The following is an 80885-nucleotide window of genomic DNA, read 5'->3' as shown; positions in this document are numbered from 1 at the left end:
CCTCCTCATCCTCGTCGTCGGCATCGCCATCGACCTCCTCATCTTCAGCCCCGTCGAGCGCCGGGTCCTGCGCAGCCGCGGCCTGCTGGTCAAGAACTGACCGGGCAAGCAGTCCGCCGGCCGCTTCGGTCGAGCAACACCGCACCGTGCACGATGAGTTGCACTCTTCACATGCCGTACATGGACCACCCCCGCCCCCGCCCCTAATCTGATCGCCATGGCAGCCGGAAGCCTTCTCACCGTGCGCCGCCACCTCGATCTGGGCAGGCTGGCGAGCGCTCTGTGTCCGATCACCCGGGCGCGACGGTAGTCACGCGTCGCCTCTTCTCACGGGATCCCCACCTGGCATTCGCGCACCGGCCCGCCCCCACAGGGGCCGGCCGGTCGATGCCTGATGGCTGTTCCCCGTCTCTCTTCCACCCTTCGCGGCGGTTGCCCCGCCGTACCCGTACGAGCTGCGGAACCAGGAGAAGACATCCCATGAGCGACAACAGCAGACCGCGGGTGAGCCGCCGCGGATTCCTCGCCGGCACCGCGGCGGCCGCGGCCGCCGCGGCGGTTCCGGCGATCGCCCAGGTGGCGGGTGCCTCGCCCGCCGCTGCCGCGACGCGTCCCAACATCCTGCTCATCGTCACGGACGACCAGCCCAAGCACACCGAATGGGCGCTGCCGAAGACCACGGCCTGGCTGGCCGGCCAGGGCGTCAAGTTCACCAACGGGCACGTCACCACCCCGCTCTGCGCGCCCTCCCGTTCGTCGGTGCTCACCGGCCGCCACGCGCACCACCACGGCGTCCGCAACAACAAGGCCTCGTACCAGCTCGACCAGGACACCACCCTGCCGCGGTACCTGAAGCAGGCCGGCTACCGCACCGGCCTGTTCGGCAAGTGGCTCAACTCCTGGACCCTGTCCGACAACCCGCCGCACTTCGAGGAGTTCGCCCTGCTCCAGCCGGGCTACGTCGACGCGCAGTGGAACGTCAACGGCACGGTCCGGACGATCAACGGCTACACCACCAACATCATCAAGAACCGCACGCTGGACTTCCTCGACAAGGCGGCGGCCGACACCCGGCCCTGGTTCGCGTACGTCACCCCGTACGCCTCCCACGGCCCGCGCACGCCCGAGGCGAAGTACGCCGCAGCGGCCGTCCCGGACTGGAGCGGCAGGCCCTCCGTGCCGGAGGACGACCGCAGCGACAAACCGCCCTACATCCGCAACGCGACCGGGAACCTGGCCGACGGGAAGCAGATCCGCGCGGAGCAGCTGCGCACGCTGCTCACCGTCGACGACACGGTGCAGGCGCTCAGGGACAGGCTCCAGGCGCTCGGCCAGCTCGAGAACACCCTGGTCATCTACATCGCCGACAACGGTTTCACCTGGGCCGACCACGGATGGACCAAGAAGTCGGTGCCCTACGGCCCCGCGCACGAGGTGCCGTTCTACCTCTCCTGGCCGGCCGGCGGCCTGGGCGCGGGAACCACCGACAGCCGCATCGCGGCGAACATCGACATCGCCCCCACGGTCCTCGACGCGGCCGGCATCACGCCCACCCACCCGGTGGACGGCCGGTCCCTGCTCTCCTCGTACAGCCGCGACCACCTGCTCGTGGAGTGGTGGAAGCAGGGCCAGGCCGCGGGCGGCCCGCCCACCTGGGCCTCGTACGTGTCCCGGGAGAAGCAGTACACGGAGTACTACGACCTCACCACCGATGCCGACGGCACCGTCACGGGCACGGGTCAGGTGAAGTTCCGCGAGTACTACGACCTCGTGGGCGACCCCCACCAGCTGACCAACAAGCTGTACCGGGCCACTCCGGCGGACGAGCAGAACCTGGGCATCCCCGCGCTGGCGGCCCGGCTCGCCGCCGACCGCACCGCCTAGCAGTACCCGTACGGGTGCCCCGCGGCCCAGCGGCATCACGCGCGGGGCACCCGTCCCTCCCCCGACGCACACCGACGGAGCCGTCATGCTCTCCTGCTGCACCCCCGGACACGGTGACGACACCGTCGTCGAGCTCTCCCCCGCACCACGGCCGCCCCGCGCCGCCGCCCCGCGTGCCGCACGCCGGCTGATCGACCTGCCGGGCGGTCGCTTCCTCATGGGCACCGAGGATCCGGACTCCTTTCCGGCCGACGGCGAAGGGCCGGTGCGCGAGGTCGCCGTCGACCCGTTCCGCATCGCGCCCACGACGGTCACCAACGCCCAGTTCGCCGCCTTCGTCAAGGCAACCGGTCACGTCACCGAGGCCGAGCACTTCGGCTTCTCCTTCGTCTTCGGCGGCTTCCTGAGCGAGGACGTCGCCGCCGTGTCGCCGCCGGTGGCGGCCGTCCCCTGGTGGCGGGCCGTCTCCGGCGCCAGCTGGCGGCACCCCGAAGGCGACGGATCGTCGTTCGCGGCCCGCCAGAACCATCCCGTCGTCCACGTCTCCTGGAACGACGCCCGGGCGTACTGCGCCTGGTCCGGCACGCGCCTGCCCACCGAGGCCGAATGGGAGTACGCGGCCCGCGGGGGGCTGGAGCAGCGGCGCTACCCGTGGGGAGACGACCTCACGCCCGGCGGCCGGCACATGTGCAACATCTGGCAGGGCGAGTTCCCCACCCGCAACACCGCGGAGGACGGCTACGAGAGCACGGCGCCGGCGAAGTCGTTCCGCCCCAACGGCTTCGGCCTCTACAACACGGTCGGCAACGTGTGGGAATGGTGCGCCGACCGGTTCGCACCCGGAACCGGCCGCGTGATGCGCGGCGGCTCCTACCTCTGCCACGACTCGTACTGCAACCGCTACCGTGTCGCGGCCCGCAGCTCCAACACGCCGGACAGCTCCACCGGCAACATCGGCTTCCGCGTGGCCGCGGACGGCCCCACGCCGGCCGGAGGCGTCGAGCTCCTCCTCGCGTGATCGTCGCCGGTGGGCAGGGCGCCGCCTCAGAGGTGCCGCAGGACGGCGGACGTGAACTCGGCGGTGGAGGCGGAGCCTGCGAGGTCGCGCGTGCGCACCTGGGTGGTGGCCAGGACGCGGGCGATGGCGTCGGTGATCTCGGCCGCGGCCCCGGGGTGGCCGAGGTGGTCGAGCATCATGGCGGCGGACCAGATCGCCCCGATCGGATTGGCGATGCCCTGCCCGGCGATGTCGGGGGCCGATCCGTGGACCGGTTCGAACATCGAGGGGTACTCGCCCTCCGGGTTGAGGTTGGCGGACGGGGCGATGCCGATGCCGCCGGCGACCGCCGCCGCCAGGTCGCTGAGGATGTCACCGAAGAGGTTGGAGGCGACGACGACGTCGAAGCGGGCGGGGTCGAGGACGAACTTGGCGGCCAGCGCGTCGATGTGCTCCTGGTTCCACTCGACGGCGGGGTGCGCGGCGCCGCGCTCGGCGACCAGCTCGTCCCAGAACGGCATGGTGTGCACGATCCCGTTGGACTTCGTCGCCGACGTGAGGGGGCCGCCGCGCCGTTCGGCGAGGCCGAAGGCGAAGTCGAGGAGCCGGGTCACGCCCGCCCGGGTGAACACCGCCTGCTGCACGGCCATTTCATCGGGGAACCCGCGGTTCATCCGGCCGCCGATCTCGCTGTACTCGCCTTCGGTGTTCTCCCGGACGACCACGAAGTCCACTTCGCCGGGCACGGCCGCGCGGACGGGGCTGGGAAGGCCGTCGAACACGCGGATGGGGCGGAGGTTGACGTACTGGCTGAAGGCCCGGCGGATCGGGATGAGCAGTCCCCACAGGGAGACGTGGTCCGGCACACCCGGGTAGCCGACGGCGCCGAGGAGGATCGCGTCATGACGGCGGAGCTGCTCGAGCCCGTCCTCGGGCATCATCGATCCGTGGCGGAGGTAGCGCTCGCAGGACCAGTCGTACCGCTCGTAGGCGAACGTGATGCCGTGGCGCGTCCCGATGGTGTCGAGTACCTCGCATGCCGCCGGGAGGACTTCGGTGCCGATGCCGTCACCGGGGATGAGGGCGATGCTGTGGTTGGTCATGGTTCGCATTCCAGCAATCGGGGGCCGTCCGGGTCCAACACGCATCGCCGATGCGCCTCATAGGCCGGCCCTATGGACCGGTGGGGCGGGCGATCTCCAGGAAGGCACCGGCTGCCGGCGTCAGCTGCCCCTTCCGGCTCACCAGGAAGCTGTGCTGGACGCGGGCCGGTTCCATATCGAGTACGAGGGCGCCGGACCGCTCGGCCAGGCCGGCCCAGGACTGCGTCACGACCGCCAGCCCGACTCCCCCGAGCACCAGGGGCAGGAAGGCCATGCGGTGTTCGGTCTCCACCGCGATCCGGACGTCGATGCCCTGCGCCTTCAGGTCGTCCACGTAGGCGCGGATCCCGGTGCCCCGCTGCCCGACGATCAGCCGGTGCCCTCCGAGCTGCTCGGCTCGCACGGCCCGCCCGGGTGGAAAGGGGCCGTCCTGCGGGGTGACCAGAACGAGGCGGTCGTCTCCGACGTGGTGCGGGACGACGTCCCGGCCCGGCGGAGGCGACGAGGTGATCAGCAGGCCGAGTTCGCAGCCCCCGGTGCGCACCGTCTCGATCACGGCATCGGGGGTGAGGGCCACGCGCAGGCTGAGCGACACGTCCGGGAAGCGCTCGGTGAAACGCCGGACCATGGTGCTGAGGGGTTCGATGGTGGGTGAGGCCATCGTGGCCATCTCCAGTCGTCCTCCGCGCAGTTCGCGTACCGATCCGACACCGGCCCTGGCCAGCTCCAGCGCGTGCAGGGCTTCCCGGGCCCGGGGAACCAGTGCCACGCCGGCCTCGGTCAGGACCGCCCGCCGGCCGATCCGGTGGAACAGGGCGGCTTCCACGTCCCGTTCCAGGTTCTGCATGGCCTGCGACAGGGAGGGCTGCGATACGTAGAGTGCCGCGGCCGCGCGGGTGAAGCCACCGTGGTCCACGATGGCGAGGAAGTACGTCAGCTGCCGGAAGTCCACGGTTCAGCTCAGGCCGTCCGCGACGAACCGCACGCCCCCGTCACCACCGCGCCGGAGCAGTCCGGCCGTGGGGGCGGGGAAGTGCGTGCCGATCACGAGGGTTCCGGTGTCGGCGTACCGCTCGACGAACGCCCGCCGGGTGGCGGCGGCCAGCGCGGCGTCGGTGTCGGCAAGGCCCGCCACATCGGGCTCGATGAACTGCACCGGGTGGTGCACGAGGTCCCCGGTGATCACGGCCCTTCGCCCTCCGGATTCGACGACGACCGCGACCTGGCCCGGGGTGTGTCCGGGAGCGGCCTCCAGGCGTACGCCGTCGCACACCTGGTGATCGGTTGCGACGAAGTCGAGGAGACCCTCGTCGACCAGCGGCCGCATCGTGTCGCGGAGGTCCGCATCCGCTTCGCCCGCCCGGTGGTCCCATTCCGTGCGCGTGACGAGGTGACGCGCCCGGGGGAAGGTCGGCACCCATTTCCCGTCCACCAGGCGCGTGTTCCAGCCGATGTGGTCGAAGTGGAGATGCGTGCACACCACGGTGTCGATCGATTCCGGAGGGTAGCCGAGGGAGGTCAGGTCTTCGAGCCACGCCGTGTCGAGCATGCGCAGGAAGGGCACCGAGGCCCGCGCGTTGCCCACACAGGTGTCGACGAGGATCCGGCGCGTACCGGTGTCCACGACCAGCCCGTGGACGGAGAGCAGGAAGCTGCCGTCCGCTCCGCTGAACCCGGGGGCAGGCCACGGATACCTCTTCAGGAGTGCCGTGTCGTCCGTCCGCAAGGCCTCGGTGAGAAGGACCCGCAGCTCCACCTCCAGGACCTTGTGGACCGTCGTCGTCCCGATGCGCCACGTCGCCATGCGTCCATCCTCCACATCACCCAGGGATCGAATAATATTGACGATCGACATAATTACGCAATACCTTGGGGTGCCCCGTGGCCCCGTGACCCGGAGGGGCTCGATCCCGACCCGGAAGGACGCATCGGATGGGCTTCGCTCAGGACCGCACCGCGCCCGTCGTGAACACTCGCTCGGGCGCGGTCCGCGGCGTCACCGAAGACGGTCTGGCCGTGTTCCGGGGCGTCCCGTACGCGGCGCCCCCCGTCGGCCCCCTCCGGTGGCGCCCCGCGCGGCCGCATCCGGGATGGAGCGGCACCCTCGACGCGACGGAGTACGGGCCCGGATCGCCCCAGGCCGTCCGCGAGGGCGATCCGGTCCTGGGCGGCCACGGCTCCCCTCCTTTCGACGAGGACTGCCTGACGCTCAACATCTGGACGCCCGGCACCGACGACGCGCGCCGGCCCGTCCTGGTCTGGATCCACGGCGGCGCCTTCGTCTCCGGCTCCGGGGCGATGCCCCACTACTCCGGCGAGACCTTCGCGCGGAACGGCGACCTGGTGGTGGTGAACCTCAACTACCGGCTCGGACCACTCGGCCTGCTGTCGTTCGCGTCGCACGCCTCGGACGCGTCGGACGCGTCGCAGGACGGCGACGGGTGCGGAAACGTCTGGCTCACGGACCAACTCGCCGCGCTGCGCTGGGTCCGGGACAACATCGCCGCCTTCGGCGGGGATCCCGGCAGCATCACCGTCGCCGGGCAGTCCGCCGGCGCCCTGTCCACGGCGGCGCTCGCGGGACACGCCGGCGACCGGCTCTTCCGGCGGGCCATCCTCCAGAGCGTCCCGCTCGCCATGCCCCTCGCCAATCCCGCCGAGTCGCTGGCCCGCACCGCCGCCTACCTGGAGGTCGTCGGCGTCAAGGACGAGGAAGAACTGCGCACACTGCCGTGGCCGCGCCTGGTCGAGGCCACCGCCGGACTCCTCTCGGCCACCGCGGAATGGGGACACTGGACCACGCCCTTCATGCCGGTGCTCGACAGCCGGACGGCGCCGCGGCAGCCCGCCCTCAACCTGCTCGACGGTCCGGGCGCGGACATCGACGTCCTCGTCGGCTGGACCGCGCAGGAGTCCGCGTTCGCCTTCGCACTGGGCGAGACGTACGTGTCGGCGACGAAGGAACAGGTGCTCCGCCGGGCGCGGGACAGCTTCGGCGACGGCGCGGCCGAGGCGTACGCGGCGTACGAGGCCGCCCGTCCGGGCGCTCGGCCGGTCGACGTGCTCGTCGACCTGAGCACCGACGAGCTCTTCAGGAAGCCCACCCTGGCGTTCGCGGAGGAGCGGGCGGCACGGGGGCGCCCGGTCTGGACGTACGAGTTCGCCTTCCCCACCCCCGCGCACGACGGGCGTCTGGGCGCACCGCACTGCCTGGACCTGCCGTTCGTCTTCGACAACTTCGACACGTGGTCGCACGCGCCGTTCCTGGCCGGAATGGACACCAGGACCAGGGACGGGCTCGCCCGGACCGTGCACGCGGCGTGGATCGCGTTCGTACGCACCGGCGACCCCAACCACCCGGCCATGCCGCGCTGGGACCGCCACGACCGGTCGTCCCGCACGACGATGCGCTTCGACACCGTCACCAGGGCCGTGCCACACGTCGCGCCGCTCTGAACCGATCACCGGCCGCCGTGAGCCCCGGCGGCCGGTGCGGACTCAAGGGCGGGTCCCGACGGGTCGATGGCATTGCCATGGAGACACTCACTTCCGCCCGCGTACGCACTGCCGCATGCCGCCGGCTCCTGAGAGGGTTCGCCGGACTGTTCGCCATCCTCTGGCTGGTGGCACCCGGCCCCCCGGCCGCCGCGGACGGGGCCGGCCCGTCTCGTCCTGCGGCGGCCGCGGACGACGTGGGCCTGCGGTCTCTGTTCGCATCGGAGAACCGCGCGATCCACACGACGGAGCGGGTCGTCGCGGTGACCTTCAACGCAGCCTGGAACGACGCCGGCCTGGACCCCGTCCTCGACGAACTCGCCCGCCGACACGCACCCGCCACGTTCTTCCTCACCGGCGACTTCGCCGACCGTCACCCCGAGGCCGTCAGGCGCATCGCGTCCGCGGGACACGGACTGGGCAACCACTCCTACAGCCACCCGTACTTCAAGGACCTGACCGCCACGGGGCGGCGCGACGAGGTCCGGGCAGCGGACCGGGCCCTGCGCGCGGCCGGTGCGGGAGCGGCCCTGACCCCCTACTTCCGGTTCCCCTACAGCGAGACCAGCCCCGAGCACATCACGGAGGTCAACGGACTCGGCTTCGCGGACATCGAGTTCACCACCGACACCAACGGATGGATGGGCACCGAAGGCGGCATGACCGTCGACCGCGCCGTCAGCAGGGCCCTTGACGCCCTGCGCCCGGGAGCCATCCTCCAGATGCACGTGGGCGCACCCGAGGGCCGGACGGAGGTGCTCGACGCCCGGGCCCTGCCGCGGATCCTCGAGGCGATCGGCATCCGCGGCTACCGCGTCATCGACCTGCGCACCCTCCTCACCACCCCACCGGCCCGGACGCCCACCACGCTCGTGCCGGTGCCGTGACCGGCCCGGCCGGGCCGTGACGGGAGGGCCCCATCGGCTCCCCGGGCGTATTTTGGGACTCATGGGTGGTGGTGACCATGGTCAGCGCTCTGCACGCCGATCCGTCCAACGCCGATCAGGCTCGTGCCTGGGACGGGGAGGAAGGTGCGTACTGGGCCGAGCACGCCGACCGGTTCGACCGTGCGGTACGGGCCTACCGCACGGACTTCCTCGCAGCGGCCGGCGTGGCCGAGGCCGACCGGGTGCTCGACATCGGCTGCGGCACCGGCGAGACCACCCGCGACCTCGCGCGGCAGGCGTCCGGAGGCCGGGTCCTGGGCGTGGACCTGTCGACGGCGATGCTGCGGGTCGCACGGCAGCGCACGGCGGCAGAAGGACTGCACAACGCCGACTTCGTCCAGGCTGACGCGCAGGTTCACCCGTTCCCCGCGGCGGCGTTCGACGTGGCCGTCAGCCGCTCCGGGACGATGTTCTTCGCCGACCCCGTCGCCGCGTTCCGCAACATCGGCGGCGCGCTGCGCCCCGGCGGACGCCTCGTGCAGCTCGTGTGGCAACCGCTGGCCGACAACGAGTGGTTCCTCTCGTTGACCCGGGCGCTCGCCGCCGGCAGCCCGTTGCCCGCGCCCGCGGCAGACGCCCCCGGGCCGTTCTCGCTCGCCGACCCCGCGCGGGCGCGGACCGTACTCGGCGCCGCGGGTTTCACGGACATCCGGCTGGAGCCGCACCGTGAGGCGATGTGGTTCGGCGAGGACGCGGCCGACGCGGAGCGGTTCACCCTGGGCATGCTGGGGTGGATGCTCGACGGTCTCGACGAGCGCGACCGTCCTCGCGCCGTCGACGCGTTGAGGAGCACGCTGGCCGCCCATGAGAGCGGCACCGGCGTCCTCTACGCCTCGGCGGCCTGGATCATCCGGGCGACCCGGCCCTGACGGCCTCGCGGGCGGCTTCCGCCACGGTCACGGCGCGAGGGTCGGCTTCTCCGGCGCCAGCGAGTTCCCCGCGGGGATCCTGCCGCAGCTGGTGGGTGCGGTCCGGCCCGCGAAGCGGTCGTCAAGCCAGGCCATCGCGCGCGGTGCCCAGTACGGCATGGCGCCGACATGGCTGAGCAGGCCGTACTGCTCGTACTTGATCGAGGCGTTGCCGTCGGCGCAGTACTGCCGGGCCAGCGCCCGTACGTCCCCGGCGACCATGACGCCGTCCCCCGTGCCGATGCCCGGCGGATTGTTGAACGTTCCTTCGAGCCAGCCCGCGTTGCCCTGTCCGATGAACCCCGGGATGGTCGGGGTGGCGGCCTGGCCCAGATTGATCTTGTTGACCGCCTCGACGAAGGAGGGAATGGAGTTCGGGTCCTTGTACTCCGGTTTCGCCATGTCCTTCCAGGTCATCCCCGGGTGGCGGCCCAGCGCGTCGACGATCGAGCCGCGTTCGAGCTCCTTGACGACCTCGAGGCCCTTCGCGCTCAGGTACGGGGTGAGGTCGATGCCGTACGAGCGCGAGACGCCGATGACGGCCATCGGGATCACCCCGTTCCACGCCAGCGCGCCGTCGACGTACTTGAGGTTGTGCGCGGGGGCGACGAGCAGGCCGCCCTCGGCGAAGCCGACCAGTTGTCCGTTCACCTCGGGCGCGTACGCGGGGGCGAGGGCCGACGTCCAGTTGGTGGCGATGGCCCCGCCCGAGTAGCCGAACAGGCCGATCCGCGTACCCGCGTGCAGGCCGGTCTCCGGGGTGCGGCCGGCGGCCCGGATGGAGTCCAGCGTGTTCGTTCCGTACTCGGGGCCGGCCGCGAAGTCGGCGCTCTGGCCCTCGGTGTCCGGGATGAGCAGGTCGTAGCCCTTGGCCAACAGCGGTGCCAGGATGACGGATTCGGCGTTGGCGATGGCGCCGCCGAGGGAGACGTCGCCCGCGATGGCCCGGGAAGGGCCGTGTTCCGGGCTGAGGGAATCGTAGAACGACTGGTACGACACCGCCTTGCCGCCGTCGCCGTGGGGGCTGCGGACCACGGTGGTCACGTTGGCCGAGGGCCTGCCCTGGGCGTCGGTCGTGCGGTAGAGCAGCTGGACGGCCTTCAACGGTGTCGGGATTCCGAAGACGTGGTAGTTCAGCGTCCGCTTCTTCAGGACGTCGCCCGGCCGGTACGAGGCCAGCGGCTTGCCGCCGTCGTAGCGGTAGAACGGGTCGGGCGTCGCACCGGCCGATCGCGCGCCCTCAACGGGTGCGGCTGACGCCGACGGTGCCGTGGCGACGCCGGCGCCGACGGCGGTCACGACGGCGGCGGACAGCACAGCCGTGGTTCTCCGGTTCATTACATCCCCCGTACCTCGAGCCGCAGTGGCTTTACCTGGCGGTAACTTACTGGAGGTAACGCCGTTTTACATAGGCGTGTCACACGGATTCCCGGAGTTGCCCCACCTCGGGCCGCACGGCTGCGCAGCGGGGCGCCACGCGGCCGAAGGCGGCCGGGGCGCACGCGCCGGCGGATCACCCTCCCCGACTTCACGAGGGGGCGAAACCGGCCACATCGGATGGAACGCCCCGGGGCGGCGACGGCCGGCGCGCGCCGACCGCGCGGAGGGGAGGGTTCCAAGGAGCCTCCGCACAGGGCTTCGTCGCAGATCAGCGGTGGTGCGCACGCGGTGTGGCCGGATGTGTGGGGGCGACCTGACACAGCACCCGGAGGGCCCTAGCCGACCGAGGTGTCCCCGTGGGATTCCAGGAGGGTACGCAGCGCCGAGGCCACCGTGTCGCAGGTGTCGCGGTCCAAGGGAGCGAGGAGGGAGGCGAAGTGCTGCAGATGCTCCGCCATCACCTTCTCCGCGACCTCGCGACCCTGGTCGGTCAGGCGGACGCGGACCGAGCGGCGGTCCTGGCCGTCACGGACCCGCTCGACCAGGCCCTTGACCTCCATCCGGTCGATGCGGTTGGTGATGGCCCCCGAGGTGACCATCGCGGCGGGGACGAGCGCCCCGGCGGTGAGCGTGTACGGCGGGCCCGAACGCCGCAGCGTCGTCAGGATGTCCAGCTCGCCGACCTCCAGGTCGCGTGCGGCCACGAAGGCCTTCAGCTGCTTCTCGATGATGCGGTTCATCCGCTGGATCCGAGCGAGGACCTCGATGGGCCACAGCTCGTCCGTCAGGTCGGGCCGCTGCGCCGCCCACTGGCCGACGATCACGTCCACCGCGTCACTCATCAGGTCTCCGTCCCGCTCGATCACTCGCTCGTGCCGGATCCAGCATAACCCGAATCCCTCAACGTTAAGAGACTTGACGTTGAGGGGCCTCTGGTGATTTTATTTCAACGTTGAGATTGTTAACCTTCAGATGGATTGGAGCGGCGCCATGACCACCGCGCCCGCAGGCACAGACACCGCCATCCGTGCGGGGACCGGCACGTCCGCCAGCCGCACCCCGGGATCCCCGGCGGCCCCCGGCCGCCCAGCGGCCCGCGGGCCCGTCCCCGCCTTCTGGCTCGCGCTGCTCGCCACCCCCATCGCCGCCGGGGCCAACGCCCCGGTCCTGATCCTGCCGGACATGGCCCGCTCGCTCGGGGTGTCCACCTCCACCGCCTCCTGGCTGGTCTCCGCCTTCGCCTGGGCCATGGCCGTCGGCACCCCGCTGATGGCCGGACTCCTGCGCCGCACCGGCCTGCGGCCCGTACTGCGCCTCGCCTCCGCGCTCGTCATCGTCGGCACGGTCCTCGTCGCCGTCTCCCCCTGGCTCCCGCTCACCCTGGCCGGCCGGGCCGCCCAGGCCGCAGGGGGTGCCGGACTGGTCGCGTCGGCGATGAGCCTGGCCGGCACGGCCCGCCGGATGGGTGTCATCAGCGCCGGGTTCGGCATGCTCGGAGCGGCCGGCCCGCTCCTCGGCGAACAGCTCGCCCACGCCGCCTCGTGGCGGCTGTCCCTGTCCGTGTCGGTGGTCGCGGTGCTCGCGGTGCCCGCCGTGCTCCGGTACGCCGGGGCCATCACGCCCTCGTCCGACCGCTTCGACGGCCGGGGCGCCGCCCTGCTGACCGTGCTGGCCACCGCCCTGGTCACCCTCCCCCACGCCCCGCTGGCCGCACTCGGCGCCGCCCTCGTCGCCGCGGTCCTGCTCGCCCTGCACATCCGCCGCCGCCCCGAGGGGTTCGTCCCGGCCACCCTGCTGCGCACGCCGGTCTTCCTGACCTCGGGGCTGCTGGCGCTCGTCCTGTCGGGGTCGTACTTCACCCTGCTCTTCGCGGTGCCGCGGCTGCTCGGCGACCGGGCCGGCTGGGACACCGGCTCCGCCGCGGCCGGCCAACTCGTCGCACTGCTCGTCGGATCGGCGCTGTCCTGGCTGCTCGCCGCGGCCTCGGCCCGGATGGGCCGGCCGGCCGTACTGGCCGTCCTGATCGGCGTCGGGGCGCTGGCCGCCGCCGCCGCGGCCTTCTCCGACCAGGGCCCGTTCCTGCTGGCAGCCACCGTCGGCGGGGTCTTCGCCGCCACCGGCGCCAACGCCTGCCTGTCGATGCACGCCGCGGCCGGCGCCCCCGAGCACCAGCGGCCCACCGCCATCGGGCTGTTCGCCCTCTGCTACCAGCTCGGCGGCGCCTTCGGCCCGGCGGTGGCCGCGGCCCTGGTCCTCGGCTCCTGACACAGGGTCGACCAACGAGCGACCGCCCCGCGCACCGGTTCACCGGGCGCGGGGCCGAGCCTTGAGGTCTCCCGCTCCCCCGGGTGCCGGGTCACGTGCCGGATGCGCCGCCCGGCGGCCGGCCGTCACCGCGCCGGCCATCGCCGTCCGGCGACAGCCGTCGCGTGATCCGGTCGAACAGGTCCGTCAGCGGCTCGCCGACTTCCCGGCCGAACTCGCTGAGCCCGTAGGTGACCTGAGGCGGTGTCGTCGGCTCGACCTTCCGCCAGACCAGGCCGTCCTGGACGAGCGCGCGCAGGGTCTGGGCGAGCATCTTCTCGCTGATGCCCCGGATGCTCTCGCGCAGCTCGTAGAAGCGAAGGTCGTTGCTCCGCAGGGAGATCAAGACCCAGATGCCCCACCTGCTGGTCACGTGGTCGACCACGTCGCGGGCGGGGCAGTCCGTGTGAAACACGTCATACCGTTCGCCGGGCTCGGTCCGTGTGAACTGCGCGCTTCCCGCCATGTGATGAGCTTACCTTCGGGTACGTCCTTACGGAAAGTAAGCCCGGTTCCTAGCGTGAGCGTCGTCGAGAACGTCGTCGACAACGTCGAACGAGGAGCAGATCATGATCGTGGTGACCGGGGCCACCGGCAATGTGGGACGGCCGTTGACGCGGGCGCTGGCCGAAGCGGGCCGGCAGGTGACGGCGGTGTCACGGCACGCGGCGGCAGCACCGGACGGTGTCCGCCACGTGGTGGCCGACCTGAGCGAACCGGCCCGCCTCGAGCCCGCGCTGGCCGGGGCGAAGGCGCTGTTCCTGCTGCTCTCCGGCGACCTGCACGCCCCCGGGGCCGGGCCGGCCGACATCATCGGCCGAGCCGCGGCCGCCGGGGTCCGCCGGGTCGTCCTGCTCTCCTCGCAGGGCGTGGCGACCAGGCCCTTCGGCACGACGCGGATCGCGATGCGCGCGGTGGAGGACGCGCTGCGCGACTCCGGCCTGGACTGGGCGATCCTGCGGCCCGGCGGCTTCGCCTCCAACGCCCTGTGGTGGGCCGAGTCCGTCCGCACCCGGCGGGCCGTCGCCGCGCCCTTCGGCGACGTGGGGGTGCCGGTCGTCGACCCGGCGGACATCGCCGAGGTCGCGGCGGCCTGCCTTCTGGACGACCGGCACACCGGCGGCGTATACGAGCTGACGGGACCGGAGCTGATCACGCCGCGCCGGCAGGCGGAGGCCATCGCCGCCGCACTGGGGTCGCCGGTACGCTTCGACGACCTCACCCGCGACGAGGCCAAGGCCTTCATGGCCCAGAGCCTGCCGGCCGAACTCGCCGACGACACGCTGGACATCCTCGGATCCCCGAACCCGGCCGAACTGCGCGTCAGCCCGGACGTGCAACGGGTCCTCGGCCGCGCCCCGCGCCCCTTCGCCGACTGGGCCGCCCGCAACGTCGCCGCCTTCCGCTGAAACCCGTCTGCCGACGCACGGGTTGGCCGGTCACCGGGGCAGGGCGCCCCAGAACGAGCAGTGGTGTGCGGAATCCGCGTCGACGGGATGGATTCCGCCCGGTCCGGGAGCCAGCGACTGCACCGACCGCCCGTCAGGTGACGAAGGGCGCAGGACGGGCCAGGCCGGGGCCCCGGGGGTGTTCGGGTCCCCGGTGCGCGCGAAGTGCGTCCAGTAGCCGACCATCCGGTCGGACAGATCGCGTTGGGCGTCGCTCAGCGGTTTCGCGGTGGGGAAGGAGGCGAACAGGTACGGCATCTCGAAGCCGTGTGCCGCGCCGTAGGGGAATTCCGGGTCCGCCGGCAGGCCGGCGAGGACGGGAGCGTCCTGATCGTTGAACTCGTATCCGTAGAGCGTGGGTCCGGGGGCGTGCTCGGCCATGGCCCGGGCCGACGCAAGTGTGGTGCACGTGAGGGACCGGTCGGTCAGCACCGCGGCCCAGGCCAGTGCGGGCGTCGGGTGGTGAGCCGCCGGATACTCCGCCTCGACGGCCGGGGCGGCGGCCCCGAAGGCGTCCACCAGGCGGGCGCGATAGTCGCTCTCGGTGCGGATCGGGAACGCGGCGAGCGACAGCCCGACGAACATCCGCATCTCGTCGTGGTTGGTTCCCAGGACGACCGGCACCCGGTGGAAGCGTCCCGACGCCAATGCCTGGTCCGGCGCGACGGGGAGCAGCGCGTTGCCGAAGGCGGGCCGGTTGAAGGACTGCATCAGCTCGGCGGTGGCGAGCCGATCGGTGCTCTGCCCGCGCAGGCACGCCAGCACCTCGTCCCTGCCCCCCTTTTCGCAGCCCAGTCGTCGGGCGGCTTCCGTACCGGCCGCTTGGACGTCGCTCTGGGATGCGAACGGCTCGTACGCGGGGGTTCCCGGCCCGAGAGCACCGCGCGGGAAGGACATGAGGCAGGAACCACTCTGGAGGACGGCCCGTTGGAAGAGGCCGACCGCCGTCGGCGAGGTGAGGTGTGCACAGATGCCGAGTGCCCCCGCGGACTCGCCGAACAGCGTGACGTTGGCCGGATCGCCGCCGAAGCGCTCGGCGTTCGACCGCACCCACCGCAGGGCGGCCTGCTGGTCCGCCAGGCCGAACGGTGGGGCGGAGCCCAACCCGGGGTGGCCGAAGTAACCGAAGATCCCCAAGCGGTAGTTGACCGTGACGACGACCGCGTCCCCGCGGAGCGCCAGTCGTTCGGTCCGGTAGTCGCCGCCGGAGCCGCCCAGGAACGCTCCGCCGTGCATCCACACCAGCACGGGCCGCTTCGCTCCGGCCGTCTTCGGGGTCGGCGTCGTGACGTTGAGATGGAGGCAGTCCTCGGACCCGAGGACCGCGCCGGCACCCGGTGTCGGCATCTGCACACAGCGCTGCCCGGCCGTCGTCGCGTCCCGCACACCGCGCCAGCCGGCGGGGGGCACCGGGGCCCGCCAGCGCAGCGGTCCGGTCGGCGGCGCCGCGTAGGGAATGCCGAGGAAGGTGGTGTACGAGCCGTGTGACACGCCGCGTACCAGGCCGTGGTCGGTACGTACGACGGTGCCGTTCCGTGCCGCGGTGTACGGGGATCCGGACGGCGTTGCGGTCGCCGGTACGGCGGTGGCCGTGAGCAGGGCCAGTGCGCAGAGCAAGGGGAGGAGCAGGGCACGGAGGCCGTGGCGTCGTCGCCGTGGACGCGGTGCTCTCGTGGTCGGGGACATGCGTATCCACCGTTCTTGGCCGGAGGGGACGGTCGGTGCTCAGTACGCTAGGACCTCCCCCACGCAGGAGATTCAACGGACTGTGACGCACGGCACGTGGAGCATCGGCGAACTCGCGGCAGGCACGGGCGTTCCGGTGAAGACCCTCCGCTACTACTCCGACAGCGGCCTGCTGCCCGTGGCCGGACGCAGCACCGGTGGTCATCGGCGGTACGGGCCCGACGCATGGGAGCGCATCCGCCTCATCAGGCGCCTACGGGCGCTGGACACTCCGATCGCGACCATCACCCGGGTGGTCACCGGGGAGTGCTCGCTCGGCGAACTGGTGTCGACCGAGCTCGATGCGGTACAGGAACGGCTGACCGAACTGCGGTGGCGCCAGGCCACGCTCATGGCCCTCGACAACTGCGCGAGCGAGGAACGACTACGGCGCCTGGAGATCCTCTCGCGCGTGCAGCGGCTCCCCGAGGCGCATCGTGGTCTCACCGATCACTGGTACCGCGAACTGTCCCCGGCCCTGCCCGGACACCGCCTCGACATCATGGTCGCCATGCTGTCCCCCGGCCCGCCGCAGGATCCCGATCCCGCGTCGGCCCTGGCCTACGCCGAGCTTCATCTGCTCGTCGCGACGCCCAGTTTCACCCGCTGGACCCGGGACCACGACGAAGAGATGCGGGACGCCCCGGCCTTCTACGGGGAAATCGACGAAGCGGCCGCTCTGACGGCCACCGCGGTGGCCCAGGGGCTGCCGCCGGGTCCGGGAGACGCGGTGAACGCGTTCGTGTCCGCCCACGCACGGGCTCGGCGGGAGTCGGACACCCCCGCCTTCCGCGCCTACCTGCACGGGCTGGTGTCGAGGTCGTCCGGCTTCGACCCCCGCTTGGAGCGCTATTGGGCCCTGGTCGGCACGGCGACGGGCGGACGCGTGCTGAACATGACGGTGGCCCATCGATGGCTGACCGAGGGGCTGTCGATGTCGATCTCCCCCGAGCCCTTCCCCGTCCAGCGCCCGCGCTCGGGCCCGTCGGCGCCGGCACCGGGCGAGATCCACAAATAGTCACCCTCCGCGTTTAGAAGGCCGGGATTCGGTAACAACGAGTAGTGACAGCAAGTCAACACCCGGCGAAAGGCAGGAACATGAACCTCGTTGCCGTGCTCATCCTCGTCGTGGCCCTCGTCCTCGTCGGCCTTCTGATCGTGGCTCCGAGCGCCACCGTCCGGCGCAACCCCTTCCCGGGCCGCCGGGCGCGGGCGGACCATCGCCGCTCGGGCGCTCCCCGGTCGGCCCGGGTCCCCGGTCAGCGGGACGTCTGGCACCACGCGCGCTGACCCCGGGGCGGCCTGCCGCCACACGCCCCGCCGTCAGGCCGACGGCAGGGGCGGGGGCGGGCCCTGGACGAGGATCCGGGCCGCCGCGAACTCCTCGCGGGAGGCCTCCTCGGCCAGGTCGAGGTAGCCGTACGCGTCGTCGCCGACCGGGATCCGCAGCGGTGTCGGGCCCTGCGCCTCGACGATGCCGAGAACCCGCGCGGCGAAGTCCTCGGGGCGTCCCGTCTCGGGGTTTTCCGCGAGACCGCGGGCACCCTCGAGCATCTCGCGGTTGGTGACGTCGTAGACCGGGATCCGGCGCCGTGCCTCCGCCATGGAGCTGCCGTAGCGCGTGGCGAACATGCCCGGTTCCACCACCGTGACCCGGATGTTGTGCGGGGCGGCCTCGATGGCCAGCGCCTGGCTCATTCCCTCCAGGGCGTGCTTCCCGGCGACGTAGGCGCCCAGGCCCGGGAAGGCGATCCGGCCGACCACGGAAGAGATGTTGACCACGTGGCCGTGGCCCTGGGCCCGCATCAGCGGCAGGACGAGCCGCGTGAGCCGCCACGGGCCCACGACCAGGGTCTCCAACTGGTCGCGCAGCTCGGCGTCCGACACCTCCTCCACGGCGCCGAACAGTCCGATGCCCGCGTTGTTGACGAGGACGTCGATGCCGCCGAGCCGGTCGGCGGCTCTGCGGACGGCTTCCTCGCAGGAGGCGGCGTCCCGCAGTTCGAGCGGGATCGGGACGATACGGCCGGGCCAGGCGGCGGCGAGGCCCTCCAGGTCCGAGGTCTTGCGGGCGGTGACCGCCAGTTCGTCCCCGGCCCGTGCCGCGGCCGAGGCCAGCGCGTGTCCGAGGCCGGAGGAGCATCCCGTGAGCAGCCAGCGTCGTCCCATCGTTACCCCCGTGACGAGCGAGTGTTCCGGACTGTGGTGGTGACGGTCATGGTCGTGGGGCGGCGGCCCGCGGTCATCCCTTCCCGCGGGGGCGTGCGGAGGCGCGGGGGCGCACGTACGGGCGCGTGCGGCGCGGGCCGCCCGGGCCGTGGCGGGAGCCCGGCGGCCCGGCGCGCGACCGGTCAGACGGATTCGGTCGCGAAGAGCTCCAGGTGGGCGCAGTGCGGGCAGCGGTACGCCTCGATGCGCCGCCGGGGCCTGCCGAGCCGTTTGGCACCGCCGAACAGGCCGCGTTCCAGCGGCCCGGCGATCCAGCGCGCGTAGCCCCGCGCACCCTCCCCGGCGTCCTCGACGAAACCCGGTTCCAGGCCGACACCACCGCAGTACGTACATCTCATCGTTTCCACGCGGAGAGTGTAGGAAGCGGCCACCCCTCCCCGCGCCCCGGTGCCGCGGTGGGGAGGGACCGGCGCAGGCCCGATGCCCTCAACCGTCGGCGCCGGGACCACGGCCGCGGTGTCAGACCGCTGAAGTATCCTTCCGGCCACCGCACACCGACTCGAAGGAACAAGAGAATTGTCCGGCCTGCCCGCTTTCCCGTTGCCCTTTCACGCATCCCGTTCCATATCCTTCGCGACACCGCGGACGCTGCGGGAACTTCAGATGATGCAGTGCAGCTCGCACATTCGGGCGAAGCCGGGCTGGTTCGACAAGATGAAGGACGCCGACGTCGTCGCCAGGTGGACGGGGGAAGCGGTCGCCCAGGGCCTCACCGAAGCACAGGTTCGTTATGTGCTTGCCGAACTCGCGCATTACGCCGCGCTGCGGGACGGACGAACCGGCATCGAGGTCTCCGGCGTCGACGGCGTGTGGCAGTCGGACACGCTGGTCGACGAAGAGCTCAGGTCCCGGCTGAGCGAGGCGGTTCAGGTTCTGGAACGGGTCCCCGAGGTGGAACGGGACTGGCACCCGGGCTCCGGCGGCCAGGTATTGGATCTGGTTCACCCCTCGCTGTTCTGCCTGGTGAGAGAGGTGAGCGGCGCGCCCGAGCGGGCTTGGCGGAATCCGACGGACCGCTATTCGAAGTACGAGTTCTCGGAGAAGTTCCAGTGGCTGCCCACGGACGTCGACGTCAGCGACGAGGGCGATGTCGCCTTCCGTTCGTACGTCAACAACGTCCGCCCCGACATTCACGGCGAACTCGCCTCCGTCCTGCCGGACGTGTTCGCGCGCATGCTCCCACTGCTGGAGAACGTGCTCACCGATCTGCGCCATCCGCGGCCCTTGCGCATCGAGCCCGATCCCTACGGGTGGTACGACTCGGAACCGGAATATCCGAGCAAGTCCGCCTACGGCGATGACGGGGCCTACGCGGAGGCCGTCAGTGCGTGGGAACTGGCCCAGGACGACTGGTGGGAGAACCGCCGCCCGGTCGTCCCGGACGCCCCGGCCTTCACGCCGCCCGAGCTGCCCGACGCATCAGCCCGAGTCGACCTGCGCGGCCGCCGCCTGCAGGTCATCGTGAAGCTCGCCACCATCCACCTCACCCCGGACAAGCCCGAGTACGCCGGCGGTTCCTGGCACGTCGAGGGGATGATGAACGAGCGGATCGTCTCGACCGGCATCTACTACTGGGACAGCGAGAACGTCACCGAAAGCCGGCTGAACTTTCGGGCCGCGCTCGACGACCCGAACTACGAGCAGAACGACGACAACGGCATGCGCGAGGTCTACGGATTGGAGGACGAGGACGCGCTGAACCAGGTTCTGGGCTCGACATCGACCCCTGCGGGCCGCTGTCTGGCGTTCCCCAACATCCTGCAACACCGCGTCAGCCCGTTCCGCCTCACGGACTCCACCCGCCCGGGACACCGCAAGATTCTCGCGTTCTTCCTGGTCGACCCGTCGGAGACGATCGTCTCGACATCCGATGTTCCGCCACAGCAACCATGGTCCGACACCTCGACCATGACTCTCGAACAGGCCAAGGCCTACCGCGAACAGCTCATGCAGGAACGCAAGTTCTTCGTAGCGGAACACAACGAGCAGCTGTACGAACGGGAATTCTCGCTCTGCGAGCACTGAGACCCGGCCTTCGGCCCGCCGGAGCCGATCGTCCGCCTTCGCCCGGCGCCCGTCCCGCAGCCCCGGTCGCCACCCCCGTCACCTGGACATACGCTGGCCGTACGGGGAGGCGGCCACGGGCCGCCCTCACAAGAACACCGCGTTGCCGATGGCCCAGTCACCATCGCGCTCGCCGGCTGTGCTGCCCCCTTTCATGACCGTTGACAGTCGTGAACCGCGCCGGCACTCTCCGCTACTTTCCCTGCGACCAGGGAGTCGCAATGACAAGACTTTCCCGTACACGCCGTCGCGCCGTGGCCATTGCGGCAACGCTGATGGCCGGAGGAATGGTGTTGGGGGCGGGCGCAACGGCGTCCGCCGCCGTCTCGTCCGGCCTTCCCTCCGAGGTCAGCCCGGCGGATCAGGCGGCCCTGCTGAGCGACACCAATGCGATACGCCAGACGGAAGGCGCGTCCCCCATAGCCTGGGACGCGGCTCTGGCCTCAGGCGCTCAGTCACGGGCCGACAACCCCGCGTCCCACGCCAGTGGGCTCGCGCACGACAACGGCTTCAACAACGGCGCCGAGAACATGTCGAGCGCCGGGCCGTCCCAGGCCGTATCGCAGTGGGGCGGGGAGAAGGCCGCCTATGACGCGGCCGGGCCGGACTGGGACACGAACAGCCCCGGCTACAGGAACTGGGGCCACTACTGGAACATGGTCCAGAAGAACTACACGAAGATGGGGTGCGGCGCCGCAGCCGGCGTGACCGTCTGCCGCTACGCCTGACGGGACTGCCGCCGTACGTACGCAGAGCTCCCGGATCGACACGCACCGCTTACGGCGTCACGCGGCACTGCCATGACCCGGAAGGGCCCGGATCCTCGAGGATCCGGGCCCTTCCGCCTGATGTGCACCACTTCATTCTGGTTGCCTCGAAGAGGCGTGAAGCGGCTCAGAAGTGGTAGACGCAGGGGGTCCGCGCGTTGGTGGGACAAGGAGGTTCTCATGATTGTCCTCGGCGTTATTCTGCTGATCCTCGGCTTCGTCTTCGGGATATCGATCCTGTGGACGATCGGCCTGATCCTCCTCCTGGTGGGTCTGGTTCTGTGGGTGCTCGGCAGCGTGGGGCACGCGGTCGGAGGCCGAAAGCACTATTGGTGACGGTGAGGGCAGCGAGCCGTACGCGTCCCAGCGACGGTCGCCCGCACGGTCGGAGGCGTTCTCCTGCCTGCCGGAGATCAGTGTCATGATCCACGAATCGTCAACCGCTCAGGCCCGCCGGTGCTGCACCGGCGGGCCTGAGTGCGAGCCGTCCGGGGCGAGGTCCTCGCCGACCGCGGAGAGCACGAAGGCGTGGCCGGCCGGGTCGGCGTACCGGCGCCAGGTGGTACGGCTGGCCGGCAAGCCCCCGTCGTCCTCCGCGTCCACCGGGCGGGCCCCGAGGGCCACGGCCTCGCGCTCGGCCTCGTCGAGGTGTTCCGCCCCGACCAGGATGTGTACGTGGGCCTGTTGGGACCCCTCCGGGAGCGGCCAGCTCGGCGGGACGTGGTCCGGGTCGTGGCGGACCCCGAGCACCACGCCGGTGCGGCCGGTGACCAGGAGGAGTTCCCCGTCACCCGGGGCCGGTCCCGTGGCGGCACCGAGCAGCTCGGCGTAGAACCGCGCCAGCGGCTCGGGTTCGGCGGCGTCCAGGACGAGAACGGTTGTCTTGGGTACGGTCATGCATCCCGTTTGCCCTGTGTCGCCGCCCGTACACGGCACGTGCGCTCAGGAGGAACGGGAGCGGACACGCAGCCCGATCTCCCTTTCCTGGTCACCCGATACGGCTCCCATGTCCTCGACGTCGAAGTGTCCGTCGAGCGCGGCCTGCACGCGTTCCACCGCTCGGGGGCTGCCCTGGAGGGTGACCCTGGCAGCGCCCTTCAGCCGAGCGGGGGCCGCCCGGCCCTCTGCCTGGTCCGCCGGCTTCGCCGCGTCGAGGGTCGCGCTCCACACGGTCGCGGCCTGTCCGCCCCGCACTGCGCCGCCGGCCCCGGCGTCCGCGGGGAAGGAACGCTCGAGCAGGTCGAGGAGGGCGCGCGCGTCCTCCTCGGAGCAGTCGCCGACCGCCACCACGACTTCGGCCACCGGGTTGTTCTCGTTCTGACTGTCCATCGCGGACCTCTCTCTCCTGCGGTGCGACTCGGTGCGGAACCTGGAACCGGGAAGCCGCGCCGACTGCCTCGACAGCGCGGCGAGGCGAGGCGCACAGCGGGATGCGGCCCCGCGACGCCGAGGCGCCGGGGGCCGCATCCTGTCACCCACGAGCCCTGAGAGGACTCACCGACTCACCGGGGCGGCGTCAGGTCCTGTCGCGCTTGTCGCGCAGGGAGTCCATCGCTCCACGAGCGCGTTGCTCGGTCTCGCTCAGGGCTTCCTTCGCCTTGCCCTTGGCCTGGTCCGTCTTGCCCTCGGCCTTCATCCGGTCGTTGCCGGTGACCTTGCCGACGGCCTCCTTGGCCTTGCCCTTGGCCTGGTCCATCTTTCCCTTGTCAGCCATCACGAACTCCTTTGGTGTGGGGATCCCAACGGGGCCCAAACTAGATGAAACCGGACGATTGCGCGCAGTGAGGCCGCCAGTCGTCCGGCGGGTTTCTGCCTTCGTCGCAGCCCACCTCCGACAGCCGTCTGCCCCGTCCTCCCCGTGGCATGCGCGGGGATCCGGGGCCCCCTCATGCGACCCGCCCGTGGCTGCGGCCCACCCCGCCGTCGGTCGACCGACAGGGCCGAGTGGCGGAGTTCCGGGTGCCGGGGTCGGGGTGGGCGGGCACAGTGGGCGCGGAGGGGGAAGGCGGCGCGGCGGTGCCGCGCACGCGGGACGGCGCGTACTGCGTGACGCGGTCTCGCGGCCAGGCCAGGTACGGGAGAACGGGAGCACGGCGATGACATCGGACGCACCCATGCAGCTCGGCATGGTCGGACTCGGCCGGATGGGTGCCAACCTGGTGCGCCGGCTCATGCAGGACGGCCATCGGTGCGTCGTCAACGACGTCAGTGCCGATGCCGTACGGACGCTGGAAGGGGAGGGCGCGACGCCGGCCTTCTCGCTGGAGGAGCTCGTCGAGCGACTGGAACGGCCCCGCGCCGTGTGGCTGATGGTGCCGGCGGGCGTGGTCCAGGAGACCCTGGACCGGCTGGTCGGGCTCCTGGAGCCCGACGACACGGTCATCGACGGCGGGAACTCCTACTACCGGGACGACATCACCCGGGCCCGGGCCCTCGCCGATCGCGGCATCCACTACGTCGACTGCGGCACCTCGGGCGGCGTGTGGGGCCTGGAACGCGGCTACTGCCTCATGATCGGCGGCGAGCGGGGTCCCGTGGAACGGCTCGGCCCCCTCTTCCGCACCATCGCGCCCGGCACCGGCAGCGCCGAGCCCACCCCCAGCCGGACCCGGACCGACGGCACCGCCCCGCACGGGTACCTCCACTGCGGACCCAGCGGCGCCGGCCACTTCGTCAAGATGGTCCACAACGGCGTGGAGTACGGGATGATGGCCGCCATCGCCGAGGGCCTCGCCGTCATCAGGCACGCCGACGCCGGCCTGCGCACGCGTACCGCCGACGCCGAGACCGCTCCCCTGTCCGATCCCGAGGCCTACCAGTACGAGATCGACGTGGCCGAGGTCGCCGAGGTGTGGCGACGCGGGTCCGTCGTCGGCTCGTGGCTGGTCGACCTCACCGCCGACGCCCTGGCCCGCTCCCCCCGGCTCGACGACTTCTCGGGCCGCGTGTCCGACTCCGGCGAAGGGCGCTGGACCGTGCTGGCGGCGATCGAGGAGAGCGTGCCCGCCCCGGTGATCAGCGCCTCCCTCTACGAACGCTACGAGTCCCGGGGGCTGGGCGAGTTCACCGCCAAGGTGCTGTCCGCCATGCGCAGTGAGTTCGGCGGCCACGCCGAGAAGCGCCCCGGCGCTGACGCGTGAAGGGGCCCGCCGTGGACAGGGACTCCGACGCTTCCCAGACCCGGTCCCAGTCCCAGTCCCAGCCCCGGCCGCGCCCGGCGGACCACGTCGTCGTGCTCTTCGGCGCGACGGGCGACCTCGCCAGGCGCAAGCTGCTGCCGGGCCTCTTCCACCTCGCCAAGGCGGGGCTCCTGCCGCGGCGCTACCGCATCGTCGGTTCGGCCCCGGCGGCCGAGGCCCTGAGCGACGAGCAGTTCCGCGCCCACGCGCGCCAGGCCGTGGCGGAGTTCGGCCGCTCGCGGCCCGAGGGACCGCAATGGCAGGAGTTCGAGGCCGCCCTGTCCTTCGGCGCTGCCGACACGGGCGCGACCGAGCCGCTGGTGACGGCTGTGCGCGAGGCCGAGCAGGCCGTCGGCGGCACGCCGAGGCGGTTGTTCCACCTCGCCGTCCCGCCCGTGGCGTTCACCTCCGTCGTCGAGCTGCTCGGAGCCACGGGGCTGGCCCGGGACGCGCGTGTCATCGTCGAGAAGCCCTTCGGGACGGACCTCGCGTCCGCCCGCGCGCTCAACGCGGCCATCCACGCCGTCTTCGACGAGTCCCGCGTGTTCCGCATCGACCACTTCCTCGGCAAGGAGGCGGTGGACAACATCCTCGCGCTGCGCTTCGCCAACGGTCTCTTCGAGCCGCTCTGGAACCGCGAGCACATCAGCCACGTGCAGATCGACGTGCCCGAGCAGATCGACATCCAGGGCCGCGCCCATTTCTTCGAGGGCACCGGAACCTTCCGCGACATGGTCGTGACGCACCTGTTCCAGCTGCTCGGATTCGTGGCGATGGAGCCGCCGGTCGCACTCGAAGCGCAGTCGCTCCGGGACGAGCAGGTCAAGGTCTTCCGCAGCATGCGGCCCCTGGACCCCGCCCACGTCGTGCGCGGCCAGTACAGCGGCTACCGTGCCGAGCAGGGGGTCGATCCGGCCTCGGACACCGAGACCTTCGTCGCGCTGCGCGTCGACATCGACAACTGGCGCTGGGCCGGCGTGCCCTTCCACCTGCGCTCGGGCAAGGCGCTGGCCGAGGGCCGGCACGTGGTCACCCTCGGCCTGCGCGAGCCCGTGCTGGGCATGTTCCCCGTGGACGCCCGGGAGGCGGCGGACGGCCGCGCCAACGAGCTCGTCATCGACTTCGCCGACCCCGGCTCCATCACCGCCCGCTTCCTCGCCAAGGAGCCCGGCCCCACCATGCAGCTCGCGGAAGCCGACATGGTCTTCGGCTACGAGACCTCCTTCACCACCGACAACGCGCTGGAGGCGTACGAGCACCTCATCCTGCAGGCCATGCTCGGCGACCAGTCCCTCTTCACCCGGTCCGACGGCATCGAACGCCTGTGGGAGGTCTCCGCGCCGCTGCTGGACGCGCCTCCACCCGTCGTCCCGTACGACCCCGGATCCTGGGGGCCCGGGGCCATCACCTCCCTCGTCGCCCCCTACCGGTGGCACCTGCCCGAACGACACCGGCCCGCCGGTCGGTGAGGGGGACGCATGCTGGGACTTCCCGATCACATCAGCGCCTGCCTGTTCGACCTCGACGGCGTACTCACGCGCACCGCGAAGGTCCACGCCGCCGCCTGGAAGGCGATGTTCGACGACTACCTGCGCCGGCGGGCCGAGCACGACGGTTCGGCCTTCGTGCCGTTCGACGCCGTGCACGACTACGACGAGTACGTGGACGGCCGCCCCCGCGAGGACGGCGTACGCACCTTCCTCGCCTCCCGCGGCATCACGCTTCCCGAGGGCACCGGGAGTGACGCCCCCGACCAGGAGACGGTGCACGGCCTCGGCACCCGCAAGAACGACCTGGTGCTCCGCGCCATCCGTGAGCAGGGGGTCGAGTCCTACGAGGGCTCCGTGGCCTTCGTGCGCGCCGCACGCGACGCGGGCCTGCGCCGCGCCGTCGTCTCCTCCAGTGCCAACTGCCGCGACGTGCTGGTCGCGGCCGGCATCGAGGACCTCTTCGAAGACCGTGTCGACGGCATCACCATCGTCGAGCAGGGACTGCGCGGCAAGCCCTCCCCCGACAGCTACCTGGCGGCCGCCCGCCTCTTCGGCACCGACCCTCGCGATGCCGCGGTGTTCGAGGACGCACTGGCCGGAGTGGCCGCGGGCAAGGCGGGCGGCTTCGGTTTCGTCGTCGGCGTCGACCGCACCGGTCAGGCGGCCGAACTGCGAGCGCACGGCGCCGATGTCGTCGTCAGCGACCTCTCCGAGCTGCTGGACCCCCGATGATCACTCACGAGAACTTCGCGGCCGAGCCCTGGCAGCTGCGGGAGACGGCCCTCGACCTCGACGTCCTCGCGCAGAGCGAATCGGTCTTCGCCCTGTCCAACGGCCATCTCGGCTGGCGCGGCAACCTCGACGAGGGCGAGCCCCACGGCCTGCCGGGCTCCTACCTCAACAGTGTCTACGCGAGCCGCCCCCTGCCCTACGCCGAGGCCGGGTACGGGTATCCGGAGTCGGGGCAGACGACCGTCAACGTCACCGACGGCAAAGTCATCCGGCTGCTCGTCGACGACCACCCCTTCGACCTGCGGTACGGCGAACTCCTCTCCCACGAAAGGGTCCTGGACTTCCGCACCGGCGTCCTGAGCCGGTCGGCGGAGTGGACCACGCCCTCCGGGCGCACGGTGCGCCTGACCTCGCACCGCTTGGTCTCCCTCGCGCAGCGGGCCGTCGCGGCGATCTCGTACAGCGTCGAGACCGTAGACGGTCCGGCCACCATCGCCGTGCAGTCCGAGCTCGTGGCCAACGAGCAGCTGCCCACCGCCTCCGGCGACCCGCGCATGGCCGCCGCCGTCGAATCCCCGCTGCTCCCCGAGGAGCACTACGCGCACGACACCCGGCTGCGCCTCGTCCACTGCACGGCCACGAGCGGGCAGCGCGTCGCGGTGGCGGCCGACCACATCGTGCGGGGCCCCGCGGGCACCGCGTGGGCCGCCGAGAGCGAGCCGGACGTCGCCCGCCTGACCGTGACCGCCACCCTCGAACCGGGAGAGCGGCTCGAGCTCGTCAAGTTCGTGGCCTACGGCTGGTCCGCGGAGCGCTCCCTGCCCGCCGTGCGCGACCAGGTGGAGGGCGGGCTGGCCGGGGCCCGCACCACGGGGTGGCAGGGGCTGCTCGACGCACAGCGGGCCTGCCTGGACGAGTTCTGGTCCTCGGCCGACGTCGAGGTGGAGGGCGACGAAGAGGTCCAGCAGGCCGTCCGGTTCGGCCTCTTCCACCTCTACCAGGCCTCCGCGCGCGGCGAGCGGCGCCCCATCCCGGCCAAGGGGCTCACGGGAACCGGCTACGACGGGCACGCCTTCTGGGACACCGAGTCCTTCGTCCTGCCCGTCCTCACCCACACCGCGCCGTACGCCGTCGCCTCCGCGCTCGCCTGGCGGCATTCCACGCTCCCCAGCGCGCTGGAGCGGGCCCGGCAACTCGGGCTGGACGGCGCGGCCTTCCCCTGGCGCACGATCAACGGCGCCGAGTGCTCGGCCTACTGGCCGGCCGGAACCGTCGCCTTCCACGTCAACGCCGACATCGCGGCGGCGGTCGAGCGGTACGTGTTCGCCGCCGGAGACCGGGAGTTCTACCGCGGTCCCGGACTCGACCTGCTGGTGCACACCGCGCGGCTCTGGCGCTCGCTCGGCCACTTCGACGCCGACGGCGTCTTCCACATCGACGGGGTCACCGGCCCCGACGAGTACAGCGCCATCGCGCGCGACAACCTCTACACCAACGCGATGGCCCGGCGGAACCTCCTCGCCGCCGCGGACGCCGTGGCGCGCCATCCGGACCGGGCACCGGACCTCGGCGTCGACGCCGAGGAGATCGCGGACTGGCGCAACACCGCCGCGCGGACGGCCATCCCCTACAACCGGCGGCTCCAGGTGCACGAGCAGTCGGACGGCTTCACCGACCAGGAGCCCTGGGACTTCGACGGCACCTCAGAGGACCGGTACCCGCTGCTGCTGCACTTCCCGTACTTCGACCTGTACCGCAAGCAGGTCGTCAAGCAGGCGGATCTGGTCCTGGCCATGTTCACGTGCCCGGAAGAGTTCACCGCCGAGGAGAAGGTCCGCAACTTCGCCTACTACGAGCAGCTGACGGTCAGGGACTCCTCCCTCTCCGCCTGCTGCCAGGCCGTGCTCGCCGCCGAGACCGGCCACCTGCGCCTCGCCTGGGCCTATACCCGCGAGGCGGCGCTGATGGACCTGGACGACCTCGAGCACAACACTCGGGACGGCCTCCACATGGCCTCGCTCGCCGGCACCTGGATCGGCCTGGTCCAGGGCCTCGGCGGGCTGCGCCTCACCCGTCCCGCCCCGGAAGGACCCCCGCAGGACCGGCCGTCCGGGATCCCGCGGGCCGAGGAGCCGCCGGCCCCCCTGCGCTTCGCGCCGCGCCTGCCGTCCTCGTTGACCCGGCTGGCCTTCAACGTCCGTTTCCAGGAGCGGCTGGTCCGCGTCGACATGGGCCAGTCGACGGCCCGCTACACGCTCCTGTCCGGAGATCCCCTCACGGTGATGCATCACGACACCCCGGTCGCGCTCACCGGGGACACACCGGCGGAGCTGCCCGTCCCGCCCGCACCCGAGTCCCCCGAACCCCGCCAGCCCAAGGGCCGCGCACCCGGCACCTGAGGTACGGGCCCCGCGGTCGCCGCCTCAGGGCCGCTCCGGACCGGGCGCCGCCGCACGCGGGGGCCACGCCGCGGGGTCCAGCAGGCCGAGGACGTAGGCGCGGGCTACCAGAGCGGGGCGGTTGGGTACGCCGAGGCGTCGGCAGAGCCGGGTCACGTGGTAGTTGACCCCGTCGACGGTGAGGCCCACCTCGCGGGCGATGGCCGATCCCGACGCCCCGGCGGCGACGAGCGGCAGGATGCGCGCTTCCCGGGGGCTGAGGCCCTCGGCCGGGTCTTCCGGAGGCAGTCCGAGGCGGCCTCCGCCCGTGTCCCCGGCCGGCTCCTCGGTCAGCGAGACCAGCAGGCGGGGGATGTCGTCCTGCGGGTCGGAGACCGGTTCGACGGTGACCCGGCCGTGCCGGGCCGTCCCCCGGACCTGCCAGCTCACTTCGACCGGATAGCGGGACCTGCGGCGCGAGCGCAGGGCCTCGTCCAGTCGGTGCAGCTGCCGGTCGTTGGTCGGCGTGAGGATGTCGAGGAGCCGGCGGCCTTCCAGCTTTCCCGGTTGGAGCTGCCACGCGGCGGCGAACGCGGGGTTCGCGCCGAGGATCAGGCCGTACGCGTCACTGATCGCCAGCGCCACGGGCGCCCGGTCGAACAGGCTGACGAAACGCGACCGCCAGGCCGTCGCGGCCTCGCCCAGCGCATGTCCTGACGGCTCCATCACGCGCTCTCCTCTGCCACGGCCTACGGCCTCCGATCAAGGCCCGGAACGGAAAACACCCCTACAAGAATAGGTAGTCGCCGCACTCCATCGCCCCGGCGGCCGCGTCACCGTGGACACACCACGGCTGACGTGACCAGAAGAGGCAGACGCCATGAATGAATCGCACACCACCGGCACCGGACCCCTCCACGACGGCGCCGCGCACCCGCCGGTCGTCGACGTGAGCGACTCGGGGATGACGAGCACCCCGCTGCAGACGGCCATGGGGCACGCCCGCCGGCTCGGTCCGGTCTTCGTCCAGCGCTTCCACGACCGGGAGACCGTGTTCGTGAGCTCCGCGGCGCTGGTGGAGGAACTCTCCGACGAGCAGCGCTTCGCCAAGGGCATCGGACCGGCGCTGGAGAACGTGCGCGAGGTCGCCGCCGACGGGCTGTTCACCGCGTACAACGACGAGCCCAACTGGGCGAAGGCGCACGACATCCTGCTCCCGGCCTTCGCCCTCACCTCGATGCGGACCTACCACCCGCACATGCTGAGGGTGGCCAAGCGGCTCATCGGCTCCTGGGACGCGCGGTTCGCCCCGGGCTCCGAGGTGTCGGCCCCGGTGGAGGTCGCCGAGGACATGACCCGGATGACGCTGGACACCATCGGCCTGTCGGGCTTCGGCTACGACTTCGCCTCCTTCGAGCGTGAGCAGGCGCACCCGTTCGTCCGGGCACTCGTCCGGGCCCTCGCCCACAGCCAGGCCAAGCTCGGCCGGGTGCCCGGCGCGGACCACACCGCCGAGGACGAGGCGTTCGCCGCGGACGCCGCCTACCTGGCCCGGGTCGTCGACGAGGTGATCGAGCAGCGCAAGGCCTCGGGGGACACCTCGACCGACGATCTGCTGGGCCTGATGCTGGGCTCCCCGCATCCCCGGTCCGGCGAGGTCCTCGACGGGGAGAACATCAGGAACCAGGTGATCACCTTCCTGATCGCGGGTCACGAGACCACTTCGGGCGCCCTCTCGTTCGCGCTGTACCACCTCATGAAGAACCCGGCGGTGCTGCACCTGGCCCAGGCCGAGACCGACGCGCTGTGGGGCGACGACCCCGACCCCGAGCCCTCCTTCGAGGACGTCGGCAGGCTGCGCTACGTACGCCAGGTCCTGAACGAGACGCTGCGGCTGTGGCCCACCGCCGCAGCGTTCGCGCGCGAGGCGCGCGCCGACACCGTGATCGGCGGCCGTTACCCGGTCGCGGCGGGGCAGCGGATGCTGGTGCTGACCCCGATGCTGCACCGCGATCCGGTGTGGGGCGACAACGTCGAGGACTTCGACCCGGACCGGTTCGCCGCCGAGGCGGAGGCGGCCCGTTCCCCGCACGCGTACAAGCCGTTCGGGACCGGGGAACGCGCCTGCATCGGACGGCAGTTCGCCCTCCACGAGGCGACGATGCTGCTGGGCATGCTGGTGCACCGCTACCGCTTCCTCGACCAGGGGCGGTACGAGCTGCGCATCAAGGAGACGCTCACGCTCAAGCCCGACGGGTTCACGCTGTCCCTGGCCCGGCGCACCCCGGCCGACCGATCCCGCAACCGCGCGGCCCTCGGGGCGGTCCTCCCGGCCGGCCACGGGGAGGACACCGGGGCGCCGGCGACGGGCGCCTCCCCCACCCGGGCCGTTCCCGGTACGCCGCTGACGCTGCTGCACGGATCCAACTTCGGCACCTGCCGCACCTACGCGGAGGAACTGGCCGAAACGGCGGCGGAACTGGGCTTCGAGGCGCGTGTCGCGCCACTCGACGACCACCGTGACGGCGGGCTGCCGACGGACGGGCCCGTGGTCGTCGTCGCCGCGTCGTACAACGGACGGCCCACCGACGACGCGGCCGGATTCGTCTCCTGGCTGACCCAGGCGGGGCCCGGGGCCGCGGAAGGCGTGCACTACGCCGTACTGGGCGTCGGGGACCGCAACTGGGCCGCCACCTACCAGCAGGTACCCGCGCTCGTCGACGGCCGCCTCGCCTCGGCGGGTGCGGTGCGGCTGATGGACCGTGCCGAGGCCGACGCCTCCGGGGACCTCGCGGGAGCGGTACGCGGCTTCACCGCGGCCCTGCGCCGGACACTGCTGGAGCGCTACGGCGACCCGGCGTCCGTGGCGGCCCCCTCCGGGGCGCCGGAATCCACCGGCCCGGCCTACGACGTCGTCGAGCTCACGGGCGGGCCGCTCGACGCACTGGCCCGGCGCCACGACCTCCGGCCGATGACGGTGACACAGACCGGAGATCTCGCCGACCTCGCCCACCCGGCGGGCAGGTCGAAGCGCTTCCTGCGCGTCAGGCTTCCCGAAGGGGTCGGCTACCGCACCGCCGACCACCTCGCCGTCCTCCCGGCCAACGACCCCGCCGAGGTGGAGCGGGCGGCCCGGGTCCTGGGCGCCGACCCGGGCTCGGTGCTGGACATCCGGGCCCACCGCCCCGGCCGGACCACCCTGCCGCTCGACCGGCCCCTCACCGTCCGCGAGCTGCTCACCCGGCACGTCGAGCTCCAGGCCCCGGTGACGGCCGAGCGGGCGGCGGTCCTCGCGGCGCACAACCCCTGCCCGCCGGAGAAGGCCGCGCTGGAACGGATCGCGGCGCAGGCCGCGGGAGCCGGCGGAGCCCGCCCGGGCTCCCTCGTGGACCTCGTCGAGGCGCACCCCGCGCTGCGGGGCCGGCTGCCGTGGCCCGTACTGCTGGAACTGCTGGAGCCGATGCGGCCCCGCCACTACTCCATCTCCTCGTCCCCGTCGGCAGGTCCGGAGCAGGCAGACCTGATGATCTCGCTGCTGGAAGCCCCCCACCGCTCCGGCCGGGACGGCGTCTTCCGCGGGGTGGGCTCCTCGTACCTGCACCGGGTGCGTCCCGGCGACACGGTCCTCGCGCGGGTGCAGCCGTGCCGGGAGGCCTTCCGCGTTCCGCACGACGAGCGGACCCCGGTCATCATGATCGGCGCGGGGACCGGTCTGGCGCCCTTCCGGGGGGCCATCGCCGACCGTCGCGCGCTGCGTGCCTCGGGAGCCGAACTGGCGCCCGCACTGTGCTACTTCGGCTGCGACCACCCCGACGTGGACTACCTCCACCGGGCGGAACTGGAGGACGCCGAGCGCCATGGCGCCGTGTCCATGCGCCCCGCCTTCTCGCTGGCGCCCGAAGGCGGGGTCCGCTTCGTACAGCACCGGATCGAGGCGGAGGGTGAGGAGGTCTGGCGGCTGACGGAGGCGGGCGCCCGCATCCACGTCTGCGGGGACGGCTCGCGCATGGCCCCGGGCGTCCGCGAAGCCTTCCGGCGGCTGTACGTCCGGTACAGCGGGAAGGACGGGGCGGCGGCCTCGGACTGGCTCCGGGGACTGGTGGCCGACGGCCGGTACGTCGAGGACGTCTACGTGGGGGGCTGACCGGCCGGGGCTCCGTATCCGGCCGGTGCGTGGATTGCGTCATCGATCGGCCGGATACGGGGACGGCCCCGATCCGTTCCGCCGTTCACGTGTGGCGGCGGACCGCCGACGGGGCTCAGGCCGTGGTGGGGGTCGCGCGCCGGGCGAGGGCGTCCGAGGTCTTGACGGTGATGTAGAGGGACGCCGCCAGGGTGACGACGAGCAGCGCGCCCACCGCGAAGATGCTGCCGGTGGAGACGGCGGGCGGACTGCCCGCCTCGGATCGGGCGGAGCCGCTCAGGAAGGGAACCACTCCCAGTACCGCGATCCCGAGCGCGACCTCGCCCCAGACGACCTTGGGGAAGTGCCGCAGGGTCAGGTGCAGGAGCGAGGAAGCGTCGTCGTCCCGGCGGGCCTTGAGGATGCGGGGCATCAGCCAGAACTGGTTGACGGCGCCGGCCGCCACCATGCCGAGCACGAGAAGGATCTTGACGAGCACGAAGAGTCCGTAAGTCGTCGTCCACAGCTGGCCGATCCAGACGACGCCGCTGACGAAGTGGACCTGGTCGAAGACGAGGTCCAGCACTTTGTCCGCGTTCTTGGGCGCGGTGGCCGGCACCGCCGCGATGAGCGTCACGGCGAGGGCGGCCGGCAGGGCCGTCAGCGCGATCGCGTTCAGGTGCCGCCGCGCACGCGGGAGGAACAGTGCGATCAGGACGGCGGAGGCGAGCAGCAGCACGGTGTTCTGGACGAGGTGGATCGTGCCCTGGGCGATCCAGGCGTCCTTCCCCGCCGGGGCCCGGAGGAAGGCCCAGATCCGCGCCGGCGAGAGCGCGTCGCCGAACGGCATGCCCTTTCCGGCCCGGGCCAGCCGGGCCGCGAGCTGGAAGTATCCGGCGACGAGCAGGACCACCCCGGCCCAGGCCAGGCAACTCGCCGCTCTGTGTCTGGTGACCTCCACGTCGTCGCCGTGGCTCGTGGCCTCGCGCACGGCGGGACGTACCGAGGCCGCGTACGTGACCGTCGAGCCGATGGCCCCGGACAGCCCGATGAAGTATCCGGCCTTGGACATGGTTGAACCTTTGCCGGTCTTCTCACCGCGTCCCCGGGATTCGCGAAGGCGGCCCGGGATCGGGGCGAGCCGTTGCCGGTCCCCCGCGCCGGCCCGCGCGAGGATGGGTGGCGAACCGGACGGGTGGCGAACTGCCGGTCGGCGGCCGCCCCCGCTGTCCGCGCGGATCACCGCCGCCCGGGCAGGGTGGCTGCCGGCCGTCCGGCGACGTGCCCGCACACGGAATGAGGCCTGATCGTGCAGCTCACCCTCCTCGGCGCCACCGGCCCCATCGGCGGGCAGGTACTGCGGCAGGCCCTCGCAGCCGGACACCGGGTCACCGCACTGGTCCGTGACCCGGCCCGGCTGCCGCAGCGCGACGACGAGCGCGTCGGCGTCGTCATCGGCGACGCCGCGTCGGCCGCGGACGTCGAAGAGGCGGCTCGGGGCGGTCAAGCCCTCATCTGCGCCCTCGGACCGGGCAAGGACTTCAAGTCCACCCTCGCCACCCGCACGGCCGGTCCCGTGCTGGAAGCGATGGCCGCCGCCGGCGTGGAGCGTGTGGTCTGGCTCTCGGCTCTCGGCTCGGGCGACACCTCCCGGCGCCAGTCCCACTTCCAGGCCGTGGCATCGAAGCTGGTGATAGGCGGACTCATGGCCGACAAGGGCATCGCCGACGAGACCATCGCCCGCAGCGACCGCGACTGGACCATCGCCCTGCCCGTCATGTTCGGCAACGGCCCGAGCACGGGCACCTACCGGACGATCCCGCTGGACGGCACCAGGGGACGCACCGGCGGGAGAATCGACCGCGGCGACGTCGCGGACTTCCTGCTCTCCGCGGCCACCGGCCACCTGTGGTCCCGCCGGCGCGTCATCCTCACACGCTGAGCCGCCGCTCGCGCGGTGCGCCGCCCGTACGGCGCCCGCCGCCACCGAGGAGCAGGCGGCGGCCCGTCACCGCGTCGCGTCGGTGATGCGGAAGCGCAGTCGGCAGATCACCGCGTCGGTGTCGCGGCGCACCGCGTGCGCGACGACGGATCCGCGCTGGTTCTGCAGCAGCCGCTGCCACAGGTGCGCGGGCTCCGTCTCCGGGATCAGTACGGTGACCTGCGCGTCGGCGTGGACGGCGGCGAGCTCGCGCACGTACTGCGAGACGGGCCGGCCGAGGGCCCGGGTCGGCGACGCGACCTCGACGAGCTCGACTCCCGGGTCCCACAACTCCCAGTCGCGGCGCAGGGCCTCGGCGTTCCCCCGGTCCTCGGGCGCGGGGTGGGTGACGGTGAGGGCGAGCACCTCGTCCCCCATCGAGCGGGCGGCCGTCAGCGCCTGCCGGGTCAGCTTCGAGAGCCCGGAGACGGGTACGACGACCAGCGAGCGGGACCGCGTCGGGGGCTGCGGGATCCGGCCGAGCTCCAGGCGCTCCCCGATCTGCGCGTACGTCCGCCGGATCTTCTCGAAGCCGAGGACCAGCAGCGGGAGGGCGAGGACGATGACCCAGGCGCCCTCGGTGAACTTGGTGGCGGTCACGACGACCGCCGCGACACCGGTGAGGACCGCGCCGAAGGCGCTGAGAACCGCCTTGTCGCCCCAGCCTCCGGGGCGTTCGGTGTACCAGTGGCGGACCATCCCGACCTGGCAGATGGTGAAGCCGACGAACACGCCGATCGCGAAGAGCGGTACGAGGGTGTTGGTGTCGCCGCCGGAGAAGACCAGCAGCGCGGCGGAGACCGCGGCCAGCGCGAGCACTCCGTGGCGGTGGACCTGACGGTCGGCCTTCAAGGCGAACAGGTGCGGCAGGTGGTTGTCGCGGGCCAGCAGGCTCATCAGTACGGGCAGTCCGCCGAAGGAGGTGTTGGCGGCGAGTGCGAGCAGCACCATCGTGGCGAACTGGACCACGTAGAAGGCGATGCCGTGCCCGAAGGAGGCGTCCGCGAGCTGGGCGAGGACGGTCACGCCCTCGACGGGCTGGAGGTGGAAGCGGCCGATGAGGATCGACAGGCCGATCAGCATCACGCCGAGCAGGGCCCCGAGCGCGACCTCGGTGCGCTGGGCTCGGCGGGCGGCCGGGGCGCGGAAGGACGGTACGGCGTTGGCGACGGCCTCGACGCCCGTCAGGGCGGAGCAGCCCGCCGCGAACGCCTTCAGCAGCAGGAGCGCGCCGACCGTGGTCGCGCCCTCGCCGAGGGCCGGGGCGTGCCCGGCGGCGGATGCGGCGCTGACCGGCCCGTCCCGGAACAGCCCGACGGTGATCATGGCGAGGATCGAGCCGACGAACAGGGCGGTCGGCAGCAGGAAGGCCTTGGCCGAGTCGACGACCCCGCGCAGATTGACGGCGGTGACCAGGAGGAGGACGCCGAGGCACATCCAGACCCGCTGCCCGTACAGCCCCGGGAAGGCGGAGGTCAGCGCGGCGACACCGGCCGTGACCGACACGGCGACGTTCAGCACGTAGTCCAGGATCAGCGAGGCCGCGGCCACCAGGCCGGTACGCCGGCCGAGGTGCCGCTTGGCGACGGCGTACGAGCCGCCGCCGTCCGGGAACGCGGCGATGACCTGCCGGTACGAGGCCACGAGCACCGCCAGCAGCGCGGCGATGGCGAGCGTGACGGGGAGGGTGAAACCCATCCCGTACGCGCCGGCGGCCGCGAGCACGAGCACGATCGATTCCGGCCCGTACGCCACGGACGCCATCGCATCGAGGGAGAGTGCCGACAGCCCCTGGAGGGCCGTGAGCCGGTGACGGGCGTCGGCCCCCTTGCCGGGAGGCTCCTCCGTGCCGGGGACCGCGGCTGCCGTGTCCCGTTTGCCTAGCTGAATGGCCATGTTGCCGGTCCCTCCGATTGAGCGCGGACGAGGGACAGCGTGGGGGCGCAAACGCGGCGTGACCAGCCTTCTTGGCGCACTCCATACGCGGGCGCGCCCACTCTTCACGCACTCCTGACGGCCCGCCCGGCCCTGGTGTTCCGTTCGGTGGCGATCGTCGCCGCGCTTCACCCGCGGCGTGCGTTGACGCGTCGTTGACGGTCCCTTGACGGCTCTCCGTACACGGCCGTCAAGGGACCGCCAATTCCCGCGGGTGCCACGGGAATCGCTCGGAGCGGGCGGTAAGTTCCTGCCCGCTCCGCCACCGGGGAGCCGCTCCCCCTCGGGCCGCGACAGACACGGCCAGGGGCGCTCCGCCGATTCCCACCAGAAGGCCACTCCATGTCCTCCGCTGCCGCGCAGCACACGCCCCCGGGTCTCGGGACCCCGTCTCGGCCCCCTGCGAGCCGGCCGCCCCGCAGGCGTCCGGGCCCCGCGAACATGCTGGAGCCCGAGCAGCTCGCGGCCTCGGCCCGCGAGGCGGTGCGCAAGCTCCACCCGCGTGAACTCGTCCGCAAACCGGTGCTGTTCGTCGTCGCCGTCGGCTCCGCGCTCACCACGCTCTCGGCGCTCCTGCATCCGTCGGTCTTCACCTGGGTCATCAGCGTCTGGCTCTGGCTGACCCTGCTCTTCGCGAACCTCGCCGAAGCCGTGGCCGAAGGCCGGGGCCGTGCCCAGGCCGCGTCGCTGCGCAAGGCCCGTACGGACACGGTGGCGCTGCGGCTGCGGCACTGGACGTACGGAACGAACCTCCGCCACGCACCCACCGAGGCCGTCTCCCCGGCCGAACTCCAGCCGTTCGACTTCGTGCTGGTCGAGGCGGGCGAGACGGTCCCGGCCGACGGGGACGTCGTGGACGGCGCCGCCATGATCGACGAGTCCGCCGTCACCGGCGAATCGGCTCCCGTGCTGCGGGAGTCGGGCGGAGACCGCACCGGGGTCACGGGCGGTACGACCGTCCTGTCCGACTCCATCGTCGTACGGGTCACCTCCCGCCCCGGTCACAGCTTCATCGACCGCATGATCGCGCTGGTCGAGGGCGCCAGCCGGCAGAAGACCCCGAACGAGATCGCGCTGAACATCCTGCTCGCCGCCATGACGGTGATCTTCGTCCTGGTCGTGGTCACCGTCCAGCCGATGGCCGCGCACGCGCACGCCGCCCAGTCCACGGCCGTACTGGTCGCCCTCCTCGTCACGCTCATCCCCACCACCATCGGCGCCCTGCTCTCGGCCATCGGCATCGCCGGCATGGACCGGCTCGTCCAGCGCAACGTCCTGGCGATGAGCGGCCGGGCCGTGGAAGCGGCCGGCGACGTGAACACCCTGCTCCTCGACAAGACCGGCACCATCACCACCGGAAACCGCGAAGCCGGGCGCTTCCTCCCGCTGCCCGGCATCGACCACGGCAAGCTCGCCGACGCCGCCCAGCTGTCCTCCCTCGCCGACGACACCCCCGAGGGCCGCTCCGTCGTCGCCCTCGCCGAGCGGTACGGCCTGACGGCGCCCGCGGAGCACGAGCTGAGCAACCCGCGCTTCGTCCACTTCAGCGCCAGGACCCGGATGAGCGGCATCAACCTGAGCTGGGACAACGGCACCGGCTGCGCCATCCGCAAGGGCGCCGTACAGGAGGTCAGCGCCTGGGTGGCCATGCGGGGCGGGCACGTACCGCCCGAGGCCGCCGACCGGTCCGCGCAGGTGTCCCGCTCGGGGGGCACGCCCCTGCTCGTCGCCGTCCACGACTGGGAGGGCCCGCGGGTCCTGGGAATCATCCACCTCAAGGACGTCGTCAAGGACGGCATCCGGGAACGGTTCGCCGAGCTGCGCGGCATGGGCATCCGTACGGTCATGGTGACCGGGGACAACCCGCTGACCGCGGCCGCGATCGCCGCCGAGGCCGGTGTCGACGAGTACCTCGCCGAGGCCGCTCCCGAGGACAAACTCGCGCTGATCAAACGGGAGCAGGCGGGCGGAAGGCTCGTCGCGATGACGGGCGACGGCACGAACGACGCGCCGGCGCTGGCACAGGCGGACGTCGGCGTGGCGATGAACACGGGTACCTCGGCCGCCAAAGAGGCCGGGAACATGGTGGACCTCGACTCCAACCCCACCAAGCTCATCGAGATCGTGCGGATCGGCAAACAGCTGCTCATCACGCGCGGCGCCCTGACCACGTTCTCCATCACCAACGACGTCGCGAAGTACTTCGCGATCATCCCGGCCATGTTCACGTCCGCGTACCCGGGGCTCGGCGCGCTCAACGTCATGGGGCTGCACAGCCCCACCTCGGCCATCACCTCGGCGATCATCTTCAACGCCCTGATCATCGTGGCCCTGATCCCGCTCGCGCTGCGCGGTGTCCGCTACACCCCGGCCGGCGCCCACGACCTGCTGCGCCGCAACCTGGCCGTGTACGGACTCGGCGGCCTCGTCCTGCCCTTCGTCGGCATCAAGCTCATCGACCTCGTGGTCTCCGCCGTCCCCGGCCTCGGATAGTCCCGGCACATCGGACGGCGCCTCAGATCACGGCGAGCCGGTCCACCAGCAGCTCCACTCTCCGGTCGGCGTCGCCCCGCGGCAGCCGTCCCGCGCGGGTCAGGGTCGCCAGGCCGTGCAGGGACGCCCAGAACACTTCGGTGAACAGGCCCGGCCGGACTCCGTCACCGGCGACCTCCCCGAGGTTCTCCAGCAGGGCTGCGAAGGCGTCCTTGAGGGGCTCCGGGGTGTCCTCGTCCGCGAACGCCAGGCCGCCGTCGAGCTGGAACATGGCGTCGTAGACGGCCGGGTTGCGTTCGGCGTAGTCGAGGTACGTGCGGGCGAGGGTGGTGACCCGGGCGCGCGGGCCGTCCGCGGCGGAGGCCGCGGCTCTCAGCGCCGCGGCCATCTCGGCGGCGCCCTCGAGAGCGACGGCGCCGATGATCTCGCGCTTGCCGCGGAAGTGGCTGTAGAGGACGGGCTGGCTGTACTCGATGCGCTCGGCGAGCCGGCGGGTGGTGACCGCGTCCCAGCCCTGCTGCTCCGCCAGTTCGCGGGCCGTCGCCAAGATGAGGCGCTCGCGGCCCGCCCGCTCGCGCTCCTTGCGTTCCTGTACCGACATGATTCGATCCTAGCACCGCTAGACAATCGAGCGACAGCAGTACTAGCGTCGCATCAACAGCTAGCACCGCTAGATCCCTGAAGGAGCCACCATGCTCAACACACTCGAGGTCTTCACCACCGTGGTCGTCGGCGTGATGGTGGGGGTGGAATTCTCCGTCGCGTTCTTCGTCAACCCGATCCTGGCCGGCCTCCCGGGCGACAACGGCCTGCGCGGCCGCACCCACGGAGCCCGGCTGCTCGGCGCCGTGATGCCGTTCTGGTACATCGGCTCGCTCGCCCTCGCCGCGGCCTGGGCCGTCGCCGGCCGGGACCACGACGGGGCCGTCCTCGTCGTCACCGCCGCCGCGCTGCTGGTCCTCAGCGTGGTGATGTCGATCCTGCTGCTCGTCCCGATCAACAACCGGGTCAAGACCTGGACCGCCGACGGCCTGCCCGCCGACTGGAAGCAGCAGATGAACCGCTGGGACCGCTTCCACTACGTCCGCGTCGCCGTCATCGTCGCCGCCTTCGCCCTGCTGGTCACCGCCCTCGCCTGAGCCTCTCCGTCAGCCGGCGAGGGCCCGGCCGCGGAGGAGCTTCTTGTCCGGCTTGCCCGCGTCGGTCAGGGGCAGCGCGTCGACGAAGTCGATGCTCACGGGCTCGTACATGGCGCCCTTCCGTTCCCGGACCGTGGCGCGCAGCTCCTCCTCGCCGACGTCCCCGCCCGGCACGCGGACGACGACCGCGTGGACCCGCTCCGCCAGGTTGGCGTCGGGGACGCCGAACACCGCGCTCTGCAGGACCTGCGGATGGGAGTTCAGGACGTCTTCCAGTTCCACCGTGTACACATGACCCCCCACCACCACGATCATGTCCTTCAGCCGGTCCACGATCGTGACGTAGCCCGCCGCGTCGACGAACCCGATGTCGCCGGTGTGCAGCCAGCCGTCCCGCAGGACCTCGGCGGTGAGCTCGGGCTGCTTCCAGTACCCCTTCATCACGTGCGGGGACCGTACGCATATCTCGCCGCGCTCGCCGGCGGGCAGGTTCCGTCCGTCGGCGTCACGGACGGCCACCTCGACGCCCTCGATGATCTTTCCGGCGGTGCGCAGCAGCTCCGGGCGCCGCGGATCGTGGTCTTCGGGCGGGAGCACGCTGATCCCGCCGGCTTCGTTCTGGCCGTAGAACTGGCTCAGCACGGGGCCGAAGCGCCGGACCGCCGCCGCGAGGCGCGTCGGGGAGGAGGCGCAGCCTCCGTAGGTGAGCGAGCGCAGGCCGGAGGTGTCGGTGCGGTCGACCTCGGGGTGGTCCATCAACTGGTAGAGGAGCGGCGGCAGCAGGAACACGTGGGAGATGCGCTCGCGCTCGAGGGCGGCGAGCACGGCACCCGCCTCGAACCCGTCCAGCAGGACGACGGTGCCGCCGCAGTGCAGCGTAGTGTCCGCCATGAGGCCCGCCGCGTGCGCGAGGGTGGTGCACACCAGGGTCCTGACCGGTCCGCCCCCGGCCCAGTCCGATCCGACCGACACTCGCTGCCCGAAGGTCGTGCAGATGGCCTTGGGATGGCCGGTGGTCCCACCGGTGTGACGGATGGTGCAGATGTCCTGCGCGAGCGCCGAACCGGGGAACGCCTCGGTGGACTCCTCGGCGGCGAGCCTCACCAGGTCCGGGCCCGCGCCGGCGCCTGCCCCGAGGACCAGCACCCGCGCCGACGGCACCCGCCGGGACAGCTCGGCGCCGCGCTCGCGGTGGGCCGGGTCGACGATCAGCGCCCGGGTCTCGACGTCCCGGAGGATGTCGGCGTGCACGTCGGCCGAGAGGCCGGCGTAGAGGTGGTTCACGGCGCAGCCGAGCAGCCCGGCGGCGTAGCGGGCGGCGATCGTCTCGGGAAGGTTGCCGGCGAGGAGGGTGACCGTTTGACCGCGCCGCACCCCCTGGGAGCGCAGCGCGCGGGCCATGCCGTAGACGAGGCCGCGCAGTTCACCCGCGCTCACGCGTCGACCCCGGTACACCAGGGCCTCGCGGCCGGGTTCGCCTGCCAGGGCGTCGAGAATCTCTTCCACATGGCCGCGGAAGCGTTCGGTGGTGCCGTCCATGCCGATCCCCATTGGTTGACTTGAGCAACTAGCGGGAGGCTAACGGTCGATGATCCACAAACCCAAAGCCGGACGCCGAAATCCGGCCAATGCCCACGTCCCTCCCCAAACATCACCGCCCTCCGGACCCCCGCACCCGCGCTGCCGGCCTCCGACGCAAATGAGGCGACCGGACGGCGGAGTTGCCGGACGATGACTCGACGACGCGTGCGACCCGTACCTCGACGGCACGGTCCGGGAAATCGCCCGGTGGGCGCTGACCCGGATCGGCGACCCCCGCGGCCTCCCCGGGCTGATCGAGCAGCTCCGTGCGCAGGAGGAGGAGCAGGGCCGCGGCTACGCCGTCGGTGACCCGCGCCGCCCGGACACCAAGGACGTGCTGATCCCGCCGCGCGCGCACGCGGCCACCCTGCTGCCCGCGATACGGGAGACGATCCGGCACTGCGGCGCCCGAGGCGGTGCGACCCGCAGTTTCCTCCCGGTAATGGAAGCCTGGGGCGAGGACGCGCTGTCCGCCCTGCCCGATCTCGTCCCGCTGCCGGCGGACACCTGGACTTCGGTCGACGTGATGAGGGTGCTGCGGGCGATGGGACCGGCCGCCGCCCCGGCCGTACCCGCGGTGCTCACCAGCCGGGTGCTGGACCACCCTGGCAATCACCAATTCGTCGCCTTCCTGCCGATCGCCGACGGCGGTGACGGCTTCGGGTTCTTCGGCGACGCCCTGCGGGCCCTGATCCGGATGGGCGAGATCAGCCCGGCGATCCGCGAAGCGCTGCTGGTGGTACGGCAGTCGGAGCGCCGCCTGTCCGCCGAGGGGGGGGTATCCGATGGTCCTCCGCGACCAGGAACTGCGCGGCCTGATCGAGAAGGCCATCGCGTGCCCGGAACCCGGGCCGGACGGGACGCCCGGCGTCCAGGGGGTGTCCGCCCTAGACGCGGAAGACCTTGCGCAGGAGCTCGCCGAACGCGGCGGGGTGCGTGGTCAGGCCGGTGTGCCCGCCGGGGAAGTGCAGGAGTTCCGTGCCGAGGCGCTCGGCCAGAAGAGCGGCCGGACGGTAGGGCAGCTCGCCGCGCGAGTCCTGGCCGCCGGCGAGCACGAGCCGGTCGGACAGCTCCGCCAGCCGGTGGACGTCGGGGGCGTAGGACATGAAGCTCGGCACGATGCGCCCGACGAAGTAGGGCAGGTTGGCCATCGTCCGCTCGACCCGTGCCGCCGCCTGCGGCGGGAGCTCGGCCTCGGCCTCCGGCTGGTCGACGTCGCCGTCCTTCTTCAGACCCGCGGCGAACACGGCCATCGCCGGCATGAGCCCGTCGGTGCGGAGCGTCGCCCGCACCCGCTCGATGAGCACGCGGTGTGCGAGGGCGTCGGGAAGGACCTCCACCACCGGGGGCTCGTGCGCAACGAGGAGTTCGACGCGTTCGGGATGAGCGGTGAGCAGGTGCAGGGCGGTGATCGCACCCGAGCTGGAGCCGAAGACGCGCGCGGGCTCACCGGGCGACAGCATTTCCAGCATCCGGAAGGCGTCGTCGGCGTGTTCCGCCACGTGCTGCTCGGCCTCGGAGTCGTCCAGGGCGCTTCGTGACATGCCGCGCGGATCGTACGTCGCGACGGTGCAGCCGGCGGCCAGGTCGTCGGCGATGCCGTCGAAGGAGGCCGCGCCGCCCGTCCCTCCCGGGATCAGCAGCAGGAGCGGGCCCCGGCCGCGGACTTCGTAGTGCAGGGTGGCGCCGTTCACGCGCAGGCTGCCGGTGGTCGGGGAGGTCGTCATGCGGAGTCTCCTTCTCGGGAGGGGGGCCAGTGCTCCAGGAGGGTGTGGAGGGCGTCGAGGGCGCGGATCCAGGACTGCTGCGGTGAGCGCTCGTGCGCGAACCCGCCCGCGGCCTCCAGTGCGACGAAGCCGTGGAACGTGCTGCGCAGCAACCGGACCGCGTCGGTCAGGTCCGGTTCGGCCAGTCCGTAGCCGCGCAGCATGCCGTAGGTCAGCTCGATCGCACGCCGTGGTCCGGGCGCCTTCGCGGCCAGTTCGGGGTCGATCCGGATGCGGGTCTGCGTCGCCGTGTAGCGGCCCGGATGCGTGAGGGCGTAATCCCGCCACGCGTCGGCGTACGCCACCAGCGCGTCCTTGCCCGCCCGCCCCGAGGTCGCCTCCGCGATGCGGATGGTCTTCTCGTCCGCCGCGAGCAGCGCGATCCGGCCGCGCAGATCCTCGAGGCTCCGGACATGCGCGTAGAGGCTCGCGTCCTTCACGCCCAGCCGACGCGCCACCTGCGCCATGGTCACCCGGTCGAGCCCGGCCTCGTCCGCCAGCTCGGCGCCCGCGACGGTCACGCGCTCGGCCGTCAGCCCTGCCTTCGCCATGCGTCCTCCCCGTTCCTAGGATCCCTAGCTTAAAACTAGGACCTCTAGGAACGCGAACGAAATATGCCGTGGTACCGCGGACGCGGACGGTCCACATCCCCGACCTGCGCGGACAGCTGACGGAGTACCGGCTCTCGTGTGCCGGGATGGGCTCTCGCCTGGCCAAGATCTGGGCGGGCTCGCACGCGGTCGGGAGGGAACCGATCGGCCGCGACTTACGACTGCAGCCGCTGTGGGCTCCGTTCCACATTCACGTTGTTCACATTCGTCACAAGGGAGGTAAACCATGGGTCATCCCGTACCGCAGCGGATCGGTGTCGCAGCCGAGACAAGCCCGGGAGAGACGCGCGTGGCGGCCACGCCGTCGACCGTGCGCCAGTTGGTCGCGCTGGGCTACGAGGTCATCGTCGAGTCGGGAGCGGGCACGGCCTCCGGTTTCTCCGACGACGCGTACGTCGCGCAGAGCGCGAAGGTCGGTGACGCCTGGGGCGCCGACATCGTGCTGAAGGTCAACGCACCGTCCGGCGACGAGATCCAAAGCCTGCGTGACGGCGCCACGCTGGTCAGCCTGATCGGCCCGGCGCTCAATCCCGGCCTGGTCGAGGAGCTCGGGCGGCGTCCCATCACGGTGCTCGCCATGGACGCGGTCCCGCGCATCTCGCGGGCCCAGTCCCTGGACGTGCTCAGCTCCATGGCCAACATCGCCGGCTATCGCGCGGTCGTCGAGGCGGCGCACGCGTTCGGCCGGTTCTTCACCGGTCAGGTGACCGCGGCCGGCAAGGTTCCGCCCGCCAAGGTGCTCGTCGCGGGCGCCGGCGTGGCGGGCCTCGCCGCCATCGGCGCCGCCAACAGCCTGGGCGCGATCGTCAGGGCCACCGATCCGCGGCCCGAGGTGGCGGAGCAGGTCCGTTCGCTCGGCGGCGAGTTCCTCGGCGTCGAGGTGGAGCACAAGGCCGGCACCGACGGGTACGCCAAGGCGACGTCCGAGGAGTACGACCGCCGGGCGGCGGAGATCTACAGCGAGCAGGCCGCCGACGTCGACATCGTCATCACCACCGCCCTGATCCCCGGACGTCCGGCGCCGAAGCTGCTCACCGCTCAGGACGTCGCGAGCATGCGGCCCGGCAGCGTGATCGTCGACATGGCCGCGGCTCAGGGCGGGAACGTCGCCGGCACGGTCGCGGGAGAGGTGGTCGTCACCGACAACGGCGTCACGATCATCGGCTACACCGATCTGCCCGCCCGGCTGCCGGCCCAGGCGTCCCAGCTGTACGGAACGAACCTCGTCAACCTGATGAAGCTGCTCACGCCGGCCAAGGACGGCCGGCACGTCATCGATTTCGAAGACGTGGTGCAGCGGTCCATGACCGTGGTGCGTGACGGCGAGACGACCTGGCCCCCGCCGCCGGTGCAGGTGTCCGCCGCTCCGGTGGCGCAGGCGCCGGTGGCCGCGAAGCCGGTCGTACCCGAGAAGGGGCCGATGTCCCCGGCGGCCAAGTACGTGCTCGCCGGTACCGGGATGGCGGCGCTCTTCCTGCTGACCGCGTTCTCCCCGTCCCAGCTGATCGGGAACTTCACCGTTTTCGTGCTCGCGATCGTCATCGGCTACTACGTCATCGGCAAGGTGCACCACGCCCTGCACACACCGCTCATGTCGGTGACGAACGCCATCTCCGGGATCGTCGTCGTGGGCGCCCTCCTGCAGATCGCCCACACGGACATCACGATCACGGTGCTGTCGTCCGCCGCGATCCTGCTGGCCAGCATCAACATCTTCGGCGGATTCGCGGTCACCCGCCGCATGCTCGCCATGTTCTCGAGAGGCTGATCCCCCCATGACTGCCGCCACGGCCGCGCAGGCCGCTTACATCGTCGCAGCACTCCTGTTCATCCTCAGCCTCGCCGGGCTCTCGAAGCACGAAAGCTCCCGTTCGGGGCTCGTGTTCGGCGCTTCCGGAATGGTGATCGCCCTCGCCGCCACCATCGGCCTGGCCTCGCGCAGCATCACCGCGACGGGGCTGACCCTGCTCGTCGTCGCGATGCTGATCGGCGCGGGCGTCGGCTTCTGGCGCGCCCGGGTGGTCGAGATGACCGGCATGCCCGAACTCATCGCCCTCCTGCACAGTTTCGTCGGCCTGGCCGCCGTACTCGTCGGCTGGAACGGCTACTTCGAGGTCGAGGCGGAGGGCCCCGGGCATGCCGCGGTGGCCCAGGACCTGCTCGGCATCCACCACACCGAAGTGTTCATCGGGATATTCATCGGCGCCGTCACCTTCAGCGGTTCGATCGTCGCCTACCTGAAGCTGTCCGCGCGCATCAAGTCCAGCCCGCTGGTACTGCCCGGCAAGAACCTGATCAACCTGGGCGCCCTCGCCGCGTTCGCGGTGCTGACGGTCTTCTTCGTCATCCAGCCGAGCCTCGGTCTGCTCATCGCGGTGACCGCGGTGGCGCTCGCCCTCGGAGTGCACCTGGTCGCCTCGATCGGCGGCGGCGACATGCCGGTCGTGGTGTCGATGCTGAACAGCTACTCCGGCTGGGCCGCGGCCGCCTCCGGCTTCCTGCTGAACAACAACCTGCTCATCGTCACCGGAGCGCTGGTCGGATCCTCCGGCGCGTACCTCTCGTACATCATGTGCCAGGCGATGAACCGCTCGTTCATCTCCGTGATCGCGGGCGGCTTCGGTGTCGAAGCCGCCGCGAGCGACGACACCGACCTCGGCGAGCACCACGAGATCACCGCCGAAGCCACCGCCGAAATGCTCCTGAACGCCTCGTCCGTCGTGATCGCGCCGGGCTACGGCATGGCCGTGGCGCAGGCCCAGTACCCGGTCGCCGAGCTGACCCGCAAGCTGCGCGAGCGAGGGGTGGACGTGCGGTTCGGCATCCACCCCGTGGCCGGACGACTGCCGGGGCACATGAACGTGCTGCTGGCGGAGGCGAAGGTGCCGTACGACATCGTCCTGGAAATGGACGAGATCAACGACGAGCTCTCCGACACCACGGTCGTGCTCGTCATCGGCGCCAACGACACCGTCAACCCCGCCGCCGCCGAAGATCCGGGGAGCCCCATCGCGGGCATGCCGGTACTGCGGGTGTGGGAAGCGGAGAACGTCGTCGTCTTCAAGCGCTCGATGGCGACCGGGTACGCGGGCGTTCCCAATCCCCTCTTCTACCGGGACAACACCCAGATGCTCTTCGGCGACGCCAAGCAGCGGATGGAGGACATCCTCGGGGCGCTCGGTTCCGACACCGCGTCGCACCGCGCGCCCGCCGCGGCCATGGCCTCGCGGTAGCCGGACGGACGGACCCCGTCTTCGCGCAGGACCGGCCCGCCCCACGGGGCGGGCCGGAAGCCTCCGCGAGGGCGGGGTCCGTCCTTGTTCCAGCCCTTGCCCCACCTATCGATATTCGATAGATTCCCATCGTGAATCGATGGAAGGATGGGCCATGGGAAAACTGACCGTGGGTGCGTTGCGCGCGGTGCTCGTGGTGGTGCTCACCGGAACCGTGCTCGTACAGACGCTGATGGTGTGGACGTTGATCAGTGGCAACGACCCGGAGGACGGGTCGATCCCGCTGACCCCGCTGCGCGTGATCACGATCCTGGGGCTGGGGTCGGCCCAGGTCGTCCTGGTCTGCGTCTGGCGGCTGGTGACGATGGTGCGCCGCGGGACCGTGTTCTCCCACGCCGCCTTCCGGTACGTGGACGTCATGATCGGCGCGATCGTGTCGGCGGCCCTCGTGTGGTTCGCGGTCACGGCCATCAATGCGCCCGGCCAGCGGGAGGACCCGGGCGTCACCGTCATCATGTGCGGGATCGGCGTGGCCATCCTCGGGGTCGCGCTGATGGTCCTCGTACTGCGGATGCTGCTGGCCCAGGCCGTCGCGCGCGATGTCGAAGCGTCGCGGATGCAGGCCGAGCTGGACGAGGTGATCTGATGCCGATCACCGTCGACATCGACGTGATGCTGGCCAAACGGAAGATGTCCGTGGGCGAGCTCGCGGACCGCGTGGGGATCACGCCCGCCAACCTGGCGGTGCTCAAGAACGGCCGCGCCAAGGCCGTGCGCTTCGCGACGCTCGCCGCGCTCTGCGAGGTGCTGAGCTGCCAGCCGGGTGACCTGCTGCGCTGGGAGGCCGGGGACACCGAAGGCGCCGAGGCCGGCTGAGCTGCGCCGGGGCACACCGCGCACCCCCTTGCGGACAGGTTCTCTCCGCGAGGGGGTGGGGTCCGAGCGGAACTCCGTCGCCTCGCGGCGATCAGGTGCCGGCAGGTGCCATGGGGCGGCCCGCCGGGTCGTCCTTCGCGGTCCGCCCCGCAGCGCGGTGGGTGCGTTCGACGGACTGGCCCCAGTACGTTCCGGTGATCATGAGAACGGCCCCCAGGAAGGCCCACGGGGTGAGCCGCTCGCCGCCCAGGGCGATCCCGACCGCGACCGCCCAGATCGGTTCGGTGCCCAGAAGGAGGCTGGCCCGGCTGGCGGAGGTGCGTTGCACGGCCCAGGTCTGGGCGAGGAACGCGAACACGCTGCAGAACAGGGCGAGATAGATCAGCTGGGTCCAGGTGGTGGCGCCGCTCCGGGCGAGGTCCGGCAGGTGGGCGACGGCCGGCGGCAGGAACAGCACCGATCCGACGACGGTCTGGGCCGTCGTCAGGTGCAACGGGTCCGCACTCCGGCCGGCGGTCAGCCTTCCGACGAGCGCGACGTGCCCGGCCCGGACGACCGCGGCGGCGAGCATCAGCCCGTCCCCCAGCCGCGGGGCGTGCAGTCCGGTGCCGGAGATGAGCAGCCCGACGGCCAGGACGCAGAGGCCGGCGGCGAGGAAGAACGCCACCGGCATTCCCGGGCGTCCCCCGGTCCGGTCCATGAGCGGGGTCAGCACGATCGTCAGACTGATGATCAGTCCGGCGTTGGCGGCGCTGGTGTGCGCCACCCCGTACGTCTCCAGCACGAGAACGGCCGCCTGGGTCACCCCCAGGAGGGACCCGATGCGGATCTCCGCACGCGTCCAGGGGCGCGTCCGGCGGCGTGCGCCGACCAGGGCGCCGCACGCCAGCGCGGAGATCGCGTACCGGGCGAACAGGACGACCAGGACCGGAAGGACGACGGTGGCCGTCTTGGCTGCCAGATAACTGGAACCCCAGACGAGCGCCACCAGCAGGAGTACCGCATCGGTACGGCGGGCAACAGGCATGCCCACACGCTGCACGATTGATGATGTTGAAGGCCATGACCAACTTCTTAAGGCAACCTGTAGCAGCCCTACACTGTCCGCATGGACGAGCGGCAGCTGAGGATCCTGCGGGAGCTCGGGGAACTGGGAAGCGTCACGGCGGTCGCCGAGGCGCTGCACGTGACGCCTTCCGCGATTTCGCAGCAGCTGCGGCTGCTGCAGCGGTCGATCCCCGTTCCGCTGACCGAACGCGCCGGGCGTCGGGTGGTGCTGACCGACGCCGGGCAGGCCCTGGCCGGGGCGGCCATCGAGGTGGAGACCGCTCTGGCCCGGGCCCGGCACACCATCACCGATTTCGCGGAGCAACCGGACGGCAGCGTGTCGATGGCGGCGTTCCACAGCGCGGGCTCCGCGTTCTTCCCGCTGATGCTGCGCAGCCTCGCCGGCCCGGACCGCCCCCGCCTGACCCTCGCCGACGAAGACGTCGCGCAGGACCGCTTCCCCGCTCTCACCCGCGACTACGATCTCGTGCTCGCCCACCGCCTCGACCACGGCCCGCCGTGGCCGCGCACCGTGACGGCCACCACCCTGCTGCACGAGCCCCTCGACGTCGCCCTGCCCGCCGGCCACCCGCTCGCCTCCCGTCCGCGGCTCTCGCCGCAGGACGTGGCCGACCAGCCCTGGATCACGGTCCACGACGGCTTCCCGCTCATGGCCACCATCGAGGCCATCGCCGGCGCCGCCAACCGCCGGCTCGACATCGTCCACCGCATCAACGAGTTCGCGGTGGTCGCCGAGGCCGTGGCCGCCGGCGGCGGCTTGGCGTTGATGCCGCGCTGGACCGCCCGCGTGCACCCCGAAGTCGTCCTCAGACCGTTGAGCGGGGTGCACGCCCGACGCCGCATCGACGTGCTCCACCGGCCCGAGCGCACCGCACGCAGAGCCGTCCGTACGGTCCTCGCCGAGCTGCACCGCGCCGCCGCGGCGATCCAGGGCCAGGACACCGATGCGCTCCCGCCGGACGGGGCCGCCCGCGCCGGCTGACCGTAGGACCGCGCGCCCCGCACCGGTCAGGGGCTGTGCCCTCCTCGCCGGCCGGATCGGCCCGGATCAGCCCAGCAGCGGCGCGATGACGCTCCGCAGCAGGTCGGCATTGCGATAGTGGTGCCCCGTCATCCCCGCGGCCCGGGCGGCCGAGACATGGCCGAGCGTGTCGTCGACGAACAGGCACCTGCGCGGATCCGCACCGGCCAGCCTGGCCGCCGCTTCGAAGACGCGGGGGTCCGGCTTCGCGGCCCCGAGGCGGGCGGTGTTGACCACCGCGTCGAACGCGTCGGCCAGGTCCAGCGCGACGAGATCGTCCTCCAGCCGTGTGGTGGCGTTGGACACCAGGACGACGGGCACGCGGCCGCGGACCCCCGCCAAGAGGTCCAGGACGGCACGGTCGACGCGGCCGGTCAAGGCGCTCCACTTCTCGACGAGTTCCGCGGCCCGGTCGGCCGACCCGCAGACCCCGGCGAGGTCGGACGCGGTCTGGGCCCGCCAATGATCGTCACTGATCGCCCCGGTGACCGCCGCGCCCAATAGGCCGGGACGGAACGCCGCAGCCGCGAGCGTCCCCTCGGGCAACCCTGCGGAGCGGTCGAGCGCGGTCATGCCGTCCGGATCCCACAGCCGCAGCACCCCGTCGAAGTCGCAGAGCACGGCGTCAAAAGGCGAGTCGCTCATGCCGCCGATCTTGCCAGACCGCCGCTGACCAGCGTTCGACGGTGCTCTGGCCAGCGCGGAGCCAATCGTCATTTAAGATTCAAGGCGGCCGCCGGGCTGCGGTTCGTCACCGTGCGCGGCGGCCGTGGAACGGTCAGGCCGGCCGGTCGAGAAGAAGAGCGGCCTGAGTCAGAGCCCTGGTCCCGAAGGGGACCACATGACGCTGATCATGAAGATCCCGGGGAATCGCGTGACCACCGGCGTGCGTCTCGGTGGCGTGGGGCGCCCAGCCCACCCGCCCACGAACAGAAGACCCCCAGGGAGAAGTGAGGGATGCCAGTGATCTGCGTCGGAGGCATGATCGGAATCGGCAAGACGAGCGTCGCCGAACTGCTGGCCAAGGAGCTGGGCAGTGAAGTCTTCTACGAGAGCGTGGACGACAACCCGATCCTCCCCCTCTTCTACACGGCGAGCCCCGAAGAGATCCAGGCGAAGCGCTACCCCTTCCTGCTCCAGCTGTACTTCCTGCAGACGCGGTTCGCCGCGATCAAGGAGGCGTACAAGCAGGGCGACAACGTCCTCGACCGGTCCATCTACGAGGACTGGTACTTCGCCAAGGTCAATCACGACCTCGGCCGGATCAGCTCCCTCGAGATGCAGGTGTACGAGGGCCTGCTGGGCGAGATGATGCGCGAGATCGACGGCCTGCCGTACCGCAAGGCGCCCGACCTCATGGTCTATCTCAAGGCGGACTTCGAGACGGTGCTGCACCGCATCGGGCTGCGGGGCCGCGGTTTCGAACAGGACGAGAGCCTCGTCGACTACTACCGGACGCTGTGGTCCGGCTATGACGACTGGGTGCACAAGCACTACTCGGCCAGCGACGTCCTCGTCGTGGACATGAACCACACGGACGTGGTGAACAACCCCGAGGACGCGGCCCGCGTCGCGCAGGAGGTCAAGGACGCGCTGGCGGCGGTCGCGCACCGGGCCTGAGCCCGCCACAGGCGCCCCCAGGGGGTGTCGTCAAAGTCCCTTCTGGCCGAAGCTACTTCGACGACACCCCCTGCCGCGGCCAATCCGGGGCCGGGTCCTCGGTGAGGAGCGGTCCGAGGGCGCCGAGGACCGCTCCGATACAGACGTCGCGCAACTGGTCGCGGGTGCAGGTCTCGTGGGCGAGCCAGTCGACGCAGAGGATCTGGACGAAGACCAGCCAGCTCTTCAGGACGCCGGACACGGCCTCACGGGCACCCGCGTCCATGAAGGGGAGTACGGCCAGCAACCGCGCGCGGAGCGCGTCGAGCTCGTTCGCCATGATCGTCTGGATCACCGGATCGCCCGCGAGGGCCTGGTTCGCGGCGAGCACGGCGTTGCGGTTCGCCACGAAGTAGTCGAGGTGGACGTCCATGCCCTGGACGAGCTGTTCGACGAGGGAATCGGCCGGGGCGAGCCGGGTCTCGGCGAGCAGCTGGTCCGCCGCCTGCTGGTAGACGGCGGCGAAGAGGGCGCTCTTGTTCGGGAAGTGCCGGTAGAGCAGGGCCCGGGAGACACCGGCCTCTTCGGCGACCTGCTCCATCAGCACGTCGGCGTACGGGTGGGCGGCGAAGAGCCGGGCGCCGACGGCGAGGAGCTGGGCGCGGCGGTCGGCGGGAGCCAGTCGCTGGCGGGGAGACATGGATCCAGCTTAGTTGACACACGTCTACTACTGCCCTCAAGGTGGTAGTAGACGTGTGTCTACCAGGCTCCACCAAGACGGCTTGGAGGGATCATGGCCAGGACGCTGCGCGTGCTGACACAGCTGATGGGCTGGGCCAATGTGGCGATCGGCCTGCTCCACGTGGCGCTGGGCAACGCGGCCATCCCCGGCGCCGGCGGCGCCGGCGCCACGATCGACAGCTGGGGCAGGTTCATGGGGGCCGTCTTCGCCGGATACGGGGCGGCCTGGCTCTGGGCGGCACGGCAGCGTCCGATCCCGGCTTCGGCGATTCGGTGGCTCGCCGGCGTCCTGCTGCTGGGAGGCGTGGGACGGGTGCTCTCGCTCGCCGTGCACGGCTGGCCGCACTGGTTCCAGATCGCCCTGGCGGCGCTCGAACTCGGCCTGCCGCCGGTCTTCTTCCGGCTGGCCGACGCGGAGGAGCGGGCCGCGCGCGGCGGGGTTCAGGCCGTACCGGCCGGGTGACGAACACGGCGGTCGGCCCGGTACGCGGCTATGCGGCCGGTGGCAGCGGCCGCCCGCCCAGAGGCGACGGTGACCGGGCCGGCTCGTCGCGGCGACGGGCCATCCGGCTGACAGCCGGATCGGCGCCGGTCCGGTACGCGATCTCGGAGCGGGGCGTGTGCTGTTCTCCGTATGCCGCCCCCTGGCGCGCATTCCGCAGCGCCGGCGCAAGCGGGCGCGAACGGCTTCCACGTGAGGTGGGACATGTCCGAGTACCGCGCCGTCCAAGTCACCGGATCCCGCGACTTCGAGCTCGTCACCCGGCAGGTGGAGCCCCCGCCGGTGGGGCACGTACGGATCAAGGTGGAGGCCTGTGGTGTCTGCCATTCGGACGTCCTCGCCGTGGAGGGGATGCGGGCCGACCCCGCGCAGCCCGTCGTACCCGGCCATGAGGTGGTCGGCGTGATCGACGCCGTGGGGGACGGCGTGCGAGCCTGGCACGTCGGTGACCGCGTCGGCGTCGGCTATCTCGGCGGCCACTGCGGAGAGTGCGGAGGCTGCCGGCGCGGTGACTTCGTCAACTGCGGGAACCAGCATCAGACGGGCACCACCAGCGACGGCGGATACGCCGAGATCATCACCGCCAGGAGCAGCGGCCTGGTCAGGATGCCTCAGGGGATGTCCGCCGTGGACGCCGCCCCTCTGCTCTGCGCCGGTCTCACGGTCTACAGCGCGCTCCGGCAGGCCGACGGCCCTCCGGGGGCACTGGTGGCCGTCCAGGGCATCGGTGGCCTCGGCCACCTGGGCCTGCAGTACGCCGACAAGCTCGGCCACCGCGTCGTCGCCATCGCCCGCGGTCCAAAGAAGCGCGAACTGGCGCTGCGGCTGGGGGCGGACGAATACATCGACAGCGCCGCCGGGGACCCGGGAGCGGCGCTGCGGCAGTTGGGCGACGCGACCGCCATCGTGGCGACGGCGGCGAGCGGCGCCTCGATGACGCCCCTGATTCCCGGACTCGCCCCGCGCGGAAGGATGATCGTCCTCGGAGCCGCCCCGGATCCCGTCGAAGTCGCCACGCCAGACCTCATCTTCGGGGGCCGCAGCATCACGGGCAGTCTCACCGGCACGTCGATCGAGAACGAGGACAACCTCGATTTCGCCGTCCGGCAGGGCATCCGCCCCATGACGGAGATCTTCCCGCTGGCCGAGGCGCCCAGGGCCTACGAGCACATGATGTCCGGACGGGTCCGCTTCCGTGCCGTCCTCGACATGACGGCCGGCTGATCCACGCCTGAGCACTGGCCGCCGGACCGGTCGCCCCTCCCCCGGCGGCGTCCACCACCGCCTCGCCGAGTCCGCGGCGGTGCGAACGGGGCCTCACCCGGGGCCGGGCCCGCCCCGACGTTCCGGGGCACGTGACGCGGCCCTGCCCGAACCCGCGACACCCGAGGCCCGGGCCCGGTACGTGCCCGGGGTGACGCCCTCCCAGCGGCTGAAGGCGCGGACCAGGGCCGTGGCTCCGCTCAGGCCCACGAGGGGGGGCGATCCGGTCGAGCGGCAGGTCCGTGGTTTCCAGCAGCCGACGGGTCCGGCGGTGCCGGGCGTCGTCGAGGAGGGCCCTCCAGGAAGTGCCCTCCTCCTGGAGGGCCCGGCGCAGGGTTCGGGTGCTGAGGTGGACGTCCCTGCCCGCGTCGGCGGGGCCGGTTCCGTCCAGCGGGGCGTGGTCCAGCCACTGCCGGACCCGCTCCGCGAGGGTCACGGACGCCGACAGTTCGCGCAGCAGCCGGTCCGCGTAGGCCCGGTGCAGGGCGCCGAGTTCGGGATCGTGCGGAGCGCGGGGCAGGTCGAGGTCTCGGTTGGCGACGGTGATCGCGTTCTCGGCCGCGTCGAAGGCGACGGGACAGCCCAGGATCCGGGCGTACGGCTCGGCGGAGCCGGTACGGGTGTGGGTGAAGGACGCCGACATCGGCGCCCAGTCGTCCCCGGCGATCCAGCGCGCGGCCCGCACCATGCCGGCGACGACCGCCTCGACCTGCTGCGGGTGCATGGTCGCGGGGTCGACGGTCGGCCGGTAGCGGATGCGCGTGGTCTCGCTCCCCCGGTGCGCGGTGACCGTACCGGCCTGGCTGACCAGGGGGTGGTAGCGGACCGCCGCTTCGGCGGCCTCCGCGAGGCTCGCACTGGTGAGGACCAGGTGACCGAGGACGTGCAGACCGCCCGGCGTGATCGCGTCCCCGACGCGAAGACCGGCGTACGGATCGCCGTCCGGTGCGCGGATCACCGTGTCCCAGAGGGCGCGCACCTCGGTGAACGGGAGCCGCGCCAGGGGCGAGGCCCAGGCTCCCGGCCCGGCCCCGCCGGCCGCGGCGTCCGCCGTGGCGTTCAGGACGGCGCGCGCGTAGGACGCGGCGACGGTGGACGGCTCGATGCTGGGCATGCCGGTCAGTCAATGCCGGGGGCGGCCCACCGTCAACCGGCGGCGTGGGCCGGGGAGTCAACGAGCTGGCCGCCAGGGTCAATGACCGCGCCCGGCGGTGCTCCTAGGGTCGGGCTGCCCCCTGCGGCAGGCCCGTACGCCCCCATGCCGGCGCGCCGGCAGTTCGCCGCGTATGCACCTGAAGGAGCACCTTTTGATCGTCTTTCTGCTGCCCTCGTCCGGCTACGACCCGACCGAGGCGGCCGTGCCCTGGGCCGCACTGCGGGACGCCGGATACGACGTACGGTTCGCGACGCCCGACGGGCGGGTCGCGCTCGCCGACGGCCGGCTGACCGACACCGGCTTCTCCTGGCTCTCCCCGTGGCTGATGACCCGCCGCGCCGAGCTGGAGGCCTACCGGCGGCTGACCGAGGACCCCCGGTTCCGCGCCCCGCTCTCCTACGCCGAGGTCGATCCGGCGCTCCTGACAGGGCTGTTCGTTCCCGGCGGGCACGCCCCGGGGATGCGTACGCTGCTGGAGGACGCGGTCGCGCAGCGGTTGTTCGCGCGGGTCTTCCTGGCGGGGCTGCCGGTGGGGGCGGTGTGCCACGGCGTGCTGCTGGCCGCCCGCGCGAAGGACCCCGCTACCGGCCGTTCGGTGCTGCACGGGCGGCGGACCACGGCGCTGACCTCGCTGCTGGAACTCACCGCCTGGAACCTGACCCGGCTGTGGCTGGGCCGCTACTACCGGACCTATCCGGCGACCGTCCAGGCGGAGGTCACCGCGGCCCTCGCCGAACCGGGCCACTTCCTGGCCGGCCCCGCGTGGCCCGTCCGGGACACCGCGGCGCGTCCCCGGCGCGGGTTCACCGTGCTGGACGGCAACTACGTCTCCGCCCGGTGGCCGGGCGACTGCCACCGCCTGGCGGCGGACTACCTCGCGCTGGTCCGCTCGTGCCGGCGCTCCCCCGCACCGTCCACCGCGGAGGGCGGGCACTGACATGGCCTTGCGCGGCCGGCTCGGCCCGGCTGCCGGTGACCACCCGCCGAGCGATCGCCCCGGGTCGGGGCGGACAGGGTTCGGGGTGGACGAGTGCGGGTGCGGCCGGGTGCGACCGGTCGCACCCGCTCACCCTTCGGCCTGAAGGGCTCCGGGCCCTGCAGCCGGAGGCCGGTCCGGGGGGTGCGGGCATTCGCCGGCGCCCTACGCGCCAGTAGTTCGAATTTGAACGTTATGCTGGAGCCACCCACATCGAGCCAGACCATTCGAGCCACCGGGAGTGCTGCCGCATGTCCGTCCGCCGCCTGAACCACGCCGTGCTCTGGATCCGCGACGTCGAGCGCTCCGTGGCGTTCTACACCGACGTCTTCGGATTCCAGGTCGACCACCTGGCCGCCGGTCGCGCCGCTTTCCTGAGCGCCCCCGGCAGCCTCAACGACCACGACCTCGGGCTGTTCGCGATCGGCGCCGACGCGCCCGGTCCCGAGCAGGGCCGGGTCGGCCTCTACCACCTGGCCTGGGAGGTCGGCACCCTCGGCGAGCTCGCCGAGCTGGGCCGCAAGCTCACCGACCGCGGTGCGCTGGTGGGCGCGAGCGACCACCTGGTCTCCAAGTCCTTCTACGCCAAGGACCCGGACGGCAACGAGTTCGAGGTGATGTGGCGCGTCCCCCGCGAGGACTGGCCCGCCGGTGACTCCGACCTGCGCCCGGGCCCGCTCGACCTGCCGGCCGCGATGGAGCGCTGGGGCGCCGACCTCGCGACGGGCTCCGCCGCGGGCTCCGCCACCTGACAGCGCCGGGGCCCGGGGCCCGGAGCCCCGTGGCCGCTGGCCGGTCAGCGCACGACGTCGAAGACCTGCTTCTGGAGGCCGTTGGAGTAGGCCTCGTACTCGACCAGCTTCAGCTTCTGGGCGTCCTTGTCCGTGGTGCTGAACAGGCGCTTGCCCGCTCCGAGCAGCAGCGGGAAGACCAGCAGGTGGTAGCGGTCGATCAGGCCCGCGTCCGAGAGGTCGCGGTTCAGGCGGGCGCTGCCGTGGACGATGATCGGGCCGCCGTCGGTCTCCTTGAGGGCGGCGACCTCGTCGAGCGAGCGCAGGATCGTCGTGTCACCCCAGTCGGAGACGAGGTCCTCGTCGGTGAGGGTGGTGGAGACGACGTACTTCGGCATCGTCTTGTACTGCGCGAAGTCGGCCATGTCCGGCCACACGGGACTGAAGGCCTCGTAGCTGGTCCGCCCCAGCAGGAGGGCGGTGGACTCCTGCTGTTCGCGGCCCTTGATCTCGAACGCCTCGGGGACGAAGTCGATGTCCTTGAAGGTCCAGCCGGAGTTGCGGTAGCCGGGTTCACCTCCCGGCGCCTCGACGACGCCGTCGAGCGAGATGAAGGCCGTGCTGATCAGAGTGCGCATGAGAGGCGTCTCCTCGTCGTCTTGGATGGGTGTCAGGTGAAAAGGCCGGTCAGCCACTGCTGCCAGGCGGCTTCGGCGCGGACGGTGTCCCGGCCGAAGAGGTGGTGGAACATCAGCGCCACGCCGCGGCCGTGGTGGAAGGTGTAGAGGCCGTCGGCGGTGCGGACCTCGAAGCGTTCGTCGTCCGCCCAGGTCACCTCCCCGTCGACCGGAGGCAGACCGGCCGGCCCGGCGGACGCCCTGGCTCCCACGACGACGGGGCTCGGCAGCGACAGCCCCCCGAGGAGGGCCGCCCGGACCTCCTGCGCGGACCGCTCGCCCGTGAGCGCCAGGGCGAAGACGGGGACGCCGGTGCGCCCGGGGAAGTGGGCCAGGTACTCGCGGAGCGTGTGGAGGTGGAAGGGCCAGCCGCGGCGCAGCGCGTCGTACTCGTCCTGCCAGTCGTCGCCGAGCATGCCGCTGTGGACGACGCGCAGGACGGTGCTGCCGCCGTCGCGTCCCTCGATCAGGTACTCGAAGGCCATGAAGCGGCCGTCGTCGTCGGTGGCGGTGCGGGAGGCCAGGCGTCTGCCCGGTTCGTAGGCGGTGATGCGGGCTTCCTGGCGGTTGCCGCCGGTGTCCATGGCGGCGGCGCCGCCCACGCGCGGCTCGATTTCGTTGCGGCCCATGAACCAGGAGTCGATCCCCGGTCCGGTAGCGATCGCCTCCCAGACCTGTTCGGGGCCGGCCGGCAGGATCATCTCCTGCTCGATCTCGAACGGGTGCGTCATCGCGGGTTCTCCTGTCGTGCCGGGGAGCCGTGTCCGGATCCGTTCCCGGATCCGTTCCCTCCGGCCTCCCCGGGATCGTTCCGCGGTTCGGGCGAGTCCGCGGCGGCGCCGGGCGGCGGGCCGGGGATCTGGTGCAGTCCGACGATCACCCGATGACGGCGGCCCTGCGGGGCGCCCTCGTCGTGGTAGCGGCCGACGAGGGCCGTCACGGCCTCGGTCAGCTCGTCGGCGAACGCCATCCGGTCGGCCGCGGAGGCGAACCGCACCTCCGCGTCGACGGCGAAGGTGGCGACCCGCCGCCGGGCCCGGGCCGCGCCGGTCACCAGGGCTCCGACCTCCTGTACCAGGCGGGCCCCCAACGCCAGCAGCCAGTGGGCCGAGAGCTGGTCCGGGGAGCGGGAGGGGTCCGGGCTGACGGAGGCGAGGGCGCTGGGAGAGATGACGTACGAAGCCGCGGTGGCGGCGTAGATCCGCTCGGTCACGCTGCCCTTGCGCCGCTCCTCGGCGAGCTCGACCAGCCCGTGACGCTCCAGCTCCTTGAGGTGGTAGTTGACCTTCTGCCTGGGCAGCCCCAGGCGGACGGCCAGCATGGCGGCCGAGCCGGGCTCGGCGAGGGCGGCGAGGATCCGGGACCGCATCGGGTCCAGGGAGGCCTCGGCCGCGGCGGGTTCTTCGATCACGGCGACGTCCAGCACCGTTCCAGGATCCGACCGACAAAATATTTTGTCAAGACAAGATGACCTGTCGGCATTGGCGGGCGCGGCGGGCGACGGCACACGGCGGTCCGGTGCGCATCGACCGATCGGATGACGACCGGGAGCCGGTCCGGGGGCGGCGCGACGCGGGGGCGGGGGGGAGGATCGGGACGAGGACAGGTGGCCGCGAGGCCGTGGAACGGGTGAGGGGTACGGGATGAAGGCCGTCGACCGTCAGTTGCTGGACGCCGCACGGGCGGGGGACGCCGCCGCCGTGCGCGCGGCCGTCGAAGGGGGAGCGAACGTCGAGGCGCGCGATACGGAGCTGCGTACGCCGCTCCTGCTCGCCTCCCTCGGGAACCACGTGGAGGCGGCCGGGGTGCTGGTGGCGGCGGGCGCCGACGTCGACGCGCAGGATGCCCGGGAGGACAGCGCCTGGCTGGTCACCGGGGTGACCGGCAGCGTGGCGATGCTGCGGGTGCTGCTCCCGGCGGGGCCGGACCTGCGGCGCACCAACCGGTTCGGCGGCGTGGCGCACATCCCGGCGAGCGAGCGCGGGCACGTCGCGTACGTACGGGAGGTGCTGGCGGTCACGGACATCGACGTCGATCACGTCAACCGGCTCGGCTGGACCGCCCTGTTGGAGGCCGTGATCCTCGGTGACGGGGGCCCGGCCCACCAGGAGATCGTACGGCTGCTGCTCGCGGCCGGAGCCGACCGCGAACTGGCCGACGGCGACGGGGTGTCGGCGCTGGCCCACGCGCGGCGGCGCGGGTACGCCGAGATCGCGGAGCTGCTGCGGTGAGCGCGCCGCCGGCCTCCCGGGGCGGGGCGCGCCGCCCGGCGCCGGCCCTGGCCGCGGCGGGGGCCGCCCTGCTCGCCCTGCTCGCCGGGTGCGCGCCGGGCGGGGGCGGTACGAGCGCCACGGACGGGCCCGGCGCCACGGCGGCGGCACCGCGGGTCGGGCCGTCGACGGTGGCCGCGGGTGTGCCCACGGCGCACGGCACGCTCCTGGTCACGGACTTCGGCGGTTCGACCGTGACCTTCGTGGACCCGGCGCGCGGCCGGGTCGCCTCGGTGGAGGTGGGGACCGCGCCGTACGGGCTGGCGGTCGGCGCGGACGGGCGGGCCTGGATCGCGACGGCGGAGGGAGTCGCGGTGGTGGACACCACCACCCGCACCGGCCTGGGCCGCATCCCGTACCGCACCCCCAGCGGGCCGTCACCACCGGCGAGTACCGGGGCGGCGGGATGGGCATCGCGCTCTCGCCCGACGGGCGGCGACTGTACGTGGGGGTCAACGTGCCCGGCGGGCCGGGGGTGTTGGAGGTCATCGACACGGAGACCCGTACCGTCACCGCCGCCGTTCCCGTCGGCCGCCGCCCCTTCGACGTGGACGTCGCGGCGGACGGCAGCGAGGTGTACGCGACCGGGCACGACTCCTACGACGTGACGGCCGTGCGCGCCGACACCCTCGCGGCGCGGCGACTGGTGGTCGCCCCGTACGGGGAGCGGGGCCTCGGCTCCTGGCTGAAACCGCACTACGCGGTGGTGCGCCCCTCCGACGGCCGGCTGCTGCTGCCGTTCGAGGGCGAGAAGCTGGCGGTGCTCGATCCCCGTACGGGCCGGGTCTCGGTCGAGCCGATGACCGCGGACGTCCACCAGCACGGGGCCGCCCTCGCCCCCGACGGCACGCTGCTGGTGGTCGGCGCGGCGGAGGGCGAGGACGCGGCCTCGCTGACGGTCCGGTCCCCCGGCGGGACGGAGCGCACGGTCCCGCTGGACGGCCCGCACGAGGACGTCGCGGTCGGCGCGGACGGCCGCACCGCGTACGTCACGGGCGGCTTCACGCGCGCCGGGTACTGGGACGGGATCACCATCGTGGACCTGCCGAGCGGTACGACGCGCCGTCTCCCGGCCGGCCAACGCCCCCTGGGGATCGCGGTCCTGTAGGAGGGCACTGTCCCCGGACCGTCCCGGCAACGGGCCCGGCGGCCGGTCCCCGGCGGCCCGTCGGCCCGGCGGCCGGGCCGACAGGCGAGGTCTCATCCCCGTGCGCGGAGGTACGCCTCCAGTTCGGCGGCCCCGGTCAGCATCGCCCGGCCGCGTGCGGACAGCCGGGCCCGCCAGTCGCGCAGTGCGGCCTCCAGGGGCTCCAGGCCCCCGGCCTCGCGCACCCGGGCGATCAGCGGGGCGATGCGGTCCAGCAGGTAGCCGCCCCGCCTGAGCTGGTGGGCGAGGCGGGCGTCCCGTACGTCTGCCTCGTCGTACACGCGGTACCCGGTCAGCGGGTCGCGGCGCGGGCGCACCAGGCCGGCGCGCTCCCATTTGCGCAGCGTCGCGGGCCGGATGCCGAGGGTCTGCGCCAGCACTCCGATGAACACGTCCCCGGAGCGCGCGGCGGCCGGGTCGGGCGCGGCGGCGGGGCCCAGGTCACGGAGGGCGCTCTCCACCGCCCGGAGGGTCCGCCGGTCGTCGAGGAGCTGGGCATGGCTCTCGTCGACGAGGCGCAGCGCCTCGTCGACGGCACCCTCGTTCACGGCGTGCATGATCGACGTCGCCGTCCGGTGGCCGTGGCCGGGCACCAGGGCGAGAAAGGCGCGCAGGGCTCCCTCGTGCAGCGCGGTGTAGGTGCGGTACCCGTGGGCCGTGCGGTCGGCTGCCGGGAGGATGCCGGCCTCCTCGTAGTTCCTGACCGCCTGCGTCGACAGACCGTGTCCGCGCGCCAGGTCGATCGGCCTGAGCCGTTCCCCGCTTTGAAGCTTTTCCCGCATGCGGCCCACGATATCGCGCAAAAGTTTCAACCGAAGGTTCAAAGATACCGTTGAAGGCATGGCAACTGACATCAAGGAAAGCACCCACTCGGTCGAGGCCTCCGCGGTCATGGGGCTGCTCCCGGCCCGGCCCCGGATCCTCGCCCTGGGCGAGCCCACCCACGGCGAGGACGCCCTGCTCGAGCTGCGCAACGAGCTCTTCCGCCGGCTCGTCGAGCAGGAGGGCTACCGGACCGTCGCGCTGGAGAGCGACTGCATGGCGGGCCTGCTCGTGGACGACTACGTGACGGCGGGCACGGGCACCCTCGACGAGGTCATGGAGCGCGGATTCAGCCACGGCTGGGGCGCCTCCGCGGCCAACCGCGAGCTCGTGCGCTGGATGCGCGCCCACAACGAGGGCCGGCCCGCGTCCGAGCGGGTCCGCTTCGCCGGCTTCGACGGCCCGCTGGAGATCACGGGCGCCGCCAGCCCCCGCCAGGCCCTCACCGGGCTCCACGGCTACCTCGCGTCCCGGGTCGAAGCCGGCCTGCTCCCCTGCACCGCGCAAACGCTCGACCGCCTGCTCGGCGGCGACGACAGGTGGACCGATCCCGCCGCGATGACGGACCCGGCCCGGTCCGTGGGGCAGTCGGCCGAGGCCGGCCGGCTGCGGCTCGTCGCCGACGACCTGGTGGCGCTGCTCGAGGCGCAGGCGCCGTACCTGATCACGGCGACCCCACGGGAGGAGTGGTACCGCGCGGTGCTGTACGGGCGCACCGCGACCGGCCTGCTGCGCTACCACCACTGGACGGCCGACGACTCTCCCGCCCGCATGGGCCGGCTGTGCGCGCTGCGGGATCTGATGATGGCCCACAACCTGCTCGCCGTCGCCGCCCGGGGCCCGGTGCTCGTCCACGCCCACAACTCCCATCTCCAGCGGGAGAAGAGCTCGATGCGGATGTGGCAGGGGCAGGTGGAGTGGTGGAGCGCCGGTGCGCTGGTGAGCGCCCGGCTCGGCGAGGAGTACGCCTTCGTCGCCACGGCCCTGGGCACGATCCGGCACCGGGGTGTGGACACGCCGGCGCCGGACACCCTCGAAGGGATCCTGTACGCGCTGCCGGAGGACCGCTGCGTCGTCGACGCCCCGCGGCTGGCCTCCCTCCTCGCCGACGCGCCGCCGGCGCCCCGCGTTTCCCCCTGGTTCGGCTACGCACCCTTCGACCCGGCGCACTTGGCGGGCAGCGACGGGATCGTGTTCGTCAAGGACCTCCCGCAGCGCTAGTACGACCATCGGCGGCCGGCTTCCGTGATGCGGTGTGGGCCGCTGCGTCTCGCGGCACACTGACCCCATGACGCACTCCTCTTCCCGCGCCGCCGGAGATTGCGCGCTCTCCTTGTGGTCCAGGGACTCCTTCCTGTCGATCGGCTCCGTCGGGTCCGTGCTGTCGATCGGGTCGGTGGGCAGCGCGCTGTCCATCGGCTCGATCGGCTCCGCCCTGTCCGTCGGCTCGATCGGGTCCGCGATGTCGCTGGTGTCGTACGGGTCCGTCCAGAGCATCGGAAGCGTGCTCTCCGTCCACGCGCGGTGGTCCCTGCTGACCGCCGGCCCGTACCGCGCACTCGGCTCGCGCGGCACCCGCACCGTGCTCGGCGTGAGCGGCCTCGCGGTGGTCGGCGCGGTCGCCCTGCTGAGGCGGGGCGTCAGGCGGTGACGGGCCCGGGCCGGCCGCGCAGGGGGTCCGGGTCCTGGACCGGGTCCGGGATGTCGGCCGCGGTCTGGGCCGAGCGGCAGACCGCCTCGGTCCGCGACGATCCGGCGGGCCGGCTGGCCTTGATGGAGCGCTGCTACCGCGGTCCGTTCGGCAGGGCCCCACACCATCTGCCCTTTCGCCGGGCGGCGACGTCCTTCATGCGGTGGCAGCTCCGGCGGGGTCTGCTGCGGCCCCTGTCCGGCGATCGTCCCGGCAGTCCGTGGTGGCGCGCGGTGAACGAGCGCGTCCTCCGTGACGGCTGCGAGGCGGTGGCCCTGAGCGGAGGCCTTCCCGGTCCGGCCTCCTCGCGGACGGCCGACTTCTGGACGGCCTTCGCAGGCCGTCCGACGGCGCAGGCCTGGTACCGGGCCCACAACGGGAGCGTGGTCGCCGCCTACCTCGAACACCGCGACCTGGCGGAGGCGGAGAACGAGGCCGAGCGCTTCTTCCTGAACGTCGTGCTCTGCCGGGTGCTCTACACCCACGCCCTCGTCGCGGCCCCTCGGATCTCGCTGGGGTGGCTCCGCCCGCTCGGCCCGTTCCTCGGTGACCCGAGGCTGGGCATGGTCGGCGTGTTCCTGCAGCTGTCCCGGATCCTCCCGGACGAGTACCCCCTCACGGCCGGTGTCCGGTTCTACCTCGGTGCCGAACGAGGATTCGGCCGGCTCCTGGACTACGGAATGATCGTCCCGAGGTTGCAGCAGCTCTACGCGTGGTCGGCGCACGAGCTGGAGGCGCCGGGCCTGCTGGACTGCGTCCGTGACGGGGTCCTGACGTACGCGTGGCCCTTCGAGGAGCGCGGTGTCTGGCAGCCGCCGAAATCGATTCCGGTCCGGATGGCCCGTCGGGTGGTCCCACCGGAACGACGTGGCCGAGCGCACGGGATCGGCTCGACGTCAGGCGGGGGAGCCGAAACGGACGGGGACTCCGGGTGAGAACAGAACGCTGACCGGAGGGGCGGCGGGAGCCGGCAGACCGGCCGCGGTGATCAGGTTCTCGTCGAGGTGCAGCAACTCGGCGCGGTGCAGACTCCACCGCGGGTGGGCGTTCGGGAGGTAGAGGGTCCTGCCGTGCCGGTCGCTGTGCATGCCCCACCGGGCCGTGAGGAAATCTTCGAGGCCGCTCGGCTCCGCGATCCGCGCACCGATGCGCAGACCCAGTCGGGCGTGTGCTCCGCCGCTGCCGTCCGCCCGCGGCCAGCGGCGCTTCGTGGCGTAGTCGACGCCGTCGCCCTCGCGGTGGAGCGACATCCCGGCCCACATGTACGGCAGTCGGAAGCCCAGCCGTGCGATGAGCACCGGGAGCAGCCGCGACGCCTCGAACGACCTGAAGACCACGCCGCGGCGGCCGCGTTCGTCCACCGAGTACAGGCGCACGTTCGTCTCCGGGAAGTCGCCGAAGTACGGCACACCGGGCAGTGCGAACCAGCCGACCCGGTGCATCCGCAGGGCGATCAGGCCCACGTACGTCGCGCCCTCGTAGACGTCGGGGCGGACGCCGCGGGGCAGCAGCCCGGCCACCGACTCCGGATCCACCGCCCAGTGCACGAACGCGACGTCCAGCCAGGACTGGTGGAGCAGCGTCCTGCGGAGCGGGCGCGGCGTCTCCGGTGTCACCGGCTCGGGCGTCACCGGCTCGGGTGTCACGGGCTCGACCGGCGCGGACTCGGCTCCGCCGTGCGGATCGCTCACCTGGTTCCGCTCCTTCCGGGCCCTCCGCCCACCGGCAGGTGTTCGGTGATGCGTACGAAACTCCATTCTGCGCCCGCGGGCCGTTCGCCACGTGGGGTTCAGTGCGGGATCACCCAGTCCGGCGTCCAGGTCCAGGCGGCCCCGTGGCCGGCCGCCGTGGTGGCGAGGTGGGCGCGGAGGGTCGCCAGCGCCGGGTGGGGGTTGTCGCGGTGCCACAGGAGCGAATGCGGGTAGACGGGCGTCGGGTCGGTCACCGGGATGCGCCGCAGCCCGTGGCCGGCGGGCCAGACCAGGCGGGTGTGCTCGCCCATGAAGGTGGCCAGGGCGGGTGTGTCGGCGACGGTGTCGAGGAGTGCGTCGGAGCCGAAGTTGGGGCCGGTCGCCTCGATGGTGAGTCCGAACCGGGCGACGAGGTCTTCGTAGTAGGCCGCCCACTCGGTACCGGGGACGATGCCCGGCATCCAGATCCGGTGGCCCGCGAGCCCGGCGAGGGGCACGGACCGGGCGCCCGCCAGCGCGTGGGCCGGGCCGGTGAGGAGCTGGAGCGGCTCGTCGAGGACCCGGACGGACTCGATGTCCTCGGGAAGGGGCCGGCCGGGCGCGGCGACGGCGCGGAAGGAGGCGTCGATCTCGCCGGAGCGGATGGCGGCGAGGGCCGTCTCGATGTCGAACAGCATGAGCACGTCGAGGTCGGTGTCCGGGTGCGCGCGGTGGAAGGCGCGCATCAGACCCGACGCGGCGCCGCGCGAGGCGATGATGTCGACGCGCAGCGGGCGGCGGGCGGTGCGCACGGACGCCGCCGCGCGCTCGGCCACGCGCAGCAGCTCGCGCGCGTGGGGCAGGAACGCCTGGCCGTCGATGGTGAGCTCGGCTCCGCGCGGTGTACGGGTGAACAGCCGCACGCCGAGGCTGCGCTCCAGCGCGGCGACGCGTTTGGAGACCGCCTGCTGGGTGACCGCCAGCTCGGCGGCCGCCTCCTGGAACTGGCCCGTGTCGGCGGCTGCGACGAAGGTCCGGACGGTGTCGAGGTCCATGACGGACAGCCTAGGTGTACAACCACCGGTTGTGGCCCGTGGCCCGGTGGTTGTTTGATCCCTGGTCGTGGTGCTCGCTTTGATGACTCCGCACGCGGATCGGTTGTGCGGACGAGTGGCGGAGGGCGGCGGGCGTGGGGAGCGGGCACCGGCTGGGGCGGCGGTTCGGGTGGCTCTGGGGAGCGTACGGGACCAGCGCGCTCGGCACGTGGCTCGCCTTCGGCGCGTTCCCTCTCATCGCCATCCGGGTGCTGCACGCCGGACCGGCCGAGGTCGCCGCGCTCTCCTCCGCGGGGGCCGCGGTGGGCGCGGCCGTGGCGGTGCCGCTCGGGCCGTGGGTGGAGTTCCGCCGCAAGCGGCCGGTCCTGATCGCGATGGACCTCGTACGGTGCGCGGCGCTGCTGACGGTCCCCGCGGCGTACGCGCTCGGCGTGCTCGCCTTCGCGCAGCTGCTGCTGGTCTCGGTGGTCGTCGCGGCCGCCGACATCACCTTCCGCGCCGCCTCCGGCGCGTACGTGAAGGCGCTGCTGCCGGCCGAGGACCTGCTCGTCGCCAACGCCCGGTTCGAATCCACGGCCTGGACGACCACGATCATCGGACCGCCGCTGGGCGGCGCGGCGATCGGGCTCCTCGGTCCGGTGGTGACGGTGGTGGCCGACGCGGTCAGCCACCTGCTCTCAGCCCTGGGCATCCGGGCCATGGGCGGGCACGAGCCGCCGCCGGAGCGCAGGGAGGAGGGCCGCATGCGGGCCGGTGACCTGCTCGACGGCTGGCGCTGCATCCTCGCGGACGCGGTGCTGCGTCCGCTGTTCTTCAACACGGCCCTGTTCAACGGGCTGGTGATGGCCACCCAGCCGCTGATGGCCGTCCTGATGCTCGGCCGGCTCGGGTTCGCGCCGTGGCAGTACGGCCTCGCCTTCGCCGCGCCCTCGATCGGCGGGCTGCTCGGCGCGCAGCTGGCCCGGCCGCTCGTCGCCCGGTTCGGACAGCACCGGGTCCTGGTCGCGGCGGGGGCGACGCGCGCGCTCTGGCCCGTCGGCCTGGCCTTCGTCGGGCCGGGCACCGGCGGACTGCTGCTGGTGGCGGGGGTCGAGCTCGGGCTCATCTTCTGCTGCGGGGTCTTCAATCCCGTCTACGCCACCTGCCGCCTCGAGCTCACGGCGCCCGGCCGGGTCGCCCGTACGCTGTCGGCCTGGGCGGTGACGGCCAAGGCCTCGACCGCGCTCCTGACGGCCGCCTGGGGCGTACTGGGCGCCCTGCTCGGCCCGCGTACGGCCATCGCCCTGGCCGGCGCGGTGCTGCTGGCGACCCCGCTGCTCCTCCCCCGCCGCGCGGCGGACCGTTCGGCCGACGGAGTTCTCGTCGAGGAGTGAGAGCCGGGTGTCCGTCCGCGCCGGCGCGCGGAGGGGCCCGTACGGTCCTCCGCGCGCCGGCCCGGTCGTGGGCCCGGTGCTCGATCAGCCCACCGGAACGGGGCGGTCCTTCTCGTCGGCGCGCCCGGTGTGCGCGTACTCGCCGGTCCGGTCGGCGCGCCGCGGTCGTACCGGCCACCAGATCGACCGGCCCAGCAGGGCGGCCAGCGCCGGAACCAGCACCACCGACAGGACGAACGCCGACAGCACGATCCCGAGCGCCGTCGCGAAGCCGATCTCCTGGGTTCCCGGATTCGGGTTGACGGCCAGGCTCCCGAATGACGCGGCCAGGACCAGGCCCGCCGTCGCGATGGCCGGCGCGGTGTGCCGTACGGCGCGGGCGACGGCCTCCCGGGCCGGACCGGGCTTCTCCATCTCCTCCCGTATCCGGTCGCTGATCAGGATGTTGTAGTCGGTGCCCAGTGCGACCACGAACAGGAAGAGCACGAGCGGCAGCATGAAGTTCACCCCCGGCCGGTCCAGGAGGTTCTGGGAAACCACGGCCGAGGCGCCGAGGGTCGCCGCGAAGCCCAGGCCGACGGAGACCATCAGGACCAGCGGTGCCAGCAGACTGCGCAGGAGCAGGAGCAGGATCAGCGAGATCAGCCCCGCGGCCACCGGAAAGACCAGCTTCAGGTCGCCGGAGACGGCGGACGAGATGTCGGCGAAGAGCGCGGCCGTACCGCCCACATGGACCTCCGTGCCGTCGGGCCGGTGCGCGGCCACCGCGTCCCGGAGCGGTCCGGAGACCAGGTCGCGGGCCTGCTGCCCCTGCGGATCGGCGGTCAGGAACACGTCGATCCGCGCCGCCCTCCCGTCTTGCGCGGGTACGGCCGGGGCGACCTGGCCGACGCCGTCCACCGCTGCCAGCGCCTTCGAGAGCCCGCCCAGGGCCTCGGCCCCGACCTTGCCGCCGTCGGAGGCGGTGATGAACACGGTGGTGGGGTCGGACACCCCGGCGGGCAGGGAGCGCGCGATCTCGGCCGCCGTGCGCGCCGCCGCGGTACCCGTGTCGCTTCCGCCGCCCGGCCCGTAGTCGGTGTGCATCCCGGCCAGGCCCGCCGCCAGCGCGCCGAGCAGTGCGAGCGAGGCGAGCACCATCGTCACCGGACGCGCGGCCACCCGGCGGCCCGTCCGCCCTGCCAGCCCCTCCGGGGGTTCACGGCGCAGGGCGCGCGAGGGCCAGAACATCTTCCGCCCGGTGACGGCCAGCAGCGCCGGCATCAGGGTGAGGCTGCCGAGCAGCATCACGAGTACGGACACGGCGATCGCCGGGCCGAGCACCCGGAACTGGCCGAAGGACGCGACCGCGAGGGTGGAGAACGCGGCGACGATCGTCAACGCGGCGGAGGTGACCGCCGTGCCCACCCGGCCGGCGACCTCGGCCGCCGCGGCGCGGCCGGTCTGCTCGGGCCGGCTGCGCAGCTGCTCACGGAAGCGGAACAGCAGGAAGAGGAAGTAGTCGATGCCGATCCCGATCAGCACCACGCCGATCAACTGCGGGGTCGAGGCGTCGAGTCGGATGCCGGTGAGCAGCGAGACGCCGACCACCACCCCGGCGGCCGCGCCACCGATCACGGACACCACGAGCAGCGGCAGCAGTGCCGCGAGGAGGCTGCGGAACACCAGCACGTGGAGCAGCACGATCACCACGAGCATGGCGATGCCGACGATCGTCGAACGGGTCTTCTCGGCGTCGGCGGTGTCCACGCTGTCCGCGAGCCCGGCCGTGAACCCGGTCCGCAGCCCGGCCTCGGTGAACTCGGCCCGGGCCTGGTCCCGGAAGGCCCGGTACAGGTCCTGCATCCCGGGGTCCAGGGGATTGCCGGTCAGCTCGACCGACAGCAGCCGGAAGCTCCGGTCGGGGGCCGTCATCGCCGGGCTGACCCGGGGGACCTGCGTATGGTCCTCGGCCAACGGCGGCGTGTCCTTCGTCTTCGGCATCGCCACCTCGCGCCGTGCGAGCTTCGCGGCTTCGGCGTCGATGTTCCGCTCGTCGGACTCGGTCAGCTTCGCCCCGTCCGCCCGGGCCACGAGCATGGTGAGCGGGTTGGCGTCGGGCTTGAAGCCGAAGTGCTCTTCGGCGACCTTCAGCGCGGCCGCCGAATCGTAGGTGGCGGGCAGGAACTCGCCCGCGCTGGGCTGGGTGGCGCGGAAGAGGAACGCCTGGCCGAGGACTGTCATGGCAATGCCCAGCACCGCCCACAGGGCGATGACCTTCCAGGGACTTCGGGTGGCGAAGCCGGTCAGGGCGCGGATCACAGGGTCCTCCGTAACTCGATCGACCGGGTGTTCCCGGACGTTGTCCAGCTCATCAGCGCCCGCGCCGCGAAACGTCGTGTCCCGGGAGGAACCCGCACCCGGGACCGGGGTCCGGCGCACCCCCCGGACCAGGACCCCGGTCCTGGTCCGGGCTCCCCCTGCGGGTCGGGAGCCCGCCGCACCGCCGCTGCGAGAATGGTTCCCGTACGCGAATCGCGGTGCCCCGGTACGGATCCGGCGGGCCGGTGACGGAGGGGGACCGGCGGTCATGCCGATACGCAGTGGGGGCCGGGCCGGCGACGGCGGGGAGAAGGCGCGCGGGCCGGTCTTCGACTGGACCCGCAATGACGCGCTCGTGGCCATCGGGGCGGCCGTGAACGACCTGATCGGCTATTCGCTCGGTGCCGCGGACGACGGCCGGCCCCTCACCGTGCGGGCCCTCGTCCTCGTGGTCCTCGCCGCGCCCTGCCTGCTGGCCCGCCGGGCCCGGCCGGTGACCGTGCTGTGCGCCGTCCTCGCGCTCGGCGCCGCGCTGAACCTCACCACCCCGCAGGGCCCGCACTTCTCCGCCGCCTACATGGTCGCGCTGTACACCGTGACCCGCCTGCGCAGCCCTGCGGTCACGGCGGTGGCCGCCGTCGCGACCGTACCGGTCACGGTGATCAGCGGCGGCTACGGTGACTCCTCCGTCCTGACGGGCCTGCTCGGCAACACGGTCGCGGTGGTGCTCGTCGTCGGCTGCGGAGTGCTGGTGCGGCGCTGGCAGCGCGAGGCCGAGGCCAGGCGCACCCTGCTGGCCGACCGGGCCGTGGCCGAGGAACGACGCCGGATCGCCCGCGAGTTGCACGACATCGTCGCGCACCACATCACCACCATGCAGCTGATGGCCGGCGGCGCCCGGGCCAACCTGGCGCACGACCCGGCCGTGGCCCGCGAGGCGCTGGTCACGCTGGAGGACTCCGGGCGGATGGCGCTGCGGGAGATGCGCCAGCTCCTCGACGTCCTGCGGGCGGGGGAGGAACCGGAGCGGGTCCCGCCGGCGCCGCAGCCCGGGACCGGGGACCTCGGCCGCATCATCACCGAGTCCCGGCTGGCCGGTACCCCCACCGAGTTCACCGTGCGCGGGACGGCCCGCCCGCTGCCGCCGACCGTCGGCCTGACGGTGTTCCGGATCGTCCAGGAGGCGCTGACCAATGCCCGTAAGCACGCGGTGGGCGCGCGGGCGCACGTACGGCTGACGTACGGTCCGGACGGCGTCGAGGTGGAGGTGCGGGACGACGGCGCGGGAGGCGCCCGCCCGGGTGCCTCGCGGCAGGCGGCTTCGCGGCACGGCACCGGCAGCGGGTACGGTCTGATCGGAATGCGGGAACGCGTCGCGCTGCAGGGCGGCACTCTGGAGACCGGCTCGTGCGACGGCGGCGGATTCAGGGTGGCGGCCACGCTCCCGGCGGGCGACCCGGGGGGACACCGAGAGGACCTGCGCGGATGATCCGTGTGCTCATAGCCGACGACCAGCCGCTGGTACGGCGGGGCCTGGCCCTGATCCTGGCGCCCGACCCGGCGTTCGAGGTGGTGGGCGAGGCCGAGGACGGTGCGCGGGCCGTCGCCCTGGCGCACGAGCTGCGGCCCGACGTGGTCGTCATGGACATCCGTATGCCGGTCCTCGACGGGGTCCGGGCCACCGAGGAGCTGGCGCGGACGCTGCCGGAATCCCGCGTCCTGGCCCTCAGCACCTTCGACATGGACGAGTACGTGGTCGCCGCGCTGCGCGCCGGCGCGTACGGCTTCCTCCCCAAGGACGTCTCGCCGGAGGAGCTCATCGCCGCGGTCCGCACCGTCCACACCGGCGAGGCCGCCGTCGCGCCCCGCCTGCTCACCCGGCTGATCTCCACGTACGTACGTGCCGCCCCCGCCCGCCCGCGCCCGGCGGCGACGGCCCCGGCCGGCCTCACGCCGCGCGAGCTGGAGATCTGGCAGCTGCTGGCGACGGGGTTCGACAACGCGGAGATCGCCGGGAGCCTGGAGATCAGCGTCTCCACGGTCAAGAACCACATCACCGGCGTCTTCACCAAGCTGGGCGTCCGCGACCGCGCGCAGGCGGTCATCGCGGCGTACGAATCGGGCCTGGTGGCGGCGGGGCACGGCGGAAACTGATCGCGGGCAGGGGCGGCCCGCTCATATGATCACCGGATGACGGATCCTCTCCACCCCGGGAAGCCGCGTCCCGGCGACAGGGTCGCGGTCCTGTCCCCGTCGTCGGGCCTGCCCGGTCTCCTCCCCCTGCCGTACGAGTTGGGCCTGCGCAGGCTCCGGGACGACTTCGGGCTGGAGCCGGTGGAGTACCCGACGACCCGCACGATGGGCTCGAGCCCCCGGGCGCGGGCCGCGGACATCCACGCGGCCTTCGCGGACCCCGACGTCAAGGCGGTGTTCGCCACCATCGGCGGCGACGACCAGATCACCGTCCTCCCCCATCTCGACGGTGACCTTCTGCGCGCGAACCCCAAGCCGTTCTTCGGCTACAGCGACAACACCAACCTGCTGCTCTTCCTGCGGAACGCGGGCATCGTCGGGTACCACGGCGGATCGGTGATGGTCGAGCTCGGACGCCCCGGTGCGCTGCACCCGCTGACCGCAGGTTCCCTCAGGGCGGCGCTGTTCACCTCCGGGGAGTACGAACTCACCGCCGCCGGCGCCTTCGGGGACGTCAACCGCCCCTGGGAGGACCCCCGTACGTTCGAGTCGGAACCCGAGCTGGAGCCCGGCGGCGGCTGGATCTGGCACAACGGCGGCCGCGTGGTCGAGGGGATCGGCTGGGGCGGCAATCTGGAGATCATCTCCTGGCTGCTGATGGCCGGCCGGGCCGTGCTTCCGGTCGACGCGTACGCCGGGAACGTGCTCTTCCTCGAGACGTCGGAGGAGATGCCGCACGCCGAAGAGGTCTACCGGATCCTGCGGAACATGGGCGAACGCGGGCTGCTCCGGCAGTTCCCCGCGCTCCTGATGGGCAGGGCCAAGGCGTGGTCGTTCGAGAACCCGCTCGGCGGCCCGGAGAGGGACGGCTACCGCCTCCGACAGCGCGAGGCCGTGCTGCGGGCCCTGCGCCAGTACGCCCCCGACACCATGGCGGTCTTCGACGTCGACCTGGGCCACACCGACCCCCAGCTCGTGATGCCCGTCGGAGGGCGCATCCGGGTGGACGGGCCGGAGCGCCGGATCACCGTCACCTACTGAGCCGGATCCCGGACCGGGCGCCGGTGGCTACTTGTTGAGGCAGTTCTGGCGGAACGCCTCGTCGTACGCGGTGTCGTAGCCGACCGCGTAGCCGTTCTGGTAGGCGAGGATCAGCGCGTCGGGCTGCTTCGGCGGGATCAGGCGGGCGTGCGTGCGCGCCGTGACGCACGCCTTGCCCTCGTCGCGCCCCCAGGTCTCGCCCGCGGCCTGACCCGCGGCCGCCATGCTCTGCTGCGTCTGCGCGGGCGGTTTGGGTGCCTGCGGCGTGTTCATGGCGGCGCAGGCGGCCTTGTTGGCGGCTGCGGACTTCGCGTACGACTGGTTGTAGCCGTAGGTGTAGCCCTCGGCCTTGCCCTGGACGAAGGGGCTGGGGTTGGGCGGGACCAGCGGCGGGAGGGTCTTGCGGCAGATGGGCGGCTTGCCGTCGCGGTTGCCGACGCTCGAACCCTGGAGGTAGCCCTCCCGGCACCCGCGGTGGTAGGGGTCGTTGCCCTGCGTCAGACCGTGGCAGATCGACGGAACGGCCGCGGGAGCCGGCGCCGTCTGACGGGCGGCGGCGGGGACGACCGCCAGCAACACGAGCGCGGGTGCGGACAGCAGGGCGAGCGGCGTGAGCGCCCGGCGTCGGAGGTGGCGGGTCATGGGTCATCCTCCCGGACGAGTGGGTCCGGCCCCGGGCGGTCTGCCGGGCGCACGGCCCACGGGCGGAGTACCTGGGCCCGCCCTCAAGCCTCCGGCGGCCCGTCGGGGCCCTTCCGGGCCGGTCCCTTGCCGGGCCCGTACGCGGGCGGCCGACGCGGCCTGGGGTGAGCGCAGGACGTACACCCCCACTGTATTCCCGGCCACCGCGACGCGCCTGTCCGGTGGGACCGCGGCGGCCGAACGCGACCGAATCCGGCGACACGGCACGGGACTCGCCGCGTTGGGACCGGCGCGCGGCGGCGCGGGCGGGACATACTGGACCGGCTTTCAACGACTCGCCCGACAGCAAGTGGCGGCATGCGCGAACTCACCTTCACGGCTTCGAGGAGTCTCACGGCCGGGGGCCTCCTCTGGGCTTCGCTGGCCCAGGTCTTCGTGGTGAACAACGCCATCGTCCTGCCCCGCGCTTCGAGCCGGAACCTGACGGAACACATCATCTCGGCGCTCGGCGTCACCCATTGCGGCCGGATCGGGGGGTTCCGCTTCTGCTCGCCCTGGCACGAGGCCGCCGACATCGCCTGGATCGTCGCAGGGGTATGCCTCGTGGTGGGCTCGGGACTCAATGCCGCGGTCTTTCCGCCGGACCGCCTCAGGAACCTGGCGTTCGGCATCCTGGCCGTCAGCGGACTGGGACTCGTGTCGACCGGCTTCAACCCCTACAACCTCCGTCCGTCCGTGCACCTGCTGTCCGCCGGAACCTGCTTCTTCTGCGGGGCCGTGGGCGTCCTGCTGCTGGGCTGCATGCTGCGACAGGCGCAACGGCCGTTCTGGGGCACGATGGGCATCCTGTGCGGGGTCGTCTCGATCATCTCGGCCACGCTCACGGCGCTCAGGCCGGACCCCTACGTCCAGGGCCTGTTCGAGCGGATCGCCGCCTGGCCCAGCGTCGTCTGGATCATCTGCGCGGGGGCGTACATCGCGCGCTCCGCGCGGCGGGCGTCGCGCGGCCGCCGTCCGTGACCCGCGTCCCCGGGTGCAGCAGCGTGCACAGGAATGCCAGGCCCAGCGCGACGGCCATCCCGTAGAACACCCACTGGTTGGCCTCGGCGAAGTCCATGTGGACGGCCTGGAGGGAGTTGCGCATCAGCGTGGCGGTCGGCCCGGCGCCGGTGGGCACGCGGTCGTCCGGATGGCCGATGACCGCCTCCGCGATGCCGTGGGCGGCATCGCGGACTTGCGCCTCCGGCAGGCCCTTCGCCGTGAGCGTCTGCGCGACCCGGCCGGTGGTGACATGGGTGAGGAGCGTGCCGAACACCGCCATGCCCAGGGCCCCCGCGTAGTTGCGTACGGTCTGGGTGATGCCGGTGACCTCTCCGTACGAGGCGTCGATCGCGCGGTTCACGGCGTCGGTGGAGGCCGGGGAGAGCACGAGGCCCATGCCGGCGCCGGCGAGGCAGGCGTAGGGCCACTGGTCGTGGGCCGACAGGTCCGTCAGTTTCCACGCCCACAGGGCGAATCCCGCGCAGGCGAGCGCCGTGCCCAGCTTCATCGTGGGCCGGGCGCCGTGCTTGTCGAGGATCCGGCCGCCCCACTGGGCCGAGAGGCCGAATCCGGCGAAGAAGTACAGCACGTAGAGCGCGGCCTGGTGCGGCGAGGAGCTGAGCGAGATCTGCGCGTAGACGGACGCGAAGAACAGCACGGGGATGAACGCCAGCATCGAGAAGAAGAGCACCAGCGTGTCGGCCGTGAACGCCCGGTCGCGGAAGACGCGCAGCTTGACGAGCGGTTCGTCGGTGCGCAGTTCGTACCGGCAGAAGAGGGCGAGGACGAGGAGTCCGCCGATGACGCACGCCCAGGTGGCGGGGCTGGTCCAGCCCCAGGTGGACGACTGCTGGATCCCGAAGACGCTCAGTGCCATGCCGGTGGCGACGAGTACGGCGCCGGGCACGTCGAGGCGTTCGGGCCGCCGCGCGTCGGGGATGCGGGCGAGGGCGATCAGGACGAGCGCGACGACGGCCACGGGGACGTTGATCCAGAAGACGGCCCGCCAGGTCCAGGAGGTCAGCCAGCCGCCGACCAGCGGTCCGAGGGCGGTGAGCGCGCCTGCGAGGACGAAGAACAGGGCCAGCGCCCGGCCCCTCTTGCCGACGGGGACGACGCCGACGACCACGGCGAGGGCGGCGGGGAACACCAGCGCCGCGCCCACGCCCTGGGTGGCGCGGAAGACGACGAGCCAGCTCTGGGCGAAGTCCCCGGACGGCACCGAGCCGCACAGCACGGAGGAGACGACGAAGACGAGCGTGCCCGCGACCACCATCCGGCGGTGCCCGAGGACGTCCGCGAGGCGCCCGCCGAGTGCGAAGCACGCGGCGAGCGCGAGGAGGTACGCGTTGACGACGCGCTGCATTCCGGAGGCCGAGAGGCCGAGTTCCGCGACGATGCTGGGGGCGGCGATGCTGACGATCGTCTGGTCCACGAAGACCATTCCCACCGCGAAGACCATGGCCGCGAGGGCGAGGGCCTGCCGGTGCGCCCCGCCTTGGCGGCCGGACTCCCCCGCGGCGCTCCCTCTGTCCTGCACAATCCTCATCCTCCCCGCCGGTGATCCGTCGCGCACGCCGGTACGGTCGGGGCCCCCGTTCGTTGGGAATCAGGTGCCGCCTCCGTATCGCCCTTCGCCCGAAGTACCTCCTGCGCCCCGCAAGCACTTCGTCCTCGTGGCGATGGGGTGCGCCGGGGGGATGGTCCTGCTGGACCAGACCGTCGTCGCGGTCGCACTCGACCCGATGGCGCGGAGCCTGGGCCTGACCACGTTCGCGATGCACGGCGTGGTGCTCGTCTACGTGCTGTCGCTGGCCGCGTTCGCGCCGGTCGGGGCCATGGCGGCCCGCAGGTTCGGCATCCTGCGCGTCTTCCGGTTCGGGACCGCGCTCTTCGTGATCTCCTCCGCGGTCTGCGCACTGACGCCGTCCGGTGGCGCCGCCGAACCCTTCCTGCTCACGGTGCGGGCCGTTCAGGGTGCGGGGGCCGCGCTGATGATCCCCGTGGCCACCACGGTGATCACCGACGTGTACGGGGAGCGGGAGCGCGGCAGGGCGCTGGCGGTGTACGCGGGGCTGGCTCAGGTGTTCTTCGTCCTCGGCCCCGTCGTGGGGGCGCTCCTCACCCAGATCCTCGGGTGGCGCTCGGTCTTCCTCGTCAACGTGCCCGTCGGCGTGGCGATCCTGTGGGTGATCGCCCGGGCACGGCTGCGCCGGGAGGCGGAGGGCGGCGCGCTCATCGCGCTGCAGCCCCTCGTCGTGGTCTTCGCCCTGGTCGTGCTCGTCTTCGGGCTCTACCAGTGCGGTGTCTGGGGCTTCACCGACCTCAGGACGCTCGCCGCCATCGTGTCGGGCGCCCTGGCACTGGTCCTGGCGGTGCGGCTCGTCCTGCGCTCCCGCCGGCCGCTCGTCGATCTGCGGCTGCTGGGGATCCGCCCGTACGCGGTCGCGGTGGCGCTCACGTTCATGGTGCAGGCTCCGCAGCTGATCGTGGTGGTGCACGGCACGCTGTTCCTGCGGCAGGCGATGCACCTGTCGCTGCCGGCCACGGGGCTCTCCCTGCTCCCCCTGGTCACGGCCCTGGCGGCGGGCACGTTGTCGTCCGGGTACCTGTTGGAGCGCTCCGGGTCCGTCCGGGTGCCCGTCCTGCTCGGGCTGGCGGCCGCCACGCTCGGCACGGCGGCCTGGACCGCCGCCCTGCCCTCCCACGAGTACCTCCGGCAGGTCCCGGGGATGGTCTTGGCGGGAATCGGGATGGGCATCCCGATCCCCGCGCTCAGCGCCGAGCTCATGCGCGCGGTTCCGCTCGCCAAGAGAGCCGACGCGTCCGTTCTCCGGCAGACGCTGCGACAGTTGGGCGGGGCGGTCGGGCTGGCGGCGGCCGGGGCCGTCGTACTGGCCGCCAATGACGACGCGGCCGACGCGGCGGGCACCGTCACCGCCGCGGCCGCCCCCGCGGGGTTCGTCGTCGCGACCATCGCCCTGGCCGGCGCGCTGGTCCTCGCCGCCGTGATGCTGCCGCGCGGAGCGGGTGGGGACGGAGGGTAGGCACGAACGGTACGCCGGCCGTCGTACCGGCCCCGTCGGCCGTCCGCCGAAGACCGCGACTTTGCCCTGCCCCGGCCGGCGGGGGCGCAGGCGCGCGCCGCGTCCCAGGAGGGGCGGCCCCGTGACCGGGAGCGAAATTCCGAGCCGTGCCGGGCGGCGGACGTGCAGACTCCCTCCATGGAGGACATGTGGGCGTTTCGGGACGCGGTCGGACGCTGGGCGGCCGGCGGGCCCGGCGGACCGGCGGGCGAACTGGCGGTACGACTTGGTTTGCGGACGGCGGTGTTGCTGGAGGGCCTGAGTGACCTGGCGGCCGTCGAGGCGCTCGCGGCGCGGCGCGGCCGGGACCTCGCCGCCGAGGGGGTGTGCGTCGTGTCCATGGGCGGCGCGATGAACGTCGGCCGCTACGCCGGCCTTCTCGGGCCCCCGGGCTCGGCCTGCACCTGACCGGAGTGTGCGACGAGCGGGAACGGTTCTTCTACGAAAGGGGCTTGAAGCGGGCCGGGGCGCACGGTTCGGGGTTCTTCGTGTGTGCGGCGGATCTGGAGGACGAGCTCATCCGCGCGCTCGGCACGGCGACGGTCGAGGAGATCATCCGGGTCGAGGGCGACCTGCGCGCCTGGCAGACCTTCCTGCGGCAGCCCGCCCAGGACGGCCGGCCCCGGCAGCAGCAGTTGCGGCGCTTCCTCGGCACGAAGAAGGGCCGCAAGATCCGCTACGGCGGCCTCCTGGTGGAGGCCCTCGCCCCCGGCCGGGTCCCGGCCCCGCTCGAGGACCTGCTCACGAGCCTGTGAGCCCCAACCGGCCGGGGCGGGTCTTCACGGGCCTATTGCGGCGCTGTTCGGCAGGCGGTTGCCGCGGTCGTGTTGGTCACGCCGCTTGCCGTCAGGCCCGTCACGCACTGGGCCTGGTCCCCGGTCAGTCCGACGTAGCAGGCCATGCGTACGGAGTCCGGGGCCTCCCCGCCGTGGAGCTCCTGCTCGACCTGGTTGATGCAGGACGAGAGGTCCGCGTGGGCGGCCGGGGCCGTGAGGGCCGCGCCCCCCAGTGCGAGGGCCAGGCCGGCGAGGACGCTTGCGATACGAGTGGACGCGCGCATGGGAGGCACCTGCTCTCCGGGTCTTGCGTTCCGGTCCCCCCATCGACGCTAGAACAGCGCCCCGCAACCCGCACCCGCTGGGGCCTCGGCCCGGGGCCGTCCCGGCAGGCCCGGCCCGAGGCCGTACCGCGCCGGACGGCAGCGGCGGCGATCAGGTGGCGGTGGGCCAGCTCCGCAGCAGTGCGGAGATCCTCCCGGCGGAGCAGGCGGGGCTCAGGAGGAGGTCCCTGAGGGCGACGGCATCGTCCCGGGTGGGCTTGACCCGGATCCCGGCGGCTTCGAGGTACATGACGCCGGTGGCCGCCGCGACGGCCAGGTTGGAGCGCTCGAGCCAGCGGCAGCGGGCGAGGGTGTGGACGAGGGCCGCCGCTTTGGCGTACGGACCGTCGTACAGCGGCTGCTCGAACAGCTCGGCCCGGTGGCGGGCGACCGCCGCGACGGGCACGCCGTAGTCGTCCGGGGCCGGGTCCCCGACCCCGGCCGCTTCGGCGACCTGCAGGATCCAGGCGACGTCGATGTGCAGTTCCATCAGGCGGCACGCGCCCCCGGCGAAGACCGCTCGGCGTCCTCGGCCTCGTCGAAGACGTCCTGGTGCTCGGCGAGGAAGCGGGCGGCGGCGTCCACCGCCCGGGCCCGCAGCCCGCTGGCGTCGTCCTGCACGAGGCGTGCGAGGTAGTCACCGATGCTCAGGCCCAGGTCGGCGGCGCGCTTCTTCGCCAGTTCCGCGATGTCCGCGTCGACGCGGGCACCCAGCTGTGTTTTCGCCATGCGCCGATGGTAACAGTTGTTACCATCGGCGGCGAGCGATGTGGAACCCAGGGGGCACTGGGGGGTGTCGTGTCGATCAGGCCGGATCGGCAAGACACCCCCTAGGGGGTGTCCGCAAAGTAGCGCCGTCCGCCCGAAGGGCGGTCCCGCGGCGTCCGGTGCGTGCTCTCGGCGTGCCGGGCGGAAGCCCTCGTACTGGACGTACTCGGGATTTCGCCCGGTGC

General features: G+C 72.4%; 74 protein-coding genes and 4 pseudogenes. 43 read left to right on the top strand and 35 right to left on the bottom strand.

All coding sequences use genetic code 11. The features are described from left to right. The 3 genes and pseudogenes from ACFY1T_RS33905 to ACFY1T_RS33895 form a co-directional block, all read left to right on the top strand. Positions 1-100, top strand: a pseudogene (locus tag ACFY1T_RS33905) (ABC transporter permease); the annotation flags it as partial. Positions 101-480: 380 nt separating this feature from the next. Further along, on the top strand, positions 481-1884 hold the full coding sequence (locus ACFY1T_RS33900; RefSeq protein ID WP_390791600.1) for a sulfatase: 1404 nt from the start codon (positions 481-483) through the stop codon (positions 1882-1884). 85 nt (positions 1885-1969) lie between these two features. Next, positions 1970-2902: a formylglycine-generating enzyme family protein gene (locus ACFY1T_RS33895; RefSeq protein ID WP_390791599.1), complete on the top strand. Its 933-nt coding sequence runs from the start codon at positions 1970-1972 to the stop codon at positions 2900-2902. Positions 2903-2928: 26 nt separating this feature from the next. On the opposite strand, the gene ACFY1T_RS33890 is transcribed toward ACFY1T_RS33895, so the two are convergent. The 3 genes from ACFY1T_RS33890 to ACFY1T_RS33880 form a co-directional block, all read right to left on the bottom strand. After that, complete coding sequence (locus ACFY1T_RS33890) at positions 2929-3984, bottom strand: tartrate dehydrogenase (protein WP_390791598.1); 1056 nt, start codon at positions 3982-3984, stop codon at positions 2929-2931. Positions 3985-4054: 70 nt separating this feature from the next. Next, complete coding sequence (locus ACFY1T_RS33885; protein WP_390791597.1) at positions 4055-4936, bottom strand: LysR family transcriptional regulator; 882 nt, start codon at positions 4934-4936, stop codon at positions 4055-4057. 3 nt (positions 4937-4939) lie between these two features. After that, on the bottom strand, positions 4940-5788 hold the full coding sequence (locus ACFY1T_RS33880; RefSeq protein ID WP_390791596.1) for an MBL fold metallo-hydrolase: 849 nt from the start codon (positions 5786-5788) through the stop codon (positions 4940-4942). A gap of 128 nt (positions 5789-5916) precedes the next feature. Here ACFY1T_RS33880 and ACFY1T_RS33875 point away from each other — a divergent pair, with 128 nt between their 5' ends. From ACFY1T_RS33875 to ACFY1T_RS33865, 3 genes are all read left to right on the top strand, one after another. After that, positions 5917-7440: a carboxylesterase/lipase family protein gene (locus tag ACFY1T_RS33875; protein WP_390791595.1), complete on the top strand. Its 1524-nt coding sequence runs from the start codon at positions 5917-5919 to the stop codon at positions 7438-7440. 167 nt (positions 7441-7607) lie between these two features. Further along, positions 7608-8366 (top strand): polysaccharide deacetylase family protein, encoded by a 759-nt coding sequence (locus ACFY1T_RS33870; RefSeq protein WP_390791594.1) that lies wholly within the window; start codon positions 7608-7610, stop codon positions 8364-8366. Between the two features lie 77 nt (positions 8367-8443). Further along, positions 8444-9295: a class I SAM-dependent methyltransferase gene (locus ACFY1T_RS33865; RefSeq protein ID WP_390791593.1), complete on the top strand. Its 852-nt coding sequence runs from the start codon at positions 8444-8446 to the stop codon at positions 9293-9295. 27 nt (positions 9296-9322) lie between these two features. Here ACFY1T_RS33865 and ACFY1T_RS33860 read toward each other — a convergent pair whose 3' ends face one another. After that, complete coding sequence (locus ACFY1T_RS33860; protein WP_390791592.1) at positions 9323-10672, bottom strand: lipase family protein; 1350 nt, start codon at positions 10670-10672, stop codon at positions 9323-9325. 377 nt (positions 10673-11049) lie between these two features. After that, the gene (locus ACFY1T_RS33855; RefSeq protein WP_390791591.1) at positions 11050-11556 is read right to left on the bottom strand and encodes a MarR family winged helix-turn-helix transcriptional regulator; all 507 of its coding nucleotides are present in this window, start codon (positions 11554-11556) and stop codon (positions 11050-11052) included. A 148-nt stretch (positions 11557-11704) separates the two neighbouring features. On the opposite strand from ACFY1T_RS33855, the gene ACFY1T_RS33850 reads away from it, so the two are divergent. Next, positions 11705-12979, top strand: a complete 1275-nt coding sequence (locus ACFY1T_RS33850; protein ID WP_390791590.1) for an MFS transporter — start codon at positions 11705-11707, stop codon at positions 12977-12979. Between the two features lie 91 nt (positions 12980-13070). Here the strand turns inward: ACFY1T_RS33850 and ACFY1T_RS33845 are convergent, their stop codons facing one another. Next, on the bottom strand, positions 13071-13484 hold the full coding sequence (locus ACFY1T_RS33845; RefSeq protein WP_390791589.1) for a winged helix-turn-helix transcriptional regulator: 414 nt from the start codon (positions 13482-13484) through the stop codon (positions 13071-13073). Between the two features lie 103 nt (positions 13485-13587). Between ACFY1T_RS33845 and ACFY1T_RS33840 the strand changes: the two genes are divergently transcribed. Beyond that, a complete protein-coding gene (locus ACFY1T_RS33840) occupies positions 13588-14427 on the top strand; it encodes an SDR family oxidoreductase (protein ID WP_390791588.1) in 840 nt (279 codons plus the stop codon). Positions 14428-14457: 30 nt separating this feature from the next. Here the strand turns inward: ACFY1T_RS33840 and ACFY1T_RS33835 are convergent, their stop codons facing one another. Next, positions 14458-16083, bottom strand: coding sequence for a carboxylesterase/lipase family protein (locus ACFY1T_RS33835; RefSeq protein ID WP_390791587.1), 1626 nt, complete (start codon positions 16081-16083; stop codon positions 14458-14460). Positions 16084-16234: 151 nt separating this feature from the next. On the opposite strand from ACFY1T_RS33835, the gene ACFY1T_RS33830 reads away from it, so the two are divergent. Further along, the gene (locus ACFY1T_RS33830; protein WP_390791586.1) at positions 16235-17209 is read left to right on the top strand and encodes a MerR family transcriptional regulator; all 975 of its coding nucleotides are present in this window, start codon (positions 16235-16237) and stop codon (positions 17207-17209) included. An 80-nt stretch (positions 17210-17289) separates the two neighbouring features. Beyond that, complete coding sequence (locus ACFY1T_RS33825) at positions 17290-17481, top strand: hypothetical protein (protein ID WP_384714138.1); 192 nt, start codon at positions 17290-17292, stop codon at positions 17479-17481. A 33-nt stretch (positions 17482-17514) separates the two neighbouring features. Here the strand turns inward: ACFY1T_RS33825 and ACFY1T_RS33820 are convergent, their stop codons facing one another. Together ACFY1T_RS33820 and ACFY1T_RS33815 are read right to left on the bottom strand one after the other, a co-directional pair. After that, positions 17515-18360: an SDR family oxidoreductase gene (locus ACFY1T_RS33820; protein ID WP_390791585.1), complete on the bottom strand. Its 846-nt coding sequence runs from the start codon at positions 18358-18360 to the stop codon at positions 17515-17517. Positions 18361-18542: 182 nt separating this feature from the next. Continuing rightward, positions 18543-18758: a hypothetical protein gene (locus ACFY1T_RS33815; RefSeq protein ID WP_384714265.1), complete on the bottom strand. Its 216-nt coding sequence runs from the start codon at positions 18756-18758 to the stop codon at positions 18543-18545. 178 nt (positions 18759-18936) lie between these two features. On the opposite strand from ACFY1T_RS33815, the gene ACFY1T_RS33810 reads away from it, so the two are divergent. The 3 genes from ACFY1T_RS33810 (at position 18937) to ACFY1T_RS33800 (ending at position 21587) form a co-directional block, all read left to right on the top strand. Beyond that, positions 18937-20445, top strand: a complete 1509-nt coding sequence (locus tag ACFY1T_RS33810; protein WP_390791584.1) for a DUF4246 domain-containing protein — start codon at positions 18937-18939, stop codon at positions 20443-20445. Positions 20446-20705: 260 nt separating this feature from the next. After that, on the top strand, positions 20706-21212 hold the full coding sequence (locus tag ACFY1T_RS33805) for a CAP domain-containing protein (RefSeq protein WP_390791583.1): 507 nt from the start codon (positions 20706-20708) through the stop codon (positions 21210-21212). 219 nt (positions 21213-21431) lie between these two features. Continuing rightward, positions 21432-21587 (top strand): DUF6131 family protein, encoded by a 156-nt coding sequence (locus tag ACFY1T_RS33800; protein WP_390791582.1) that lies wholly within the window; start codon positions 21432-21434, stop codon positions 21585-21587. Between the two features lie 108 nt (positions 21588-21695). Here ACFY1T_RS33800 and ACFY1T_RS33795 read toward each other — a convergent pair whose 3' ends face one another. The 3 genes from ACFY1T_RS33795 to ACFY1T_RS33785 all read right to left on the bottom strand — a co-directional run bounded on the left by ACFY1T_RS33795 (position 21696) and on the right by ACFY1T_RS33785 (position 22965). Then, positions 21696-22148: a VOC family protein gene (locus ACFY1T_RS33795; protein ID WP_390791581.1), complete on the bottom strand. Its 453-nt coding sequence runs from the start codon at positions 22146-22148 to the stop codon at positions 21696-21698. Positions 22149-22193: 45 nt separating this feature from the next. Beyond that, complete coding sequence (locus tag ACFY1T_RS33790) at positions 22194-22580, bottom strand: hypothetical protein (RefSeq protein WP_390791580.1); 387 nt, start codon at positions 22578-22580, stop codon at positions 22194-22196. A gap of 187 nt (positions 22581-22767) precedes the next feature. Then, positions 22768-22965: a CsbD family protein gene (locus tag ACFY1T_RS33785; RefSeq protein ID WP_030857018.1), complete on the bottom strand. Its 198-nt coding sequence runs from the start codon at positions 22963-22965 to the stop codon at positions 22768-22770. 382 nt (positions 22966-23347) lie between these two features. Between ACFY1T_RS33785 and gnd the strand changes: the two genes are divergently transcribed. From gnd to ACFY1T_RS33765, 4 genes are read left to right on the top strand one after another with little or no spacing between them, the layout of a single operon-like run. Then, positions 23348-24391: a phosphogluconate dehydrogenase (NAD(+)-dependent, decarboxylating) gene (gnd, locus tag ACFY1T_RS33780; RefSeq protein ID WP_390791579.1), complete on the top strand. Its 1044-nt coding sequence runs from the start codon at positions 23348-23350 to the stop codon at positions 24389-24391. 11 nt (positions 24392-24402) lie between these two features. Then, positions 24403-25899, top strand: a complete 1497-nt coding sequence (gene zwf, locus ACFY1T_RS33775) for a glucose-6-phosphate dehydrogenase (RefSeq protein ID WP_390791578.1) — start codon at positions 24403-24405, stop codon at positions 25897-25899. A gap of 9 nt (positions 25900-25908) precedes the next feature. Continuing rightward, positions 25909-26652, top strand: coding sequence for a beta-phosphoglucomutase family hydrolase (locus ACFY1T_RS33770; RefSeq protein WP_390791577.1), 744 nt, complete (start codon positions 25909-25911; stop codon positions 26650-26652). Then, a complete protein-coding gene (locus ACFY1T_RS33765) occupies positions 26649-29051 on the top strand; it encodes a glycoside hydrolase family 65 protein (protein WP_390791576.1) in 2403 nt (800 codons plus the stop codon). The genes ACFY1T_RS33770 and ACFY1T_RS33765 overlap by 4 nt, the downstream gene beginning before the upstream one ends. 24 nt (positions 29052-29075) lie before the next feature. Here ACFY1T_RS33765 and ACFY1T_RS33760 read toward each other — a convergent pair whose 3' ends face one another. Next, positions 29076-29756, bottom strand: a complete 681-nt coding sequence (locus ACFY1T_RS33760) for a LuxR C-terminal-related transcriptional regulator (protein WP_390791602.1) — start codon at positions 29754-29756, stop codon at positions 29076-29078. A gap of 154 nt (positions 29757-29910) precedes the next feature. Here ACFY1T_RS33760 and ACFY1T_RS33755 point away from each other — a divergent pair, with 154 nt between their 5' ends. Further along, positions 29911-33174: a bifunctional cytochrome P450/NADPH--P450 reductase gene (locus ACFY1T_RS33755; protein WP_390791575.1), complete on the top strand. Its 3264-nt coding sequence runs from the start codon at positions 29911-29913 to the stop codon at positions 33172-33174. A 115-nt stretch (positions 33175-33289) separates the two neighbouring features. Here the strand turns inward: ACFY1T_RS33755 and ACFY1T_RS33750 are convergent, their stop codons facing one another. Then, positions 33290-34225, bottom strand: a complete 936-nt coding sequence (locus ACFY1T_RS33750; RefSeq protein WP_390791574.1) for a CopD family protein — start codon at positions 34223-34225, stop codon at positions 33290-33292. A gap of 237 nt (positions 34226-34462) precedes the next feature. Between ACFY1T_RS33750 and ACFY1T_RS33745 the strand changes: the two genes are divergently transcribed. After that, a complete protein-coding gene (locus ACFY1T_RS33745) occupies positions 34463-35095 on the top strand; it encodes an NAD(P)-dependent oxidoreductase (protein ID WP_390791573.1) in 633 nt (210 codons plus the stop codon). Positions 35096-35161: 66 nt separating this feature from the next. Here the strand turns inward: ACFY1T_RS33745 and ACFY1T_RS33740 are convergent, their stop codons facing one another. Next, positions 35162-37030 carry an APC family permease gene (locus ACFY1T_RS33740; RefSeq protein ID WP_390791572.1) on the bottom strand — a complete coding sequence of 623 codons (1869 nt, stop codon included), beginning with the start codon at positions 37028-37030 and terminating at the stop codon, positions 35162-35164. Positions 37031-37411: 381 nt separating this feature from the next. On the opposite strand from ACFY1T_RS33740, the gene kdpB reads away from it, so the two are divergent. Continuing rightward, a complete protein-coding gene (gene kdpB / locus ACFY1T_RS33735; protein WP_390791571.1) occupies positions 37412-39562 on the top strand; it encodes a potassium-transporting ATPase subunit KdpB in 2151 nt (716 codons plus the stop codon). Positions 39563-39584: 22 nt separating this feature from the next. Here kdpB and ACFY1T_RS33730 read toward each other — a convergent pair whose 3' ends face one another. Beyond that, positions 39585-40163 carry a TetR/AcrR family transcriptional regulator gene (locus tag ACFY1T_RS33730; protein WP_390791570.1) on the bottom strand — a complete coding sequence of 193 codons (579 nt, stop codon included), beginning with the start codon at positions 40161-40163 and terminating at the stop codon, positions 39585-39587. A gap of 91 nt (positions 40164-40254) precedes the next feature. On the opposite strand from ACFY1T_RS33730, the gene ACFY1T_RS33725 reads away from it, so the two are divergent. Then, positions 40255-40701 (top strand): anthrone oxygenase family protein, encoded by a 447-nt coding sequence (locus ACFY1T_RS33725; RefSeq protein WP_390791569.1) that lies wholly within the window; start codon positions 40255-40257, stop codon positions 40699-40701. Between the two features lie 9 nt (positions 40702-40710). On the opposite strand, the gene ACFY1T_RS33720 is transcribed toward ACFY1T_RS33725, so the two are convergent. The 3 genes from ACFY1T_RS33720 to ACFY1T_RS33710 form a co-directional block, all read right to left on the bottom strand. Further along, positions 40711-42240: an AMP-binding protein gene (locus ACFY1T_RS33720; RefSeq protein WP_390791568.1), complete on the bottom strand. Its 1530-nt coding sequence runs from the start codon at positions 42238-42240 to the stop codon at positions 40711-40713. 929 nt (positions 42241-43169) lie between these two features. After that, positions 43170-44009: an alpha/beta fold hydrolase gene (locus ACFY1T_RS33715; protein ID WP_390791567.1), complete on the bottom strand. Its 840-nt coding sequence runs from the start codon at positions 44007-44009 to the stop codon at positions 43170-43172. Next, positions 44006-44599: a TetR/AcrR family transcriptional regulator gene (locus ACFY1T_RS33710; RefSeq protein ID WP_390791566.1), complete on the bottom strand. Its 594-nt coding sequence runs from the start codon at positions 44597-44599 to the stop codon at positions 44006-44008. Before ACFY1T_RS33710 ends, ACFY1T_RS33715 begins: the two co-directional genes overlap by 4 nt. A 286-nt stretch (positions 44600-44885) precedes the next feature. Between ACFY1T_RS33710 and ACFY1T_RS33705 the strand changes: the two genes are divergently transcribed. The 4 genes from ACFY1T_RS33705 to ACFY1T_RS33690 all read left to right on the top strand — a co-directional run bounded on the left by ACFY1T_RS33705 (position 44886) and on the right by ACFY1T_RS33690 (position 48768). After that, positions 44886-46427 carry a Re/Si-specific NAD(P)(+) transhydrogenase subunit alpha gene (locus ACFY1T_RS33705; protein ID WP_390791565.1) on the top strand — a complete coding sequence of 514 codons (1542 nt, stop codon included), beginning with the start codon at positions 44886-44888 and terminating at the stop codon, positions 46425-46427. A 7-nt stretch (positions 46428-46434) separates the two neighbouring features. Then, positions 46435-47892: a Re/Si-specific NAD(P)(+) transhydrogenase subunit beta gene (gene pntB, locus ACFY1T_RS33700; RefSeq protein ID WP_030856987.1), complete on the top strand. Its 1458-nt coding sequence runs from the start codon at positions 46435-46437 to the stop codon at positions 47890-47892. Between the two features lie 154 nt (positions 47893-48046). Then, positions 48047-48538: a DUF2975 domain-containing protein gene (locus ACFY1T_RS33695; protein ID WP_390791564.1), complete on the top strand. Its 492-nt coding sequence runs from the start codon at positions 48047-48049 to the stop codon at positions 48536-48538. Beyond that, positions 48538-48768, top strand: coding sequence for a helix-turn-helix domain-containing protein (locus tag ACFY1T_RS33690; RefSeq protein ID WP_390791563.1), 231 nt, complete (start codon positions 48538-48540; stop codon positions 48766-48768). Before ACFY1T_RS33695 ends, ACFY1T_RS33690 begins: the two co-directional genes overlap by 1 nt. Before the next feature lie 91 nt (positions 48769-48859). Here ACFY1T_RS33690 and ACFY1T_RS33685 read toward each other — a convergent pair whose 3' ends face one another. Next, the gene (locus ACFY1T_RS33685; protein ID WP_390791562.1) at positions 48860-49795 is read right to left on the bottom strand and encodes a DMT family transporter; all 936 of its coding nucleotides are present in this window, start codon (positions 49793-49795) and stop codon (positions 48860-48862) included. Between the two features lie 81 nt (positions 49796-49876). Here ACFY1T_RS33685 and ACFY1T_RS33680 point away from each other — a divergent pair, with 81 nt between their 5' ends. Beyond that, on the top strand, positions 49877-50818 hold the full coding sequence (locus ACFY1T_RS33680) for a LysR family transcriptional regulator (RefSeq protein WP_390791561.1): 942 nt from the start codon (positions 49877-49879) through the stop codon (positions 50816-50818). 66 nt (positions 50819-50884) lie between these two features. Here ACFY1T_RS33680 and ACFY1T_RS33675 read toward each other — a convergent pair whose 3' ends face one another. Beyond that, positions 50885-51502 carry an HAD-IA family hydrolase gene (locus tag ACFY1T_RS33675; RefSeq protein WP_390791560.1) on the bottom strand — a complete coding sequence of 206 codons (618 nt, stop codon included), beginning with the start codon at positions 51500-51502 and terminating at the stop codon, positions 50885-50887. Between the two features lie 312 nt (positions 51503-51814). Between ACFY1T_RS33675 and ACFY1T_RS33670 the strand changes: the two genes are divergently transcribed. Beyond that, positions 51815-52477 carry a deoxynucleoside kinase gene (locus ACFY1T_RS33670; protein ID WP_390791559.1) on the top strand — a complete coding sequence of 221 codons (663 nt, stop codon included), beginning with the start codon at positions 51815-51817 and terminating at the stop codon, positions 52475-52477. Positions 52478-52529: 52 nt separating this feature from the next. On the opposite strand, the gene ACFY1T_RS33665 is transcribed toward ACFY1T_RS33670, so the two are convergent. Beyond that, complete coding sequence (locus ACFY1T_RS33665) at positions 52530-53156, bottom strand: TetR/AcrR family transcriptional regulator (RefSeq protein ID WP_390791558.1); 627 nt, start codon at positions 53154-53156, stop codon at positions 52530-52532. 93 nt (positions 53157-53249) lie between these two features. On the opposite strand from ACFY1T_RS33665, the gene ACFY1T_RS33660 reads away from it, so the two are divergent. Beyond that, complete coding sequence (locus ACFY1T_RS33660) at positions 53250-53660, top strand: DUF4345 domain-containing protein (RefSeq protein ID WP_390791557.1); 411 nt, start codon at positions 53250-53252, stop codon at positions 53658-53660. A gap of 243 nt (positions 53661-53903) precedes the next feature. After that, on the top strand, positions 53904-54923 hold the full coding sequence (locus tag ACFY1T_RS33655) for an alcohol dehydrogenase catalytic domain-containing protein (RefSeq protein WP_390791556.1): 1020 nt from the start codon (positions 53904-53906) through the stop codon (positions 54921-54923). A 565-nt stretch (positions 54924-55488) separates the two neighbouring features. Here the strand turns inward: ACFY1T_RS33655 and ACFY1T_RS33650 are convergent. Continuing rightward, positions 55489-56076: pseudogene (locus ACFY1T_RS33650) on the bottom strand (AraC family transcriptional regulator); the annotation flags it as partial. A gap of 193 nt (positions 56077-56269) precedes the next feature. Between ACFY1T_RS33650 and ACFY1T_RS33645 the strand changes: the two are divergent. Continuing rightward, positions 56270-57055 (top strand): type 1 glutamine amidotransferase domain-containing protein, encoded by a 786-nt coding sequence (locus tag ACFY1T_RS33645; protein ID WP_390791555.1) that lies wholly within the window; start codon positions 56270-56272, stop codon positions 57053-57055. Between the two features lie 290 nt (positions 57056-57345). After that, positions 57346-57846 carry a VOC family protein gene (locus ACFY1T_RS33640; protein WP_030856964.1) on the top strand — a complete coding sequence of 167 codons (501 nt, stop codon included), beginning with the start codon at positions 57346-57348 and terminating at the stop codon, positions 57844-57846. Positions 57847-57890: 44 nt separating this feature from the next. Here ACFY1T_RS33640 and ACFY1T_RS33635 read toward each other — a convergent pair whose 3' ends face one another. Genes ACFY1T_RS33635 through ACFY1T_RS33625 form a run of 3 tightly spaced genes read right to left on the bottom strand, consistent with a single transcriptional unit; the run spans position 57891 to position 59928 of the window. Then, a complete protein-coding gene (locus ACFY1T_RS33635) occupies positions 57891-58463 on the bottom strand; it encodes a dihydrofolate reductase family protein (protein WP_390791554.1) in 573 nt (190 codons plus the stop codon). Positions 58464-58495: 32 nt separating this feature from the next. Further along, positions 58496-59233 carry an SRPBCC domain-containing protein gene (locus ACFY1T_RS33630; protein ID WP_390791553.1) on the bottom strand — a complete coding sequence of 246 codons (738 nt, stop codon included), beginning with the start codon at positions 59231-59233 and terminating at the stop codon, positions 58496-58498. Next, positions 59230-59928, bottom strand: coding sequence for an ArsR/SmtB family transcription factor (locus tag ACFY1T_RS33625; protein ID WP_390791552.1), 699 nt, complete (start codon positions 59926-59928; stop codon positions 59230-59232). Before ACFY1T_RS33625 ends, ACFY1T_RS33630 begins: the two co-directional genes overlap by 4 nt. Before the next feature lie 217 nt (positions 59929-60145). Here ACFY1T_RS33625 and ACFY1T_RS33620 point away from each other — a divergent pair, with 217 nt between their 5' ends. Both ACFY1T_RS33620 and ACFY1T_RS33615 read left to right on the top strand, forming a co-directional pair. After that, on the top strand, positions 60146-60733 hold the full coding sequence (locus tag ACFY1T_RS33620; protein WP_390791551.1) for an ankyrin repeat domain-containing protein: 588 nt from the start codon (positions 60146-60148) through the stop codon (positions 60731-60733). Further along, a pseudogene (locus ACFY1T_RS33615) lies at positions 60730-61880 on the top strand (YncE family protein). The gene ACFY1T_RS33620 and the pseudogene ACFY1T_RS33615 overlap by 4 nt, the downstream one beginning before the upstream one ends. A 92-nt stretch (positions 61881-61972) precedes the next feature. On the opposite strand, the gene ACFY1T_RS33610 reads toward ACFY1T_RS33615, so the two are convergent. Further along, the gene (locus ACFY1T_RS33610) at positions 61973-62701 is read right to left on the bottom strand and encodes a TioE family transcriptional regulator (RefSeq protein WP_390791550.1); all 729 of its coding nucleotides are present in this window, start codon (positions 62699-62701) and stop codon (positions 61973-61975) included. Positions 62702-62759: 58 nt separating this feature from the next. On the opposite strand from ACFY1T_RS33610, the gene ACFY1T_RS33605 reads away from it, so the two are divergent. From ACFY1T_RS33605 to ACFY1T_RS33595, 3 genes are all read left to right on the top strand, one after another. Next, positions 62760-63962, top strand: coding sequence for an erythromycin esterase family protein (locus ACFY1T_RS33605; protein ID WP_390791549.1), 1203 nt, complete (start codon positions 62760-62762; stop codon positions 63960-63962). A gap of 67 nt (positions 63963-64029) precedes the next feature. Next, positions 64030-64392, top strand: a complete 363-nt coding sequence (locus ACFY1T_RS33600; protein ID WP_390791548.1) for a hypothetical protein — start codon at positions 64030-64032, stop codon at positions 64390-64392. Positions 64393-64664: 272 nt separating this feature from the next. Beyond that, the gene (locus ACFY1T_RS33595; RefSeq protein ID WP_390791547.1) at positions 64665-65366 is read left to right on the top strand and encodes a hypothetical protein; all 702 of its coding nucleotides are present in this window, start codon (positions 64665-64667) and stop codon (positions 65364-65366) included. Here ACFY1T_RS33595 and ACFY1T_RS33590 read toward each other — a convergent pair. Both ACFY1T_RS33590 and ACFY1T_RS33585 read right to left on the bottom strand, forming a co-directional pair. Next, positions 65328-66077, bottom strand: a complete 750-nt coding sequence (locus ACFY1T_RS33590) for a YqjF family protein (RefSeq protein ID WP_390791601.1) — start codon at positions 66075-66077, stop codon at positions 65328-65330. The genes ACFY1T_RS33595 and ACFY1T_RS33590 overlap by 39 nt on opposite strands. Positions 66078-66220: 143 nt before the next feature. Further along, entirely contained in the window at positions 66221-67156 is a 936-nt protein-coding gene (locus tag ACFY1T_RS33585) for a LysR family transcriptional regulator (RefSeq protein ID WP_390791546.1), read from the bottom strand. Between the two features lie 134 nt (positions 67157-67290). Here ACFY1T_RS33585 and ACFY1T_RS33580 point away from each other — a divergent pair, with 134 nt between their 5' ends. Next, entirely contained in the window at positions 67291-68529 is a 1239-nt protein-coding gene (locus tag ACFY1T_RS33580) for an MFS transporter (RefSeq protein ID WP_390791545.1), read from the top strand. Positions 68530-68613: 84 nt separating this feature from the next. On the opposite strand, the gene ACFY1T_RS33575 is transcribed toward ACFY1T_RS33580, so the two are convergent. Continuing rightward, a complete protein-coding gene (locus ACFY1T_RS33575) occupies positions 68614-70830 on the bottom strand; it encodes an MMPL family transporter (protein ID WP_390791544.1) in 2217 nt (738 codons plus the stop codon). Between the two features lie 268 nt (positions 70831-71098). Between ACFY1T_RS33575 and ACFY1T_RS33570 the strand changes: the two genes are divergently transcribed. The 3 genes from ACFY1T_RS33570 to ACFY1T_RS33560 are packed head-to-tail and all read left to right on the top strand — an operon-like array spanning position 71099 to position 74064. Then, complete coding sequence (locus ACFY1T_RS33570) at positions 71099-72319, top strand: sensor histidine kinase (protein WP_390791543.1); 1221 nt, start codon at positions 71099-71101, stop codon at positions 72317-72319. Beyond that, positions 72316-72984, top strand: coding sequence for a response regulator (locus tag ACFY1T_RS33565; protein WP_390791542.1), 669 nt, complete (start codon positions 72316-72318; stop codon positions 72982-72984). Before ACFY1T_RS33570 ends, ACFY1T_RS33565 begins: the two co-directional genes overlap by 4 nt. Before the next feature lie 36 nt (positions 72985-73020). Next, complete coding sequence (locus ACFY1T_RS33560) at positions 73021-74064, top strand: S66 peptidase family protein (protein WP_390791541.1); 1044 nt, start codon at positions 73021-73023, stop codon at positions 74062-74064. 27 nt (positions 74065-74091) lie between these two features. Here ACFY1T_RS33560 and ACFY1T_RS33555 read toward each other — a convergent pair whose 3' ends face one another. Continuing rightward, a complete protein-coding gene (locus ACFY1T_RS33555; RefSeq protein WP_390791540.1) occupies positions 74092-74706 on the bottom strand; it encodes a hypothetical protein in 615 nt (204 codons plus the stop codon). Between the two features lie 357 nt (positions 74707-75063). Between ACFY1T_RS33555 and ACFY1T_RS33550 the strand changes: the two genes are divergently transcribed. After that, positions 75064-75726 carry a DUF998 domain-containing protein gene (locus ACFY1T_RS33550; protein ID WP_390791539.1) on the top strand — a complete coding sequence of 221 codons (663 nt, stop codon included), beginning with the start codon at positions 75064-75066 and terminating at the stop codon, positions 75724-75726. On the opposite strand, the gene ACFY1T_RS33545 is transcribed toward ACFY1T_RS33550, so the two are convergent. Beyond that, complete coding sequence (locus ACFY1T_RS33545; protein WP_390791538.1) at positions 75662-77296, bottom strand: MFS transporter; 1635 nt, start codon at positions 77294-77296, stop codon at positions 75662-75664. The two genes, ACFY1T_RS33550 and ACFY1T_RS33545, sit on opposite strands and share 65 nt — an antisense overlap. A 151-nt stretch (positions 77297-77447) precedes the next feature. Here ACFY1T_RS33545 and ACFY1T_RS33540 point away from each other — a divergent pair, with 151 nt between their 5' ends. Together ACFY1T_RS33540 and ACFY1T_RS33535 are read left to right on the top strand one after the other, a co-directional pair. After that, positions 77448-78794 (top strand): MFS transporter, encoded by a 1347-nt coding sequence (locus ACFY1T_RS33540; RefSeq protein WP_390791537.1) that lies wholly within the window; start codon positions 77448-77450, stop codon positions 78792-78794. 177 nt (positions 78795-78971) lie between these two features. After that, positions 78972-79588, top strand: a pseudogene (locus ACFY1T_RS33535) (TOPRIM nucleotidyl transferase/hydrolase domain-containing protein). A gap of 32 nt (positions 79589-79620) precedes the next feature. Here the strand turns inward: ACFY1T_RS33535 and ACFY1T_RS33530 are convergent. From ACFY1T_RS33530 to ACFY1T_RS33520, 3 genes are all read right to left on the bottom strand, one after another. Next, positions 79621-79893, bottom strand: a complete 273-nt coding sequence (locus ACFY1T_RS33530; protein ID WP_390791536.1) for a hypothetical protein — start codon at positions 79891-79893, stop codon at positions 79621-79623. A gap of 151 nt (positions 79894-80044) precedes the next feature. Beyond that, positions 80045-80422, bottom strand: a complete 378-nt coding sequence (locus ACFY1T_RS33525; RefSeq protein ID WP_390791535.1) for a fic family toxin-antitoxin system, toxin component — start codon at positions 80420-80422, stop codon at positions 80045-80047. Further along, the gene (locus ACFY1T_RS33520) at positions 80422-80661 is read right to left on the bottom strand and encodes a hypothetical protein (protein ID WP_030856914.1); all 240 of its coding nucleotides are present in this window, start codon (positions 80659-80661) and stop codon (positions 80422-80424) included. The genes ACFY1T_RS33525 and ACFY1T_RS33520 overlap by 1 nt, the downstream gene beginning before the upstream one ends. Positions 80662-80885 lie beyond the last annotated feature (224 nt).

It is taken from the genome of Streptomyces sp. NPDC001194, assembly GCF_042896985.1.
In the GTDB taxonomy this organism is placed as follows: domain Bacteria; phylum Actinomycetota; class Actinomycetes; order Streptomycetales; family Streptomycetaceae; genus Streptomyces.
The sequence above is the reverse complement of the archived record's forward strand: the minus strand, read 5'-3'. Positions and strand labels throughout refer to the sequence as shown.

Coding starts and splice junctions, on each gene's coding strand:
- ACFY1T_RS33730 (WP_390791570.1), bottom strand. CDS start 40,163: ATGTCGGTACAGGAACGCAAGGAGCGCGAGCGGGCGGGCCGCGAGCGC.
- ACFY1T_RS33540 (WP_390791537.1), top strand. CDS start 77,448: ATGGTCCTGCTGGACCAGACCGTCGTCGCGGTCGCACTCGACCCGATG.
- ACFY1T_RS33795 (WP_390791581.1), bottom strand. CDS start 22,148: ATGACCGTACCCAAGACAACCGTTCTCGTCCTGGACGCCGCCGAACCC.
- ACFY1T_RS33880 (WP_390791596.1), bottom strand. CDS start 5,788: ATGGCGACGTGGCGCATCGGGACGACGACGGTCCACAAGGTCCTGGAG.
- ACFY1T_RS33720 (WP_390791568.1), bottom strand. CDS start 42,240: ATGGACGGCACCACCGAACGCTTCCGCGGCCATGTGGAAGAGATTCTC.
- ACFY1T_RS33760 (WP_390791602.1), bottom strand. CDS start 29,756: ATGGAGCCGTCAGGACATGCGCTGGGCGAGGCCGCGACGGCCTGGCGG.
- ACFY1T_RS33790 (WP_390791580.1), bottom strand. CDS start 22,580: ATGGACAGTCAGAACGAGAACAACCCGGTGGCCGAAGTCGTGGTGGCG.
- ACFY1T_RS33620 (WP_390791551.1), top strand. CDS start 60,146: ATGAAGGCCGTCGACCGTCAGTTGCTGGACGCCGCACGGGCGGGGGAC.
- ACFY1T_RS33555 (WP_390791540.1), bottom strand. CDS start 74,706: ATGACCCGCCACCTCCGACGCCGGGCGCTCACGCCGCTCGCCCTGCTG.
- ACFY1T_RS33815 (WP_384714265.1), bottom strand. CDS start 18,758: ATGAGATGTACGTACTGCGGTGGTGTCGGCCTGGAACCGGGTTTCGTC.
- ACFY1T_RS33545 (WP_390791538.1), bottom strand. CDS start 77,296: ATGAGGATTGTGCAGGACAGAGGGAGCGCCGCGGGGGAGTCCGGCCGC.
- gnd (WP_390791579.1), top strand. CDS start 23,348: ATGACATCGGACGCACCCATGCAGCTCGGCATGGTCGGACTCGGCCGG.
- ACFY1T_RS33765 (WP_390791576.1), top strand. CDS start 26,649: ATGATCACTCACGAGAACTTCGCGGCCGAGCCCTGGCAGCTGCGGGAG.
- ACFY1T_RS33825 (WP_384714138.1), top strand. CDS start 17,290: ATGAACCTCGTTGCCGTGCTCATCCTCGTCGTGGCCCTCGTCCTCGTC.
- ACFY1T_RS33695 (WP_390791564.1), top strand. CDS start 48,047: ATGGGAAAACTGACCGTGGGTGCGTTGCGCGCGGTGCTCGTGGTGGTG.
- ACFY1T_RS33890 (WP_390791598.1), bottom strand. CDS start 3,984: ATGACCAACCACAGCATCGCCCTCATCCCCGGTGACGGCATCGGCACC.
- ACFY1T_RS33520 (WP_030856914.1), bottom strand. CDS start 80,661: ATGGCGAAAACACAGCTGGGTGCCCGCGTCGACGCGGACATCGCGGAA.
- ACFY1T_RS33845 (WP_390791589.1), bottom strand. CDS start 13,484: ATGGCGGGAAGCGCGCAGTTCACACGGACCGAGCCCGGCGAACGGTAT.
- ACFY1T_RS33840 (WP_390791588.1), top strand. CDS start 13,588: ATGATCGTGGTGACCGGGGCCACCGGCAATGTGGGACGGCCGTTGACG.
- ACFY1T_RS33725 (WP_390791569.1), top strand. CDS start 40,255: ATGCTCAACACACTCGAGGTCTTCACCACCGTGGTCGTCGGCGTGATG.
- ACFY1T_RS33770 (WP_390791577.1), top strand. CDS start 25,909: ATGCTGGGACTTCCCGATCACATCAGCGCCTGCCTGTTCGACCTCGAC.
- ACFY1T_RS33660 (WP_390791557.1), top strand. CDS start 53,250: ATGGCCAGGACGCTGCGCGTGCTGACACAGCTGATGGGCTGGGCCAAT.
- ACFY1T_RS33820 (WP_390791585.1), bottom strand. CDS start 18,360: ATGGGACGACGCTGGCTGCTCACGGGATGCTCCTCCGGCCTCGGACAC.
- ACFY1T_RS33865 (WP_390791593.1), top strand. CDS start 8,444: ATGGTCAGCGCTCTGCACGCCGATCCGTCCAACGCCGATCAGGCTCGT.
- ACFY1T_RS33800 (WP_390791582.1), top strand. CDS start 21,432: ATGATTGTCCTCGGCGTTATTCTGCTGATCCTCGGCTTCGTCTTCGGG.
- ACFY1T_RS33750 (WP_390791574.1), bottom strand. CDS start 34,225: ATGTCCAAGGCCGGATACTTCATCGGGCTGTCCGGGGCCATCGGCTCG.
- ACFY1T_RS33855 (WP_390791591.1), bottom strand. CDS start 11,556: ATGAGTGACGCGGTGGACGTGATCGTCGGCCAGTGGGCGGCGCAGCGG.
- ACFY1T_RS33585 (WP_390791546.1), bottom strand. CDS start 67,156: ATGGACCTCGACACCGTCCGGACCTTCGTCGCAGCCGCCGACACGGGC.
- ACFY1T_RS33525 (WP_390791535.1), bottom strand. CDS start 80,422: ATGGAACTGCACATCGACGTCGCCTGGATCCTGCAGGTCGCCGAAGCG.
- ACFY1T_RS33690 (WP_390791563.1), top strand. CDS start 48,538: ATGCCGATCACCGTCGACATCGACGTGATGCTGGCCAAACGGAAGATG.
- ACFY1T_RS33715 (WP_390791567.1), bottom strand. CDS start 44,009: ATGACGACCTCCCCGACCACCGGCAGCCTGCGCGTGAACGGCGCCACC.
- ACFY1T_RS33900 (WP_390791600.1), top strand. CDS start 481: ATGAGCGACAACAGCAGACCGCGGGTGAGCCGCCGCGGATTCCTCGCC.
- ACFY1T_RS33710 (WP_390791566.1), bottom strand. CDS start 44,599: ATGGCGAAGGCAGGGCTGACGGCCGAGCGCGTGACCGTCGCGGGCGCC.
- ACFY1T_RS33565 (WP_390791542.1), top strand. CDS start 72,316: ATGATCCGTGTGCTCATAGCCGACGACCAGCCGCTGGTACGGCGGGGC.
- ACFY1T_RS33630 (WP_390791553.1), bottom strand. CDS start 59,233: ATGACGCACCCGTTCGAGATCGAGCAGGAGATGATCCTGCCGGCCGGC.
- ACFY1T_RS33570 (WP_390791543.1), top strand. CDS start 71,099: ATGCCGATACGCAGTGGGGGCCGGGCCGGCGACGGCGGGGAGAAGGCG.
- ACFY1T_RS33560 (WP_390791541.1), top strand. CDS start 73,021: ATGACGGATCCTCTCCACCCCGGGAAGCCGCGTCCCGGCGACAGGGTC.
- ACFY1T_RS33670 (WP_390791559.1), top strand. CDS start 51,815: ATGCCAGTGATCTGCGTCGGAGGCATGATCGGAATCGGCAAGACGAGC.
- ACFY1T_RS33685 (WP_390791562.1), bottom strand. CDS start 49,795: ATGCCTGTTGCCCGCCGTACCGATGCGGTACTCCTGCTGGTGGCGCTC.
- ACFY1T_RS33805 (WP_390791583.1), top strand. CDS start 20,706: ATGACAAGACTTTCCCGTACACGCCGTCGCGCCGTGGCCATTGCGGCA.
- ACFY1T_RS33600 (WP_390791548.1), top strand. CDS start 64,030: ATGACGCACTCCTCTTCCCGCGCCGCCGGAGATTGCGCGCTCTCCTTG.
- ACFY1T_RS33850 (WP_390791590.1), top strand. CDS start 11,705: ATGACCACCGCGCCCGCAGGCACAGACACCGCCATCCGTGCGGGGACC.
- ACFY1T_RS33860 (WP_390791592.1), bottom strand. CDS start 10,672: ATGAACCGGAGAACCACGGCTGTGCTGTCCGCCGCCGTCGTGACCGCC.
- kdpB (WP_390791571.1), top strand. CDS start 37,412: ATGTCCTCCGCTGCCGCGCAGCACACGCCCCCGGGTCTCGGGACCCCG.
- ACFY1T_RS33705 (WP_390791565.1), top strand. CDS start 44,886: ATGGGTCATCCCGTACCGCAGCGGATCGGTGTCGCAGCCGAGACAAGC.
- ACFY1T_RS33875 (WP_390791595.1), top strand. CDS start 5,917: ATGGGCTTCGCTCAGGACCGCACCGCGCCCGTCGTGAACACTCGCTCG.
- ACFY1T_RS33675 (WP_390791560.1), bottom strand. CDS start 51,502: ATGAGCGACTCGCCTTTTGACGCCGTGCTCTGCGACTTCGACGGGGTG.
- ACFY1T_RS33665 (WP_390791558.1), bottom strand. CDS start 53,156: ATGTCTCCCCGCCAGCGACTGGCTCCCGCCGACCGCCGCGCCCAGCTC.
- ACFY1T_RS33610 (WP_390791550.1), bottom strand. CDS start 62,701: ATGCGGGAAAAGCTTCAAAGCGGGGAACGGCTCAGGCCGATCGACCTG.
- ACFY1T_RS33605 (WP_390791549.1), top strand. CDS start 62,760: ATGGCAACTGACATCAAGGAAAGCACCCACTCGGTCGAGGCCTCCGCG.
- ACFY1T_RS33680 (WP_390791561.1), top strand. CDS start 49,877: ATGGACGAGCGGCAGCTGAGGATCCTGCGGGAGCTCGGGGAACTGGGA.
- ACFY1T_RS33740 (WP_390791572.1), bottom strand. CDS start 37,030: ATGGCCATTCAGCTAGGCAAACGGGACACGGCAGCCGCGGTCCCCGGC.
- ACFY1T_RS33550 (WP_390791539.1), top strand. CDS start 75,064: ATGCGCGAACTCACCTTCACGGCTTCGAGGAGTCTCACGGCCGGGGGC.
- ACFY1T_RS33785 (WP_030857018.1), bottom strand. CDS start 22,965: ATGGCTGACAAGGGAAAGATGGACCAGGCCAAGGGCAAGGCCAAGGAG.
- ACFY1T_RS33530 (WP_390791536.1), bottom strand. CDS start 79,893: ATGCGCGCGTCCACTCGTATCGCAAGCGTCCTCGCCGGCCTGGCCCTC.
- ACFY1T_RS33895 (WP_390791599.1), top strand. CDS start 1,970: ATGCTCTCCTGCTGCACCCCCGGACACGGTGACGACACCGTCGTCGAG.
- ACFY1T_RS33655 (WP_390791556.1), top strand. CDS start 53,904: ATGTCCGAGTACCGCGCCGTCCAAGTCACCGGATCCCGCGACTTCGAG.
- ACFY1T_RS33755 (WP_390791575.1), top strand. CDS start 29,911: ATGAATGAATCGCACACCACCGGCACCGGACCCCTCCACGACGGCGCC.
- ACFY1T_RS33640 (WP_030856964.1), top strand. CDS start 57,346: ATGTCCGTCCGCCGCCTGAACCACGCCGTGCTCTGGATCCGCGACGTC.
- ACFY1T_RS33635 (WP_390791554.1), bottom strand. CDS start 58,463: ATGCGCACTCTGATCAGCACGGCCTTCATCTCGCTCGACGGCGTCGTC.
- pntB (WP_030856987.1), top strand. CDS start 46,435: ATGACTGCCGCCACGGCCGCGCAGGCCGCTTACATCGTCGCAGCACTC.